The sequence below is a fragment of the Micromonospora globbae genome (genome assembly GCF_003610785.1).
Classification (GTDB): domain Bacteria; phylum Actinomycetota; class Actinomycetes; order Mycobacteriales; family Micromonosporaceae; genus Micromonospora; species Micromonospora globbae.
Window position 1 is genome coordinate 1 of the sequence record NZ_RAQQ01000014.1, and the last position, 111,203, is coordinate 111,203.

The following is a 111,203-nucleotide window of genomic DNA, read 5'->3' on the forward strand; positions in this document are numbered from 1 at the left end:
GCGAATCATCGGCGCAGCGCGGAGGTGCCTCATGCCGGCGCCGAGCGGAGCGAGGTGGCGGCATGAGCGAGCGTCAGCGAGCGAATCATCGGCGCAGCGCGGAGGTGCCTCATGCCGGCGCCGAGCGGAGCGAGGTGGCGGCATGAGCGAGCGTCAGCGAGCGAATCATCGGCGCAGCGCGGAGGTGCCTCATGCCGGCGCCGAGCGAAGCGAGGTGGCGGCATGAGTGACCTGGTCGCGCGGTTCCGGAAGCTGTGGGACGAGATCGCGCCGATCGGGCGGGACGCGGGCAGCGGCGGCTACCTGCGGTACGCGCTCACCGAGCCGGAGCTGCGGCTGCGTGCCTGGTTCCGCGACCAGGCGGCGGCCCGCGACCTGCCGGTGACCGAGGACGGCAACGGCAACCTGTTCGCCTGGTGGGGCGACCCGGAGGCCGGTGACGCGGTGCTGACCGGCAGCCACTTCGACTCCGTGCCGCACGGCGGGGCGTACGACGGCCCGCTCGGCATCGTGAGCGCGTTCCTCGCCGTCGACGCGCTGCGGGAGGCGGGCGTCGCGCCCGCCCGCCCGCTGGCCGTCGGGGCGTTCGTGGAGGAGGAGGGCGCCCGGTTCGGCGTACCGTGCCTCGGGTCGCGGCTGCTCACCGGGGCGCTGCCGGCGGAGCGGGCCGCGCTGCTGCGCGACGCCGACGGGGTGAGCTTCGCCGAGGCGTTGGGCCACCCGCCGGCCGGCGCCCGCCCGGAGCTGCTCGGCCGGTTCCGGTCCTTCGTCGAGCTGCACGTCGAGCAGGGCCGCGCGCTGGCCGACACCGCCGCGCCCGTCGCCGTGGCCAGCGCCATCTGGCCGCACGGCCGCTGGCGCTTCGACTTCACCGGCGAGGGCAACCACGCGGGCACCACCCGGATGGGCGACCGCCGCGACCCGATGCTGACGTACGCGTTCACGGTGCTGGCCGCGAACAAGGAGGCGCGGTTGCGCGGCGCCCACGCCACGGTCGGCCGGGTGTCGGTGGCGCCGAACGCCACGAACGCGATCCCGTCGCGGGTGACCGGCTGGCTGGACGCGCGGGCGGCCGAGCCGGAGACGCTCAGCGGGCTGGTCGAGGCCGTGCGCGACAAGGCGGTCGAGCGGGCCCGGCGCGACGGCACCGAGGTCACGCTGACCGAGGAGTCGGCGACCCCGCTCGTCGCCTTCGACGGCGGCCTGGCCGACCGGCTGGCCCGGCTGCTGGCCGCGCCGGTGCTGCCCACCGGCGCCGGCCACGACGCCGGCGTGCTCGCCGGGCACCTGCCGACGGCCATGCTCTTCGTCCGGAACCCCACCGGCATTTCCCACTCCCCCGCCGAGTCGGCCACCGACGCCGACTGCGCCGCCGGGGTGGCCGCCCTGGCCCGGGTGCTGGAGGAGCTGACATGCCGCTGACCCGCTGGCTGGCCGAGTACGCCTGGCTCCCCGACCACGCCGAACCGACCGCCGACGTGCTCATCGAGGCGGAGGACGGGCGCTTCACCGCCGTGACGCCGCTGACCGGCGGCGACGCGCCGACCACCGGGGTCGAGGTGCTCACCGACGCGGTACGGCTGCCCGGGCTCACGCTGCCCGGGCTGGCCAACGCGCACTCGCACGCCTTCCACCGGGCGCTGCGCGGGCGTACGCACGGCGGGCGGGGCGACTTCTGGACCTGGCGCGACCAGATGTACGACGTGGCCGGCCGGCTCGACCCGGACTCGTACCTCGCGCTGGCCCGGGCCACCTACGCCGAGATGGCGCTCGCGGGGATCACCTGCGTGGGCGAGTTCCACTACCTGCACCACGGCCCGGGCGGCACCCCGTACGACGACCCGAACGCCATGAGCGCCGCCCTCGTCGAGGCCGCCGCGCAGGCCGGCGTCCGGCTCACGCTGCTGGACGCCTGCTACCTGACCGCCTCCGTGGACGGCCGGCCGCTGGCCGGGCCGCAGCGGCGCTTCGGCGACGGGGACGCGGTGCGCTGGGGCGAGCGGGTGAGCGCCTTCACGCCGGCCGGCGGGCACGCCCGGGTCGGCGCCGCCGTGCACTCGGTCCGGGCCGTACCGGCCGAGCAACTGAGCACCGTGGCCCGTTGGGCGCGGGACCGGGACGCGCCGCTGCACGTGCACCTCTCCGAGCAGCCGGCCGAGAACGACGCCTGCCGCGCGGTGCACGGCTGCACCCCGACCCGGCTGCTCGCCGACCGGCAGGTCCTCGGCCCGGCCACCACCGCCGTGCACGCCACCCACCCCACGAGCGCCGACGTAGGGCTGCTCGGGGAGTCCCGCACGGGCGTCTGCCTCTGCCCCACGACCGAACGGGACCTGGCGGACGGTATCGGACCGGCCCGCCGGATGGCCGACACGGGAAGCCCGCTCAGCCTGGGCAGCGACAGCCACGCCGTCATCGACCTGTTCGAGGAGGCGCGGGCCGTGGAGCTGGACGAGCGGCTGCGTACCCGCCGGCGCGGGCACTTCTCCCCCGTCGAGCTGCTGACCGCGGCCACGGCCGGCGGCCACGCCGCGCTGGGCTGGACCGACGCCGGGCGGCTGGCGGTGGGCGACCGGGCCGACCTCGTCACCGTACGCCTGGACAGCGCCCGCACCGCCGGCGTGCCGCCGGTCGGCGCGCTGTTCGCGGCCACCGCGGCCGACGTCACCCACGTGGTCGTCGACGGCCGGACCGTCGTCGCCGAGGGGCGGCACCGGGTGGTCGATGTACCGGCCGAACTGGGCGCGGCGATCGCGGCGGTGACACCGTGAGCGCAAGGAGCGAGCCGGGCCGGCGAGCCCCGCGGTCGCGAACGAAGGGGGCACCGTGAACGGGAGCCTGCTGGTCGACAACATCGGCGAGCTGGTCACCAACTCACCCGGCGGCGGGGGCGGGCCGCTGGGCATCCGGCGCGACGCCGCGCTGCTGGTCGAGGACGGGCTGGTCGCCTGGGTCGGCCCGGCCCGGTACGCCCCGGCCGCCGACCGTCGGGTCGACGCCGCGGGAGCCGCCGTGCTGCCCGGGTTCGTGGACAGCCACGCCCACCTGGTCTTCGCCGGGGACCGCGCGGCCGAGTTCGCGGCCCGGATGGCCGGCGAACCGTACACCGGGGGCGGCATCCGCACCACGGTCGGCGCCACCCGCGCGGCCAGCGACGACGAGCTGCGCGCCACCGTGCGCCGCCTGCGCGCCGAGGCGCTGCGGCAGGGCACCACGACCATCGAGATCAAGAGCGGGTACGGGCTCACGGTGGCCGACGAGGCCCGCTCGCTGCGGATCGCCGCCGAGTTCACCGAGGACACCACGTTCCTCGGCGCGCACGTCGTCCCCGCCGAGTACGCCGACCGTCCCGACGACTACGTGGGGATGGTGTGCGGGCCCATGCTCGCGGCGGCAGCCCCGTACGCCCGCTGGATCGACGTGTTCTGCGAGCGGGGCGCCTTCGACGTGGACCACGCCCGCGCGATCCTCGCCTGCGGCCAGGCGGTCGGGCTCGGCGTGCGGGTGCACGCCAACCAGCTCGGCCCGGGACCGGGCGTGCGGCTCGGCGTGGAACTCGGCGCGGCCAGCGTGGACCACTGCACGCACCTCTCCGACGCCGACGTCGAGGCGCTCGCGTCCACCGGCACGGACGACGGCGGGACCTCGACCGTGGCCACCCTGCTGCCCGGGGCGGAGTTCTCTACCCGCTCGCCCTACCCGGACGCGCGCCGGCTGCTCGACGCGGGCGTCACGGTGGCCCTGGCCACCGACTGCAACCCCGGGTCGTCGTACACCTCGTCGATGCCCTTCTGCATCGCGCTCGCCGTCCGCGAGATGCGGATGACCCCGGCGGAGGCGGTCTGGGCCGCGACCGCCGGCGGCGCGCGGGCCCTGCGCCGCGACGACATCGGGGTGCTGCGCCCCGGCGCCCGCGCCGACCTGGTCGTCCTCGACGCCCCGTCCCACCTGCACCTGGCCTACCGGCCGGGTGTGCCCCTGATCCGCCGGGTCCTGCACAACGGAGTACCGCAGTGAGTGAGCAACGCGAACGAACCATCAGCCGGAACGAGGCCCTGGCATGAGCGTGACCGTCCATCCCACCGGGATCACCCCCGCCGACGTGCTCGCCGTGGCCCGCGGCACCGCCAAGGTCGTGCTCGACCCGGCCGCCACGGACGCGATGGCGACCAGCCGCGCGATCGTGGACGGCATCGAGGCGGCCGGCCGGCCCGTCTACGGCGTCTCCACCGGCTTCGGGGCGCTCGCCAACACGTTCGTCGCCCCGGAGCGCCGGGCCGAGCTGCAGCACGCGCTGATCCGCTCGCACGCCGCCGGCGTGGGCGCGCCCATGCCGCGCGAGGTGGTCCGGGCCATGATGCTGCTGCGGATCCGCTCGCTGGCGATGGGCCGCTCCGGCGTCCGGCCGCTGGTCGCCGAGGCCCTGGTCGACCTGCTGAACCACGACGTCACCCCGTGGGTGCCGGAGCACGGTTCGCTCGGCGCCTCCGGGGACCTCGCGCCGCTGGCGCACTGCGCCCTGGTCCTGCTCGGCGAGGGCTGGGTGCTCGGCCCCGCCGGGGAACGGGTCGACGCGGCCGACGCGCTGCGCCGCGCCGGTCTCGCGCCGATCGAGCTGGCCGCCAAGGAGGGGCTGGCGCTGATCAACGGCACCGACGGCATGCTCGGCATGCTCCTGCTCGCGCTGCACGACGCCGCCCACCTGTTCACCATGGCCGACGTGACCGCCGCGCTGGCCATCGAGGCGATGCTCGGGTCCGAGCGGCCGTTCCTGCCCGAGCTGCACGCCATCCGCCCGCACCCCGGCCAGGCGGCCTCGGCCGCGAACATCCACCGGCTGCTGCAGGACTCGGCGGTGATGGACTCGCACCGCGACGACCTGGCGCACGCCGTGCAGGACGCGTACTCGATGCGCTGCGCGCCGCAGGTGGCCGGGGCGGCCCGGGACACGCTGGAGTTCGCCCGGACGGTGGCCGACCGCGAGCTGCTGTCGGTGGTGGACAACCCCGTGGTGCTGCCCGACGGCCGGGTCGAGTCGACCGGGAACTTCCACGGCGCCCCGCTCGGCTTCGCCGCGGACTTCCTGGCCATTGCCGCCTCGGAGGTGGGGGCGATCGCCGAGCGGCGGGTCGACCGGCTGCTGGACGTCACCCGGTCCCGGGACCTGCCGGCGTTCCTCACCCCCGACGCCGGTGTCAACTCCGGCCTGATGATCGCCCAGTACACGGCCGCCGGCATCGTCGCGGAGAACCGTCGCCTCGCCTCGCCCGCCTCCGTGGACTCGCTGCCCACGAGCGGCATGCAGGAGGACCACGTCTCGATGGGCTGGGCGGCCACCAAGAAGCTGCGGACGGTGCTCGACAACCTGACCAGCGTGCTGGCGGTCGAGCTGCTGGCCGCGGTGCGCGGACTCCAGCTTCGGGCCCCGTTGACCCCGTCGCCGGCCGGCCGGGCCGCCGTCGCGGCGCTCGGCGGGATCGCCGGCGAGCCGGGCCCGGACGTGTTCCTCGCCCCGCTCATGGAGACCGCCCGGGAGGTGCTGCGCGGTCCCGCGCTGCGCGCGGCGATCGAACGCGAGGTCGGCCCGCTGGCCTGACCGACGGCGCGGGGGCGCGCCGCCACCGCGACCGGTGGCGGCGCGTCCGGTCAGCCCGCGTCGGCCGGGAGCACCTTCGCGACGAGCTTCGCCAGCTCGCGCAGCGCCTTGCCGCGGTGGCTGATCGCGTCCTTCTCCTCCGGCGTCAGCTCCGCGTTGGTCTTGGTCTGCCCGTCACCCACGAAGATCGGGTCGTAGCCGAAGCCACCGTCGCCGCGCGGCGCGCGCAGCAGCCGGCCGGACTGCCGGCCGTCGACCAGGTGCTCCTTGCCGCCCGGCAGCACGAGGGCGACGGTGCAGACGAACGAGGCGCCCCGGTGCTCGTCGGGCACGTCGGCGAGCTGGTCGAGCAGCAGTTGGAGGTTCGCCTGGTCGTCACCGTGCCGGCCGGACCACCGGGCGCTGAACACGCCGGGCATCCCGCCCATCGCGTCGACGGCCAGGCCGGAGTCGTCCGCGATGGTGGGCAGGCCGGTCCGGCGGAACCCCTCCCGCGCCTTGATGAGCGCGTTCTCGCCGAACGTCAGGCCGGTCTCCGGCAGCTCCGGGTACTCCTCGACGTCGTCGAGGCCGAGCAGGGCGATCCGGTGCGCGCCGAGCGCCCCGTCCAGGATCCGCTGGAGCTCCACCAGCTTCTTGCGGTTCCGGGTGGCGAGCAGGACCTTGTTCATAGCGTTCCGCCTTCGTTCACGACCGCGGGGCTCGCACGCTCACGAGAGAGCCTTCCGCTGGATGTCGGCCAGTTCCGCGCAGCCCGCGACGCCCAGGTCGAGCAGGGCGTCGAGCTGACTCCGGGGAAACACGCCGGCCTCCCCGGTGCCCTGCACCTCGACGAAGTCGCCGGTGCCGGTGCAGACCACGTTCATGTCGACCTCGGCGGCCACGTCCTCCTCGTAGCAGAGGTCGAGGCGGGCCTCCCCGGCGACGACGCCCACGCTGACCGCGGCCACCGACCGGTGCATCACCGTCTCGGGCCGGCCGACCAGCGCCTTGCGCTCGGCCAGCCAGGTCACCGCGTCGTAGAGGGCCACGTACGCGCCCGTGATCGCCGCCGTACGGGTGCCGCCGTCGGCCTGGAGCACGTCGCAGTCGAGCACGATCGAGTTCTCGCCGAGCGCCTTGAGGTCGACGCAGGCGCGCAGGCTGCGGCCGATCAGCCGGGAGATCTCGTGCGTACGCCCGCCGATCCTCCCCTTCACGCTCTCCCGGTCGGAGCGCGTGTTGGTGGCGCGGGGCAGCATGGCGTACTCGGCCGTGACCCAGCCGAGGCCGGAGCCCTTGCGCCAGCGGGGCACCCCCTCGGTCACGCTCGCCGTGCAGAGCACCCGGGTCGCGCCGAACCCGACGAGCACCGAGCCCTCCGGATGGGTGCTCCAGCCCCGGGTCAGCGTCACCGGTCGGAGTTGGTCGGGCCGTCGCCCGTCGGGTCGCGCCATGCCTGCACCCTATGCGGTGCGGTGATCGCGCCGTGCGGGTGTCCCGGCCCACACCCCGCCGGGCCGTCGACCACGGCCGCCGGACCGGGTCAGAGGACGGCGAGCGTGCCCGCCGGTTTGGCGTCGTGCACCCGCAGGAACCCGGTCACCGCGGCGGGCCAGCCGAACTCCTCGGCACGGGCGCGGGCCACGCGGCGGCGGGCCGCCTCGGGCCGGGCGAGCAGCCGGGTCACCGCGGCCGCGATGCCGGCCGGTGAGCCGTACGCCGCCATGCCGGCCGGGCCGACCACCTCGGGCAGGGCGCTCGCCGCGTTGACAACGACCGGCGTGCCGCTGGCCAGCGCCTCCAGCCCGGCCAGGCCGAACGTCTCCACGGGGCCGGGTGCGAGCACCACGTCGGCGGTCGCGAGCAGGGCGGCCACCGCGAGCCGGTCGGGCAGGAAGCCGGTGAAGTGGACGGGCAGCCCCGCGGCGCGGCGGCGCAGCGCGTCCCGTACGGGGCCGTCACCGGCCATCACGAGCACCGCGGGCACGCCCGCCCGGCGCAGCGTGGCGAGCGCGTCGACGGCCAGGTCGGGACGCTTCTCCGGGGACAACCGGGCACAGTGCACGAGCAGCACCTCGCCGGGGTCGGCGTACCGGTCGCGCAGGTCGGGGTCGGCCCGCTCGGGCCGGAACGTGTCGAGGTCCACCCCGAGCGGCACGAGGTCGAGGTTCGCCACGCCGATCCGGGTGAACTCCTCCGCGGCCCAGCGGGTCGTGCAGACCACCCGGTCGTACGCCCCGGCGGTGCGCCGGTTGAGCCCGTCGGCCAGCGGGCGGCCCCACCGGTCCGGCACGCCCCACTGTCCCAGCAGGCCGGTCAGCGACTCGTGCGACACCATCACCGCGGGCACCCCGTGGGCCCGCGCCCAGCGGCCGGTCCAGCGCAGCGTGAAGCGGTCGGAGACCTCCAGCCGGTCCGGCGCGAGACCGGCGAGCAGCCGGGTGAGCCGGTGGCGCCCGACGAGCAGCCGGTACCCGCCGCTTCCCGGCAGTTCCGGGCCGGGCAGGGTGATCAGTCGTCCCCACGGGTGCCGCTCGTCGGCGTGGCGCGGACCGGGCACGATGAGCACCGCCTCGTGCCCGGCCGCCCGGTAGCCCTCCCCGAGGTGGCGCAGCGCGGTCCGCAGCCCACCGGAGCGGGTGGTCACGAAGTTGGCCAGCCGGACGATCCGCAGGCCGCCACCGGGTGCGGGGGCGGTCACGAGGCGGCCGACAGGTCCGCGACGGCGGAGGCCCCGGCGACGACCGCCTCGTAGTGCCCGATCAGCTCGTCGCCCACCACCGCCCAGCTGCGCCGGCGCACCGCAGCCCGGGCGGCCCGCCCGTACGCCGCCCGCCGCGACTCGTCAGCGCCCAGCGCGGCCACCGCGGCGGCCAGCGCCTCCCCGTCCCCCGGCGGCACCAGCACGCCGGTCACCCCGGTCTCGACGAGGTCCACCGGGCCGCCGGCCGCCGGCGCCACCACCGGCACACCGCTGGCCAGCGCCTCCTGCACGGTCTGCCCGAACGTCTCGTGCGGGCCGGTGTGCACGAACACGTCGAGGCTCGCGTAGAGGCGGGCCAGGTCCTCGCCGTGCTGCACGCCGAGGAAGGTGACCTCCGGCAGGGCCCGGGCCAACTGCCGCCGGACCGGGCCGTCGCCGGCGACGACCACCCGGACACCGGGCAACCGCGCGACGGACGCCAGCAGGTCGACCCGCTTCTCCGGGGCGAGCCGGCCGACGTAGCCGACGAGCAGTTCGCCGTTCGGCGCGAGCCGGGCCCGCAGGTCGTCGCAGCGTCTGGCCGGCTGGAACCGTTCCGCGTCCACGCCGCGGCGCCACAGCCAGATCCGCTGCACCCCGTTGGCGATCAGGTCGGCGGCGGCCCGGGTGGACGGGGCGAGGGTGCGCCCCACCGAGTTGTGGATCTCGCGCAGCCGCCGCCACGCGGCCGCCTCTCCCCAACTCAGCCGGTACGCGCGCGCGTACGACGCCACGTCGGTCTGGTAGACGGCCACGGACGGCAGGCGGTGCCGCGCCGCGAGCGTGGCCGCGCGGGCGCCCAGGACGAAGGGGCTTGCCAGGTGGACGACGTCCGGCCGGTGCCCGAGCAGCACCCCGGCCAGGCGGGGACCGGTGGGCACGCCCAGCCGGAAGCCCTGGTAGCCGGGCATCGGCACGCTGGGGATCCGGACGACCGGATAGGGGTACGCGCCGGCGTCGTGCCGCTCGGCGCCCGGCGGGGCGGGCGCGACGACCAGCGGCTCGTGGCCGCGGGCGACCAGGTGTTCGGCGGCCCGGACGACGGAGTGCGCGACGCCGTTCACGTCCGGCGGGAACGACTCGGTCACGATGGCGATCCGCATGCCCACACCGTGCGGGTGTCACGGGTGCGCCAGGCGACCGGGCGCTGACGGGCCGGCGAACAGTGCGGCAAGAGCCGGTCGTCGGCGTCAGACCTCGTAGCTGGCGCCGGCCCGCACGACCTCGAGCGGCCCGGCGTACGCGGAGGCGGCGGACTCGACGGTGTGCGCCTCGCTGCCCCAGGCGGCCACCAGGTGGGTGAGCAGCAGCCGCCGTACGCCCGCCTTGGTGGCCGCCTCGCCGGCCTCCCGGCCGGTCAGGTGCAGGTCCGGCGGGTTCTCCACACCGTCGAGGTAGCTCGCCTCGCAGAGGAAGACGTCCGCGTCCTGGGCGAGCCGCAGCAGCGCGTCGCAGGGGGCCGTGTCGGCGGAGTAGCAGAGCACCCGCCCGTCGTGCTCCAGCCGCACCCCGTACGTCTCGACGGGGTGGTTGACCCGGTCGACGGTCACGGTCAGCGGCCCGATCGGGAACGTGCCGGGCTGCAGGCCGTAGAACTGGTAGACGTCGTCCATCGTGCCGTCGCCGTACGCGGCCATGAGCCGGTCCGGGGCGCCGGAGGGGGCGTAGACCGGCAGGACCGGGTACGGGCCGTCCGGTGAGTACCGGCGGACCACCACGTACGACACGGCGTCGAGGATGTGGTCGCAGTGCAGGTGGGTCAGGAGGATGGCGTCCAGGGAGTGCAGGCCCGCGTAGCGTTGGAGGCTGGACAGCGATCCCGAGCCGAAGTCGAGCAGCAGGCGGAATCCGTCGGCCTCGACCAGGTAGGCGGAGCAGGGGGACTCTGGTCCGGGGAAACTTCCCGCGCAGCCCAGGATGGTCAGTCGCATCGAGTCGTCTCGCCGTCACGCCGCGTAGTCGCCGCGCCGGTCGCCGCTCGGCTCATGATCTCGACCGACGTGTACGCCACGCTGGGGAGCCTACGCCGGCACGCATGGGCGCAAACATCATCCGCTGGAAGTTGTCACCAAGGTGACACCCGCGCCGGACGGCCCGCCGGACCACGGCCGGACGCCACCCCGATTCGTCGCGCAGCGTGAGCGCCGGAGCCCGCGTGGCGGGGCCGCCGGCGCTCCCGTGCGAGCGCCGGACGGCCCGGTGGCGGCGTGCCGCGCTCAGGCCCAGAGCTGTCCCTCCAGGGCCTCCTCGGCGTCGGCCAGCGTGCCGCCGTACGCCCCGGTGGACAGGTACTTCCACCCGCCGTCGGCCACCACGAACGCCACGTCGGCGCGGCGCCCCGCCCGCGCCGCCTCGTGCGCCACCGCGAGCGCGGCGTGCAGGATCGCGCCGGTCGAGAAACCGGCGAAGATCCCCTCCACCTCGACCAGTTGCCGCGTCCGCAGCACCGCGTCCCGGGTGCCCACCGAGAACCGCCGGGACAGCACCGTGGCGTCGTACAGCTCCGGGACGTACCCCTCGTCGATGTTGCGCAGCCCGTAGACCAGCTCGCCGTAGCGCGGCTCGGCGGCGACGATCTGGATCCCCTCGACCTTCTCCCGCAGGTACCGCCCCGTGCCCATGAGCGTGCCCGTGGTGCCCAGACCGGCCACGAAGTGGGTGATCGTCGGCAGGTCGTGCAGCAGCTCCGGACCCGTCGTCTCGTAGTGGGCCCGGGCGTTCGCCTCGTTGCCGTACTGGTAGAGCATCACCCAGTCGGGGTGGTCGGCCGCGATCTGCTTGGCCGTGGCGACCGCCTGGTTCGATCCCCCGGCCGCCGGCGAGAAGATGATCTCCGCGCCGTACATCCGGAGGAGCTGGACGCGCTCGGTCGACACGTTCTCCGGCATCACGCAGACCAGCCGGTAGCCGCGCAGCTTCGCCACCATGGCCAGGGAGATGCCGGTGTTGCCGCTCGTCGGCTCGAGGATCGTGTCACCCGGACGCAGCCGCCCGGCCTCCTCGGCCGCCCGGACCATGAACAGTGCCGCCCGGTCCTTGATGCTGCCGGTCGGGTTCCGGTCCTCCAGCTTGGCCCAGAGGCGCACCGGCGGCGCACCGGCGGGGACCGTCGGCGACAGCCGGGGCAGGCCGACCAGAGGGGTGCCGCCGCACGCGTCGAGCAGGCTGTCGTACCGCGCCATGGCGGCCGCCTCAGCGCGCGGCGGAGACGCGGCGGCCGGCCTCGCCGTCCGCCACGGTCGCGACGGCCGCCAGCTTGTGCTGCGCGATCGCGGCCGCGGCGGCGAAGCCGAACGCGCCCCCGGCGACGGCCGGCAGGATCGTCACGCTGTCACCGTCGTTGAGCTTGGCGTCCAGCGCCCCGAGGAAGCGGACGTCCTCGTCGTTGACGTAGACGTTGACGAAGCGGTGCAGGGCGCCGGCGTCGGTGACGAGGCGGGCCCGCAGGCCGCTGTGCCGGGAGTCCAGGTCGGTGAGCAGGTCGCCCAGCGTGTCGCCGGTGCCCTCGACGACCTTCGCGCCGCCGGTGTAGCTGCGCAGGATGGTGGGGATGCGAACCTCGATGGCCATGGTGTCGTGCTCCTTCTCGGGTGTGCCTCGGTGACGGGACGTGGACGGGTGTTGCGCCGCGGGGTTCAGCGGCCGGAACACTCGTAGTCGACCGTCGCCGGGCTCTGCCCGAACATGTAGGACTGCACGGCGTGCGGGTCCACCGCGGCGTCCACGATCCGGACCGGCTCCTCGGTCACCACGCCGTCGACGATGCGGAAGGAGCGGATCTCCTCCCGGTCGGGGTCGCGGGTGGAGACGAGCAGGTAGTGCGCGCCCGGTTCACCGGCGAAGGAGACGTCCGTACGCGACGGGTACGCCTCGGTCGCGGTGTGCGAGTGGTAGATGACGACGGGCTCCTCGTCCCGCTCGTCCATCTCACGCCACACCCGCAGCTGCTCCATCGAGTCGAACTCGTAGAACGTCATGGAGCGGGCGGCATTGTCCATCGGAATGTGCCGGGTCGGGGTGTCGCTGCCCACGGGACCGGCGACGACGCCGCACGCCTCATCCGGGTGGTCCCGGCGCGCGTGGGCCACGATCGCCTCGACGATCGACCGGTCGATGCTCAGCACGCGCTCCAGCCTAACGCCTGGCGGGGCGGCCCGGCGAAGTGGCGGCGGTCACGCCTCGTCGATCAGGGCGTTGAGCAGGGACTCCTGGAGATACCCGAGATACGCGTAGACCGACAGTTGGAACACCCGGCTGGAGGTCGGGTCCTCCGCGACGGCCTCGTCCAGTTCCTCCCCGAGGTCCGTGCCGTCCTTGATCTCCAGCCGGACCCCCATCGCGAGCCGGGCGTCGTTCAACGCGCGCAGCCACGCCTCGGCCGCCTCCGCGTCCAGCCGCACCTCACCGCCGGTCTCGCCGGGCAGCGCCGCGAGGATGGCGCCCGCCTGGTCGATCTTCGCGGTCTTGAGGTCGCCCTCGGTGTAACGGCGGAACTCGGCGGTGCTCCTCGGGTCGTCCGGATAGACCTCCGGGAAGAGCCGGCCCACCACCGGGTCGGAGTGGTCGAAGCCGTCGGTGAGCAGACCCACCACCTCGGAGGCGACCTTGCGGAGCACCCGCACCTCGTCGACGGCGAACGTGGCGACGTAGCGGTCGCCCTGGCGGCGGAACATGCTCACGGCGCCATCCCCGTTCCCGACCGCGGGGCTCGCGGGACCGACTCACTGATCGCGCTCACGACCGGTCCACCGTCGCCCACAGCCCGTACGCGTGCAGCTGCGACGCGTCGTGCTCCATGCGTTCGCGCGCGCCGCTGGAGACGACGGCGCGCCCCTTGTGGTGCACGTCCAGCATCAGCTTCTCGGCCTTCTCCCGGCTGTAGCCGAAGAGCTTCTGGAAGACCCAGGTCACGTACGTCATGAGGTTGACCGGGTCATCCCACACGATCGTCACCCACGGCCGGTCCGAGGCCGGCACCTCTTCGGTGTCCGGCGTCTCGACCGGTGCAACCTGCGGAGCCGCCATGCCCCCCATCGTGCCACCGGTTTCCGGGAACCGAGGAACCGGAACGCCGGAACGGCCCGGATCGCCGTGCCGGGGCGGCCCGGACCCGCCGGCACCGGGCCCGAGGGGTGGGCGGGCCGGGCCGGCGGGCCGGACGACGACAGCGCCGTCAGGCGAGCAGGATGCCGTGGTCGACCGCATCGGAGAGCACCGCACCCAGGGAGAGACGGACGACCTCGAATCGCCGGGAGATCTCCCGGGACAGCTCCAGCTCGACCTCCCGCAGCGCGCGCTGGGCCCACGCCCGCGCGTCGTTCGGGTTGTCGTTGCCGGGGCTGCGCCAGTGCTGCCAGCAGCCGCCGGAGAGGGCGACGGCGACCGGCGGAAGGAGTTCGACCCGGGCGGCGCGGGGATATCCGGCCAGCGCGTCGATCGCGCCGTCACCGGTCAGCCCGGCCACGCCCGCCGTGCTCGTGACCAGCAGCACGCGGTCGAGTTCCCGGGCGGTGCGGTCCTCCGTCATCCCCCAGCGCATGGCCTGCGTCACCCGGCGGTGCACGCCCTCGGGCAGCGGCGCGCCGAAGACGCGGGCGACGGCGTCGTCCACGATCCCCCGCACGGCCCGGTCGCACTGGGCGGTGGCGAGCAGCGACAGGGCCTCCATCTCGCGGTCGAGCAGCTGCGGCAGCCCCGCGCAGCCGACCCCGAAGACGATCTCCTGGACGACGCGCAGGTGGATGTTGGCGAGCTCGAGTGCGAGGTGCTGGCGGATCCGCTGGGCGCACGTGCGGCTCTGCCGGTCGAGGCGTTCCGACCAGTCACCCGGGTCTGCCGCCACGGGCACGCGGGCGTGCTCACCGGGCAGGACCGGCGGGTCGGAGCCGGCACGACGCAGCCCCTCGTCGGCCGCCCAGCCGACGAGGGCGCGCCGCACGTCGGCCGCGACGTCGCCGTCGTGCAGTGCGAACCACCGCGCTCCGGCGAGGCCGGGAACGGCGGAGAGGAGCGCGGCGCGGTGGGCCTCCACCGCCACCGCCACCGGGTCGACCGTGGGGCCGGGCGAGGGGGACCCGGCCCCGGACGGCGGGACGGACGCCCCCGCGTCCTCCGTCGGCGCCGTGCTGTCGGACCCGGCCCAACCGGCCGAGCCAGGGGTGACCGCGAAGAAGACCGCCACGTCGGTACGCGCGACCTCCGCGAGCAGGTTGAGTTCCGCGGCGGTGAACGCCTGGTCGGCGGCGATCACGAAGAGCATCGCCCCGGCACGCCCGGCCGCGTCGAGCAGCACCCGCACGCCCGCGGGGCCCAGGGCTCCGGTGTCGGCCGTGTCGACCAGGGTGAAGTGGCGCAGCAGCGGGTCGGGCAGGTGCAGCTCGACCCGGCGGGGCGGGCGGGCGAGCGCGGGCCCGGCCGCCGTCCGGTCCGCACCGTAGGCGTGCGGCTGCCGGTAGCCCGGCACGTACGCCGCCCGGGTGGACGTGGCGGCGTGCCGCATCACCAGCCAGCTGCCGTCGGGCACCGCGAGCAGGGCGGGGTCGACGTCGAGCAGGGTGGCGAGCACGGCGCGCCGGCCGGCGCCGTCCGGGCCGACGGCGACCACGCCGAGCGGCTCGTCCGGGCCGGGCGTGCCCACCCCGACCCGCGTTGGCAGGGGTGTGCACCGGGGCATGTCGCCCGGCCCGGGCAGGTCGCCGGGCACGCCGACCGAGGAGAGAGGACCCGGCTTCATCTGGGCGACCTCCCGTGGCAGGCGGACCGGCAGCGGCCGGCCGCGTGGAAACTCCGGAGAACCAACCCGGATGCCGGAAGACTACGAGCGACCCGAGGCCCGCACCGAACAGTTCGGATACTCACCAGTAATTGCGGCACTACTCAACTTCGGTGCGTGACGCTCTGCCTCCGGACAGATTTCGATGGATATGCTGCCGAGGTGAGTCCGTGGAGTTTCGTGGGGCGCAGGGACGAACTCGACCGTCTGCTGTCGGCGGTGACCGGCACGGAGGGGCGCGGCCTGTTCTTCAGCGGCAGCGCCGGCATCGGGAAGAGCCGTCTGCTCCGCGAGGGTGTCGCGGCGCTGCCCACCGACCGCTACGCGATCTGGTCGATCGCCGCGAGCGCCACCACGGCGTCGCTCCCCTTCGGCGGGCTCGTGCAGGTGCTCCCCGCCGAACAGCCGCAGGGGCTGTCGCCGGCCGGCATCCTGCGCTGGGCGCTCGACGTGCTCCAACAGCAGGCGGCCGGGCGTCGCATCGTGCTGGCCATCGACGACGCCCACCTGCTCGACCAGCCGTCGGCGGCGCTCGTGCACCTCGTGGCGCGCGCCGACAACGCCACGGTGATCGGAACCCTGCGCGACGGCGAGGAGATCCCCCTGCCGATCCGGGCACTGTGGACCGACGACCTGGTGGACAAGGCCGAACTCAGCCCCATGGCCCCGGCCGAGACCGCCGGGCTGCTCGCCGAGATCCTCGGCGGCCCGGTCGACGCCGGCACCGCCGACCGGCTGGGTCGGCTCTCCGCCGGCAACCCCCTGCTCCTGCGCGAACTCATCCACGCCGCCTCCGGCAGCGAGGAGCTGACCCGCACGTACGGGATCTGGAAGTGGACGGGCCGGCTGGAGCTGGCGCCCAACCTGACCGACCTGATCGACACCCGCATCGGCCAGCTCACCCCGGGCGTGCGCGCCGTGGTGGAGCTGGTCGCGTTCGGCGAGCCGCTCGGCCTGCACCTGCTCAACCAGGCCGCCGATCCCCGCGACGTCGAGGTCGCCGAGGAGCGCGGGCTCATCGCGGTGATCCAGCACGACCGGCGCACGAACGTCCGGCTCGCGCACCCGCTCTACGGCGAGGTCATGCGCCGGCGCTGCCCGGTCAGCCGCACCCGGCGCCTGCAGGCCCACCTGGCCGAACTCCTGGAGCGGGTGGGCAAGCGGCGCCGCGACGACCTGCTCCGGGTGGCGGTGTGGCGGCTCGACTCGGGCACCGCGCAGGACGCGGGGCTGCTGCTCGAGGCGGCCGGGCAGGCGTTCAGCCGGTACGACGTACCGCTGGCGACCCGGCTCGCCCGCGCGGCCCTCGGCGCCGGCGGCGGCTTCGACGCCGCGGAACTGCTCGCCACCATCCTGATGTTCGCCGACCGGCCGGAGGAGGCGATCGAGGTGCTCGAATCCGTGGCCCCCGACGCCTCCGACGGCCAGCGGTTCAGCCGGTGGCTCACGGTGCGGGGGATGGTCAGCTACTGGGGCCTGAGCCGCGAGTCCACGGTGGAGGAGATCGCCGAGCGGGCCGCCACCCTCACCGACTCCGCCGACCAGGCCCGGGTCCGGGCGTTCGAGGCCATCATGCGGCTTCACCGGCTCGACACCGCCACCGCGCTGCAGCTCAGCCGGACCGTGCTGGACCGCCCCGCCGCGAGCGTCGCCGCGCGCGAACTGGCCCGGTGCACCATCGGCTACCTCCAGGCCGCGCAGGGGCAGTTGCGCCGCAGCGGCACGGCCATCGCCCAGGTGCACTCCGAGGCGGCCCGCTGGCGGGCGGACATGCCGTACCTCCAGCTGGCTCTGGAACTGGCCCGGGGCACCCGCCTCACGCTCGCGGGCGACCTGGCCGGGATCGACGCCATCGCGGCCGACGAGTTCGCCGACCTCGCCGGCGCCGGGGACTTCCGGCTCGGCACCGGCTACCTGGCCATCCTCCAGGCGTACGCCGCGCGGCTGCGCGGCCAGAGCGACGTCGCCCTGCGCACCAGCCTCGGCGCCTGCGCCGTGCTGGCCACCAGCCGCGTGTACGCCGGCCTGGCGCAGGCCGAACGGGTCCAGGCGGCCGCCCTGCGCGGCGACGCGGCCCAGGCCGCCGAGGCGATGGCGGAGGCCGACCGCACCCAGGCGCCCGGGATGGCGGTGCTGTACCCGTGGCTGGAGCAGGCGCGGGGCGCGGCGCTCGCCGCGGCCGGCGACCTGCCCGGCGCCGTGAAGCAGCTCACCGACCTGGTCGACCGGCTGCGCGCCGACGGGTTCGCCGGCCACGAGGTGCACGTGCTGCACGACCTGGTACGCCTCGACCAGGCGGGCGCCCGCGTCGGCCCGACCTGCTCGGACGGGAGCCGTCGCACGGTCGCCCAGCGCCTCACCGAACTCTCCGAACGTGTCGACGGGGAGCTGCCGCCGCGGCTGGCCCGGCACGCCCGCGCCGCGGTCGCCGGCTCGGCGACCGAACTGCTCGCGGTGGCCGACGACTTCGCGGCGCTGGAGCTGAACGTGTTCGCCGCGGAGGCGACCGCCGCGGCGCTGCACCGGCTGCGCCGGGAGCGGCCCGCCGCGGCGGGCGAGGCCCGGGAACGCCTCGCCGCCCTGCTGAGCCGCTGCGACGTGATCTGCACCCCGGCGCTGCGCGCGGGCACGCCCGCGCTGACCGACCGGGAGTGGGAGGTGGCGCGACTCGCCGCGCAGGGTGCCACCAGCAAGGCGATCGCGGAGAAGCTGTTCCTCTCCGCCCGGACGGTGGAGAACCACCTCCAGCGCGTCTACGTGAAGCTCGGCGTGACGGGCCGGGCCGAGCTGCGGGCGGCGCTCCGGGCGATCCCGGGGCACGAGGGCGGCGACGCGCGCTGAACTCTAGGCTGGGGCCGTGAGCACCCTTCGCCCCGCACTGCTGACCGACCACTACGAGCTGACCATGGTGAGCGCGGCGCTGCGCGACGGCACCGCCGACCGCCGCTGTGTCTTCGAGGTGTTCAGCCGGCGGCTGCCGGCCGGGCGCCGCTACGGAGTGGTCGCCGGCACCGGCCGGTTGGTCGAGCTGATCCGCGAGTTCCGCTTCGACGAGGCCGAGGTGGACTTCCTGCGACGCACCGGCGTGGTCGACGAGCAGGCCGCCGCCTGGCTGCGGGACTACCGCTTCACCGGCGACATCGAGGGGTACGCCGAGGGCGAGCTCTTCTTCCCCAACTCCCCGATCCTGACCGTGTCGGGCGGGTTCGCCGAGTGCGTGGTGCTGGAGACGCTGGTGCTCTCGGTGCTCAACCACGACAGCGCGGTCGCGGCCGCCGCCGCCCGGATGGTGACCGCGGCCCGCGGCCGTACGCTCATCGAGATGGGTTCCCGGCGCGCGCACGAGGGCGCCGCGGTGGCCGCCGCCCGCGCCGCGTACCTCGCCGGGTTCGGCTTCACCTCGAACCTGGAGGCGGGCCGGCGCTACGGCATCCCCACGGCCGGCACGGCGGCGCACGCGTTCACCCTGCTGCACGACGACGAGCGGGCCGCGTTCGCCTCGCAGGTCGACACGCTGGGCAAGGACACCACGCTGCTCGTCGACACCTACGACATCAGCCAGGGCATCCGCAACGCGATCGCGGTGGCGGGCACCGACCTGCGGGCGATCCGGATCGACTCCGGCGACCTCGCGGTGATCGCCCAGCAGTCCCGGGAGCTGCTCGACTCGCTCGGCGCCACCGAGACGAAGATCATCGTCTCGGGCGACCTCGACGAGTACGCCATCGCCGCGCTCGCCGCCGAGCCGGTCGACATGTACGGTGCGGGCACCGCCGTGGTCACCGGCTCCGGGGCGCCCACCGCCGGCCTCGTCTACAAGCTCGTCGAGGTCGAGGGCCGGCCCGTGGTGAAGCGCTCGGAGCACAAGGCCACGATCGGCGGCCGGAAGGTGGCGGTGCGCCGGCACAAGCCGACGGGCACCGCCACGGAGGAGGTCGTCGTCCCGCTGGGCGTGCCCGACCGGCAGCCCAACGACCGGCTGCTCCAGCACACCTACATGAGCGGCGGCGAACCGGTGGAACTGCCCTCGCTCGTGGAGTCGCGGGAGCACCTGCGCGAGTGCCTGATCTCCATCCCGTGGGAGGGGTTGAAGCTCTCGGCGGGTGATCCGGCCATCCCGGTCACGGTGGTGCCGGCAGAGTGAGAGGCGGCCCGGGCGGCCGGGCCCGAGACGTCAGGAGGGAGCACCGGTGGGCAGCGCGTTGATCATCGTGGACGTGCAGAACGACTTCTGCGAGGGCGGTTCGCTCGCCGTGGGCGGCGGAGCGGACGTGGCGGCCGGCGTCACCCGGCTGCTGGCGGCCGAGCCGGACCGCTGGGACCACGTGGTGGCGACGAAGGACTACCACGTCGACCCGGGGGCGCACTTCGGCGACCCGCCGGACTTCGTGGACTCGTGGCCCCGGCACTGCGTCGTGGGCACCCCGGGCTCGGAGTTCCACCCGGCCCTGGCGACCGAGCGGATCGAGGAGATCTTCCACAAGGGCGAGCACGCGGCGGCGTACTCCGGCTTCGAGGGGCACGCCGCCGACGGCGAGTGCCTGGCCGACTGGCTGCGCCGCCACGACGTGGACCGGGTGGAACTCGTCGGTATCGCGACCGACCACTGCGTCCGCGCCACGGCGCTGGACGCCGCGCGGGAGGGCTTCGCCACCACCGTGCTGCTGGACCTCACGGCGGCCGTCGCGCCGGCGACCACCGACGTGGCGCTGCGGTCCATGGAGGGCGCGGGCGTGACGCTGCGCGGGGCGCCTGTGATCAGGACCGCATGATCCGATAATTGGTTGGCGGTCGCCCCACCGGCGGCGAGGATGGCGCCGGAGGTACGGACCGTCGTGAATCTGAAGCCTTACCGGGAGGCGCTCGCCCTGCCCGGACTCCGGTCGCTGCTGGTCGTGGCGGTGCTCGCCCGCATCCCGCTCACGGCGACCGGGGTGACGCTGACCTTCTACGTGGTCCAGGACCTCGGCCGCGGCTACGGCGCCGCGGGCCTCGTCGGCGCGGCCGTGACGGTCGGCGCGGCGATCGGCGGCCCGCTGCTCGGCCGGCTCATCGACCGGCGCGGCCTGCGGCCGGTGCTCGTCATGACCGGGATCGTCGAGGCGGTCTTCTGGTCGACCGCGCCCTCGCTCTCCTACGAGCTGCTGCTCCCGGCCGCCTTCGTCGCGGGCTCGCTCGCCCTGCCGATCTTCTCCGTGGTGCGGCAGTCCATCGCCGCGCTGGCGCCCACGGACCGACGCCGTCCCGCGTACGCGCTGGACTCGATGTCGGTCGAGCTGTCGTTCATGGTCGGCCCGTCGCTGGCGGTGGCCCTGGCCACGGCGATCTCGGCGCGGCACACCCTCTACCTGGTCGGCGCCGGCATCGTCGCCGCCGGGGTGGCGTTCTGGCTGCTCAACCCTCCGACGGCCGACAGCCGGGACGAGGCGGCGGCACCCGCGCGGCACGTGTCCCGGCGCGAGTGGGTGACCGGACGGCTGGTCGCCGTGCTGGCGGTCAGCCTCGCCGCCACCCTGGTCCTCGGCGGCACCGACGTGGCCGTGGTCGCCGTGCTCCGGGAGAGCGGCGAGGCCGGCTGGACGGGTGTGGTGCTCGCCATGTGGGCCGTGGCCTCGCTGGTGGGCGGCTTCGCGTACGGTGCCACGCACCGCCCCGTCCCGCCGCTGGCGCTGATGGCCGCGCTGGCCGTCTGCACGATCCCGGTCGGTCTCGGCGGGTCGCACTGGTGGCTGCTCTGCCTCGCGATGATCCCCGCCGGCGCGCTGTGCGCCCCCACCATCGCCGCGACGGCGGACGCGGTCAGCCGGCTCGCGCCCGCCCAGGTACGCGGTGAGGCGATGGGGCTGCACGGTTCGGCGGTCACCGTCGGCATCGCGGTCGGCGCCCCGCTCGCCGGCGCCGTCATCGACGCGTCGGCGCCCGCGTGGGGCTTCGCGGTCACCGGGGCGATCGGCGCGCTCGTGGCGCTCGCGGTGCTCCCGGTCGAGCTGCGCCGCCGCCGGGCGGCCGCCGACGCGCTCGCCGAGCCGGAACTCGCCACCGTCACCCACTGACCCGACCCGACCCGACCCGCTCCGCCCGCCCGGCCCGGCCCGGCCGGGCGGGGCGGGTTCGGCGTGATCCCCGGCGTCGCGGCACCCCCGCCGACGCCGAAGAGCGGACCACCATCGCACCCGCCGCTGCGGGCGGTGGAGATCACCGAGCCACGCCCGCGGCGCGCCACCGCCACGCCGAGCGTGTCCGTGCCCGCCGCGCCGATCGCCCCTCCCCGGTCCCCGGCCGTGCACGGCGAGCATCACGGGCACGGGCCGCCGACCTTCCTCCCGGCCCCGGCCGTGTACGGCGGGCGGTCACCGGCGGCCCGGCCCGCCGACATCGCTCCGGGCTTCCGACCGCGGCGCGCGTCACCCGTACGGCCTGGGCAACGGCGACGGGCGCCGCTCCCGGATGGTCCGGGGGCGACGCCCGTCGTGGGTGTCGTCGAGCCGAGCGGTCAGGCGCGGTCGATGTTGGTGGCGGTGTCCTCGGTGTAGCGGGCCCCGCCGTCGGACTCGCTGGTCAGCGGCTTGGCACCGCCCTCCGGCGGCCCGGCGAGGGTCTGGCCGGCGGCCAGCTCCGGGAACTTCATGTCGAACGCCGGCCGCTCGGAGCGGATCCGGGGCATCCGGTCGAAGTTGCGCAGCGGCGGCGGGCAGCTGGTGGCCCACTCGAGCGAGTTGCCGTGGCCCCACGGGTCGTTGACCTCGACCACCGGACCGGTCTTGTACGACTTCCAGCAGTTGTAGATGAACGGGAGCGTCGAGATACCGGTGATGAAGGCGCCGATCGTGGAGACCGTGTTCAGCGTGGTGAAGCCGTCGATCGCCTGGTAGTCGGCGTACCGCCGCGGCATGCCCTCGTTGCCCAGCCAGTGCTGCACCAGGAACGTGGTGTGGAAGCCGATCATGGTGAGCCAGAAGTGCACCTTGGCGAGCCGCTCGTCGAGCATCCGGCCGAACATCTTCGGGAACCAGAAGTAGATGCCGGCGAACACCGCGAACACGATGGTGCCGAAGAGCACGTAGTGGAAGTGCGCCACCACGAAGTACGAGTCCGAGACGTGGAAGTCCAGCGGCGGGCTGGCCAGCAGGACGCCGGTGAGGCCGCCGAAGAGGAACGTCACGAGGAAGCCGATGGACCACAGCATCGGCGACTCGAAGCTGACCTGGCCCCGCCACATCGTGCCGATCCAGTTGAAGAACTTCATACCGGTGGGCACGGCGATGAGGAAGCTCAGGAAGCTGAAGAACGGAAGCAGGACCTGGCCGGTGGCGAACATGTGGTGCGCCCACACGCTCATCGACAGCGCGGCGATGGCGAGGGTCGCGGCCACGAGACCCTTGTAGCCGAAGATCGGCTTGCGGGAGAAGACCGGGATGATCTCGCTGATGATGCCGAAGAACGGCAGCGCGACGATGTACACCTCGGGGTGGCCGAAGAACCAGAAAAGGTGCTGCCACAGCATCGGCCCGCCGGTCGCCGGGTCGTACACGTGGGCGCCGATCAGGCGGTCGGCGGCGAGCGCGAACAGCGCGGCGGCCAGCAGCGGAAAGACCAGGATCACCAGGAGGCTGGTGACCAGGATGTTCCAGGTGAAGATCGGCATCCGGAACATCGTCATGCCGGGGGCGCGCAGCGTCAGGATCGTGGTGATCATGTTGACCGCGCCGAGGATCGTGCCCAGACCGGAGATGGCGAGGCCCATGACCCACATGTTGGCGCCGACGCCCGGGGAGTGCTCGACGCTGCTCAGCGGCGTGTACGCGAACCAGCCGAAGTCGGCGGCGCCACCGGGGGTGATGAAGCCCGCGGTCGCCATCGTGCCGCCGAACAGGTACAGCCAGTAGGCGAAGCTGTTCAGCCGGGGGAACGACACGTCGGGCGCGCCGATCTGGATCGGCACGATGTAGTTGGCGAAGGCGAACACGATCGGCGTCGCGAAGAACAACAGCATGATCGTGCCGTGCATGGTGAAGAGCTGGTTGTACTGCTCCGGCGACAGGAACTGCAGCCCCGGCCGGGCCAGCTCGGCCCGCATGATCAGGGCCATCAGGCCACCGATCATGAAGAACGCGAACGCGGTGACCATGTACATGATCCCGATCTGCTTCGCGTCCGTGGTCCGCAGCAGCCGCGCGATGGCCGACCCCTTGACCGGTTCTCGGACCGGCCAGGGCCGGGTCACGACCGGCTTGGGTGCGACGGTGGTCACGAGTGGCCTCCGGTTCTCGGTTGTTTCGCTCGGCACGCGCTGAAACTGGCGAGCCGTCATCCGCAAGGAGGATAGTCCCCGGCAGGTGGGGGTGCCGCGTGGGGTGGCCAGCTACGATCATCGGCCGCGCCCGCCGGCGCTCACAGCGGACCGAGCAACAGCCGGTAGTGGTCCCCGAAGATCCGGTCGCCGCGTCCGCGCAGCAGCGGGTCGCGCAGCGCCGGCGGGACGTCCCGGGTCCGGTTGCGGTCGCGGGTCCGGTCCCGGACCCATCGCGTACGCGGACGGCGGCGGCTCTCGTACGCCACGAGGGCCGCCTCGACGCTGCCGGCGCCGGTGAGCGCCTCGGCGAGTACCACGGCGTCCTCCAGCGCCATGGCGGCGCCCTGGGAGAGCGTCGGGGCGGTGGCGTGCGCGGCGTCGCCGACGAGCAGCACCCGCCCCCGGTACCAGCGGCCCAGCTCCACCTCGTCGGTGATGCCGACGTTCACCCACTCGACGGCGTCCAGCAGCTCCGGCACCGGCCCTCCGTAGGAGCCGAAGACCTCGCGCAGGCGGGCCACCGGGTCGGCGGGCGCCTCCGTGCCGGCCTCGTCGGCGTAGCAGTGCAGCCGCCCGGCGCCGATCGGCACGACGAGGAACCCGGAGCGCTGGCCGAGCAGGGCGGTCCACTCGGTGACGGGCGGTCCGTCGCGGAGCACGGTGCGGTAGACGACCTGACCGGCCGGCCGGGGCGGGCCGCCGAGCGCGGCGAGCGTCCGCACCGACGAGCGGGGCCCGTCGGCGCCGATCACCAGGTCGTACTCGGCGGCGGTGCCGTCGACGAAGGTCACCCCGACGCTGGTGGGCAGGAGGTCGAGCGTGCGCACCTCGGCGCCGTGCCGGACGGCCCCGCCGGCACCGGTGAGCAGCACCCGGTGCAGCTCGGCGCGGGGCAGGGCCCGGCACTCCCCGACGCCGGCCCACAGCGCGTCGAGGTCGACCTCGCAGAGCGGCTCGCCGGCGGCGTCGAGGAAGCGCTGCCGGTGCACCACGTGCCCGAGGCGCCGGACCGGATCGTGCAGGTCCAGCCGGTGCAGCGCCCGGGCGGCGTTGCCGGGCAGGTAGAGGCCGGTCTCGTGGGACTCTCCCGGTGGCAGCTTCTCGGTGACGTCGGGGCGGAAGCCCGCCAGCCGCAGTGCCCGGGCCACGGCGAGGCCGGCGATGCCCGCGCCGACGATGAGGATGCGCAGGGGGGAGCCACGCATGGTGCGGTACGCCTCCGGGAGGGGTTTCGGCACGCGTCGGATACAGGACACTACTCGGTGCAATCAGCGCACACCAGGCCCGATCGGCCCACGGGAACGCTCCCGGGGGCTTTCCCGCCCCGGTCGGGCGGCGACGACGCCCCGTCGCCCGGGCCGCCCGGCGCCCTCGCTCGGGTGGATCCGGTCTGCCACCTGGGTCGCCCGGCGCTGACGCACGGGTACGGCCGAGCCGCCGGGCGGACGGGTGGGGAGCGCCGGCCGGTGACCGGCCCGGACGAGGCCACCAGGCGCAAAACCTGACTTTCCGCCCCTTTCCGTCGAGCGGTTGCGCCACTGTTTCACGGATGTAAATGTGTTCTCTGCGTGGGAGCGCTCCCGTACCTCGTCCGGCGCCCAGGGCAGGCGCCCACCCCCAAGGAGCAGCATGAGACGTCTACTTCGGGCCCTGGCGGCCACCGGCCTGCTGGTCAGCGGCTCCCTCGTCGCCGTGGCCCTGGGCGGGAACGCCTCCGCCGACACCCAGATCTGCGAGCAGTACGGCTCGACCGTCATCGGCAACCGCTACGTCGTGCAGAACAACCGCTGGGGCACGAGCGCCCAGCAGTGCATCAACGTCACCGACACCGGCTTCGAGATCACCACCCAGAACGGCAGCAACCCGACCAACGGCGCGCCGACCGCGTACCCCTCGGTCTACCTGGGCTGCCACTACACGAACTGCTCCCCCGGCACCAACCTGCCGATCCAGGTGAGCCAGATCAGCAGTGCCACGAGCAGCATCACCTACCGGTACGTGAGCGGCGCCATCTACAACGCGTCGTACGACATCTGGCTCGACCCGACGCCGAAGACCGACGGCGTGAACCAGATGGAGATCATGATCTGGCTCAACCGCCAGGGGCCGATCCAGCCGATCGGCTCCCCGGTCGGCACCGCCACCCTCGCGGGACGCACCTGGGAGGTCTGGCGGGGCAGCAACGGCTCCAACAACGTCATCTCGTACGTGGCGCCGTCCCCGATCACCAGCCTGAACTTCAGCGTGCTCGACTTCATCACCGACGTCCGCAACCGCGGGGCCATCACGAACTCGTGGTACCTGACCAGCATCCAGGCCGGTTTCGAGCCGTGGCAGGGCGGCGTCGGCCTCGCGGTGACCTCATTCTCGGCGGCCGTGAACGGGGGCGGCACCCCGCCGCCGACCACGCCGCCGCCGGGCACGGGCTGCGCCGTCACCTACACGCCGAACTCCTGGAACACCGGCTTCACCGCCGACGTGCGGATCACCAACACCGGGTCCGGCACGGTCAACGGCTGGACGCTGACCTACCAACTGCCCGCCGGGCAACAGGTCACGAACTCCTGGAACGCGACGGTGAGCCAGAGCGGCTCCACGGTGACCGCGCGGAACCTGAGTTGGAACGGCACGATCGCGCCGGGCGGCAGCGCCAGCTTCGGCTACCAGGGCACGCTGAGCGGGGCGTACGCCTCGCCGACGAGCTTCACGCTCAACGGGGTGCCCTGCGCCGCGGCCTGAGACCCGCGCGGGGGTGCGCCTTCCGGACGCACCCCCGCGCGGTCAGCGGACGCGACCCCCGTCCCGGTCGCGTCCGGACCCCGCGCGGAGGGTGCGGCACCAGGGCCGCACCCTCCGCGCCCGTCACCCCGTGCCGCCCGCACCGGGACGCGCCACGGCGGCTCGGGGCGCGCTCAGACCCGGGTCAGGCGGACCGCGTCGGCGATGACCAGGCCGCCGGCGGAACTCCACCGGCTCACCGCCACCCGGTTCGCGTCCCCGGCGGGCAGCGCGAACGTGCCGAGGGTGCGCCACTGCCCACCGGTGACCCGCTGGTCGACGTAGACCGTGCGGTTGCCGGTGGTCGTGGCGACGATGTAGGGGGTGGCGCTGTTGTAGCCGGCGTTGGCCGGCCACCAGGCGTCGACGCGGTAGTTGCCGGCGGCGGGCACGTCGAAGCGGTACCAGGCGGGGTCGCTGGCGGCGACCGGGTCGGCGTACCGGTAGTCGGCGCCGTAGCGCTGCCCGGAGTACGAGGAGACACCCCAGTTCCCGCTGGCGCTGAAGCGACCGGCGGTCGTGTTGTCCACGACGGACGACCAGGCGCCGCCCCCACCGGCCATCTTCGCCGCCACGTCGGCGCGCATGACGTCCAGGTCGATGAAGGAAGGGTCGATCTTGCCGGTGGTGCTGGTCTCCCGGTGCCCCCGCGCGTGGCTGGCGTCCCGGCCCAGCCGGGTGAGCACGGCCGCGGTGGCGGCGATCGAGGCGTCGTACTGCGCCGTCGTCATCTCCTGGGACACGCCGTTGTAGTCGATCTCCCAGCCGATCATCAGCGTGTTGCCGTCACCGGCCGGGATCGGTCCGCTGCCCCGGCTCACGCCGGCGTGGTTGCAGCGTCCGGCCGAGATGACGTGGAAGACACCGTGGTAGTCGACGAGGGCCTGGCAGAGCGGACCGGGCAGGTCCGAGCGGCCGTTGATGCAGATGTTCAGCGCCGGGTGCGGGTTCGTGGCGCTGGAGGTCGACGCCGTGTGGTGCCAGAGCACGCCGATCGGGTTGAAGTCGCCCGGACGCATCCGGTTGAGCCAGTCCCCCTCGACGACGACCTGGACGCCCGCGGACCGGAGCACGTCCACGAGCCAGGGAATGGTGGCCATCAGGCACCGCCGAGCAGGTCGGCCAGGCACTCGGCCTTCGGCGCGTCGTCCGCGGGGGCGGCGGCGGCCGGGGCGGGTCGGAGGGTGGCGCCGGTCACCGCGGCGGCCACCAGGGCCGGGACACCGAGCAGGCCCCGGCGGCGCAGACGGAGGGGTCGGGACGTGGCCATGGCGCTCCTTCAGCGAGGCGGAGGGGTCACGACGCATCGACGTACGTGATGGCGGCACGCTACATCCTCACGTACGTCTATGTCGATACCCTTCATCACCGCTCGCTCGGCTGAAGGAAATTGGCAGACGCCGGTCAGGTCGAGCCGAGCGCGTCGATGTCGCGCATCTCCTCGGCCGTGAGCGAGAAGCGGAACACGTCGGCGTTGGCCTGGATGCGCTCCGGGGTCACGCTCTTCGGGATCACCACGATCTCGTGGTCGATGTGCCAGCGGAGCACCACCTGGGCCGGGGACACGTCGTGCGCGGCGGCCACCCGGGCCAGCACGGGGTGGGACAGGTCGCTGGTCGAGAGCGGGCTGTAGCCCTCCAGCACCACGCCGCGGTCCCGGTGCTCGGCGTGCCGCTGCCGGTCGTACAGGAACGGACTCCACGGGATCTGGTTGACCGCCGGGTTCTCCTCGGTGGCCTGGATGAGCTCGTCGATCTGCGACGTGCTGTAGTTGCTCACCCCCACCGCCCGCGTCAGGTTCTCGTCCCGGGCCGCCAGGAACTCCCGCCACACCGGGATGCTGTCCTCCGCCGAGGTGGGCGGCCAGTGGATCAACCACAGGTCCACGTAGTCGGTGTCGAGCGCCCGCAGACTCGCCTCCAGCGTCGCGCGCTCCTGGCCCACCCGCTGCGGCGGCAGCTTCGTGGTGATGAAGACGTCCTCACGACGCAGTCCGCTCTCCTTGAGCGCCTGGCCGACCTCGTTCTCGTTGCCGTACATCGTGGCGGTGTCGATGTGCCGGTAGCCGGCGTCGAGCGCGGCCAGCACGGCGTCGTACCCCGCCTTGCCGGTCGCCCGCCACGTGCCGAAACCGAGCAGGGGCATCCGCACCTCGCCCGGGAGCAGGACGGTGGGCTGGTCCTCGTGGTCCATGACGACCGTTCTACCCGCCCGCACCCCCCGCATGCGGCGGAACCCGGCACTCCGCGCCGGCCAGCGCGACCGGCCCGGTTGCCGGAGAATGCGGGTGTGGCGGACCGGCTTGAGGAGTACCGACGCCGGCGGAACGCGGCCCGCACCCCCGAGCCCGTGCCGGAGAAGCCCGCGCGCCGGCGCGGCGGACGTGCCGCCGGACGGTTCGTCATCCAGCAGCACCACGCCCGCAGCCTGCACTGGGACCTGCGCCTGGAGCGCGACGGGGTGCTGGCCTCCTGGGCGGTGCCGCGCGGGCTGCCCCGGGACACGGGCCGCAACCATCTCGCCGTGCACACCGAGGACCACCCGATGGAGTACCTCGACTTCCACGGCGAGATCCCGGCCGGCGAGTACGGCGGCGGCACCATGACGATCCACGACCGGGGGACGTACCGCTGCGAGAAGTGGCGCGACGACGAGGTCATCGTGGTGCTCGACGGGGAGCGGACCTCCGGTCGCTACGTGCTGTTCGCCACCGGCGGCAAGGAGGGCCGGGACTGGATGGTCCGGCGGATGGACCCGCCGCCGGAGGGCTGGACGAGCATGCCGGACCTGGTCCGCCCCATGCGTCCGACGCCCGCCGCGCGTCTCCCCCGCGACCAGGCCGAGTGGGGTTACGAGCTGCGCTGGGACGGAACCCGCGCGGTGGCGTACGTCTCGGGCGGGCGGCTGCGGCTGCTCGCCGAGGACGACGAGGAGGTGACCGGGTCGTACGCCTGGCTGCGCGACCTGGCCGAGGCGATGGCGCCCACCGAGGCGGTGCTCGACGGCGTGCTGGTCCGCATCGACGGCGCCGGGCGGGTGCGCCCGGCCCCGGCCACCAGCGGAAGTCGCGTGCCGCAGGGCGCGCAGTACCTCATCTTCGACCTCCTCTGGCTGGAGGGCGTCACCTGTGTGGAGCTGCCGTACGCCCAGCGCCGGGAACTGCTCGACGGTCTGGCGCTGACCGGCCCGCGCTGGCAGACTCCGCCGTGGTTCCCCGGCACGGGCGCCGAGGCCCTGCGCACCGGCCGCGAGCAGGGGCTGCCGGGGGTGGTGGCGAAACGGCTCGACTCCCCCTACGAGCCGGGACGGCGCAGCCGGCGCTGGTTGAGCATCGACGCGACCTGACGGCGAGGAGCGACGTGTACCTGACCCACCTGGAATGCCCCCGCTGCGGCCAGGACCGTCCCGCGGACCGCCCCCAGAACCTCTGCGACTGCGGCTCGCCCCTGCTGGCCCGGTACGACCTCGCCGCCGTGGCCCGGGCGGTCACACCGGAGCGGTTCCCGCTGCGCCCGGCGGACCTCTGGCGCTACCGGGAGCTGCTGCCGGTGGCCGACCCCCGGCACGTCACCAGCCTCGGCGAGGGGTGGACGCCGCTGCTGCGGGCGCCCGCGTACGGCGCGGAGATCGGCATTCCCGACCTCATCGTGAAGGACGAGGGGCTCACCCCGACCGGCTCGTTCAAGGCCCGGGGCGCCGCGGTGGGGGTGAGCCGTGCCCGCGAGCTGGGCGTGGAGCGGATCGCCATGCCCACCAACGGCAACGCCGGCGCGGCCTGGGCGACGTACGCGGCGCGCGCCGGGCTCGGCGCCACCATCGTCATGCCGCTGGACGCCCCGGTCATCTGCCGCCGCGAGTGTGTGGCCGCGGGCGCCGACCTGCGCCTCGTCGACGGGCTCATCAGCGACGCCGGCCGGCGGGTGGCCGACCTGGTCGCCGCGTCCGGCGGCGCGGTCTTCGACGCCGGCACGCTGCGCGAGCCGTACCGGCTCGAGGGCAAGAAGACCATGGGGTACGAGATCGTCGAGCAGCTCGGGTGGCAGGTGCCCGACGTCATCATCTATCCGACCGGTGGCGGTGTCGGGCTCATCGGCATCCACAAGGCGCTGGAGGAGCTGCGCGAGCTGGGCTGGATCGAGGACCGGACGCCCCGGCTCGTGGCCGTGCAGTCCACCGGGTGCGCGCCGATCGTGCGGGCCTTCGCCGCCGGCGAGGAGCGCGCCCAGCCGTGGGAGGACGCGCGCACCGTGGCGTTCGGCATCACCGTGCCGGCCCCGCTCGGCGACGAACTGATCCTGGCCGCGCTGCGCTCCAGCGCCGGCACCGCCGTGGCCGTGTCCGACGAGGAGATCGTGGCCGACCTGCGGGACTTCGCGGCGCGGGAGGGGCTGCTGCTCTGCCCGGAGGGGGCGGCCTGCCTGACGGCCGCCCGGCACCTGCGGGCCGGCGGCTGGATCCGGGCCGGGGAGCGGGTGGTGGTGCTCAACACCGGCACGGGCCTGAAGTACCCGCAGACCGTGGACGTGTCCCGCGTGCCGGTGCTGCCCTGACGTCGACGGTCAGTACCAGTTGGGGTCGGTCAGCCGCCAGGCCGCGTTGATCAGCCCGATGTGCGACAGGGCCTGCGGGGTGTTGCCCAGTTGGGCGCCCGTGCCCAGGTCGACCTGCTCGCTGAACAAGCCGACGTCGTTGGCGTGGCCCGCGACCCGCTCGAACAGCTCCGCGGCCCGCCGCCGCTGGCCGGTCATCGCCAGGCACTCCACCAGCCAGAACGAGCAGAGCAGGAAGCCGGCCGGGTCGGTGTTCCAGCGCCGGACCAGGCCGTCCTCGGTGCCCAGTTCGCGCTCGACGACGGCGATGGTCGAACGCATCCGGGGGTCGGTGGCCGGCAGGAAGTGCGTGATCGGCAGGAACAGGGCCGAGGCGTCCAGCTCGGCGGAGCCGAACGCGCCGGTGAAGGCGCCGATCCGCTCGTTCCAGCCCTCGCGGAGCACGGTGTCGCGGATCTCGTCACGGATCACCGCCCAGCGCCGTGGGTCGGCCTGCGCACCCAGCCGGTCGGCCAGCAGCACGGCCCGGTCCATGGCCGTCCAGCAGAGCACCTTCGACGACAGGTAGTGCCGCTCGTCCTCCCGGGTCTCCCACATGCCCCGGTCGGGCAGGTGCCACGTGCAGGCCACCTGCTCGGTGAGGCCGAGCACCATCTCCCGCAGTTCCTCGTCGAAGGTGTCCCCGAGGTAGTCGCGCAGCCGCCAGACCGCGGCAAGGACCTCGCCCGGCACGTCGAGCTGTCGCTGCCGCCAGGCGTCGTTGCCGACGCGTACCGGCAGGCTCCCGCCGTAGCCGGGCATGTGCGGGCAGACGTGCTCGGTGAGGTCCCGCTCCCCCTCCAGGCCGAACACGACCGGCACCGGCTCGTCGCCGATGCGGCCGATGGAGCGGGTCACCCAGGCGAAGAGGCGGGACGCCTCGTGCGGGCACGCCGCCACCCAGAGCGCCCGCATGGTCATGGCGAAGTCGCGCAGCCAGGAGTACCGGTAGTCGTAGTTGCGGTCGCCCCCGAGCTTCTCGGGCAGCGAGGTGGTCAGCGCCGCCGCCACGGCGCCGCTGCGGGCGTACGTCAGGCCGGTGAGCACGGTCGCGCTGGGGCGGACCAGCTCCGGGTACCGCCCCGGGTACGTGTGCGTCTCCCGGTACGCCTCCCACGCCTGGATCGTCTCGGCCAGCGTGGTCAGCGGGTCCACCCGCACCGGCGGCTCGCCGTAGGTCCCCCCGTACGCCAGGTGGAAGCCGACGACCTGGCCGGCGGAGACCTCGAACTCCTGCCGCACGCTGTCCCGGCCGGCCCGCAGCGGCAGCCCCCGGGCGCCGAGCACCAGGGCCACCGGGCCGGCGGTGGCCAGCACGCTGCCGTCCGGCTGGTCGTACAGGTACGGGGTGAGCAGGCCGTGTTCGGGGCGGGGCACGAAGTCCAGCCCCATCCGGACCCGGCCGCTCAGCCCTTCGACGACCCGGATCAGCACGCCCGGGGAGTTCATGCCGAGCTCGTGCGCACGGGCGCCGACCTCCGCGGCCAGCGCGTCGGTGACCGCCACGCTCCCCTCGGGCGTGTGGTGCACGGTGCGCAGCACCAGGGTGTCCGGGTGGTACGCGCGTTCCACCCGGTGCCCGGCCCCGCCGGCGCCGACCGGGCCCAGCTGGAAGTGCCCGGCGTCGGGCCCGAGCAGCCGCGCGAACACGGCGGACCCGTCGAAGCGGTCCGGGCACCACCAGTCGACCGAGCCGTCCCGGCTCACCAACGCGCCCGAGCGGCAGTCGGAGAGGAATCCGTAGTCGGAGATCGCCGGCTGCTCCACCCACGCCGGGTACCCCGGTCGACCGGGATCCAACGGCCGGGGCGGTCCCCGTCAGGCAGGCGGCTCGTCCTCGCCGGCCTCCTCCGCGGCGTCCGCCTCCTCCTTCGTCCGGTGCACCGCCTGGTCGGCGTGCTCCGGCGGGCCGTAGACGGTGTAGAGCACCAGCGGGTTGGGGCCGGTGTTGACGAAGTTGTGCTTCGTGCCGGCGGGCACGACCACGAGGTCGCCCTGGACGACCTCCCGCTTCTCCCCCGCCACGCGGGCCTCGCCGGTGCCGCTCACGAAGGTCAGGATCTGGTCGATGTCCTCGTGCACCTCTTCGCCGATCTCACCGCCCGGCGGGATCGTCATGATCACCAACTGGGTGTGCCTGCCGGTCCACAGCACACGCCGGAAGTCCGGGCTCTTCTCGGCGACGGTCGCGATCGTGAAATGCTCCATGCCGCTGCCCATACCCGTTCGCGTGCCGCGCAACCCGGGACTCGCAGATGGTGGAATTCGCCACTTCATCGAGGTTTGGTTCCGGACGGAACGGGGATCGACCCTCCGACCGGCGCGGTTCGCCGGTCGAGCCAGGTCCCCGCTGTCGTACCGCCGAACGGCTGCGGTGGTGGGAGACGGCCAGAGCGCGGCGACGCTCCGACCACGGTCGGGCGGCGCCGTGCGCTCGTCTGCGCCGCGCCCGCTCAGGCCAGCACGGCGAGGTGGAACGGCCGGTCCGCGGCGGTGCCGTCGCTGGTGAAGGTCTCGACGAAGACCCCGTTCGGGATGCCGGTGCGGCCGGCCACCGAGATCACGCCGGCCGGCGCGACGCCGGTGCTGCCGGGGAGTCCGAGAGTGCCGACGTAACCGGCCGCCGACACGTCCTGGTCGAAGATCACCTGGTACATCCCGGTGGCGAGACGGTCGGCGGTGGCGACGCCGAGCCCCCGGACCAGCGTGCCGTTGGCGTTGACCACGGCGAAGAGCACCCGCGCGGTCGCCGGCAGGCCGACACCCGCGCAGGTGGTCACCTCGTCGTCGGCGCGGACGGCATCGCCCTCCTCCGGGGCAGGCTGGGCCGCCGACAGCCGCCGGGATCTCGAGCTGGGCATGGTGGGGTCCTCTCCCTGCTGACCGGCCCGGCCGGCCAGCGATGAGGCGGTCTGGGGCAACAGGGGATCAGCGGCGATCGCACCCTCTGTCATCGAACCTAGATCGGCGTTCGCGGGGTCAACCAGTCGGAGCCCTGTCCGATCATGGACATTCCTCGATACCGCGAGGTCAGTTCACCTATCCTGGCCCGCCGCAGCTCAGTCGTCCTCCACGGCGACCGGTTCCCCGCCGAGGCAGCGCAGTTTCAGCTCGTACCGTCCGGCGGCGCCCTCGAAGCGGACCTCGACGTCGTCGTCGGGGCCCCGGTCGGCGTCGCGCGCCCGGAAGCCCTGGGCCGGCGACCACGAGACCAGCCGGATCCCCTCGGGCGTGCACTCGGCGACCGCCGTTCCACCTGCCGTGGCGAAGCTGCGCCGCGCGCCGGCCGGCGGTGACGCGGCCGGCGGTGTCGCGGTGGCCGGTGCGGCCGTCGCCGCCGGCGCCCCGGTGGGCGAGGACGGTGGCGGGTCGGCGGCGAGGGCACGCGCGATCTCGTCCTCGCCGCGCACCCCGCCCGGCGTCCCGGTGATGCTCTCCCCCACCAGGCGGATCGCGCCGAGCCCGATGAGGGTGGCGACCGCGGCGGTCGCCAACCACCCGATCGACACGAGGAGCCAACGGCGGCGCATGTCGCGAGTGTGCCCGACCGGACGTTGGCGCGGGCACATCGGGACGCTAAGGGAGGGTTAACGGTCTGCCGCGACGGCCCGCGCAGCGGCTAGCCTGCGAAAGGTGGCCCGCCTGCTGCTCATCGAGGACGACCTCGCCATCCGGACCCCGCTGATCCGGGCGCTGCGGGAGCGCGGGCACGCGGTGGCCGCCGCCTCGACCGCCATGGCCGGCCTCCGCGACGCGCTCGACGACCGGCCCGACCTCGTCGTGCTCGACCTCGGGCTGCCCGATCTGGACGGTCGGGAGCTGCTGCGGATGCTGCGCGCCGTCAGCTCCGTGCCGGTCATCGTGGCCACCGCCCGGGACGACGAGGCGGAGATCGTGCGGGTGCTCGACGCGGGCGCCGACGACTACGTGGTCAAGCCGTTCACGGCGGCGCAGCTCGACGCCCGCGCCCGGGCGGTCCTGCGCCGCGCGCCGGGCGCCACCGGGGCGGCCGACCCGCCGCTCGTCGTGGGCGGCCTGCGCGTCGACCCCCGGTCCCGGCAGGTGACCCTGGACGGCACGCCGGTCGACCTCACGCCGCGCGAGTTCGACCTGCTGCACCACCTCGCGGCCCGTCCCGGCCAGGTGGTCACCAAGCGCGAGTTGCTCACCGAGGTCTGGCAGATCCCGTACGGCGGTGCCGACAAGACGGTCGACGTCCACCTGTCGTGGCTGCGGCGCAAGCTCGGCGAGAGCGCCCAGGAGCCGCGCTACCTGCACACCGTGCGCGGGGTCGGCGTCCGGCTGGAGCCGCCCCGGGCCGCCGGATGAGGGCTCGGCTGGCGCTGCTGGTCGCCGCCGTCAGCGTCCTCATCCTGCTCGCGTTCCTGGTGCCGCTGGCGCTGCTGGTGCGCACCGTCGCCGAGGACCGCGCGACGGTCCGGGCCACGGCCGACGCGCAGAGCCTCGTGCCGGTGGTCGGGACCGCCGACGAGGCGACCATCCGCCTCACCGTCGAACAGCTCGCCGCCGAGTCGGGCCGGCCGGTGAGCGTGTACCTGCCCGACGGGACGGTCCTCGGTACGCCCGTGCCCCGCACCCCGGCCGTCGCGCTCGCCGCCCGTGGCCAGAGCCTGACCGGCGAGTCGGCGTCCGGGCGGGAGGTGGTCATCGCCGTGCAGGGCCGACCGGACGGCACGGGCGTGATCCGCGTCGGCGTGCCGCGCGACCAGCTCACGGCGGGGGTCACCCGGGCGTGGCTCGTGCTGGCGCTGCTCGGGTTCCTGCTGGTGCTCATCGGCCTGGTGGTCGCCGACCGGCTGGCCCGCACCCTGGTCCGGCCGATCGGCGCGCTGTCGGCGGTCTCGCACCGGCTCGCCAACGCCGAGTTGGACGCCCGGGTCACCCCCTCCGGGCCGCCCGAGCTGCGGGAGGTGGCCCGCGCGCTGAACCACCTGGCCGGCCGCATCCAGGAGCTGCTGGTGCAGGAACGCGAACAGGTGGCCGACCTGTCGCACCGGCTGCGGACGCCGTTGACCGCGCTGCGCCTGGAGGCGGAGTCGCTGCGCGACCCGGAGGACGCGGCCCGGATCACCGGTGCCGTGGACGGCCTCGAACGGGCCGTCACCGGGCTGATCCGGCAGGCCCGGTGGCGGCAGACCCCCGCCGCCGGCCCGGCGGGCGCGGACGCGGCCGAGGTCGTCGGCGACCGGGTGGCCTTCTGGTCGGTGCTGGCCGAGGACACCGGGCGGTCCGTGACCCTCGACCTGGCGCCCGGCCCGATGCCGGTCGGCGTACCGGCCGACGAGCTGACGGCCGCCGTGGACGCGCTGCTCGGCAACGTCTTCGCGCACACGCCGGACGGCACCGCGTTCAGCGTGCGGCTCGCCCGCGAGGGCGGGCAGACGGTGCTGACCGTGGCCGACCGGGGCCCCGGCCTGCCGGCCGACGCGGTCCGCCGGGGCGCGAGCGCGGCCGGCTCGACGGGACTGGGCCTGGACATCGTCCGCCGCGCCGCGCAGGCCGCGGGCGGGCGGCTGGAGCTGCGTACGGCGCCGGGCGGCGGGGCGGAGGTGCGGGTCCTGCTCGGCCCGCCGCCGGCCCGGCCGGGCGCCACCGCGACGCTCCCGGCGCAGGCCCCGGACGCTTAACCCGGCCTTAGCCTTCGGGCAGCGCGGCCCTATCCGCCGTGGACCGATCCTCGATGGCAGGAACCGAGGAGAGGTGGACATCATGAGGCGTAGTTCGATGATCCTTGCGTCGGCCGGCGGCGTGGCCGTCCTGGCCGTGGCGGGGGTGGCGATGGGCGTCGCCGTGGCCGACGACGGACGGTCCCCCGGCGCCGCCCTCGTCGCGGCCACCACGGCGCCGACGCCGGGCGGCAGCACCACGGCGCCGACGCCCGACGACAGCACCACGGCCCCGGCGCCGGACGACAGCACCACCGCCGCGACGCCGGGCGGCTCCTCCTCCACCGGCGGTACGCCGTCGGGGAGCACCGGACCGGCCGGCGAGTCGCGGATCGACCCGCAGCGGGCCGGCGAGATCGCCCTCGCGAAGGCCGGTGGCGGACGCATCGTCGAGATCGAGGCCGAGCAGGAGCACGGCCGTCCGGTGTGGAGTGTCGAGATCGTGTCCGGGGACGTGGAACACGACATCGACGTCGACCGGGACAGCGGTGCCGTGCTCCGCGCGGAGCGGGAGGCCGCCGACGACGACGGTGACGACGACGGGCGCCACGACGGCTCGCACGACGATGACGATGACGATGACGACGACCGGCACGGCGACGACGACTGAGCGGCGTCCGCGGCCCACCGCCCGACCGGCGGTGGGCCTGCCGGCGTCCCTCGTCGGACCGCGTGGCCCTGTCACCGCGCGACCCGTCCGCCTACATTGAACTATGGAGCCCGCCCACGGGGGTCGGGCGGCGGAACCGGTCTACCGCCCCATCCTCGCCTGTCGGCGGGGCGAGCTGGAGGCGTTGGGTCATCTCGACGTCACCGTCGCCCCGCTGGTCGCGCCGATCCTCGACATCGACATCCTCGACGCGTCCGTACCGGACGCTCTCGCCCGGCTTCCCTCGGGACTCGTCCCCGCCGTCGACGTGAGCCGGCTGCCCGACGCCCGCGAGACCGAGCTGGTGCGCTGGGGCGTACCGCTGGTGCCGGTCGTGGGTCTCGGCGAGAGCGACCGACGGCTGGTCGCGCACGGGGCGGCGGCCCGGGCGTACGCGCGGCGGGCGGTGATCCGCCTGCGCACCCGGCGGGACCGCTCGGGCCCGGACGCGACGACCGCGGCCGTGGAGCGGATCTGGCGGTTCACCCGGACGGCGCCGGAGCAGTGCGACCTCCTCGTCGACGCGGGCGACGTGTGCTGCCCCGCCGACCTGCGGGAGGCCGAGTGGCGCATCCGGCGGCTGCTGGACTGGTCACGCCGGTACGCCTGGCGGTCGGTGACCGTGGCGTCGGGCGGCCTGCCGCCGACCCTGGCCCGGCTGCCCACCGACGAACCCGTCCGGCTGGAACGCTGGGACTGGCAGCTGTGGGAGCGCGTCGCCGACCGCGACGTGGGCTACGGGGACTACGGCGTCGGGTCGGCCCAGGGCGGTGCCGGGCAGCCGGGCGACCGGCTGCCCACGATGTGCTACACCACCGACGGCGCCTGGTGGGTGTACCGCTGGTCGCGGCGGGGTGGCCGGGGCGACGACCGGGTGGCGGACCTGTGCCGCACCCTCGTCTCCGCGCCGCACTGGCCCGTCGCCGGGGCGGCGTTCTCCTGGGGCGACCACGAGATCCTGCGCCGGGCACGCCGGGTCGCCGGCGCGGGCTCGGCCAGCGCCTGGACGGCGTGGAGCACGTCCCACCACCTGGCGCAGGTGCTGACGGACCTGCGGTACGCAGGCCCGGACGGCCGGCCGCAGTGGAACGGTGTGAACACGGCGGAACGCCGCCGGTCGTCCCGGCCGTCACGCGGCGGGGACGCCCGGCGGGCGGGTTAGGAGCCGGGGGGCGGCGCCCCGTGGGGCGCGCCCCGCCGGGTCACTGCTTCTCGGTGAAGCCGAACTGCACGATGCCCTGGTCGTCGACGGTCGCGTCGACCGAGGCGTCGCCGAGGATCTCCGCGGCGTCGGCGTCCAGGAAGATCCGCGCGCCCTGGTTGTCCACCACGTGGTCCCCCTGCGTCGGGCCCGCGACCAGCTCGACGGTGAGCGAGCCCGCGGAGGCGTCGGCGGCGATACGCACCCCGCCGTCCTCGCCGACGTCCTGCTGGTTGGCCAGGTCACGGATGACCAGGACGGCGTTGTCGGTCATGGTGAGCATGGTGGAACTCCTCGTGGCTTCTCTCGGATCGCGGTCGGAACGGCGCAGACCGGTGATCGGCCCGCGTCCGGGGTACACGTGGGAGGCGATCGGGCGACATCCGTTGTCGTCGCCGCGTCGGGGCAGGTGAAAGGGCCCCCTCACCGCCTACGGTGCCCCCCTCCGGGCGATCCGTCAAATAGAGCCCGATCAGTCGAGGACGGCGGCCCGCGTGAGCAGCGCGCGGATTTCCCGCACCGCCGCGCGTCCGGCCCGGTTGGCGCCGACGGTGCTCGCGGACGGCCCGTACCCGATCAGGTGAATCCGCTCGTCGGCGACCACCCGCGTACCGTCCATCACGATTCCGCCGCCCGGCCCGCGCAGCTTCAGCGGGGCGAGGTGGTCGAGCGCGGCCCGGAAGCCGGTGCACCAGAGGATCGTGTCGGCGGCGACGAAGCGGCCGTCGGCCCAGGCGACGCCGTCGGGCGTGATTCGGTCGAACATGGGTAACCGCTCGAGCACACCCTGCTCGCGGAGCCTTCGGACCTCCGGGGTGACCGGGAGTCCGGTCACCCCGACGACGCTGGCCGGCGGGCGACCGGCCCGCACCCGGGCCTCGACGAGGGCGACCGCGGCCCGGCCGTGCTCCGGGGTGAACTCGATCTCGCGGAAGTCGGGCGGGCGCCGGCTGACCCAGGTGGTGTCGGCGGCGACCGGGGAGATCTCGCCGAGCAGTTGGACGGCCGACGTGCCGGCCCCGACCACCACCACGCGCCGTCCGGCGAACTCGTCCGGCCCCCGGTAGTCGGCGGTGTGCAGTTGCCGGCCGCGGAACGAGGACCGGCCCGGGTAGTGGGGCCAGAACGGCCGGCTCCAGGTGCCGGTCGCGTTGATCAGGGCGCGCGCCGTCCACCGGCCGCGGTCGGTGCGGACGTCCAGCCGGCCGTCGGGCAGCGAACGGACCGCCTCGACACGGACCGGACGCTCCACGGCAAGCCCGAACTCCCGCTCGTACGCGGCGAAGTAGTCGCTGACCACCTCGGCCGCCGGCCGGTCCGGCGCGGCGGCGGGAAACGGCATGGCGGGCAGGTCGTGGAAGCCGTGGACCCGGTCCACGGTCAGCGTCGGCCACCGGTGCCGCCACGCGCCGCCGGGTCCGTCGTCGGCGTCCAGGATCACGAACCCGGTTCCGGGGGTGAAACCGGCCCTGCGCAGGTGGTAGCCGGCGGAGAGGCCGGCCTGACCGGCGCCGACCACCACCACGTCGACCGAGCGGGCGTCCATGCCAGGTGCAACAACCGGGCGGGCGCGCCTCTGCCCCCGGTGCGGCGTTCCGCCGCTCACAGTCCCCACGGACCGGCTCGCTCACGGTGCTCGGACTGCCCGGCGCCCGCGGACTCATGGCGGAAACCTTCGGCCAGAGACCTTTCCCGGCGATAATCTTCGTGACAGCATCGGCGCATGCATCGTCGTCTCTTCCCCCGGACGCTCGCGCTGGTCGCGATGGTCGCCGTCGCGGCCACCGCCGGCGCCCCCGGCGCGACCGCCGAGGCCCCACCACCCTCCGTCACCCGGCTGAACGCGACCCTCGACGCGATCCTCGCCGACGCCCGGCTGGACGGCGCGCAGGCGTCGGTGGTCGTCGCCGACGTGGCCACCGGCCAGACGCTCTACGACCGCAACGGCGACCGGCGGCTGGTGCCCGCCTCCAACACGAAGCTGCTCACCTCCACGGCCGCCATGGCGCTGCTCGGGCCGGACCACCGGTTCACGACCGACGTACGGACCAGCGGCAAGCGCCGGGCGGGCGTCGTCTCCGGCAACCTCTACCTGCGCGGCGGCGGCGACCCGACCATGCTGGCCGCCGACTACGACGCGCTCGCCGCACAGGTGGCCGCCTCCGGCGTACGGGTGGTGACCGGCAACCTGGTCGCGGACGACACCCGCTACGACAGCACCCGTCTCGGGCCGGACTGGACCTGGGACGACGAGCCCTGGTACTACGCCGCACAGGTCTCCGCCCTGACCGTCGCGCCGGACACCGACTACGACGCCGGCACGGTGATCGTCCACGCCGCGCCCGGCCGGGCCGGCGCCGCACCCGTGCTCACCACCACCCCGCCGACCAGCTACCTGCGCTTCGACAACCGGGCGACCACCGTCGCCGACGGGGAGACGTCGATCTCCTTCGAGCGCGAGCACGGCGGCAACACGGTCGTCGTGACCGGCCAGATCGCGGTGGGCGACGAGCCGGCCAGCGACTGGGTGACGGTCTGGGAGCCGACCGGCTACGCGGCCGACGTCTTCCGGGCCGCGCTGAAGCGGCACGGCGTACGGGTGCTCGGCGCGACGGTGCTCGGCCGACCCACCCCGTCCGGGGCGACCGCCGTGGCCCGCCACGACTCGATGCCGCTGGCCGAGCTGATGGTGCCGTTCCTCAAGCTCTCCAACAACGGCCACGCCGAGGTGCTCACCAAGGAGATCGGCGCGGTGGCCCGCGGGTCCGGCACCTGGTCGGCCGGGCTCTCGGCCATCGCCGGGTACGTCGCCGGCGCGGGCATGGACACCGGCACGCTGCGGCAGCGGGACGGCTCCGGCCTCTCCCGGCGCAACCTCATCCCCGCCGGCGAGTTCGTCGACCTGCTCACCGCCGTGCGTTCCGAGCCCTGGTTCGACGCGTGGTACGCGGCCCTGCCGATCGCCGGGCAGGCCGAGCGCTTCGTGGGCGGGACCCTGCGCAGCCGGATGCAGGGAACGCCGGCCGCGGGGAACGTGCACGCCAAGACCGGCAGCCTCACCGGGGTGTCGGGCCTCTCCGGCTACGTCACCGACGCCGACGGCCGGGTGCTGGCCTTCTCGATCCTGTTGAACAACTACCTGGCCTCCTCCGTGAAGGGGCTGGAGGACCAGATCGCCATCGCGCTCGCCACGCACAGCGAGGCGAGCGCGCGTACGGCGCGGGTGGCGCCGCCCGTGGCCCCCGCGGCACCAGCGGCGCCCGAGGGGCTGGAGTGCTCCTGGGTCAAGCCGATCGCCTGCTGACCGCCCCGGGGCTCCCGGCCGTCACGGCCGGGAGCCCGCCGGTCGGGCGCCGGGTCGCGGGGGCAGCGGTGCCGCCGGGTCGCCGCGCTCGATGAGAGCGGCGATGTCGGCGTCGGCCAACCCGCGCAGCGCCAGCACCCGGGCGCCCCAACGGTGCAGGCGGCAGGGGTGCGGGTTGGCGTCGTTGCGGCAGACGGTCCCGCCGGACCAGCTCCGGGGCGCGTGCACCACCACGGCCCGGACCGCGAACTGGGCGTCCTCGCCGGTGACGTACGGCGGCATCGGGATCTCCCGGAGCAGGTCGCCGGGCGCCTCGGCGGCACCGGTCGGCGCGTCGGGACGGACGCGGTGCACGGTACTGCTGCTCACTGCACAATCCTCCACACGGGACGGTCGGACCGGGACAGCAGAAAGCTACGTCGCCGCCGGTGCGGAGTGACGGACAAACTGTCCCGTCAGACACGTTCCAGCACGACCACCGGGATCTCCCGGTCGGTGCGGGCCTGGTAGTCGTCGTACGCCGGCCAGATCTTCGCCATCGTCTCCCACATCCGGGGCTTCTCCTCGGGCGTGGCGGTGCGGGCGCGGGCCGTGAACCGCTCCGCGCCGACCTGCACCTCGGCCCGGGGATCGGCCAGGAGGTTGAGGTACCAGGCCGGGTGCCGCGGCGCGCCGCCCTGCGAGGCGACGACCAGGTAGTCGTCGCCGTCGCGGCCGTAGATGAGGGCGGTACGGCGCAGGGCGCCGCTGCGGCGGCCCCGGGTGGTGAGCAGCAGCGTGAACACACCCGGCCGCCACTCGTGGCCCTCGGCCCCGTCCGTGGCGACGTACCGGTGGATGTGCTCGGCGACCCAGCTCGCGGGGCTGTCCAGCACCTGCTCCCCAGCGGTCATCGCGCGGCTCCCTTCCGATCCTCGACGGTCGATGTGCCCACGCTACCCCCGGCCACCGGTCCGGGGGCGCTGATCGCCGGGGGTGCCCGGCAGCGGCGTCACGGTCGCCGCCGCGGCCGGCGGGGTCACCGCAGGGCGACCGCCTGGAGGCCGACGTTGCCGCAGTCCGGAGTGAACACCTCCTCGGCCGTCCAGGTGACGAGCAGTCGCGCGCCCTTCGGAGCACGGAAGCGCAGCGTGAACTCGGCGCTCCGGCTCGTGTGCGGGTCCTCCATGCGGAGGGTCGTGGTCGGCCCGCCGACCGACAGGCGCGCCTCCAACCGGCCCCGGGCCATCCAGAGCCCGGCGTACAGCCGCACCGTCCGCAGCTCGCCGTCGGCCGAAACGGCCAGCGCGAAGCCGGTGCCGGCGCCGCAGGTGTAGACGCCGTTCGCGGTACGGTCGACCGCCCGCTCCGAGGTGCCGTCCCGCCAGCTGAACAGTTCCTGGTTGCCGTCCCAGCCCCGGCGGGCACCGCTGCCGCCCTGGTCGACGATCTCGCCGGAGCCACCGCGCTTGCGGTCCGTCGAGTCGCCCCCGTGCAGCCCCCAGTGCATCCAGTCCCGGGTGCCCACGGCGGTGAGGTCCACCTCGGCCGGGATGTCCGCCCGCGTGACGGTGAGCAGCGGGGGCTCCGCGGGCGTACGCGTGGTGACGGACGGGCTCGGCGACGGGGACGGCGGCCGTTGCCGGGGCCGGAGCCCCGGGCTCGCCGGGTCGGTGCCGGTCCGGTTCGCCTCGATCGCCGGGTAGCCGCTCGGCCGGCCCGCCCCGGCGGGCGCACCGCCGGGCGGCGGCGCGGCCTGGGGCTCCGGCCGGGTGGCGACGTACGACACCAGGGCGGTGAGGCAGGCGAGCAGGGCCACCCCCGCGACCACCCACCGGTGGCGGCGGACCGGGGCCAGCACGTCGGACGCGAGGGCGTGGCGACGGAACGCGCGTCGCGCCCCGGCCGGGTGCCCTTCGGCGGAGCGGTGCCGGCGTGGCCCGCCGGATCCCCGGCGCGCGGCCCGCCGGCCGGACGCACCCGTGCCCGCCCGGGGCAGGTCCTCCTCCGCCACCGACCCTCCGCTCCCCGCCGGCCTCTGGGCCGGCGCGACAGACCGCCCACGGCACGCCGGGCGGTGTGGCCGCGTCGCACACCGGGACGGTCCACCCACCCGGTCTGGTACGGCAAGGTAGCGGACATCGGTCGAAAGCGAAATCTGGCCTGGCCCAGCCCGCCCCCCGACCCCTCGCGTCGATCATGAAGTTACTGCCGACAAATCGGACGCAGACCGACGACAACTTCATGATCAACGCGGGAGCCCGCCGAGCCCGCGGAGCCCGCCGAGCCGGGGCGGGGCGGGGGCCGGGAGTGGGGGGCCGGGGGTGGGGGCCGGGCGGGTCAGCGCCGTTGGCGGCGGCGCAGGCCGCGACCCGGATGCCAGCTCTCGATCACGAGGTGGTCGGGCGGGTCGCCGACACGGGTCAGCACGACCTCGGTCAACTCGATGCGGAACCGGTGCGAGCCGTCCTCGCCCGGCGGCTCCTCGTGGGCGATCCCGCTGATCTTCGCGTCGCCGTCCCACGCGGACGGGTCGTCGGCCGGGGCGTCCTCGGTCGGGCAGTGCAGGGCCACCCGGGGGTCGCGACGCAGGTCCAGGGCCTTGACCGCGCCGGCCATGCTGCCCAGCCGCAGGTCCCCGTCGTCGAAGTCGAACTCGGTGCCGCTGATCCGCGGGGAGCCGTCCCGGCGAAGCGTCGCCATGGTCCCGTGCTTGCGCACCGCGAACCGGGCGCGCACCCGTTCGGCGAACTCTGGTTCCTCTGCCACAAGGTCTGACCACCATGCCATGCCGGCCACCCTGCCAGGAAAACCTGACAGCGGCGGTCGGGTTTTCAGCGGATCTCGAAGCCGAGCGCCTGGGCGATCACGACCGCCTGCTCCGCGTCGATCACCGCGCGGGCCCGCTCCACCACCGTGGGGTCGAGCGCCGTCAGGTCGCTGCCCCGCAGGTCCGCCTTCGAGAGCCGGGAGCTGTGCAGCTGCGCGGCGGACAGGTCGACACCGGTCACGGTGGCGCCGGTCAGGTCGGCGCCCGTGAGGTCGACCTCCCGCATCCGCACGTCGGTGATCCGCACGCCGCGCAGGTCGGCGCCGGGCAGGGCGACGAACGACCAGTCCCCACCGGCGACCGTCAACGGCCGCAGGTCGCACTGGGCGAAGGTGCTGCCGACCAGCTTGCAGCCGGTGAACTCGGCCTCGAAGAGGTTGCACCGCTGGAAGGTGCAGCGGGTGAAGGCCGAGTCGGTGTGCCGGGAGGCGTTGAACCGCACGTTGCCGAACGTGCACCCGTCGAAGATCGCACCCTGGCTCGTGGCCTCGGTGAGGTCGACGTGGAAGAACGAGCAGCGGACGAAGTGCCGGTCGCCCAGCTCCTCGCCGTACCAGTCCTCGTGGCGGAAGGTGGCGTCCTCGGTCGGCTCCGGCATCGGGCCAGGCTACAAGCGGGCACCGACAGGTGTGGGCGGCGCCTCTTCCCCGCCCCACGGGGCGGCTAGTACGTTCGGCGGCGTGAGTGTGGCGCGGAGCATCGACCCGGACCAGATCGGCTTCGACCCGGCGCGCCTGGCGCGGATCGACGAGCACTTCGGCAGGTACGTCGACGACGGCCGGCTCGCCGGCTGGCAGGCGGTCGTGACCCGGCGCGGGGAGGTGGTCCACTCCGCGACGTACGGGCTGCGGGACCGGGAGGCGGGGCTCCCCGTCGAGCCGGACACGCTGTGGCGGATCTACTCGATGACCAAGCCGGTCACCTCGGTGGCGGCCATGATGCTCTGGGAGGAGGGCCGCTTCGAGCTGACCGACGAGATCAGCCGGTGGCTGCCCGAGTTCGCCGACGTCCGCGTCTACGCCAAGGGCTCGACGCTCAAGCCGTACACGGTGCCGGCCGTCGAGCCGATCCGGGTGTGGCACCTGCTCACCCACACGGCCGGCCTCACGTACGGCTTCATGCAGACCTCGGTGGTCGACGGGCTCTACCGGGCCGCCGGGTACGACCTCTACCCGCCGGCGGACGTCGACCTGGCCGGCGCCTGCGCGGCCATCGCCCGGCTGCCGCTGCTCTTCCAGCCCGGCACGGCCTGGGGCTACTCCGTCGCCACCGACGTGCTGGGCCGACTCGTCGAGGTGGTCTCCGGCCAGAGCCTGGACGCCTTCCTCGCCGACCGGATCTTCCGGCCGCTCGGCATGACCGACACCCACTGGTACGTCGACAGCGAGGCGACGTCCCGCCTCGCGGCGCTGTACGCGCCCGACCCGCGAACGGGTCAGGCCATGCGGTACGACCAGCTCGGCGCCCTGGCGCACCAGAAGCCGACCTTCCTCTCCGGCGGTGGCGGCCTCATCTGCTCCGCCGCCGACTACCACCGGTTCACCCAGATGCTGCTGCGCGGCGGCGAGCTGGACGGCGTACGCCTGCTCGGCTCGCGCACGGTGCGCTTCATGACCCGCAACCACCTGCCCGGCGGCCAGGACCTGGGCGCCCTCTCCACCGGCGGGTTCGCCGAGAGCATCTTCGACGGGGTGGGCTTCGGGCTCGGCTTCGCGGTGGTCCAGGACCCGATCCCCAGCCGGGTGCCGAGCAGCGTCGGCGAGTACTACTGGGGCGGCGTGGCGAGCACGGCGTTCTGGATCGACCCGGTCGAGGAGATCACCGCCCTCTTCTTCACCCAGCTGATGCCCTCCAGCACCCATCCGATCCGGCCGCAGCTCCGCCAGCTCGTCTACTCGGCGCTGGTCGACTGAGGCCGTCGGCTTCTTCGGGTAACGCCCACCGGCCGGCCGGGCCGGTCAATAGCCTGATGCCATGAGCAGCATCGTGGTGTTCGGCGCGGGTGGCACCGCCGGCTCCCGGGTCACCGCGGAGGCGGTCGACCGGGGGCACCGGGTCATCGCGGCGGTCCGCCGGCCCGAGGCCACCTCCTACCTGCCCGACGGCGTGCGGGTGGTGACCGGCGACGCCACCAGCGACCGCAGCGTCCGGGAGCTGGCCCCGGAGGCGGACGTGCTGGTGGTGGCGATCGGCGGGGGCGAGCGGGGGCTCTGGCTCGACGCCGCGCGGACGCTGGTCACCACGCTGCGGGGGATGCCGGACGCGCCCCGGATCATCCACCTGGGCGGCGGGTCGACGCTGCTCACCCCGAAGGGGACGCGCTACCTGGACGAGCCGGACTTCCCCGAGGCGTACCGGGACTCGGCGCAGGGCCAGGCCGACGCCCTCGACTACTACCGCACCCAGGCGGACGGGGTGACCTGGACCTACGTCTCCCCGCCGCCGCTGGAGTTCCATCCGGGCGAGCGGACCGGGCACTACCGCACGGGCACGGACCAGCCGGTCACCGACGCGCAGGGCCGGTCGGTGCTCACGTACGAGGACCTGGCGGTGGCGATCGTCGACGAGATCGAGAACCCGCGGCACGAGAACACGCGCTTCACGGTGGCCTACTGAACGGGCCCGGAGGGCCGTGGCCTCAGTCGGCGAGGCGGGCGGGGAAGCCGCCGGTGGCGATGGGGCCCCAGCTGTCGATGGTCACGCGGATCAGCGACTTGCCCTGCCGCACCATGGCGGCGCGGTACTCGTCCCAGTCGGGGTGCTCACCGGAGATGCAGCGGAAGTACTCGACCAGCGGTTCGAGCGCGTCGGGCAGGTCCAGCACCTCGGCCGTGCCGTCGATCTGCACCCACGGCCCGTTCCACTCGTCGGAGAGCACGCAGGCGGAGACCCGCGGGTCGCGGCGCACGTTGGTTACCTTGGCCCGCTCGGGATAGGTCGAGATCACCAGCCGGCCGGCGGTGTCGACGCCGGCCGTGACGGGCGAGGACTGGGGCCGCCCGTCGGCCCGGGTGGTCATCAGCACGACGCGGTGCCGGGGCCGGAGGAACTCGATCAGGCCGTCACGGTCGACCCGGGTGTTCGTCGCGATGCTGCGTGCCACGGCTCGTTTCTACCAGGCACGGCGCGGGCCGGGCCGCCGGCCCTCGTCAGTGGGGCCGCGGGGCGGCCCGGTCGACCGCCTGCTGGGTCGGCACCCGGGGCCGTACGGCCGGCCGCCAGGCGCGGCCGTTGGCATAGATGACGCGGAAGCCCAGGTACGACGCGAGTGGCGCCCAGTGCGCGGATCCCATCCGCAGTTCCGCGGCGTTGTGCCGCTGCCCGTTGGCGAGCACGTCGAGCAGCACGGTTTCGAACGCCGCCGATTCCACCCAGTCCACGTCGCGGGTGAAACCGCAGATCAGAGCCGCTCCGGTGACGTCGAGGAATTCCCGCAGGACGGCGTCGGAGGCGCGCAGCACCGAGCAGCTGCCGAAGTAGAGGCGCCGCCCCTCGCACCGGCCGGCCATCAGTTCGGCGACGTCGGAGAGTTCGACGGAGTTCCAGTCGGTGAGGCAGAGCCGGCTCGGCTCACCGTGCATGGCGAAGAAGCCGACCCGGTGGTCGGCGTACTGCTTGAGCAGCCAGCGGTCGAGGAAGTAGAACAGCTCGTCCCGCGTGGCCGCGTCCTTGTGGATGAAGCGGATCTTGCCCAGCCGTTCGAGCAGTTCCAGCGTGGGCAGCACCGAACCGCGCTCGTTGAGGTCGCGGTGCCACTGACCCTCGACGCAGAAGACGCCTCCCCGCGCCACGTCCACCTCCCCCGCGTCCGACCCGCGCTGACGTTACCGGCTCCCCCGGCCCCGGGAACATCACCCTCGGTCGCACTGTTCGCGACGTTCGGTGCGTTTTCGCGCCACTCGTGGCACGGGATCCACGAGTGGCTGTTTCACGAATCAGCTCGATTCGCAGCTAATACTCAGCAATCGCAAATCACGAGGACGATTCTCGTTTATCGCCACCAAGCGGCCCGACAGGTGTCAGGGTGGAAATCGCGGGACGTCCTGGTCGATGTCCTGAAGGCCACCCCATTCACGCTCCTATCGGGAGGACTTCTGTGCGCGTAAACACCCTGAAGCGTGCTGCCGTCGCCGTTGCCCTGGCCCTGCCGGGCGCCGCGATCGCCGCGGTGGTCGCCGCGCCAGCGGCCCATGCCGACGGCTGCTACACGTGGACCCGCAACCTCTACCAGGGGCGGTCCGGTGCCGATGTCCGCGAGTTGCAGGTCCGTGTCGCCGGCTGGGCCGGCAACCGGGGCATCGTCGAGACCGACGGCATCTTCGGCCCGAAGACCGCCGCCGCCGTCCGCCGCTTCCAGCAGGCGTACGGGCTGAAGGTGGACGGCATCGCCGGCCCGGAGACGTACGCGAAGCTCTACGACCTCCAGGACAACGACTGCACGCCGCGGCACTTCAGCTACAGCGAACTGGACGACGGCTGCGGCCGGGGCGGGTGGAGCGGGGGCCCGCTCTCGGCCAGCCAGACCCGGCAGAACGCGCTGCACACCATGTGGAAGCTGGAGGCGCTGCGCCGCAAACTCGGCGACAAGCCGCTCTACGTCACCAGCGGCTTCCGCAGCCACACCTGCAACGACCAGGTGGGCGGGGCGTCGGACAGCCAGCACCTCTACGGCACCGCCGCCGACGTGGTGTCCCGCACGTCGTCACTCTGCGACGTGGCCCGCACCGCACGTGGCAACGGCTTCAGCGGGATCTTCGGCCCCGGCTACCCCGACCACGACGACCACGTGCACGTGGACTCACGCCGGGAGAACAACAGCGACGGCATCCCGAACGGGACGAGCTGGTCGGCGCCCGACTGCGGGGTGCGCTGACGCCGGCCCCTCACCGGTGCGACGCCGGCCCGGCGCGGGTGCCACCCGCGCCGGGCCGGCGTCCTGCCCCGGGCCGGCAGGGGGACCGCTCAGCTCGCCCGGGGCCAGCGCGGCGCGGTGGCGGGGGGAGCCACCGGCCGGCCGGAGCCGGCGGGCACCACCGGGCGTACGCCGGGCGGCACGACCCGGGGGGCCTGACTGCGGGCGGGCGGACCGCCGGCGCCGTCGACGGGACGGCGGGCCACGTAGGGCGCCGGCCGGTCGGCGCGCGCCGGGTAGGGCACCGGCCGGTCGGGACGCACCGGCCCGGTGGCGGTGAACGGGAACGGCACGTGCACGAACGGGTTGCCGTGCCGGATCAGCGCGTCGACCTGCCGGTCGTTGAGCCCGTGCGCCAGCAGGACCCGCCGGCCCCACCGGTGCAGTCGGCACGGGAACGCCGCCCCGTCGTTGCGGCACTTCGGGCCGGCCGGCCACTCCTCCGCGGCGTGCACCACCACCGCCCGTACCGCGAGCCGGACGTCCTCGGGGGTCAGCGACGCCGGCAGCGGCACCTCCCCCAGCACCTGGTCGATGGGATCCGTCGACTGCTCACCATCACGCACGGCAGGCCTCCCACGAGTTCGGCAGTGGTGCGGCGGGTCCGCCGCACCCGCATCCTCGGCCAGTGGTACGGCGGGCGCCGGCCGAAAGTTCAACGGCGGCGGGCGGCCGGGCGGGGGCGGCTCAGACCAGGCCGGCGTCGTGCACGAGCAGCGCCACCTGCACCCGGTTGTTGAGGTCGAGCCGGGTCAGCAGCCGCGAGACGTACGCCTTCACGGTGGCCACGCTCATGTGCAGCTCCGCGGCGATCTCGGCGTTGGTCCGGCCCTGGCCGAGCGCGACGGCGACCTCCCGCTCCCGCTCGCTGAGCCCGGCGAGCAGCCGCAGTGCCCGCTCGCGGCGCGGGTCCGGCCCGGCCGCGGCGGGCGCGGCACCGGTGACGTGCGCGATCAACGTACGCGTCACGGCGGGCGACAGCGTCGCCTCGCCGGCGGCGACCCGCCGCACCGCCCGGACGATCTCCGCGGGCGGCGTGTCCTTCAGCAGGAAGCCGGCGGCGCCCGCGCGCAGCGCGCGCAGCACCTGCTCGTCGGCGTGGAACGTGGTCAGCACGAGCACCTCCGGCGGATCGGGCAGCGCCCGCAGCGCCTCGGTCGCGGCCAGCCCGTCCGTCCGGGGCATCCGGATGTCCATGAGCACGACGTCCGGCCGGCCCGCCTCGACCGCGGCCGGCACCTCACCGCCGTCGGCGGCCTCCCCCACCACCCGCACGTCCGGCACACCGCCGAGGATCATCGACAACCCGGCCCGGACCAGCGGGTCGTCGTCGACGATCAGCACGCGCACCGGCTCGCCGCCGGGCACCCGGTCGTCGCCACCCGGCCCGCCGCGCACCGACCCGGCGCTCCCCCGGTCCGCGCCGGCCGGGTCCGGCGCCGTCACGCCGGCCACGGCAGCCACGCCGCCAGCCGGAAGTCGCCGCTGTCGTCCCGCCCGTACTCCAGCCGCCCGCCGGCCAGGGTCACCCGTTCGGTGATGCCGACCAGGCCGGTGCCGGTGCCGGGGATCTGCCCGTCGGCGGGCCCGCCGACGGGCCAGCGGTTGCGGATCTCGACGGTGAGTCCGGCGCCCGGCTCGCCGGCCACCCCGACGGTGACCGCCGCGCCCGGCGCGTGCTTGCGGGCGTTGGTCAGCCCCTCCTGCACGATCCGGTACGCGCTGCGCCCGATCGCCGCGGGCACCGCCTCCGGTGCGCCGACCAGGTCGGCGACGTTGACCCGGACACCCGCCGCCCGCGACTCCTCGATCAGCGAGGGCAGGTCGGCGAGGGTGGGCTGCGGGCGCTCCGGGTCCTCCTCGCCGCCGCCCTCCGCGCGCAGCACCCCGATCACCTCGCGCAGGTCCTGCAACGCCGAGTGGGCGCTGCCACGGATCACGGCCGCCGCCTTCGCCACCTCCTCCGGCGGCGCGTCGGGCCGGAACTCCAGCGCACCGGCGTGCAGGCTGAGCAGCGAGATCCGGTGCGCCAGCACGTCGTGCATCTCCCGCGCGATCCGGGTCCGCTCCAGCTGGCGGGCCTGCGCCACCCGCAACTGCTGCTCCGCCTCGGCCCGCTCGGCGCGCTCCCGCAGCGACACCACGAGCTGCCGGCGGGCACGGACGAACATCCCCCAGGCCAGCACCGTCACGCTGAGCACGACACCCCAGACGGTGGACACCCAGTACGGCATGTCCGGCTCGGGGCGCAGGTAGGAGAAGAGGAAGTTCGTGCACAACCCCGCCGCGGTGATCGCCAGCGCCACCGCCGTACGCCGGTGCACCACCACGGTGAAGTAGAGGATCAGCAGCGGAATCGCCCCGGCCATCGAGAACGCGGTCAACGGCAGGGTCGCCACTGCGAGCCCCAGCGGCCAGCGGCGCCGGAACCAGAGCAGCACGCAGCAGGCCAGGCCGATCAGCGCGTCCGCCGCGATCATCCAGTCGTGCGGCAGCCGGGGGGCGAGCTCCGGATCGGGCGTGGTCGCGTCCGCCGTCACGAACAGGACCCAGAGCAGGGAGATCAGGAAGGCGACGCCGTCGACGATCCAGTCGCGGGTGGTGCGCCGCGGGCCCACGTGGACCTGGTCGGTGGGCACGGCCAACGCCCCGGGCAGCAGCCAGGGATGGTCGGGCACGACGGCGCTGGTCACGCGCCCATGCTAGGCAGCGCCGGCGGCGGGCAACCAGCTACCAAAGTCGAGAGCCTCGCGTAGACCAAGGTCGGCGCGATCGCCGACCGCCGGCCGCTGCGGGTGTCCGGGCGGCGCGCGCAGGCTGAACGGCATGATCAGCGTGGAGCACCTCAGCAAGCGCTACGGCCGGCACGCCGCCGTCGACGACGTGTCGTTCCGCTGCGAACCGGGCACGGTGACCGGGTTCCTCGGGCCGAACGGCGCCGGCAAGTCCACCACCATGCGGATGATCTGCGGGCTGACCCCGCCGACCGCGGGCCGGGCCACGGTGGCCGGGCGGCGCTACCGCGACCTGCCCAACCCGGGACGCGAGGTCGGTGTGCTGCTGGACGCCTCCGCCCAGCACGCCGGGCGTACCGGCCGCGAGGCGCTGGCCGTCGCGGCGTCGACCATGGGGCTGGACCGGCGGGAGGTCGCCGCGAAGCTCGACCTCGTCGGGCTCGACGCGGCGGCGGCGAAGCGGCGGGTCCGGGCGTACTCGCTCGGCATGCGGCAACGGCTCGGCATCGCGCTGGCCCTGCTGGGCGACCCGCGCGTGCTGATCCTCGACGAGCCGGCGAACGGGCTCGACCCGGAGGGGATCTTCTGGATGCGCGGGTTGCTGCGCGACTTCGCCGACCGGGGCGGCACCGTGCTGCTCTCCTCCCACCTGCTGCGCGAGGTGGAGGCGGTCGCGGACCGGCTGGTGGTGATCGGGGGCGGCCGGATCGTGGCCCAGGGGGACAAGAGCGAGTTGCTCGCCGGCGGCGGCACCCTGGTGCGCGCCCGGGACACCGGGGCGCTGCGGCGCGCGCTCGACGCCGCCGGCCTGGCGGCCCGCGACAGCGCGGACGGGCTGCTCGTCCCCGCCGAGACCGAGGCCGTCGGGCAGGCCGCCGCGGACGCGGGCGTCGCGCTGGCCGAGCTGCGCCCGGCCGACGGCCGCCTGGAGCAGCTCTTCCTCACCCTCACCGCCGAGTCGACCAAGGAGACCGGGAAGTGACCACCACGACCGCACCCGCCGCGACCACCGTCGAGCCCGGTCGCCGCCCGGGCGTACGGCGGCCGTCCCTGCTCCGGCTCACCGGCGTGGAGCTGCGCAAGCTCACCGACACCCGCGCCGGACTCTGGCTGCTGGTCACGATCGGCCTGACGACCGCCGTCATCGTGACCCTCCAGCTCGTCTACGCCGACGCCGAGGACCAGACGTACGCCTCGTTCTTCGTGCCGTCACTGCTGCCGGTGGGGCTGCTCCTGCCGGTGCTGGGCATCCTGTCCATCACCGCCGAGTGGTCGCAGCGGACGGCGCTCGTCACGTACGCCCTGGTGCCGCGCCGGGAGCGGGTGATCGTCGCGAAGCTCGCCGCCGTCGTGCTGGCCGCGCTGGCGTCGGTGCTGACCAGCCTCGCGGTGGCCGCGATCGGCACGCTCGTCTCCGGCGCGACCGGCGGTGCGGGCCGGTGGGAGTTCGACGAGGCGCTGCTGCTGAACGCGATCGTCTTCCAGGTCGCCAACGTGCTGATGGGCGCCGGGTTCGGCCTGCTGCTGCTCAACACGCCGCTCGCCATCGTGGCCTACCTGCTGCTGCCCACCGTGTGGTCGATCGTCGGCGAGCTGGTCCCGGCGCTGCACCGCCCGGCCGGCTGGCTGGACACCGGACGCACGATGGAGCCGCTCTTCAGCACCTCGTTGGACGCCGACCAGTGGGCCCGGTTGGGGGTGTCACTGCTCGTGTGGCTCCTCGTGCCGATCGTCGTCGGTGTGATCCGTACGCTGCGGCGCGAGGTGGCCTGATATGACGGCCGACTCCCGCACCACCGTCCACGGCGGGGCGGCGGAACTCGTCCTCATGTGGGGCGGCTTCCCGCTGGTCGGCGCCGGAGCCGGCTGGCTGCTCGCCGCCGGGGCAGGCTGGGTCGCCGACCTGCCCTGGGCGCCGCTGCAGGGCCTGTTCGAGGCGCTGTCCCGGCTGCCGGAGCCGCACGTCACCGTCGGCGCGACGGCGGTGGGCGCGGTGGCCGGGCTGGTGCTGGCCGGGGTCGGCACGGCCGAACGGCTCACCGTCACCGTCGACCGCGAGCGGGCCGCCCTGCGGTGCGACGGGCGGCGGCAGGAGGTGCCCCGGCGGGACGTCCGGGTCGTCCTGCTCGACGGCCGGGACCTCGTGCTGCTCGACGCGGACGGCGGCGAACTGGCCCGGGAACGCTCCGACCTGGACGCCGACCGGCTGCGGTCGGCGTTCCGGGCGCACGGGTGGCCGTGGTCGGACGAGGACCCGTACCGCGGCGCGTTCCGGCTCTGGGTGCCCGACCTGCCCGGCCTGCCGGCGGGCGCCGACCCGCTGCTGCGGGCCCGGGCTCGGGCGGTCGAGCGGAACCGCCACGGGGACGCCCGGGAGCTGCGCCGCGAACTGGGCCGGCTCGGCGTGGTGGTCCGCGACGAGGGGCGCCGGCAGTACTGGCGGCTCACGGCGCGGGCCGTCCGCCCCGACGCGGACCAACCGCCGATGGTCGAGACCGATCCCCGCTGACGCCGCCGCCGGCCAGGGTCAGGGACAGCTCGGCTCGCCGCCGGTCGGGGGCCTGGCGGGCCGGCGGACGGCGGTTGACGAAACCCCGCGCATCCGGCGGAGGGCGGCCCTCAGCTTCCCGGCGCGACGGGCGGCGGCACCGGGCCGGGGCGGGCGGGAGGCTCGTCCCGCAGGGCCGGCGGGCGGGCCAGCAGCAGCGACATCCCGAGGCCGGCGAGCAGTCCGGCGAGGGAGTACAGGAGGTCGGAGTCGGCGGCGTTGATGGCGGGGTTGCCGGCCAGCGCCGTGAACGGCGCGCCGACGCGGAGGACCAGCGTGACGAGGCCGGCCACGAGCACCATCCCCATCGGACCGACGAGCCCCGCGATGGCGGCGAGCAGGTGGCGGCCCCAGTCCGGGCGGCCGTCCGGCCAGTCCCACGCCAGCAGACTCAGCCCGACGATGAGGACCGCACCGACGGCGACCTGCGGCAGCGTCCGTTGCACGGGTTCGACGGCACGCACCCATCCGACGCCCAGCACGCCGACGGCCGACAACCCGAGCGCCAGCCAGGATCGGACCCGCACCTGCGCGGGCGCCGCCGCCAACGCGGCCACGACGGCCGCCACGACCAGCAGAGCACCGGTGGCGAAGGCGGCCGGGTTCAGCTCCGGCTCCCGGTCGGTGGGCGACTCGATGGTCGCGACCACCGCCGCCAGCACGCCGGCCACGCAGGCGGCCGTCGCGAGCACCCGCCGCCGCGGCGCGGCGACGGGTGTGCCGCGGTGCCGGCGTACGAGCACGGTGGCGAGCGCGGCGAGCGCGACGCAGCCGGCCACGGCGAGGAGCACGGTGGCGGCGACATCCGTCGGGTCGGCCCGGTCGACCGCCAGGTCGGCGGCCACCCAGGCCGCACCGAGCAGCACGGCCGGACGGCTCCAGCGCCGGTCGCCCCGTCCCGCGACGACCAACCCGACCACGACCGCGACGATCGTGGCGAAGCGCAGGTCCCGCGCCCAGTAGGTGTTGTTCCCCGGCGAGATCTGCGACCACGGGGCGCCCGGCTCGGTGAGGGGTTGCAGGACGGTCATGTTGACCGCCCAGAGCACGGCGGCGACCGCCGCGATGAGCAGTCCGCCCGGGCGCGCGAGTCGCATCGGGACAGGGTATGCCGCTCGCCGGACGCGCGCTGCCCCCGTGCGTGCCGCCACACGGCGGGGCCCGGCGGGCCGTGGAGGGCGGCGCGAGCGCGGTCGGCGGCGTCAGGCGCCGTCGCCCGGCCGCACGGTCGCCCGGCCCGGCCCGCGCGGCTCGGGGCGGCCCACCGACGCCAGCAGCGCGTCGAGCGCGTCGGCACCGGCCCAGCCGTTGACCGCGACGCCGCCCGCGGCGTCGACGGTGACCTCGATCCGGTCGGGGGTGCGGGACACCGCGTCGAGCAGGTGTGGGAAACGGTCGTCGAGCAGGACGAACTCCTGGTTGGTCGAGCCCACCCAGGGACGCGCGGTGTCGATCAGGTCCCGCCGGAACGGGCCGGCGACGAGCAGGTCCGTCTGGTCGAGCAGGGCCGCCACGTCGTCCCGTCCGGCGTCGGCCGCACGCCGCAGTTGGGCGTGGGTGTAGCCGGAGAAGGTCATCACCGAGCGGCCCGCGGCGCGTACGGCGGCGGCGACGGCGGCCAGCGGGGCGGCCTGGTCGAACGGCTCCCCGCCCAGCAGGGTCAGTCCCTCGGTGCCGGCGTCGAGCACGCGGCGGGCCAGCTCCGCGGGGGCCACGCGCTCACCGCCCCGGAAACTCCACAGGTGCGGGTTGAAGCACCCGGGGCAGCGGATGTCGCAGCCCTGCACCCAGATCGCCGTCCGCTCGCCGGGGCCCTCCGCGCGGGTCGCCGCGAGGAACCGCGCCACCGCGACCGTGTCCGCCCGGCTGGGACGGGGCACGGGCTGGTCGTCCGGACCACCGGCGCGCGCGGTCCCTACCGCCCGGGCTTCGGCGCGCGCAGGCCCGCCGGTCCCGCCCGCGGCGCGCGCGGAGCCGTCAGACATCCAGGACGCGCCCGTGCGGGAGCTGTCCGGGGGCCGGTGGCGCGGGCGGTGCGCAGACCAGGACGTCGCGCAGGCGCGCGTACTCGTGCGGGGCGAGGTTGGCGGCGGCGGCGAACTCCGCGAGGCTGCCGAACCCGCCGCGCCGCTCCCGTTCGCCGACCACCTGCGCGGCGCGCGCCGCGTCGAAGCCGGGCAGCGACGCCAGCTCGTGCGGTCCCGCGGCGTTGACGTCCAGCGGGTTGGTGGGACGCTGCTGCGACGGCACGGGTGGCGGAGCGGCCGGCGGCACCGGCGCCGCGACGGGTCCGGCCGCGAAGTAGCCGCCGGGGTGCGCCGCGAGGGTCGGGTCCGCCGGCGGCGCGCCGTACGCGTACGTCGCGTCGGCCGGCGGCGGGTTCGTGGCCCCGGCCGGCGGATAGGCCGGCGACCCGACCGGCGGGTAGCCCGGCGACACGGGCGCGTACCCGCCGGAGGTCGGCGCGACCGCTGCCGGGCCGGCGGGGAACGCGGCCCCCGGCGGCGGCGCGAGCGTCCCGGGCGGGTACGGACCGCCCGGCCACGGCACGGCGGTCGGCTGCTGGTACCAGGGGCGGTGACCGGCCCGCCACCGCAGCCAGGACGAGTTGATCAGCGCGGCGTGCAGGATGCCGCCCGCCCAGACCGCCAGGAGCAGACCCACGGCCCAGTCGCTGACGGCGCTCTCCTGGTCGGACTCGCCGACCAGGATGAAGGAGCCCCATCCGAGCACCGTGTAGACGATGCCGGGAACCCACCAGGCCGCCCGCCGCGTGCGGATGCCGACGTAGAGGAAGCCGAAGCCGCCGAGGCAGCCGAAGCCGAGCAACGGCAGCAGCAGCCACCAACTGTGCAGGACCCGCCATCCCAGCGTCACGGACGGGCCCGGCACGGGCTGGTGCCAGCCGTGGTCAGGCGCGCTCGACATCGTGTTCCTCCCGGTGGACGGTCGCCGCGCCCCGGGCGTGGTCGGCGGTGTACGCGCTGCTCACCGTCTGGGCGGCCAGCAGATCCTCAAGCACGGTGACGTAGTCGAGGCACCGGTCGCCCAGCAGCCCCCGGGTCTCCGCGCTCACCACGCCCTCGCTGCTCACGGTGACGACGATGCGCGGCTGTCCGTCCATCACGACCGGCCCTCGACGGCGAACACCAGCCGTACGCTCGCGTCCTCGGTGACCTCCTCGGACTCCAGCCGCAGGCCGGCGGCGGGCGCCTGCGCGCGCAGCCGTTCGAGCACGGCGCGCTGGACCTGCCGCCCGTACGCGGCGTCGACCGCCCCCACGATCTCGACGGCACGCCGCTCGTCGACGTCACCGGTGAAGTGCGCCGACCAGATGCCGTCGTCGCCGCGCTGGAAGACCGCGCGTACGCCCGCCCAGTCCGCGGTGATCGCGTCCCGGTCGGCGGCGACCACCGCGGCGGTGTCGGCCAGCGCGGCGGTGAGCAGGGACTCGTCGCGCATCCGGGTCTGCACCTGGCACACCACGCGACCGTCCTCGTCCCGCCCGGCGGTGGCGCCGTGTGCGGCGGCCACGGCGGCCACCGCCAGCGGCAGGAGTATCAGCGAGACGCTCATCGGCCCCCTCCCCTTCCCGTGGATCCACACACTAGAACTCGACCGCCCGTCCGCCGTGTCCCCGCTGCGGCGGGGCACCCGGCCGGCCGTCACCGGCGCCGGGGCGTCCACCCAGGTCCCAGTCCTCGGCGGCGGTCGCGGCGACGGCGCGGGTGTCTGCCCAGGACCGGATGCCGTCGATCCGCTCGGCCTGCGTGACGCTGAGCGGCACCATGGCGGCCAGCGCGCGGACCAGGTCGTCGCGGCGCAGGGGACGCCGTTCGGCGTACGCGTCGAAGAGCGCGGCGACGACCGCCTGCTCGATCTCCGCCCCCGAGTAGCCCTCGCTGAACGCGGCGAGCTCGGTGAGGAGCGCGTCGTCGACGGCCAGGTCACCGGCGACGGCCGGGTTGCGCAGCCGACGGGTGAGGTGGACCCGCCAGATGGAGGCGCGCTCGACGCGGGTCGGCAGGTCGACGAAGAAGATCTCGTCGAAGCGCCCCTTGCGCAGCAGTTCGGGGGGAAGCCTCTCGAAGTCGTTGGCGGTCGCGATGACGAACACCGGGCGGGTCTTCTCCTGCATCCAGGTCAGGAACGAGCCGAAGACCCGGGCGGAGGTGCCGGAGTCGCCGCTGCGGTCGGCGAACCCCTTCTCGATCTCGTCGACCCAGAGCACGCAGGGCGCGGTCGCCTCGGCGGTCCGGATCGCGGTACGCATGTTCTGCTCGCTGGACCCGACCAGCCCGGCGAAGACGCGGCCGACGTCCAGCCGCAGCAGGGGCAGGCCCCAGGCCGCGGAGACGGCCTTCGCGGTCAGCGACTTGCCGCAGCCGGGCACGCCGGTGATGAGCACTCCGCGGGGTGCGGGCAGCCCGTACGCGGCGGCCTCGGCGAGCCACGAGCCGTCACGCTTGGCCAGCCACCGTTTGAGGTTCTCCAGCCCGCCGACGTCGGCGAGGTCGACGGCGGCGTCGACGAACTCCAGCAGCCCGGACTTGCGGACCGTCTGGCGTTTCTCCTCGTGCACCACCGAGAGGTCGTGCGCGTCGAGCACGCCGTCGTTGACCATCGCGCGGGCGAAGGCGTTCTCCGCCTCGTGCATGGTCAGCCCGAGCGCGGCCTTGGCGAACCGCTCGCGGCCGAGGTCGTCCAGGGCCATGCGGATCCGGCCGCTGCCGGAGTTGGCGGCGATGATGGCGTCCAGCACCTGCCGGATCTCCGCCTCGGTGGGCAGCGGGAAGTCGACGATCGTGACGTCCTTCTCCAGCTCGGGCGGGATCTGCAGTACCGGGGAGACCAGCAGCAGGGTCCGCGGCACCGGGCCGGCCTTGAACGCCGCCGCCAGGTCACGCAGGCGACGGACCACGCCGGCGTTGCCGGGCCGGTCAGCGCCGCCGTGCGCCGGGTGCAGGTCCTTGAAGACGAGCAGGCTCGGCTCGTCGATCCGCAGGGCGGCGTCGAGCGCGTCCGCCGGCTCGGTGGTGCCCTTGCGGGCGGTCCCGTCGGGCTGCACCAGCCCGGTCGTCACCGACCAGGTCCAGACGGCCCGGGGCGTACGGACCAGCGTCGCGTCGCGGGCCACGGCGGACACCTCGGCGATGACCCGCTGCTCCTCGAACGACTCGATGTAGAGCACCGGGAAGCGCGCCTTGAGCAGTTGGGCCAGCGCGTCCCGGAACGCCACCGCCACGTCGATCCCCTCCCCCCACAGGCGCTCGAGCTGGGCAGACTCTAACAGTCGCCATGATCGAACAAGGGGCCCGCGAACGGCCGGCGGGCCCGCACCGTTCGTCGGTGCGGGCCCGCCGGATCGGGTCGTGCTACCGGCCGTTGCCGGTGTTCCGGACGCCGAACGTGTAGTCCGCGTCGAGGAACGTGAGGTCGCCGGTCGGCAGGTTGGAGATCAGGACGGCGAAGTCGTCCTGGTTGCCGTTGGCGCACTTCGTGTTCAGACCGCTGGCCGTGAACTGGTCACCGGTGAACCGGTAGACCCAGTTGCCGGCGCCGTCGGTCGTCTCCCCCGCCGAGGTGGTGCCCGGCGTGAGGTCGCAGTGCGCGACGACCTGGACGGTCCAGTTGTTGTCCTGGGCGCCGGTGGTGGTGAACCAGTCGCCGGCCGGCGAGGACAGCGTGGCGTCCGCGCCGTTGACCCGCACGTCGTCGACGAACCACCCCGTGTCGAGGTACGCGGCGTCGGTCGAGTAGCGGAACCGGACGTCGGTGGCGCCGGCCGGCAGGTCGGCGGTGAGGTGCACGTAGACCGGGTCGTCCACGAAGTACTCGCCGCCGGAGGTGCCGGTCAGGCCGTTGCCCTCCTCGTTGTTGCCGTGCGGGTTGTCGTCGGTGGTGACGACCTGCCCGGCGTCGTCGCGCAGCGGGACGGTCACCCACTGGCCGCCCACCAGGGCCTCGACGAAGCCGTAGTCCCAGCCCTCCTCGATGAAGTTCCAGCTCCAGAAGTCCAGCGAGGTGACCCGGCCGGAGGTGTCGACGTCGAGGACGTTGTCCGACTGGCTCTCGTAGCCGGCGTACCAGTGGGTCGTGCCGGTGTGCGGGGCGATCACCGTCTCGTCGTCGCCGTCGAAGGCGAGGGCGACGGTCGGGCCGGGGTTGCGGAACCGCTCGACCGACATGCCGAACGGCACGGCGGTGGTGTCGGGCCGGTTCTTCAGCCGGGCCCACTTGGCCTCCGGCGTGGCGCCCTGGTAGCTGCCGCGACCGCCCCAGTACACGTCGTCGGCGATGTCGATGGTCCAGGACGTGTCGGCCGGGTCGCCGAAGTTGAACGCCTTGATGTCGTAGACCGGCGAGTCCTCGTCGTCCAGGTAGACGGCCACCGACCAGTCCCGGAACAGCTGCTCGGCGCTGCGCAGGTTCGCGCCGGTCGTCGAGTTGAACCGGTTGATGGCGTTCTGCACGCCGACCATGCCGTCGGCCTGCTCCTCGAAGATCATCTTGATGAGCAGGTCGCCGCCGGCGGCGTCGTACTGCTTGTCCGGCGTGAAGGTCCCGTCACCGTTGCCGCCGGCCTGCTCCCACAGGTACTGGAAGTAGGTGAACGCCGCACCGTAGTTGGCCAGCGTGCCGCCCCAGCGGGTCAGCGACGTCTCCTCGTAGAAGACCTGCTGGTTCGACAGGTGCGAGCCGCCCGCGTCGAGGCCGTTGAGGAAGATCGCGAAGTCCGCGAGACCCTCGTCGACCCAGGAGAGCTCGCCCGGGTCGCTGTAGTTGTGCAGCAGGTGCTCCAACTCGTGGGCGACGGTGCCCTCGTACAGCTCGGGGCGGTCGTTGGCCGGGTCGTCGTCGCGCCACGGGGCGTCGTTCGGACCCACCCGGTTCGCCCAGTCGAGGGCGTCGACGACGATGACGTTCATGCCGTTGCTCTCGATGAAGTCGGGCGCGAAGTACCCGGCCGTGTACGAGGTGACGGCGCAGTCGTAGTACGCCTCGTCCTGGATGTTGTAGAGGACCATCACGAGGGAGTCGCTGGCCGGCTCGTCCGGGTCGGCCGCGTCCATCAGGCCGAAGTGTTCCTCGTCCACGGCCACGATCTGGTTGGCGAGCTTGTCGCCGACGTAGTCGATCTGCGCCTGGGTGAGGGTGAACTGCGCCGCCGTGGCGGTGGCGCAGGGGGTGAACTCGTCGCCCGGGTTGTGGTCGAACTGCGGGTCGAGGCTGGCGACACCGGCGGGCACCGAGCCGTCCAGTGGCGTGCCGACCGGCACGTAGATGTAGACCGGGGTGCCGTCGGGGGTGGTGTTGGCGTACACCCGGGTGAAGTCCTGGTTGTACGTCCCACCCGCCGCGCTGTCGTTGATGGGCAGCGTGATGGTCGGCTCGCCGGGAAGGTTCTCGTGGTCGTTCGCCTGTGCCGGGGTCGAGACCGTGAAGGCGAGCGCCGTCACGCCCGCCGCCACGGCCGCGAACCGGCTCGGTCGTCTCATTCGCACGCGGCTGTGCCTCCTGCCGAGTGAGGCTGGGTTGCAACACCCAACCATTGATCCAACAACTTGGATGTAACGTTTCCGGCCCCGGTGACGCTGCACCGAAACCGCCCCTGAGCTGGGGTTTCGCTCCACAGCAGACCACTTCGGACGATGAGTTGCGAAGGACCGTCAGGTCACAGGTGCATCACGAAGAGATGGTGGTCGAGGCGCCGGACGGAGGAGGGCCGGGTCGGCGTACCGGTCACCTCCGGCCACGCCCGGCCGAACTTCCCGGCCCCGCCGGGAGGCTGCTCCCGTGCCTCCCGGGAAGCCCGGGCGACAGCCTTGCCGCAGATCGCTCGGAGGGAGACACGATGCGTACGGTGGTTCATCGCCTGGCACGGGTGCCGTTGGGAACGGTCGGCCTGGTGATCGTCGTGTGCGCGGCCATGGCGGCCGTGCACGTGCTGCTGGTCCGGCACGTCCACGAGACCGGCGGGGAGGAGTGGCCCCAGTGGGTGGCCCGGTTGACCATCGAGTCGTACTGGGGGCTGCTGCCGTTGGCGTTCCTGGCGCTGTGGGCGCGCGTGCGGGAACGGGCCGGGCTGCCCGGCCGGGTCGGTGCGGCGCTGATGGCGCTCGGCCCCGTCGCCGCGCTGCTCATCACGGTCGCCGCCATCGTCTGGGGCGGCATCCTGGGCCGCGGCGACCTTCCCGAGTCGGTGATGTCGTTGGAGCTGCTCTTCTACGGCATGATGCTCGGCGTGCTGGTGACCGGTGCGGCGTTCCTGCGTCTCGCCGGACACCGCCTGTGGGGCGTGATGCTGATCGCCGGCCTGCTCGCGGACTTCGTGATGCCGCTGGCGCTGTCCGCGGTGTACGTGGTCTTCGGTCTCGTGCTGGTGGCCGACGCCGTCCGCACGGCCCGCCGCGGAGGCACCACGCCGGCCGCCGAGCCCGCGCACTGAACGGAGGGCGCCGATGAGTGGGGCCACGGTGACGAGCGGCGTCGGGGGCGAGAGGGGGCACCCGCCGGCCGCCGCCGTCACCGTGGCCGCCGCCGCGGGCGCCGTCGTCCTCGGTGCGCTGCTGTGGGCGTCGGCCGGCCGGGGGATGAACTGGACCCTGGCCGGCAACATCTGCCACAGCCTGCTGCTGGCCACGTCGGGCTGGTGGTTGGGGCGCAGCCGCGCCGGGCGGGCGGTGGGCTGGTTGCTGCTCGGATCCGGCACCGCCGGCGCGGTCGACGTGCTGGCCGCCGGCTGGACGGCCGCGGGCGTCGCCGCCGGCTGGCCCGGGTCGCAGGTGACGGCCTGGGTCCAGCTCTGGCTGTGGGCGTTGTTCGTCGTCCCGCTGTTCACCGTGCTGCCCGCGGTCTTCCCGGACGGGCGGCCACCGGCGGCCAGGCTGCGGTGGGTGCCCTGGCTGGGTGCCGCGGCCACCGCCGTGACGGCACTCGACGGCGCGCTGGGCCCCGGTCCGCTGCCGGTCGCCGGGGATCCGCCGCCGGCCAACCCGCTCGCGGTCGGGTTCGCGCCCGTCCTCTCCGCCGCGTCGGCGCTCACCGTCGGCGCCGCCGTCCTGGCGGCCGTCGCGAGCCTGGCGCTGCGGTGGCGGCGCGCCGACCCGACCCAGCGGCAGCAGATGAAGTTCCTCTGGTACGCCGTCGCCGTCGTCCTGGGCATCGAACTGGCCGGCGGGCTGATGCCCTACCAGGTGGCCCAGACGGGCTACTTCCTCATCCCGGTGCTGCTGGTCGGTGCCATCGTCCTGTCCGTACGCCGCTACCGGCTCTACGACATCGACCCGTTCATCCGGCGGACGGCGGTCCTCGCCGCGCTCACCACGCTCATCTTCGCGGTCTACCTCGGCATCGTCTCGCTGCTGGGAACCGCGGTCGGACCCGCCCCCGGGCTCGCGCTCATCGCGTCGGCGGTCGTCGCGGCGGTCGCCGAGCCGGTGCGCAGGCGGCTGCAAAGGGCGGCCACCCGATGGCTGTTCGGCCACCGCGACGAGCCCCTGGAGGCCCTGGCGGCGCTGCGCGGCCAGCTCACCGCCGTGGCCGACCCGTCGGAGCTGCCCGCCACGACCGCCACGGCCGTGGCGCGTGCCCTGCGCGCCCCGTACGTCTCGGTCCGGCTGCTCTCCGACGGCGCGCACACCGAGGTGGCGCGGGTCGGCGTGCCGGTCGGGGAACCCTCGGTCGAGGTGCCGCTGGAGTGGCGCAACGAGCTGGTGGGAACCCTTGTCGTCGGTCCCCGCGCGCCGGGCGAGCAGTACTCCCGCGCCGACCTCGCGCTGCTCGCCGAACTGGCGCACAGCATCGGCTCCGCCCTGCACGCCGTACGCCTCGCCGCCGAGCTGCGGACGGCCCAGGAACGGGCGGTGCACGCCCGGGCGGACGAGCGCCAGCGCCTCCGGCACGACCTGCACGACGGTCTCGGGCCGCTGCTGTCCGGCATCGGGCTGGCGCTCGACGGCGTCCGCCGCGGCGCCGGTGACGACGGGCCGCTCGCCGCCGACCTGGACCTCATCTCCCGCCAGGTGCGCTCGGCCGCCACGGCCGTGCGGCGGATCATCGACGCGCTGCAGCCGGCGGCGGTGGCCGACCTCGGGCTCGTCGGTGCCGTGAGCGACCACCTCGACCGGTGCGCCGCGCTGCCCGGCGCGCCGCGGATCGCGCATCGACACGACGGTGTGGCGGACGCGGCGCTGCCGCCCGCGGTCGCCGAGGCGGCCTACCTCGTGGTGCTCGAAGCGGTGGCGAACGTGCTCCGGCACGCGGGCGCGCGCACCTGTACGGTGAGCCTCACCGGCGGGCCGCGACTCACCGTCCAGGTCGACGACGACGGTGGCGGGATCGGCGAGCGGTACGTGGCCGGAGTGGGGACGGGATCCATGCGGCGGCGGGTCCGGGAACTGGGTGGCCAGTTCGAGCTGGGGCCGCGGCCGGGCGGAGGAACGAGGGTGCGCGCGGTGTTCCCGACCGGGGTGCCGGATGAGTGACCTGCGTGTCGTCATCGCCGACGACCACCACGTGTTCCGGATGGGCCTGCGCCGCCTGCTCGACAGCGTGCCGGGGGTCACGGTGGTCGCCGAGGCCGCCGACGCGCCCGGCGTCGTGGCCGCGGTGCTCGACCACGATCCGGACGTCGCCGTCATCGACCTGCACATGCCGGGTGGGGGCGGCCTGGAGGCCACCGACGAGTTGCGCCGGCGGGGCGCCCGGGCGCGGGTGCTCGTGCTCACGATGCACTCCGACCACGCCATGGTCCGGCAGGCGATCCGCAGTGGCGCCCGCGGCTACCTCCTCAAGGACGCCGAACCGGACGAGATCATCCGGGCCGTCCGCGCGGTCCACGCCGACCAGGCGATCTTCGACTCGGCCGTGGCCGACCGGATGCTCGCCGCGATCTCCGAGGCGGGCGCCTCGAACCCGTTCCCGCAGCTCACCGAGCGGGAGTACGACGTCCTGGCACGGATGGCCGCCGGCCAGTCCAACCAGGCCATCGCCGCCCGGCTGGGCATCAGCGTGAAGACGGTGCAGAACCACGTGTCGAACGTGCTGCTCAAGCTCGGCGTCGCCGACCGGGCGCAGGCGGTGGCGCGGGCGCGTGACGCGGGCGTGCGCCGGCCGGGCTGAGGGACCCCCTCAGGCGAGGACGGCGACCAGCAGCGGCACGGCGACGAGCGCCGACCCGGCGAGGGAGGCCAGCCGCTTCCGCGGTGGCGCGCCGTCCACCGTCGGCAGGGCCCGCCACCGGTACGCGGCCACGACCAGCCCGGCGGCCGACAACCCGACACCGAGCGGCCAGAGCCAGCCGGGCACCAGCGACCAGTTGCCCAGGCGGTGGCCGAGGCCGAGGTAGAGCAGCGCCCAGGCGGCGGCGGGCGCGAGGCTGAGCCGGTCGGGCACCCGCCGTACCGTCCGCAGCAGGCTCACGCCGCCGAGGAACGAGAAGCCGAGGGCCAGGGCCACGCCGACCCAGCCGGCGAGCGGGACTCCCTCGTCCTCGACGGCGTCGCCGTCGACGCCGAGCAGGCGCAGTCCGACGGGGTCGACGTCGCGCTCGGTGTTGCCGAGCACCACCACCCCCCGGCCGGCGGCGGGCTCCCACCCCACGTACGCCCGGAAGCCACCGGTGCCGCCGTTGTGCCAGACGATCTCGCGGTCGCCGTGGCGGGTGGTGAACCACCCGTAGCCCACCCGGTCGCGGTCGTCCTCCGTGAAGCGCGCCGTGGCGGCGTCGGCACCGGGGGCGGTGCCGGCCAGCAGCCCGGCGACCAGCCGGGCCAGGTCCTCGGCGGTCGACCAGACGCCGATGCCGGCCGGGGCGTACCCGCCGCCCACCCAGGGATCGGCGGGCCGGCCGCCGAGCTTCGTCCCGACGGCACGGCCCGGCGGCAGCAGCGCCGGCTCGGTGGCGACCACCGTCCGCGTCATGCCCAGGGGACGCAGCAGCTCGCGGTCGAGCAGTTCCGGGTACGTGGTGCCGGCCTGCGCGGCCAGGGCCTGACCGAGCAGCGCCACCCCGACGTTCGAGTAGTGGACGCTCCCGCGGCCGTCGCCGGGGCGTTCGTCGCTCGCGGCGTCGACGACCCACTCGGCGTCCCACCCGCCGTAGGGGTTGCCGGCCGTGAGGTTCGTCCAGGCGGTGCGGACCAGGTCGATCGGGCCGAGGGCCAGCCGGGGCAGGCCGGAACGGTGACTGGCCAGCTCGGCGAGGGTGACCTCGCGCGTGGGCCCGTCGACCTTCGGCAGCGCGTCGGACAGCGGGGCATCGGGCCGGACGGCGCCGCCCGCCGCGCGGTGGGCCAGCAGCATCCCGGTCATCCCCTTGGTGACCGAGCCGATCTCGAACGGCGTGCCGGGCTCGACGGGCCTGCCCGGGGCGCGCTCGCCGATCCCGGCCGTACGGACGCGGCCCTCATCGACCAGGGCGACCGCGAGGCCGCGGTACCCCCGGTCGCCGCCCACCGCGGCGCGGACGGTGGCGGCCAGTTCGGCGTCGCCGGTGTGCCGGGGGTCGAGCCGGGGGCCGCCCGGCGCCACGGCGAAGGCGACCACGGTGGCGACGAGTCCGACGACGATCGTGAGTGCGGTCGGCGTGCGCATGATGGTCCTTCCGTCTCGGGCGGCCGCGGTGGCGGTGCGGGTCAGCGGCGGGCCGCGGTGAGGATGGCCAGCAGCGGGACGACGCGCTCGCCCGGGACGACGTACCGCCCCCGGCCGGCGCTGCGCAGCCATCCGGCGGCGGTGAGCTGGCGCAGGTGGTGGTGGAGCTGGCCGCTGGTGCCCAGCCCTTCGATCTCCGCCAGTTCGGCCGTGCCGTGGCGGCCGCCGAGGATCTCGCGCAGCAACCGGAGCCGGACGGGATGGGCCAGCGCCGTCAGGCTGGCGGCCAGCTCCGTCCAGTCGGTGTCGAGGACGGCGTCGACGGTGAGCCCGTACTGCCAGTCGTAGTGCTGGTCGGCGAGGCGGACCGCCCCGGTGTAGAGCACGGCGCCCGGCCCGTCCTCCGGCAGGCGCTGCTTGAGCCCGTCGAGCGCCCAGAACACGCCGCCGGGCGGCTCGGCGGCTCCCTGTTCGTCGGCGGCGGGCGGGCCGGCCGCCAGCCGCTCCGCGAGGGCCGCCACCTGTGCCTCCAGCGCCGCCAGCCGCTGCTCCACGTCCGCCATGCGTCGATACTACGAAGTTACGTAATAGCGTGCAAGCAACGGCGGAGGGCGCTCGCCTACGCTGTGCGTGCCGCCGCCGGGCGGCGCCGACGACCGAGGAGGCCGCCATGGACCGCTACGTCGCCCTGCTGCGCGGGGTCAACGTCGGCAGCACCCGCATCGCCATGGCCGACCTGCGCCGGCTGGTCGCCGCGCTCGGCCACGAGGACGTCCGGACGTACGTGCAGAGCGGCAACGTCGTCTTCGCCAGCGACGCGGGCGACGCCGATCACCTGGCGGCCGGCATCGAGCGGGCCATCGCCGACGAGTTGGGGCTGACCGTGCCGGTGCTGGTGCGCAGCGCCCGGGAGCTGGCCGCGGTCACGGCCGGCAACCCGTACGCCGACCGGGAGAGCGACCCCACCCGGCTGCTCGTCGTGTTCCTGGGCAGCACGCCGGACCGGTCCGCGGTGGCGTCGCTCGGCGTGCCCCGCGGCGAGAACATGTCGTTCACCGTGTCCGGACGGGAGGTCTACCTGCACTTCCCCGACGGCGGCTACGGCCGGTCGAAGTTCACCAACACCTACGTGGAGAAGGCGCTCGGCGTGGTGGCCACCACGCGGAACTGGAAGTCGGTGCGGACCCTGGCCGAGATGGCGGCCGCCTGACCCCCACCGGAAGCCCGGCGGGGATCAGGCGGGCGTCCGGGATCAGAAGTGGTACGCCGTGTGGTACTCGGGCACGACCACCCGGCTGCGGGGTGACGACGCGCGCACGGCGGCGATCAACTGGTCGAGGCGCTTGCGGTCGTCGTCCGCGACGGTGGGCGGGTTGCGCAACTCGGTCTCGAAGTTGTCGAAGTGCACGGGCACCACGACCTTCGGGTAGTCCAGCGCCGCCATGAGCCGGGGCACGTAGTCGGCCGTGACCGTGGTGCTGTTCAGCGCCACCATGGCCACGTCCGGCGCGATCCCGGTCAGGTTGCGCGCCACGAAGTCGCTGGCGCCCATGAAGAACACGGACGGGCCGCCGGCGACCCGGAGCACGTAGTTGAGCGTGTCGCCCTCGGGCAGGTCGGCGATCGTGGCCGGCTTCGGCGGCGGGCTCACCCGCACACCGGGGAACGCCACGGAGTACGACGGGTTGCGGCTGTGCAGCGAGGCGACCACCTCGACGGTGTAGTCGCCGAAGTCGAGCACCTCCCCGCCCTTGACCGCGCTGAGCTGCCCGGACGGCACCCGGTACGCGAGCCCGAGGTGGTATGCGGTCAGCGTGCCGAACACCCGCGCCCCCGTACGGCCGGCGATGTACGGCACGTCCATGAAGTGGTCCCAGTGGGTGTGCGTCACCAGCACCGTCTCGGCCCGGTCGACGTACCGGTCGACGACCCCGGTGTCGACCTCCAGCGACTTGGCCGTGTCGAACGCGCCACGGAACAGGCCGGTGTCGATGCGGCTGAGGAACGGGTCGACGAGGACCGTCCGGTTCCCGATGTCGACACGCCAACCGGCGGTCCCCCACCAGCGGAAGCTGGCCCGGCCGGCGCGACGGGTGGTCGCACGCGCCGGCCCGGCCGCCGGGACGGCCTGCGCCGGGGTGCCGAGCGCGGTGGAGGCGAGGCCGCCGGCGGCGACCACCCCTGCCGTGGTGGTGGCGGCGTCGCGGAGGAACCGGCGGCGGTCGAGAGTGGACATGCGCATCTGCTCCCTGTCGTACTGGACGATCGGTCGCCGCGAAGCCAACCAGCGCCAGCGGCGCCACGTCCAAGATCGAACAGCGGAACCCTCGATATGCTCCCGGATATCGGTGCTGCTCAGGCGGGCCGCCACGGGCACGCCGGGCCGCGGAAATTCATCCGCCGCGCAGCGCCTCGACGGCCGTCCGGGCCGCCTCGCCCATGGCCAGGTCGACGTCGATGCGCCGGGTGGCGAGCTGCTCGGTGCGGGCGAAGACGGCGATGGCGTACCGGCCGCCGTCGGGGTACTCGGCCACCCCCGCCTCCAGGTGCAGACCGGGCAGGGTGCCCGTCTTGCCGGCCACCCGGACGCCGGGCGGGAAGCCGGCGGCCAGGCGGGTCCAGAAGAGCTGCCGGGACATCCACTCGCGGACCATGGCGCACGCCTGCGCCGGGCCGGCCTCGTCGCGCCAGATCAGGGCGAGCAGCCGGGTGATGTCCCGGGCCGTGCCGGAGGTGGTCCGCTGCGGGTCGAACACCCGCATGGCGCGGACCTGGTCGGCGGTCAGGGTCGGGAAGATCCGGGCGAAGTCCGCCTCCGTCCGCGCCCCGACGTCGGCGAGCATCATCTCGACGAGCTGCCGGGGCCCGCCCACGATCCGCGTACGGGCGAGGCCCAGCTCGGCGGCGAGCATCGGCAGCACGTCCGCGCCGACCCGGCGCAGCAGCAGGTCGGCGGCCGTGTTGTCACTCACCGACATGGCGAAGTACGCGAGGTCGCGCAGCGACACCTCGGCGTCGTCGGCGCAGCCCGCCAGCCCCCAGCCGCCAAGGCGGTCGTCGGCCGTCACCAGGACCCGCTCGGCGGGGTCGAGCTGCCCCTCGACGACCTGCCGCGCGAACTCCAGCACCAGCAGGATCTTGAATATGGAGGCGATCACCACCTGCTCGTCGGCCCGCACGGCGACCGCCCGGCCTTCGTCCGCCCCGTCCGCGTCGATGTCCACCACGTGCAGGTTGGCGGTCACGCCCACCCGGCCGAAGATGCCGTCGATCGCCCTCGTCACTGCCACCCGGGCACGGTATCCGCCCGCTCCCGGCGCTGGCGTAGGGTCCGGCCCGTGGACCTGCTCCGGCACCTGCGGCACTTCGTGGTGGTCGCCCGCGAGCTGCACTTCGGGCGGGCGGCCGAGCTGCTCGGCATGGCGCAGCCCCCGCTGAGCCAGTCCATCCAGCGGCTGGAACGGGAGTTGGCGGTCGAGCTCTTCGACCGGTCCCGCCGGCAGGTGCGCCTCACGACCGCCGGTGAACTCCTGCTCGGCGAGGCCGAGGAGCTGCTGGCCGGTGAGGGGCGGCTGCGCAACCTCATGCACCAGGTGCGGGCGGGTGCGCTGGGCGTCCTGCGGGCGGGGGTGCCGCCGGAGACACCGGCCGTGACGCTGCGGGCGCTGCTCGACCGACTCGGCGACCGGGCGCCCGGGCTCGACGTCGAGCTGCACGAGCTGACCAGCGCCGAGCAGGTCCGGATGCTCACCGAGCGCCGGCTCGACGTGGGACTCGTGCACCACCCCGTCGAGGCGGACGGCCTGCGCTTCGGCACCCCGGTCGACGTACCCCTGGGTGTCCTGCTGCCGCGGACCTCGCCGCTGGCCCGCGCCCGCGAGGTGGAGCTGGCGGCGCTCGACGGTCTGGACCTGGTGACCGCCCCGCGGGCCACCGCACCCGGCTGGCACGACCACCTGCTGGACGTGTGCCGGCGGCACGGCTTCCGCCCGGGGCGGGTGCGGCCGGCGCGCAACCCGGAGTTCCTCTTCGGGCTGGTGCTGGCCGGCGGCGGGGTGGCCGTCGAGCCGGCCGCGACGGCCCGGCGCGAGCCCCGGATCGCCTGGCGGCCCGTCGCCGGCGCCGCCCTCGGGAAGCGCACCTCGGCGGCCTGGCCCGCGCACTCGGCGCATCCGGCCGCCGCCATGTTCGCCCAGCTCGCCGCGGACGTGCTGGCGGACGCGGAGCCGGCCCGGCCCGGGCCGGCTCCGGACCCGGCCCGCCGGCCGTGGCCGGTGCTGTTCGACGCCGCCGGCTGAGCGCCGGACCGGCCGGTGGTCGAGATCACGTTCGGGCCACCGGGTGAAGCGGCGGCCTGGCCGGGTATGGCAATGAATTGGCAGGTCCGGGTCCTCCGGCGCGTCGAGGCGCCACCTCCCGGACGCCCGACGACGCGCGAAGGAGCCGCAGTGGCGAACACGATTCCCACCATCAGCCTGAACGACGGCAACACGATCCCCCAGCTCGGCTTCGGGGTCTTCCAGATCGCGCCGAAGGACACCGCGCGGGCGGTCGGGAAGGCGCTGGAGGTCGGTTACCGGCACATCGACACCGCGGAGATGTACGGCAACGAGGCCGAGGTCGGCGAGGCGATCCGCGCCTCGGGGATCGACCGCGGCGAGGTCTTCGTGACCAGCAAGCTGAGCAACGCGGCCCACCGGCCGGACGACGCCCGCCGGGCGTTCGACGCGACCCTCTCCGCCCTCGGCATGGACTACATCGACCTGTTCCTGATCCACTGGCCGCTGCCGACGCTCTACGACGGCGACTTCGTGTCGACCTGGAAGGTGCTGGAGGAGTTCCAGCGCGACGGGCGTGCCCGCTCTATCGGTGTGTCGAACTTCCAGGTGCCGCACCTGGAGCGGCTCGCCGCCGAGGCGGAGATCGTGCCGGCGGTGAACCAGATCGAGGTGCACCCGTACTTCGGCAACGAGGAGGTGCGGGAGTACGGCCGTAAGCACAACATCCTCACCGAGGCGTGGTCGCCGATCGCCCAGGGCAACGTGCTGGGTGACCCGACGGTCACCGACATCGCGGAGCAGACCGGCCGGACGCCCGCCCAGGTCGTGCTCCGCTGGCACGTGCAGCGCGGCGACATCATCTTCCCGAAGTCGACGACCCCGTCCCGGATCGAGGAGAACTTCCAGATCTTCGACTTCGAGCTGGACGACGCCGCCATGGAGCGGATCACGTCGCTGGACCGGGGCGAGGCCGGTCGGCAGGGCGCCCACCCGGACACCTTCGACTACGTGCCGGCGTAACGCTTTCGCCAGCGGAGACGCAGTTGGACGGGGACCCGCGCGGCGGGTCCCCGTCGTCGCGTACGAAAGGACCAGTCCCCGCTGATGTCGCCCCGCCGTGCCACGCTGGCCGTACTGTCGTTGCTGCTCCTCACGCCCGCGGCCTGTGGCTCGGGCGCGGCCGCCGAGGCGCCCGTCTGGTCCGCTCCGGCCTCGGTGTCCCCGACACCGCCGCCGCCACGGCCGGCGCCGACGTCCACCGCGGAGGCGCGTACGCGCGTCGCCGAGGCGATGCTGGAGCTGGACGCGGACTTCCACCCGGAGACGGCGGCGTACACGGAGGAGAACACCGAGGCGTGGAAGTTGATCTCGCTCTGCCGGGACAGCCTGCCCTCGGACCGTGAGCGCACCGCCTACCGGGAGCGGGTCTGGGACGGCGAGACGGTGTGGATCCGGCAGTACGTGGTCGGCTACCTCACGGTGCCGGGGCGCAAGCTCGCCGACGAGCTGCGGTCCGTGCTGAAGACGTGCAAGCAGTACGAGGTGCCGAGCGACGGACGCACCTCGACCATCGTGAAGCCCTCGCCCGCACCGGTGCCCAACGGGCCGGACGTGATCACCTTCTGTGAGCGGCTGAAGGGCGAGTCGGTCCGGCACCAGTGCACGCTCTTCCTGACCCGCGGCAACTTCGTGCTGGAGGTGGACGTCTCGGCGGGCAACGGCGACCTGGCGGCCGGCACCGCGCTGCTCACGAAGATCGCCCCGCTGGCGGAGGCCGCCCTGCGCGAGGCCGCCTGAACCGGGGCGGGCGGGCCGCCGTCAGGACGACACGCGCTCGGCGAGGCCGCGGAACGCCGCGTGCGTGGGCGAACCGGGTTCGGGGACGTAGACGATGAGGCGCTGGTCGCCCTCCGGGACGTGCAGCACCCGGCACTCGAACTCCAGCGGCCCCAGCCCCGGGTGCGCGACCCGCTTGACGATCGGGTGGCGTTCGCCCACGTCGTGCTCGGCCCAGAGCTGCGCGAACCGGGGCGAGGTGCCGAGGAGTTCGGTGACCAGCTGCCGGAGGCCCGGGTCGTTCGGGTAGCGACCGTAGGAGGCGCGCAGGTCCGCGACCGAGCTGCGGAGGAACCGCAGCAGCTCCTCGTCGGTCCACTGGGCGTCCTCGGCGGGCCGGCGGAACGACCAGCGGATCATGTTGCGGTCCTCCGGCGGCACCGTCGACAGGTCGCCGATGAAGTAGGTGGCCATCCGGTTCCACGCGAGCACCTGGTAGCAGGCGTCCACCAGGTACGCCGGGGTCTCCGTCATGGCGTCGACGAGGTGTTGCAGGCCGGGGCCGACCTCGCGGCTCGGCCCCGCCGACGGCGGCGGGCTCTCCCCCGCCACGCGGAACAGGTACTCCCGCTCGTCGCGGGTGAGCAGCAGCGCCCGGGCCAGCGCGGCGAGCACCTGCCGGGACGGGTGCGGGCCGCGGCCCTGTTCGAGGCGTACGTAGTAGTCGACCGACATGCCCGCGAGCTGCGCCACCTCCTGCCGGCGCAGGCCCGGCGTCCGTCGGCGTACGCCCTCGGGGAGGCCGACCTCGGCGGGACGCAGCCGTGCGCGGCGGGTGCGGAGGAAGGCCGCCAGTTCGTCGCGGCGCAGCCCGGTGCTCGTCATGCCACCAGCCTGCCCCAACCGTGGCGGGCGAGGGTGGTACCGCCGGTACCAGCCTCGCCCGGTCTCTCCCGTCTCCCCGCGTGCCCGGGCAGCGTCGAGGGCATGACGACGAACATGATCGCCCTGGTGACCGGGGCCAACAAGGGAATCGGCTTCGCCACCGCCGCGCAGCTGGGGGCGCGCGGCATGACCGTCCTGGTCGGCGCGCGGGACGCCGCCCGGGGCCGGGCGGCCGAGGCCGCGCTGCGCGACGGCGGCGCGGACGCCCGCTTCGTGCCGCTGGACGTGACCGACGCCGGGTCGGTGGCGACCGCCGCGAAGCTCGTCGAGGAGGAGTACGGCCACCTCGACGTGCTGGTCAACAACGCCGGCATCGTGCTCGGCGACGGCGAGCGGGCGCTGCCCAGCGAGACGACCGTGGCCACGCTGCGCCGGGTGTTCGAGACGAACGTCTTCGGGGTCGTCGCCGTCACGAACGCGCTCCTGCCGCTGCTGCGCCGGGCGCCCGCGGCCCGGATCGTGAACGTGTCCAGCGAGGTCGGCTCGATCGCCACGATCAGCGACCCGGACAGCTTCATCTGGAGCCTGACCTCGGTCCCGTACCCCTCGTCGAAGGCCGCGCTGAACATGGTCACCGCCATGTACGCCAAGGAGCTGCGGGACACCCCGATCAAGGTGAACGCGGCGAACCCGGGTTACTGCGCCACGGACCTGAACGGCCGCAGCGGCTTCCGCAGCCCCGCCCAGGGCGCCGAGGTCAGCGTGCACCTGGCGACGCTGCCCCCGGACGGCCCGACCGGGACGCTGTGGGGCCACCTCGCGGACGGCGGAGGCGGGTACGGCGTCCTGCCCTGGTGAGGGCGAGTCGGCGCCACGCCGTGAACCCGCGCACGATCAGGGATGTAGTGGCCTCCGGCCGGCCCGGAGGCCACTACATCACGGAAGTTGGCCGCTGGACCGGTCGCGGCGCGGCGGGGCGGGGCGGCGCGCCGACAGGTCGAGGCGCCAGTCGTTGGAGCGCATCAGGTGCCCCGGCGGGTACTCGAACTCGGTCTCGCCGAGCAGGGTGAAGCCGGCCTTGCGGCACACCGCGTTCGACGCCGGGTTGTCCACCGACGGGTACGCGTGCGCCCAGCGGTGCGTACGCCGGTCGCGTGCCACGGCCAACACGGCCCGCACCGCCTCGGTGGCCAGCCCGCGGCCCTGGTGCTCGGGCAGCACCGCCCAGCCCAACTCGTAGACCTGCTCGTCACGCCACTTGCGCTCCCAGTAGCCGACGCTGCCGGCCTTCACCCCGCCGGGCAGCACCACCGTGAACATGCAGCCCTGGCCGGTGTCGCCGAACCGCACGTAGCGCTCGTGCCGGGCCAGCACCTGCGCGTCGGTCTCCGGCCCGCCGGTGTGGGCGCGGACCTCCGGCGCGTTGAGCCGCCGCAGCAGGTCGAGATCGTCCTCGCTCCACGGCGCGATGCGCACCTGTCACCCCCTCGTCACCGGCCATTAGAGCGGACTCCACCGACATCCCCGCGGCGAACGGCGGCGACACGCTGCCCCGCGCGCCCGCCGCTCCGCTAGTTCCCGTCTAGCGGAGCGCCGGCCGCCTTCTCGCGCCGTAGGGGTGAAGGGACCCGAACGAGGCCGGGAGGGGGACGCATGACACCACTACGGCTCGCCGTCATCATCGGCAGCACCCGGGAGGGCCGGGCGGGCGAGAAGGTCGCCCGCTGGTTCGTCGAGCAGGCCACCCGCCGGGACGACCTGGCGGTCACCGTGCTCGACCTCGCCGACTACGACTTCCCCGCCAGCTACCCCGCGGAGCCGACCGAGACGATCCGGTCGTTCGCGCGCGAGGTGGGGCGGGCGGAGGCGTACGCGGTGGTCACCCCCGAGTACAACCACAGCTTCCCGGCCTCGTTGAAACAGGCGATCGACTACGCGTACGACGAGTGGCAGGCCAAGCCGGTCGGCTTCGTGGCGTACGGCTGCCGCTCGACCGGCCTGCACGCGGTCGACCAGCTGCGCACGGTGTTCACCGCGCTGCACGCCACGACCGTGCGCGACGTCGTCGGCGTCGACCTGCTCGACGGCGAGCCGTCGCCGCGGCACGCCGACCAGCTGTGCCAGGACGCCCGGGTCCTCCTCGACCAGCTCGCCTGGTGGGGACTGGCGTTGCGCGACGCCCGCGCCGCGCGCCCCTACGTCTCGTGAACGAGAAGGAAGGTACGGATCATGAGTAAGCGCACGACCGGCCTGGCCATCGAGGCCGAGGGCCTGACCCGGTCGTTCGGGGAAACCCGGGCGCTGGCCGGGATGGATCTCCAGGTGCCGGCCGGCACCGTCTACGGCCTGCTCGGGCCGAACGGGGCCGGCAAGACCACCGCCGTACGGGTGCTGGCGACGCTGCTGCGCCCCGACGGCGGCCGGGCACGGGTCTTCGGGCACGACGTGGTGGCCGAGGCCGACAAGGTCCGTTCCCGCGTCAGCCTCACCGGCCAGTACGCCTCGATCGACGAGGACCTGACCGGCATCGAGAACCTGGTGCTGCTGGGCCGGCTCCTCGGGCTGCGCAAGGCGGCCGCCCGGGAGCGGGCGGACCAGCTGCTCACCGCGTTCGGCCTGACCGAGGCGGGCACCCGCCAGGTGAAGAAGTACTCCGGCGGCATGCGCCGGCGCATCGACATCGCGGCGAGCATCCTCAACACGCCCGACCTGCTCTTCCTCGACGAGCCCACGACCGGCCTCGACCCGCGCAGCCGCAACCAGGTGTGGGAGATCGTCCGGGCGGTGGTGGCGCACGGCACGACCGTGCTGCTGACCACGCAGTACCTGGACGAGGCGGACCAGCTCGCCGGACGGATCGCGGTGGTCGACCACGGGCGCGTGATCGCCGAGGGCACCCCGGGCGAGCTGAAGTCGTCGGTCGGCTCCGGCACCGTCCACCTGCGACTGCGCGACGCGGCACAGCGGCCGGACGCGGAGAAGGTGCTCCAGGCGGCCCTCGGCGTGCCCGTGCAGCTCGAAGCCGACCCGTTGGCGCTCACCGCCCGCGTCGGCGGGGAGGGCAGCGACCTGGCGGCCAGCGAGCAGGCCGCCCGCGCGCTGGCCGACCTGTCCCGCGCCGGCATCGTCGTCGACGACTTCTCCCTCGGCCAGCCCAGCCTGGACGAGGTCTTCCTGGCCCTGACCGACCACCCCGCCGTCCCGGCCGACGAGCGGGACGAGCAGCTGGAGGCAGCCCGATGAGCGACACCGCGACCACGACCGGCCGCGCGCCGTCCGTCTACGTACCGTCCGCCGAGGCGCTGGCGACCGTCCTCGCCCCCGGCGAGCGGCCGCCGAGGCCCAGCGCCCTGGGGGCGTCGCTGACCTTCGGCTGGCGCGCGCTGCTGAAGATCAAGCACGTGCCGGAGCAGCTCTTCGACGTGACGGCGTTCCCGATCATCATGGTGCTGATGTTCACGTACCTGTTCGGCGGCGCGCTCGCCGACAGCCCCCGTGACTACCTGCAGTTCTTCCTTCCCGGCATCATGGTCACCAGCGTCGTGATGATCACCATGTACACCGGGGTCGGCCTCAACACCGACATCGAGAAGGGCATCTTCGACCGCTTCCGGACGCTGCCGGTCTGGCGGCCCGCCGCCCTCGTCGGCATGATCTTCGGCGACGTGCTGCGGTACGTGCTGGCGGCCGTGGTGATCCTCAGCGTCGGCCTGGTGCTCGGCTTCCGGCCCGACGGCGGCCTGCTCGGCGTGGCCGCCGGCATCGGCCTGCTGGTGGTCTTCTCGTTCGCGTTCTCCTGGGTCTGGACGTTCTTCGGCCTGGTGCTGCGCAGCGAGAAGTCGGTGATGGGGGTGAGCATGATGGTGCTCTTCCCGCTGACCTTCCTCAGCAACGTGTTCGTCGACCCGTCGACCATGCCGGGCTGGCTCCAGGCGTTCGTGAAGCTCAACCCGATCACGCACCTGGTGGCGGCGGTCCGCGCGGCGATGGGCGGCAGTTCGGACCCGACGAACACGATGTGGCTGCTGCTGTGGAGCGCCGGGTTCGTGGTCGTCTTCGGCACGCTCACCATGTACCGCTACAACCGCCGCTGACCGCGGCCGGGCCCTCGGGCGTCGCCACCCACCGGTGGCGGCGCCCGTCGCCGTTTCGAGGCGCGTCACGCGGCCGGACGGTGCGGGAGCGTCAGAGGTGCCAGGGCACGGGCTCGGGCGGCAGGTAGCGGCAGGTGCCGCCGGTGGAGACGGTGTCCCGCAGGTGCGTGGCGAGCGCCGGGTGGCGGTCGTCGAGCTTGCGCAGGGTGTCGCGGATGCGGGCGGTCACCGTCTTGCGGGCCCGCTCGGCCTCGTCACCCAGGCGGCGGCTGCGCCCGGCGAGCCCGGCGGCGGCGCGCAGCTCGTCGAGGAGCGCCGCCCGTTCGGCCTCCAGCGCCGCCACCTTCCCCGTGTCGTCGCGGGCGGCCGCCCGGTCGATCTCCTCGTCGAGGCGGGACAGGTGCCGCCGGTAGCGGGCCTTCGCCTCGTCGTCCAGCACCGGGTCACCGCCGAGCCGGCGCGCGGCGACCAGCTCCGGCCCGGCCGCCGGATCGAGCAGCTCGACGGCCGGCACGTCGGTGCCGGGCCGGCTGATCAGCAGCGCGAGGTCGTGCAGGCCCTTGGCGTCGGGCAGGTGGACGACGGTGCCCGCGTAGGCGAGCCGCCAGACCGGGCCGTCGCGACGGAACTCGTACGTCGTGGCGGTCACCTCGGCGGGCGCGGTGTCCGGCGGCGCGGCGGCCGGCGCGGCGACCGCGGCCGGCACGGCGACCGCGGCCGGCGCGGCAACCGCGGCCGGCACGGCGACCGTGGCCCGCGCGGGAACGGCGGCCAGCCGGTCGAGAACCTGGCGCATGCCGAGGGCTGTCGCGTCCCGCTCGGTGGTCACGCGCAGCTCCTCCGCGACGGCCGCGTCGCCCGGGCCGGCGCGGCGGGCCAGCACGTCGACGAGCGCGGCGCGGGCCACCACCGACCAGGGACGCGAGTCCATCCGGTCGGCGGCGTCGCGGGCCGCCTGGAAGCCGGCGACGGCGTCGTCCCAGCGTCCCTGCGCGGCGTCGAGCACCGCGAGCCAGTGGTCGACCGGGCCGCTGACGTCGCAGCCGAAGAGCGCGACCGTCCACTGTCCCCGGTAGGGGGCAAGCGCCTCGCGCGCCTCGTCGCACCGGCGGGGATCGCGGGTGGCGGCGGCCGCCTGCGCCCGTAGCCGCAGCCAGAGCGGCGACACCGCGCGGATGTAGGTCGTGCCGGCCGTCTCGATGGCCTCCATGCGACGTACGGCCTCCGGTCCGTCGCCGCGTTCGGCGGCGGTGATGCCCCGGGCCAGGTGCAGGTACGGGTAGTCGCCGGCGTCGAGCCCGTCGAGCAACGCGTCGATCTCGTCGAACCGCCCCTGGAGCAGCAGCCGGGCCCAGCGCATGTGGTGGACCATGAACCCGAAGTCGGACGGCTGCTCGCCGAGGTCGTCCAGCACGGCGAAGTGCCGGTCGGCCTGCGCGAAGTCCCCGCGGAACGCGGCGATGATGCCGCCGTCGACGGCCGCGGCCATCCGGTGCCGGGCCACGTCGCTGGCGGCACCACTGTTCACGAAGGCGGTCAGCTCCGCGAGGTAGCCCGGGTCACCGACCTCGAGCAGCGCTACCCAGCGCAGCGAGGTGGCCCACAGCTCGGTCTCCCGGTCGCCCGTGCGGCGGGCCACCTCCCGGATCTCGGCGGTGATCGCCGCGCGGTCGGCCGCCGTGCCCAGGCCCCACGTGGTGTCGTGCCGTGCCCAGAGGCTGAAGGTGAGCGCCTCGTCGTCGTGACCCCGTCGGGCGAGCGTCTCGGTCGCCGTGATCAGGTCGGTGACGAGGGTGACGGTCGGCAGGTCGCCGGGTTCGCCGATGAGCCGCCGGTACGCCTCGCGCAGGATCTCCTCCGACCGACCGGCGGGTTGGGTGGCGGCGTGGAAGTGTCGTTGGACGCTGAGCGCCGTCCGCGCCAGCAGCGCCGGGTCGTCCAGGGAGAGCGCCAGCGTGGCGGCCTCGTCAAGGCGCTGCGCCCCTTCCTGGCTGCTGCCGCAGTGGTGGAGCAGCTGGCCGAACTCGGTGAGGATCCGGACGCGGTGCGCCTCGTCCCGGACGACCTCCAAGGCCCGGCGGAAGTGCACCACCGACTCGTCGGAGGCGATCCGGCCGGCGGCGTCGCGGGCCGCGGCGAGCAGCAGCTCGGTGGCCCGGGCCGGGTCGAGGTCGGCGCCGGCGAGGTACGCGTGCCGGGCCAGGTCCGCGGGAACGAGGCGGTCGGCCAGGTCGGCCACACCGTCGACCGCCCGGACCACGGCGGCGTGCCGGGCGCGCCGGTCGTCGTCGGCGAGCGCGTCGTAGAGGGTCTCCCGGACCAGGTCGTGGGCGAACGAGAACCGACCGCCGCCCCAGGCCAGGACGAGGCGGGCCGCCGACGCGAGGTCGAGCAGCCGGTCGACCTGCGCCACCGGGGCCGCCACGCAGGCGGCGAGCACCTGCCGGTGGAACTCGCGGCCGAGCACCGCGGCGACGGTGAGCACCTCGACCACCGGCGCGGGCAGCTGCGCGAGGCGGCGGCTCACCACCTCCCGTACGCCCGGGGCGATGGCCTCGACGGCGCCACCGGCCCGCCACAGCCGCGCGGTCTGCTCGACGAAGAACGGGTTGCCGCCGGTGCGCCGGTGCACCTCGTCCACGAGGGCGGGCTCCGGCTCGCGGCCGGCCGTCCGCGTGATGAGCGCGCCCACCTCGTCGCGGGACAGCCCGGTGAGGGTGAGCGTGGTCGCCTTGGCCAGCAGCGGCACGAGCAGCGGTCGCAGTGGGTGGTCGCCGGCCTCGACCTCGGCGTCGCGGTAGGTGCCGACCAGCAGCAGCCGCTCGAACCAGGTGTGCTGGGCCGCGAACTCGAGCAGCCGCAGCGAGGCGGGGTCCGCCCAGTGCAGGTCGTCGAGGACCACGACGACCGGGCGGCGCTGCGAGACGGTGACCAGCGCGGTGGTCACCGCGTCGTAGAGGGCGAACGTGTCCCGCTCGGCGTCGTCCCGGGCGGGCGCGGTCTCCGGGAAGGCGCCGACGCCGGGGAGGCTGCCGAGGGTCGTCTCACCGAGCAGGACGCCGAGGGCGCGCTCGCCGGCCTGCCGCGCCACCGCCCAGTCCTCGGCGGAGCGCCGCAGGCCGCGCAGCACCTGCACCCACGGCCAGTAGCCGGGCGCGCTGTCCGAATCCCAGCAGGCCCCGCCGAGCACCAGCGCGCCCCGCTGCCGGGCCTCCCGTGCCGCCGCCGTGACCAGCGTCGTCTTGCCGATGCCCGGCTCGCCCGTGACCAGCACGAGGCCGCCGTGGCTGCCGGTCGCCCGATCGAGCTCGGCGCGCAGAAGGCCCGCGGGGTGCTCCCGCCCGATGATGGTCTGGCCGTGACGCGGATCCATGACGCCCCGACCGTAGCGGACACCACCGACAGCGGTCAGGTCCACGCGACGGACCGCCGGTCCGGAACCCGCGATCATGAGGTTGGCGGCGACACGTCGGACGCGAGGCCCCGCCAACCTCATGATCACCGCGGACGGGGAGCGGGTCAGAGGTTGGCGGTCTTCAGGTAGTCGGCCAGGCGGGCGGCGGCGACCAGCATGGCGCGGCCCCGGGCGTCCAGTCGCTGCCGCCAGCCGTCGAGGGACGCGGCGAGCGGGCCGGGTCCGTCGGCCGCGCGTACCTGCCGCATCACCGTCGCGATGTGGTCCAGCAGGTAGCCGCCGCGCCGCAGCAGGTGGGCCAGCTCGGCGTCGCGCACGTCGTCCGGGCCGTACAGGCGCTGCCGGGTGACGCGGTCGCGGGTCGGGGTCAGGATGCCGGCCCGTTCCCACTTGCGCAGTGTCGCGGGGGTCACCTCCAGCCGGTGCGCGAGCGCGCCGACGGTCAGGGGGCGGTCGGGCCGGTCCGGACGCTCGCCCGACGGTGCCGCGGTGAGCACCCCGACGGCCGCCTCGACGGCGTCGAGCGTCTCCCGGTCCCGCAGCAGCTGCGCGTGGCCGCGGTCCACCGCCCGCAGGGCGGCCTCCACGTCGCCGCGGGTCGCCGCCCGCATGATCTCGGCGCCGGGCCCATAGCCGTACGCGGGCACGAGCGCCAGGTACGCGCGGAGCGCCGCGGCGTGCACCTCGGTGTACGTCCGGTAGCCGCTCGGGGTGCGCCGGGCCGCCGGGATGACGCCGTCGCGCTCGTAGTTGCGCACGGCCTGCGTCGAGATGCCGTGCTCGCGGGCGAGGTCCACGGGCCGGTAGCGCTGTTCCGCGGTTTGAGGCTTCAGGAGGGGCTCCTCGGCTAGCCGTCGGGAAAAGTCTCAAAAGGTCGTTCAACGATACGGTAAAGGTCATGGCTGTTGAACCCGCACCCCTCGCGTCGTACGACCTCGCCGACCCCCACCTCGACGACGCCGTCGCCTCCCTGCTCGCGACGTTGCCCGCACCGCCGCAGATCCTGGCCCTCGGCGAGCCCACGCACGGCGAGCCGGCGTTCCCCCGGCTGCGCAACCGCGTCCTCGAGACGCTGGTGGCGCACGGCTTCCGCTCGGTCGCGATCGAGTCCGACCGGGTCGCCGCGACCGACGTCGACGCGTACGTCCAGGGCGGCGACGCCAGCCTGGACGCGGTGCTGGCCAGCGGCTTCAGCCACGGCCTCGAGCGCCTCGACGCCACCCGGGAACTGGTGACCTGGCTGCGCGCGTACAACGAGGGACGCCCGCCGGCGCAGCGCGTGGCCGTCCACGGCTTCGACGCGCCACTGGAGATGACCTTTGCGCCCAGCCCCGGACCGTACCTGCGCCACGCGCACGCCTACCTGGCCCGCCACCTCCCGTCGACGCGGCACGCCGACACCGACCTCGACGTCCTGCTCGGCGACGACGGGCGGTGGAGCGACCCGGCGGCGCTGCGGGACGCGACCCGGTCGGTCGGCGCGTCGCCCGAGGCGGTGGCCCTGCGGGCGGTGGCCGACGACCTGCTGACCACCCTGTACGCCGAGGCGCCGGCCCTGGTCGCCGCGTCCTCCCCGGACGAGTGGCAGCGCGCGCAGGTGCACGCCGCGACCGCGCTGGGCCTGCTGCGCTACCACGCGCAGGCGGCCGAGGACGCGCCCCCGGCCGTACGCACCTCCCGGCTGCTCGGGATCCGCGACGCGCTCATGGCACAGAACCTGCTCGACATCCGCACCCGGGAGGCGCACCGCGGACCGACCCTGGTCTTCGCGCACAACCGGCACCTCCAGCGGCACCCGAGCACCTGGCGCCTGGCCGGCATGGACCTGCGCTGGTGGAGCGCCGGGGCGATCGTGTCGTCCCTGCTCGGCGAGCGGTACGCGGTCGTCGTCGGCAGTCTCGGGGCGAGCGGAGCCCTGAAACTCGGCGCGCCGCCCGCCGGAACGTTCGAGGCGGCCCTGGACGCCGCCCTCGACGCGGGCGATCACGCCCCGGGCGGGCGGGTCGCCGTGGTCGACCCCGTACGCCTGCGGCAGGCCGGACCGCTGCGGGTCCGGACGGACGTGACGCCCGAGCAGGGGCACTTCCCGCTCGACGAGGAGACGGTCGCCCACTGCGACGCGATCCTGCACGTGACCGCGCCCGGCGCGGCGGGCGCGGAGCCGGCCGCGGCTTCCGACCCGCGGCCCGTCGCCGTCGTGGCGGACCGGCCGGCGCCGCTCGACCCGGCGGACGCCGCCGCGGCCACCCCGTCGGCGGAGGCGGCCGACCGCCTGCCGGCCGGGCCGACCGCCGACGACCTCGCCGAGCGGATCCTCACGCTGCCCGAGGTCGCCCTGGTCGTGGCCGACGAGGCGTCGGGAGCCCCGGAGGTGGCGTGGGGCTGGCGGTTCTTCTACGTCGGTCCGGACCGCCGGATGCCGTTCGCCACGATCGGCGAGAGCGACATGGCCGGCTTCGACGAGGAGTCGCGGTTGCACCGGCCGGGGGTCTTCCGGCTGAACCTGGACCTCGGGCGGCGCGAGTTCGCGCGCGTCCTCGGCTACCCGCCGGCGCGGTTCGCCGACCACCGGACATCGGTCGACTTCACGGCGCTCGACGAGGTGATCCCCAACCCCCTCTACGGCGCCGCCGGGTGGGTGTCGGTGCTCAACCCGGGTCCGCGCAGCCTCGCCGAGGTGGAGCGCCTCATCGCGTACGCGCACGGCAGGGCACTGGACCGGCACCGCCGCAGGTCCGACCGTGGACACCCGAACGCCTGACCGTCGCGGGCCTGGCCGGCGGACGACCGGCCGGGCCCGTGACCGCTCTTGCGCAAGTGCTCACGCGTCCGCGGAGGCGCATGGTACGAAACAGTGGGAACCAGACGGAACGGGAGATACGTGACGCCGAAGAGGTCGGGCTGGCTGCTGCGGGCACGTGAGGACCGCCCCCGCATCTCCTATCTCGAACTCCTCTTCGACCTGGGGCTCATCGTCGCGCTGTCCCGGCTCTCCCTGCGCCTGGTCAACGACATCAGCTGGCTGAACGCGCTGCAGACGATGATCCTGCTCGCCGCGGTCTGGTGGGTGTGGACCGTCACCGCGTACACGACGGACTGGTACGACCCGGAGCAGCCGATCACCCAGCTCATCGTCGTCGGCGTCCTGCTCGGCGGGTACCTCATGGCGATGGCGAGCGTGCGCGCGTACGAGGGCATGCACGGGTTCGTCTTCGCCGCGTCGTACGTCGGCCTGCACCTCTTCCGCGGCCTCATCCTCGTGACGGCGTTACGCGGCCACGAGCTGCGCGTCCGGCCGCTGCGGGTGCTCATCTGGTTCTCGATGACCGGCGTGCTGTGGCTGGGCGGCGCCTTCCTGCCCGCCCCGGCCCGGCTGGCGGTCTGGGCGTTGGCGGTCACGCTGGACTACCTCGCCGGCCTGTTCGGCTACTGGGTGCCGAAGCTCGGCCGCATCGGCGCGCAGGAACTACGGGTCGTCGGTGAGCACATCTCGGAGCGCTACCGGCAGATGTTCATCGTCGGGCTCGGCGAGGTCCTCCTGGTCGCCGCCATCAAGTTCCGCAACGTCACGTTCGTGTCCGCCACGACGGCCGGGCTGATCCTCCTGTTCGCCAACGCCGTGGCGATGTGGCGCATCTACGTCGTGTACGGCGCCGAGCACCTCGCGGCCGGGCTCGAACGGTCGACCAACGCGGGACGGCAGGCCCTCGTCGTGGCGTACACGCACCTGATCATGATTGCGGGCGTCGTGCTCACCACCGCCGGCGGCGAGGTGATCGTCGTGTCCCCGACGGAGCAGACGTCGTCCGCGGGCCTGGCCCTCATGATCGCGGGCCCCGTGGTCTTCCTGGCCGGGCGCACCCTGTACGCGTTCGAGCTGTTCCGGATGATGCTGTGGCGCCTGCCGGTCGGCGCGCTGGCGTTGATCGCCACGACACCGTTCCTGCACCGGCTGCCGCCGATCGGTGTCGGGGCGGTCGCGAGCGGCGTGCTGCTGGCCCTCGCCGCCGTGCCGCGCGTGGGCCGGCGACGGTACTGAGCCGCTGCGGCGTGTGCCGGCCCCACCGCCGGGTACAGGAACCGCCATGCTGAGGCGAGCGGTGTGGCAGGGCTGGTGGCGGGTCTGACCGGGGTGGCCGTGATGACCGTGGGCGAGAAGATCGAGCAACGGTTCACCGGTCGGCCGGACTCGTACGTGCCGGCGCGGGTGATGGCCCGCCTCACCGGAATGCGGGAATCACCGAGGGAGCAGCCCCGGTGGCGCAACCTCGCCATGCACTTCGGCCAGGGCGCCCTCCTCGGCGTGCTGCGCTCGCTCATGGCGCAGGCCGGTCTCCGCGGCCCCGTGGCCTCCGGGATGTTCACTGTCGTCCGGCTGACCACCGACCAGACCCTGGAGAACGCGACGGGCGTCGGCGCCCCACCACAGACCTGGCCACGCGAGGAACTCGCCGTCGACCTCCTCCACAAGACCGTCTACGGCTTCGCCACCGGCGCCGTCGCCGACGCCCTCGCCGCCCGCGACGGCCTCGGTCCGGGGCAGCGCCACGCCGCCCTGCGTCCCGGCCGGCGGTCCGACGTGGGTCCGCTGCCCCGCGGCTCGGCGCTGCTCGGGCGGTCCTGAGCGGCGGGAGTCCGGCCGACCCGCCTCAGGGGCGAAGGCCGTGCTCCTTGAGGTACGCGATCATCGACTGGTTCGCCTCCCAGCCGTCGGGGAACTTCACCGGCACGTCGAGGTGCACCGGCTCGGTCGACGGGTGGGCGTCGAGCAGTTCGGCGATGCCGTCGCGGGCCACCACGATGCAGGCGTGCCGGTGGCGGGAGGCCAGCACGCAGAGCCGCCCCGACTCCAGATGGAACGCGGTGGCGTCCCGCCGGCCGGACAGCGGGTGCAGCACGATCGTCACGTCGTACTCCCGGCCCTGGAGCCGGTTGGCGGTGTCGACGGTGACGCCGGCGGCGGCGCCGAGCCGCGCGCGGATGGCCGCGGCCTGGTCGCGGTGCGCCGCGCCGATGGCGATCCGGTCCGCGGTCACCGGCGCGCCCTGCGGGGCCTGCTCGGAGACGGCGACCGCACCGCGCTCCAGCAACCGCACCGCCAGCGCCGCGCACGCCTCGGCCGCCTCCCCGTCGGTCCGCAGGGTGTGCCGCTCCGGCAGCTCGTACAGCCCCCAGCCGGACGCCGCGGCCGACTCGACGGCGGCGTCGAGCGCGTCGCCCGGGCCGGCGGCGGTCAGCGTCAGCGCCCGGTCGTCGGGGCCGGTGCCGGCCCGGAACCCGGTGAACGGGTAGAAGGCGCGCGCCACGACGGGCGCCGCGGAGGCCGGCAGCCGCCACGACACCGGCAGCCGGTGTACGGGGAGGTCGGGGTTGTGCCGCAGCAGCACCGCCACGGCGGACTGCATCGGGTCCCAGGTCAGACCGGTCCAGCGTGCCGTGTCGACGGTGGAGAACGGGTCGAGCTGACCGGGGTCGCCCACGAACAGCGCCCGTTCGAAACGGCCGGCCACGCGCAGCAGGGCGTCGGAGCGCATCTGGTACGCCTCGTCCACGATCGCCCACGGCCAGCAGCCCTCGGTGACCGTGGCCCACTTGGCCGCCGTACCGATGATGACCGCCGGACCGCCGAGGTCCGCGACCTTCGCGGCGACCCTCGCGTGACCCTCGACCCGCGCCGACGGCCGGTAGTCGGTGGCGGAGAGGCGGCCGATCCGCAGCTCGGGGGCCTTGCGCGCCACCCGGTCGATGAGGTCGTCCACCTGCTCGTTGGTCTGCGCCACGATGATGAGCGGCTCGCCGGCCTCGGCCAGTTCGACGGCGGCGCGTACCACGAGGGTCGACTTGCCGGCCCCCGGCGGCGAGTCGACCACGACGCCGCGGTGGTCGCCGGACCGCAGGTCGGCCAGCACGGCGGTGATCACCCGCTCCGCCTCCAGGGCGGGCGGCAGCTCCAGCCCGGTCAGCACGTGCCTCACCTCTCCTCGCCGCTCCCGGAGACCTTAACGACTGGTGGTCGCGCGCTGGGGAGCTGAGTCGTCTGCGTCGTCACGCGCGCGCCGGACCCGGTGCCGGCGGTGGCCGGTTGCCGCTGGCTGCCCGCGATCCTGGACGGGTCGCCGCTGGTTGCCCGCGCGTTGCCGCCTGGCTGCCCGCGTCCCCGGCCGGGCTGTCGCTGGCTCCCTGCCTCCCTGGGTCGGGCTGTCGCCTGGCTGCCCGGCTCCCTGATTCGGGCTGTCGCTTCCTACCCCAAGACGGGCTGTCGCTTCGGCCGGATGACTAGGCGCCGGTGGACCGGGAATGCGCCGGCCATGGGTAGCCAGAAGCCGAACAAGCATGACCCTGGCGGCGAGTCGGCGCGCGGGCGGCGGCATCCGGGCAGCGGTGCACGGGGCCGGCAGGGCTCCGAGGTGGAGCGCTCGCCGGAGCGCCGGCACCTGCGGGCCGCGACCGGCACCTCCGGTTCCGAGCGCGACCAGGGCCGGGCGAAGGTCGAGGGCAGCCAGCGGGTCCAGCGCCAGGGGACGCGGTAAGCCCTCGCCGATGCCTCGTGAATCCGGCATCCCCGGGGTGCCGCAACGTGTGGAAGGTGGCGTCGAATGGCGAAGTTCCTGCTCAGGTCGACCTTCACCCCTGACGGGATCAAGGGCCTGGTGAAGGACGGCGGCAGCAAGCGGGCGGAGGTCGCCACCAGGGCGATCGAGGCGGCCGGCGGGCGGGTGGAGTCGCTGTCGTTCGGCCTCGGTGAGTACGACACGTACGTGGTGTGCGAACTGCCGGACCACCAGACGGCCGTTGCGCTGGCGATCGCCATCCGGGCTGCCGGCGGCGTCGACACGCGGGTCGTGCCGCTGCTGACCCCACAGGAGGTGGACGAGGCGGTGCAGAAGCAGATGACGTACCAGGCGCCGGGGAAGTGACCGGCGGGCTTGATCGCCGGGGCTTGACCAATAGGTTGGTCATCGTCATATGCTGACGGCATGACTGACTCCGTGAGGCCCATGCGGGAGCCCACCTACTTCATCCTCGCCGCCCTTCAGGACGAGCCGCTGCACGGTTACGCCATCGTCAAGCGGGCGCAGGAGCTGTCCGGCGGGCGCGTACGCCTGACCACGGGCACCCTCTACGCCGCGCTCGACCGGCTCACCGGCGAGGAGATGGTGCAGGTGGCGGGCGAGTCCGTGATCAACGGCCGGCACCGCCGCACGTACGAGCTGACCGACCAGGGCCGGGCGGCACTGCACGCCGAGGCGGAGCGGATGGCCGCGGCGGCCCGGGTCGTGCGTGACCGGGAGCCCCGGTCGGCGGCGATGGTCCGGACGGTGCCGGCGTGAACGACCTTGAGCGCCGCTACCGCTGGCTCCTGAACATCTACCCCCGCCCCTACCGTGAGTACCGCCTCGACGAGATGCTGGAGACCCTGCTCGCGACGGCCGACGAGCACCAGCGACGGCCGAGCCTGCGGGAGGCCGCGTCGCTCGTGGTGGGCGGCCTGCGCGCCCGCACCGGCGCCGACCGGCTCCGCTCCCCCGTGGCGCTGCGCCACTCCGCGCTGCGGCTGTCCGCCCTGGCCCTGCTCGTGTACGGCCTGACGCTGGCCGCCGTCGGGCCGGTCGCCGACCTGGCCCAGATCGGGTACGGCGCGCCCGCCGGGATCGTCGACGTGTGGGGCGTCGCCATCGCGGCGGCACTCGCCGTGGCGCTCCTCGCGACCGCGTGGGGCGCCTACCGCGTGGCGTTCGTGGCGGCCGTGGTGACCGTGGCCGCGCAGCACGCGCACGCCGGCGTCTCCGCCGGGACGTGGCCGGCCGACATCCTCCGCAACGCGGGCGACTCCCGACTGTGGCCCGTCCTGCTGGCCGCGCTCGCCCTGCTGCCTCTGCTGAGGGCACCCCGCACCCGGGTGGCGCGGCCGTGGGTCTGGCTCGTTCCCACCGTGCTGGCGATCGTCGCCTTCACCCCCAGCCCGCTCAACGACTGGTCAGACGCCCGCACCATGTCCCTCTACGCGTTCGCCGCGGTGGCGCTCCTGGCCGCGCCGATCGACACGCGAGCACCGATCGCCGCGTTCGCCCTGCTCCTCGTCCCCGCCTTCGCCCGCATCAGCTACCACCTTCTCCACACCGCATCGGCAGCGCACGACCTGCGTGTCTCCGCCGTTCCCATCGCCACCCTCGCGGCGCTCCTGGCCGCGACGCTCGCCGCCGCGACCGTCACGAGCCGCCGCCACGCCCGGATGTGACGCCAGGCCATCCCCGCCGCTCCCTCTCCCCGGGAGCGGCGGGGACCGGTGCGGGCGCACCGGCAGCGGCAGCACTTAGCCGTCCCTGGCGTTCGCGTGGTGGCCATCAGTCGTGGGTGAACCGGCCCTGGGACACTGCCATCTCCACCTCGTCCGGCTCGACACCCCGCCGCCGGGCTTGGTCCGCCGCCCAATGCAGGTAGGCGAGCCACTCCGCCGGGAGCCACTCGGCACCGCGCCGTACGCCCGCCTCCGCCGGCAGTTGGCGCGCCACGGCGGGGTCGAGGATGAGGGGTTGCAGCTGGCCGTCGCCGAGTGCGGTCGTGCCCGGGCCGGGGGCACCGCCGGCGGCCGCCCGGCGGTAGCCGGCGAAGTAGAGCAGCTTCGTGAACAGCGCCGGCCCGAGCCGGGGCAGCCGCGACTCCTTCGGGTCGCGCAGCCGCTGGTAGGCGGTCCGCAGCGCCTCCTCGTCCCGCACGGGTGCGCGCAGTCCCTCCAGCGCGTACGCCAGGCGCTTGCCGTCCGGGTCGCCCTCCAGCGCGCGGACGGTGCGCCACGCGCCGTACCCGATCGGCCCGTACCCCCACATCAGCACCGCGACCAGCAGTTGCCGCGTGCTGGACCGCCCGGCGTGCCACGCCTGTGCGACCGCGAAGACGTCCCGCCGCCACAGGAGTCCGCTGTCGGCAAGGCCGTCCGGCCAGGCGTCCGGCCAGGCGTCCGGCGGCAGCGCCGTACGCCATCGGTCGATGTGGACGGTGATCGGTGAGACCTCGCCGGGCAGCGCGCGGTCGTGCGGCTGGGTCATGGCGCCTCCTCGCTCCGTGCGGCCCGGGCCCCGTCCCCGGCCGCTGTCCCGAAGCCTCGCCCGCGCCCAGCCGTAGCGCCGTCCCAGGAACGGGATATCGCGGTATCAACCGGGAGGCCGGCCCGACGGAGAGCGCGGAGCCGGCCAGTAGGTCGTGTCGATCATCCCCGGGATGGCTAGCGGGGCAGGTCCTCGGCCGTGGTGCCGCACGGGCCGCCGTGATCGGCGCGGCGCCGGCAGCGGTAGCCGCCGTCGAGCCTGACGTCACACCAGATCCGGGTACGCAGGAACTGGCGGTCCTCCTCACTGAGGGTGGCCTCGCCGAAATCGATGGCGGTGACGTGGCCGAGGGAGTCGCGAAGGGCGACGGTGAGCGCGACGGCCTCGCCGAGGCTCGTCAGCGTGGTGGGCAGGTGGATGACCCAACGGGGCGCGCTCACCGAGGCCACCGGCCGTTGGACTCGCCGGGGTCGCCGTGGCGGCAGTTGCGGTGCCGGGACTGCCACTGCCGCAGCGCCTGGCGGATGCGCTCCGCCTCGGTGTGCGCGGTGGTCAGCTCCCGGCGCAGCCGGTCGAGTTCGTCGGCCACGCGGCCGAGGTAGTCGTACACCTGGGCAGGGTCGAGCCCGCGCCACCGCATGACGAAGGCAGCAGCCCGGACGTGGTGCGCCTGGAGACGGTCACCGGTCACGTAGATCATCGCTTCCCTACCTCTGCTGCACCGCTGATGCCGCACCCTTGAACGCGGGGTGCTCGGAGCGGCACCGGGGCGAGCGGGGAGGCGCGAATCCGCTGTCGGGGGAAGCAGTAACGCCGGAGCCCGGCACCCGCCCCGGGCCATGCGACCACTCTGGATGCACAAGAGGGGTACCGGTATACCGGGATAATCGTGACGAGCATGCACCATTCGCATAACGGTGGTGACGCCACGCCGTCCGCCACGCGGGCCCACTCACGGGTGGCGACGCTGGTCAGATCGGGGCAGGTTGCCGACTCAGGCGATACGCATGCCACTCACAGGCAGCGTCGAGAAGCGGCCCGCGATGCGCTGCCGGGGCACTGACCTGCATCCGCGTCCACAACCGGACCAGGGCATCGGCAAACTCGGTGACCGCCCTGCCGTCAGCGTCGGCGAAGGCAGGAACACGGACTGCCCAACGCTCGGCATCGGCGGGGCTGTGCCCGGCGCGGATGAGCCGGACCAGCATGAAGGCCGTGTCGATCCAGGCGGCGCCGCGGCAGGGCGCGGACCAGTCGACCAGTCGCAGCCGGTCACCGAGCAGGAAGTTTCGAGGAGTCATGTCCGTGTGCAGGAGGGTTTCCCCGCGGACCATCTCGGGGGCGATGAGCCCACTCCACCGCTCGGTGAAGGGCTGCACGTCGACCGGTGGGCAGGGCGTCAGCTCGCGGGCGAGCGTGGCCAGCCCGTCGGCAATGGTGTCAAGGTCCGACGAGCCGGGCTCCAGGCGCGGGTGGCGGCCCGGCGCGTATTCAAAGCCGAGCAACAGCCAGCCATCGCGCTCGACAGTCCAGTGAAGGCGGGGTACGACGTCCGGCAGGAAGGGGTTGATCCGGGCTTCCTTGCGGTAGAGCCAACCCTTCGGGCCCTCCGTACGGCCGCCCTTGCAGAAGATCCGGCCCGCCTTTGTATGAAGCGCGAGAGCGATCTCGCAACTCGCGCCGTCCGGCAACGACTCGGTCCGCATGACCTCGCCCGCTTGACGCTCGACTGCGCGCCGCACCCCGGCAGGTAGTTCGTTCCATTGGCGGCGAGCCGACATCGGCGAGCCCTTTCCAGGCGGTGGTCCCGGACAGGGTATGCCCGGGACCACCGCTGAGGGCGTCAACCCGTCGGGCTGTTGTGGCAACCGGCGTGGCACTGACTGCACTTGGAGCTGCAGTCGGCCGTCACCCCGCCCCAGAGCTCCTGGTCGAGGGCGAAGCCGGCAGCCCGAATCGCTGCCACCGTTCGGGAGATCGGCGCGCCGAGCGGCTCCGGAGCCGTGGGGCCGGCGTCGTCGGACGGCGGGTCGGGCTGATGGTGGACGAACCGGCCGGCGATCCGCTCGCAGAAATCGGCGTACTCGCGGGTGTGGAGGATGAACGTGTGCCAGCCGATGTCCACGAGGTCACTCGGGCCGAGTGGTTCGGTGGCGTTGGCGCAGGCGGCGAGGAAGGCGAGCGCCTGGTCCATGATCCTGGCCGGCAGATCTGCCGCCAGCCCGGGACAATCGCGGGCGATGCGGCCGGTCAGCTGGGTGAACAGCTCATCGGAAACGAGGGTGCGGCCAGTGCTGATCCGTTCGACGGTAAGCATCCTGCTCCTTCTGTCGGCGGGACTCCCTTGCATCGAGGCTGCGCACGATCGGCTGCCGACCGTATGACACTGAGAGAATTGTCGACATGTGTGGCACGTATACCGCCTGCTCGGTGAGTGGTTTGAATGGATAGGCTCAACTGAGCACCATCGACACAGCCACCCGCGAACAGCGAGGTTGCCGGTGAGACGTGCGAACTGCCCGCGGTGCGGCGGACGCCTGGCGCGCGACAACGACAGCGGACGCTGCACACCATGCCAAACCGCCGAGCGCGACCGGCTGATTAGCCCGCCGGTGGTGCCGGCGGCGTTCTGGGAGCACGAACCGATACGCCAGGCGCTCGCGGAGCGGCACCTGGGGCGGGTCATCCGGGCGTACCGGCATCACCCGTACCACGGCCGAAGCCCGCTGCCGCAGACTGTGGTGGCAGGTTGGCTGGGTATCACCCAGGCGCAGCTCAGCCGCGTCGAGAACGGGCCGCCCCTCGTGCACCTTGACCGACTGGCCCATTGGGCAAACGCCCTTCGCATTCCCACCGCGTATCTCTGGTTCGCACCTACCGGCCCACCTAGGCACCCGGCAGCCAACAGCGCCACCCACGACGCAAATCACCCTGGTCCCAACAGGGGCCGGCGGGCGCTCTTGGCCGGTATCGCCGCTGTTGCCGCGGGAGCCGGGCTCCTCGACGGAACGGATCAGGTGAGGCCGCGGCGTATCGGCCCCGCGGACGTCGTTCGCCTGAACGCCGTGTTGGAGCTATATCGCTCCGTGGACTATGAGTCGGGCGGTGGCCTGCTGTACCGCGAAGTCTCCCGGTTCGCCGAGTCTGTGTATCGAATGCTTGACTGGTCGCATCCGACTGGGCTGGCTCCACGCCTCCTAGCCGCGGTCGCGGCGGCCCGGCAGTTGGCTGGTTGGACGGCCCTCGATGCAGGCAGGCACGAGGACGCACAGCGACACTTCGCCGCTGGAGAACGAGCGGCTCTCGCTGCTGACGACATGCCGCTGGCCGCAATGATCCGATACGGCCAGGCCAAGCAATTGCAGCATCTGCGCCACAACCGCGACGCCGTTGCCGCACTGCAACTCGCCCATGCCCAGCTCGGCACGCAAGCCACGCCGGCGATGAAGGCCCTGCTCTGGGGCGCCGAGGCCGCGTCCATCGCGGCGCTCGGAGATCACCGGTCCGCGGTGAACATCCTCGGCAAGGCAAGCGATCAGTTCGACCGTATCGTCAGCGAACGCGAACCAGACTGGTTGGGCTTCTACGATCGGGGAGAACTGCTCGCCCAGTACGGCCGCGTTTACCGGGACAGGGCACGACAGGACAGAAGACACGCGCCTGATGCGGTCCGCTACGTCCAGGAGGCGATAGCCGCTTTCGGCCCTGCCAACGTCCGCAGCACCGTGTTGAACGAGGTTGGCTTGTGCAGCGCGTTGTTCCTCGCCGACGAACCCGAGGAGGCGCTCGTCGTCGGAGCCCGCGTGATCCAGCAGTCGCAGACGTTGACGTCCAGGCGGGTCGTCGACCGGGTCCTCAACCTGCGTCGTGACCTCGGCCGGCACCGCGGCCTCCCGGAAGTGGTCGACTTCGAGCGCCGGCTCACCGCTCACGCCCATGGAGCAGCGTGAGCGGACGGTTCTCGAAAGAGGCAATGACGGCGGCTATGCGAGAAGCCGCCGACGCAGTCGGCGTGCACCCCGGCGATGCTCGATTACTAGGGCTGACCAACAACGCGGTTTTCGCCCTGCCATCGGCTGGCATGGTCATCCGCATCGCCAGGTCACATCGGCTTACGAATCGTGTCTACAAGGTGGTCGAGCTCGGGCGATGGTTCGAACAGGTCGACGCGCCGACCATCCGGCTCGCGCCGAATGTCACCCAGCCGGTGCGGGCCGGAACTCTCCTTGCCTCGATCTGGAGCTACATCCCCCCGGTTGCGCCAACCCCGACGGTGGAAGACCTCGGGCCTGTCCTGCGAGAGTTCCACAGCCTCGGTCCTCTGCCAGAGCGCTTGCCAGCTTGGGATCCGGTCGGGGACGCACGATCGCGCCTCGCCGACGCGGAGGAGCTGAGCGACAGCGACCGGCAGTTTCTGCTCGACTGGTGCGACCGGCTAGAGGCGCCGGTAGCTGCCCTACAGCAGCGGGCCGGCTCGGGAATCATCCATGGCGACGCTCACGTGAGCAACCTGTTGCGGAATGCGGCCGGTCGGGTAGTGCTGTGCGACTTCGACGCCACATGCCTTGGCCCATGGCAAGTAGACCTGGTCGCGGTGGCGGTCGGCGAGGTGCGTTTCGGCCAGCGCGGAGCGCACGCCACGCTGGCCGCAGCATACGGGTACGACGTCACCACAGATCCGGACTGGCCTCTGCTTCGCGATGCGCGGGAACTGAAGATGATTGCCGCAGCCGTCCCGCGGCTCCGAAGTTCCGCTGGCGTCAGGGCGGAGTTCGCTGCCCGCCTTCATTCGGTGCGAGAGAATCACCAACACGCTCGTTGGAAACCGTTTGCTGAAATCGGCGGCTAGCACCGACGTCAAGAGTTCCTTCGAGACCCTGGCCACCCGAGACGTCGCTGTTCCGCCGCAACAGCAGCACCACCGCGTACGTCGGCTCCTGGAACCGCCGGAACCGTCAGCGCCTGGCGGACAAAGCCGCCCGGAGCAGCGAGTCGTAGGTCTCGGTGCTCCGCCGTGCCGCTATGCGCTCCGTTCGCCCCGCTCTACCGAGCCGAGGAGACCCGCGGGCGGGACGCCCCGACCTCCGGCGTTGTCCGGCGCCGCCACCACGAGCGCACCCCCCGCCCGATCAGCAGCGCGGAGATGATGCCCGGCCCGCAGTGGACCGCCAGGACGCCGATCAGGCTCGGGCCGCCCCAGTCGTGCCGGTAGCTGGCGGGATCGGTCATGTCGATGACGAACGGCTCGGCGGCGGCGCGGCCGATCAGGTACAGCCCGAGCAGCACCCCGAAACCCATGAGGATCTTCTTCATGGCGGTGAGGCTAGGCGGGGATCGCCGGCACCGGCGTCACTCGCCGGTAGCATCCTCGCCCTCGTACCACGGTAGGGGGCGGGCGGACGAGCCCCGCGACGCCGGCGCAGGCGCACGGGCCCGGCGGCGCCGGGCCCGTCCACGCCGATCGGCAATCACTCGTTGCGGGCTGTCTCCGGGCCGGTGATGCGCCGCAGCAGCGGCAGTGTCGCACCGATGATCGCCAGCGACACCGCCAGCCCGCCGACCACCATCAGGTAGAACGACGGCTTCGGCGCCATGAGCGTGTACTCCAGTTGCGCCCGCAGGAACAGGTGCGCGGCCAGGAATCCCATCCCGATGGCCACCGCGGCGACGACCAGCAGCGGCACGACGGTCTCCAGCGCGACCACCCCGCGCAGCGTGCGCAGCCGTACGCCGGTGAGCCGCAGCATGCTGAACGGCCGTTTCCGGTCGCTCAACCCGCCGGCGACGCTCACCGCGAGGCTGCATCCGGCGATGGGCAGGCTGGCCAGCATGACCACGTTGGCCAGTTGCTGGAACTGCACCAGCTGGCGCGCCGAGCTGGCCTGCCATTCGGCGTCGCTGGCCGGGAAGCGTCCCTGCGGAAATGCCGTGACGAGCATCGTCCGGGCCTGTTCCAGCGCGGCGTGGCTGGTGGTGTTGACGACGACCGACAGGATCGGCTGCCGGTCGATGTCGGCGGCGGCGATGCCGGCGGCCTCCCAGACGTGGTCGCCGTCGGCGAGGTCGGCGGCGCTCATGCCGATCAGGTTGGCGGGCACCTCGGCGACCTGCGCGCCGGCGGGGCAGCCGCCGAACACCTCCAGGCGTGCCAGTTCGGCGCAGGTGACGAGGCCCTGCCATCCGTCCCTGTCGGGGTTGGTGCGCACCACCGTCACGCTGCGCACCCCGGGGATGGCGGCGAGCCCGGCCGGGATCTGGTCCGCGGTCGGCGGGGGCCCGTCCTCCGGCCAGAACGTCTTCGACAGGGACGTGGCGGCCACCGAGGCGGGGTTCGGCGCGGTGCGGTTGGCGACGAACGTGGTGATCGTGCCGGTCGCCACGCTGGTCACGAACAACGCCACGATGAGGCCGCTGACGGACCGGAAGCCGGCCTGCGGGTTGTCGGCGAGGCGCCGTCCGGCGATGAGCGCCGCGGGCCGGCTCGCCCGCCCGGCCAGCAGCCGGGCCCCCATCATGGTCAGCCACGGGCCCGCCAGCACGAGCCCGACGAGCATCAGCAGGAACCCCGAGAGGTACGCGGTGAGCTGCCCGTTGGTCGTGTCGGGGCGCCGCCCGATGACGTACGCGAGTTCGGCGAGGCCGACCACCAGTGGGATGAGCCGCCAGGTGCGGGGCGGCCTGGGCGTGACGCGCCGGCTCACGCCCAGCGGGGAGATCTGCACGCGGCGCAGCGCCAGCCAGGCGGCCACGACGGCGCCGAGCGGGATGCCGAACGCGACGACGAGGGCGTCCACGGCGGTGAGCGCGAGGTCGCTGGCGTAGAACCGCTCGCCGGTGAACGGGATCGTGGCGAGCCCGGGCCGGAGGGCGAAGAACAGTCCGAACCCGACGGCCGTGCCCACGGCGGCGGCGAGGGCCGACTCGACGGCCGAGATGAGGGCGATCTGTCGCGGCGTGGCGCCGACCAGCCGCATGGCGGCGAACCGCTGTTCGCGGCGGGTGGCGGCCAGCCGGGTGGCCGTACCGATGAAGATGAGCACGGGGAAGAGCAGCGCGGCGGCGACGACGGACAGCGTGAGGGTCATGGCGTCCTCGTTGAAGCCGAGGTAGCAGCCGTTGGGGCAGTCGCTCGGCGAGGTGGTCATGATCCGCGTGACCCGTTGGGCGCCCAGCGGTTCCAGCTCGGCCGGGGCGCGGCCGACGAGAATCAGCAGGGAGTCGGGGGACGGCAGGGCCTCTCGGCCGATCGTGCCGATCTCGCGGCCGGGGAAGCGGTCGCCGAGTTCCGCCGCCGGCGTGCGGTGCAGCCGTTCGCCGAGGGCGGGTGAGACGTAGTACTCGCCCGGGCCGGGCAGGCGTGGGACGCCCGGGGGCAGGGGTGCGTCCGGGCCGGTCGCGGCGACGTCGATCCGGCCGATCAGGTCGCCGTGGTGGTAGTCCTCGCGGATGAGCCACCACAGTGCGTCGGCGGAGGCGTCCGGGGAGGCCGGCGCCGCGGAGCTGTTCAGCCAGGCGTACCGCTGGTTCTGGGCGCCGACGGCGTTCATGCCGGCGAGGGTGGTGAGGAGCATGCCGACGCCGAGCGCCACGGCGGTGGCGATGATGACGAGCCGGGTGGCGGCCTCCCGGCCGCCCGCCAGGGAGAGCCGCAGCGCGAAGCGGATCATGAGTGCACCAGCGCGTTCACCTTGCCGTCGCGCACGATGACCTGCCGGTCGGCGTACGCGGCGACGCGGGCGTCGTGGGTGACGAGCACGACGGTGGTGCCCTGCTCGCGGGCCGAGGTGACCAGCAGTTCCATGACCTGCTCGCCGGTCAGCGAGTCCAGCGCCCCGGTCGGCTCGTCGGCGAACAGCACGCCGGGCCGGGCCACCAGGCCGCGGGCCAGCGCGACCCGCTGCGCCTGCCCGCCGGACAGCTCACCGGACCGGCGCCGTCCCAGCCCGGTCAGCCCGAGCCGGTCGAACCAGGGTCGGGCCTGCGCGAGGGCGGCGCCCCGCTTGACGCCGGAGAGCAGCAGCGGCAGGGCCACGTTCTCCTCCGCGGTCAGCTCGGGTACGAGCTGGCCGAACTGGAACACGAACCCGAACCGGTCGCGACGCAGGGCGCTGCGCTCGGTCTCGCTGAGGGTGTCGATCCGGCGGCCCTCGAAGTGGATCTCGCCGGAGTCCGGCACGAGGATCCCGGCCAGGCAGTGCAGCAGGGTGGACTTGCCGGAGCCGCTCGGGCCCATCACGGCGACGATCTCGCCGGAGGCCACCGAGACGGTCGCGCCGCGCAGTGCCGGGGTCTCGCCGAAGGACAGGGCGACGTCGCGCGCCTCGATGGCCGTCATCGCTGCGCCACCATGGTGCGGAGGGCGTCCAGCCGGGCGACCGTGGTGTCGATCCAGTGCAGGTCGGCCTCCAGGTGGAACAGGCCGTGGTCGGCGAGCATCGTGTCGACGAGGTTGCCGCTGCGCTTGATCTCGGTGAGCTCCTGCATGCGGCGCAGGTGCGTGGCGCGCTGGACGTCGAGGTACTCCTCGGCGGGCCGGCCCAGCATGAGCGCCAGCACCACCTTGGTGAACAGGACCGTCTGGAGGTTGGGTTCGGCCTCGACGGGCTCGGTGAGCCACGACTCGACCTCGGTGGCGCCGCGTTCGGTGATGACGTAGCGCTTGCGCTCGGGCCCGACGCCGGGCTCCACCTCGCCGACCACGATCTTCCCGTCGCGGGCGAGGCGGCCGAGCGTCGCGTAGACCTGACCGAACGGCAGCGGCTTGCCCCTGCTGAAGAACGTGTCGTAGTCGCGCTTGAGGTCGTAGCCGTGGCTGGGCTCGCGTTCGAGCAGGCCGAGGAGGGTCATGGGAACGCTCATGCGGCCACCATACTCCCGAGGTATACCTCGCGTATATACCTCCGGCGTACATTGACCCGACCGGTCGCTCGGTGGCCGTGGGCGTGACGCGGAGAACCCTCCCGACGCCGTACCAGTGGATGATCTTCAACGGTGATGGAGGACGCTTGGCGGCGCACGCACGTACCCAGCGACGGAGGGTCGGCGCCGCCCTCGTGGCAGCACTCGTCGCCATGACCCAGCTGGCGACGACACCCGCCCAGGCCGCCCCGGCGGTCGAACCACCGCCGGCCACCAGCGCCACGGCCGTCTCGTCCACGCAGATCCGGGTCACCTGGCAGGCGGCGCCGCAGGCGAGCGCGTACCGGATCTCACGCTCCACCGGGTCGAGCGGCCCCTACACCCAGGTCGGCCGCAGCACCGGTCTCGAGTTCCTCGACTCCGGGCTCGCCCCGGCCACCACCTACTACTACGTGATCCAGGCGGAGAACCGGAACAAGCTCTCCGGCTACTCTCCACAGGCCAGCGCCACCACCGACCCGGTTCTGCCGGCGCCCGGCGGCCTGCGACTCACCGGCACACCGTCCGTCATGGACCTGGCCTGGGAACCGGTGGACGGCGCCGCCCGCTACGAGGTCTACCGCCACCACGTGATGGACGGCGACACCCTCATCACCACGACCACCGGCACCTCGTTCCGCGAGACCGAGCGGTCGGACACGTACTACTACCAGTACAAGGTGCGCGCGGTGACGGCGAGCGGCGCGGCCGGGCCGTTCGCCTCCGCGGCCGGCTACACCGGCACGGCGACCACCACCACGATCGCCGCCGACCCGGTCCGCTCCGAACAGGGCCAGAAGGTGGCGCTGTCCGCACGGGTCACCACCGCCGACGGCGCCGAACTACGCGGCAAGGTGCTCTTCCTGTCCGGCAACGAGGTCGTCGGCCAGACCAACGCCTGGCAGGGGTACGCCGCCCCGGTCGTCACCCCGACGACCAGCACGGCGACCTACTACGCCCGCTTCGAGGGCACCGGCGGCGATCCCGAGTACGGCGCCAGCGCGTCGGACGACCTGACCGTGCACGTCGACCCGGCGTACGGCGAGGTGTCCTTCGGCCCGGCCGAGGCGGCCCGTGTGGGCTCGGACGAGACGGCCGTCGCGGCCGGCGACCTCACCGGCGACGGGCTCACCGACGTCGTCCTCACCACCCGGGACGAGGCGGACGCCGGTGACCTCAACCACTCGGTGTACCTGTTCGTCCAACTGCCCGAGCACCGGCTCGCCGCGCCCGTCCGGTACGCCACGAGCGTGCCGACGGGCGGGAGCATGGTGCCGGTCGTCGCCGACCTCGACGGCGACGGGCGCGACGAACTGCTGGTGGCCTCCGGCGACGGCCTGGACCTGTACCGGCAGGCCGGCGGCGGGCTGTCCGCGCCGGTGGCGTTGCCGTTCGGCGCGGCCCTCGGGGACCTCCGGGTGGTCGACCTCGACCGCGACGGCCGGCTCGACCTGGTGGCGACCACCAACGAGTCGGTGCTGGTGCGCTACGGCACCGGGCCGGGCGAGTTCGCGCCGCCGACGTCGGTGCCCACGCCGACCTCCGCCCCGCTCCTGGGCATCGCCGACGTGACCGGCGGTCCCGGACTGGACCTCGTACGCCTCGACGGTCGCCGGGTCGTCGTCGTCGAGCAGACCGCGGCACGCACCTTCGCCGCGCCCGCCGGGATCCCCGTGCCCGAGGGGCAGGAGATCTCCGCGCAGTCGTTCGCAGCCGGCGACGTGACCGGCGACGGCCGGGCCGACGTGGTCGTCACCGTCACGGGCAACATGCCCGACCCGCGGGTCTCCGTGCTGACCCACCAGGCGGACGGCACCCTCGGTGCCTGGCAGGTCTACGTGGCGTACGACATGCCGGAGCCGGTCGTCCTCGAGGACATGGACGGCGACGGGCGGCTGGACGTGGTGGTGGCCCACGGCGGCTGGTACGCGGTGGGCGTCCTGCTCCAGCGCCCGGACGGGCGGCTGGGCCGGGAACAGTTGGGCCACAACCCCTACTACGCCTCGCACTACGGCCACCAGGGCCTCGCCGTCGGGGACATCGACGACGACGGACACAAGGACGTGCTGCTCGCCGACTACAACAACGGCCTCGTCGTGGTCCCGGGGGCGTAGCGGCTCCCTCGACGACGGGTGGTGCCGGCGCAACGGGATCCGCCGGCACCACCCGTCCCCCGTCTCGTCCGGCGTCCCGGTGGACGTCGCCTCACCTAACCGGTGACCGTCACCGGGACCGGCAGCCCCCGCTGCACCTCCAGCACGGCCCGCTCCCCGAGCGGTCGTTCCAGCTCGGCCGTGGCCGTGCGCGTCGCCCCGATGGCCGGGCACGCCTGCGGACCGTCGCCGTGCCCGCGCCCGGTGACGATGACGACGACGGCGGTGGCCGACTCGACGGCCTCGGCCGTGTAGTCCACCCCGCACGGTTCGCTCGCCGGACCCGGCGAGCCGACGAACGTGACGGTCAACTCCCGCGCGTCCACGGTCGTGGTCGCGGACTGGATCGTGTGCCCGCCCGGCGCGGCGTCCGGATCCCACGGCGGCGGCGTGACCGTGACGACGGCCTCGTCGGCGACCGCCACCCGGGTCAGCCGCACCCGCGTACCGGCGAGCGCGAACTCCCAGGCCGGCACGACCGCCGGGCCGCGCGTCGTGGCGATCCGCGCGGTGCTCAGGCGCGCCGCGGTGACCTCCAGGGGTACGCATCCCGGGCATTGCCCGTCGCCCGCCTCGCGCAGCCGTCGCAGGGCCGCCTCCGCCGAGAACAGCGGCACCTGCCGCTTCTGCCCGCTCTCCCACGTGACGGTGCCCGTCTCCCGCGGCGGGTCGGGCAGTGGCCCCCGCGCGTCGATCATCCCGGCGGACAGCGCCAGCTTGTTGTCGCCGTTGGCGGGCTCCCAGTCGCCGAGTTGGCCGGTGAGGCCGCTGGTCGGCACGAACCGCGGTTCGCCTCCGGCGGCCCGGACCGCCTCGTCGTACCGGGCCAACGCCTCCCGCGCCCGCTGCCGCAGCCGGTCGGGGTCGGCTCCCGCCCCGCCGTCGGAGGGGCCGGCCGCCGCACCGCAGCCGGCCAGCATCGTCAGGGCCGCGGCACCGAGCAGGCCGCGGCGTAGGAGTCTCCCGCGCATGCCTCTTGGACGGACGCGACCGGGTCCCGGTTTCCGCCCGTCCTGTCGGACCCGGGGCCTAGCGTGGGGCCGACGACAGCCGGAGGAGCGCATGATCGACCACCTGTCCATCCAGGTTCGCGACATGGCGGCCAGCGCCGCCTTCTACGACGCCGTCCTCGCCCCGCTCGGCGGCCGGCGGATGCTGGAGTTCCCGAACGTGATCGGCTACGGGCGGGAGCGCCCGGAGTTCTGGATCGGCCCGACGGAGACCCCCGGCGCCGCCCGCGAGGCGCACCTGGCGTTCACGGCCGACAGCCGCGCCGCCGTGCGGGCGTTCCGCGACGCGGCGGTGACCGCCGGAGCGGAGGTGCTGCACGAGCCGCGGGTCTGGCCGGAATACCACGCCACCTACTTCGGCGCGTTCGTCCGCGACCCGGACGGCAACAACGTCGAGGCCGTCTGCCACGCCCCCGAGTGAGCGAAGGATGACGATGGAGCAACGGATCAGTCTGGTCACGCTGGGCGTCGCCGACCTGGCGCGCGCCCGGGCGTTCTACGAACGCCTCGGCTGGCGCGGCCAGGAGGTCGAGGAGACGGTCTTCGTCCAGGCCGGGCCGATGGCGCTGGTGCTGTGGGGCCGCGACAAGCTGGCGGCCGACGCCGGCGTCGACGATCCCGGCGGCGACGGGTTCGGCGGGATCACCCTCGCGCAGAACGTCCGGTCCCGCGCCGAGGTCGACGACGTGCTGGCCACCGCTGCCGCGGCCGGCGCCGAGGTCACCCGGCCCGCGCGGGAGACCTTCTACGGCGGGTACGCCGGCTGCTTCGCCGACCCGGACGGTCACGTCTGGGAGATCGCCTGGAACCCGGGCTTTCCGCTGGCCGCCGACGGCGCCCTCACCGTTCCGGACTTCGGCGCCGCCGGCTGACCGGCGGTGCGCCCTGCCTGCCGGTCACCCCGGCGGGCGGGCGCTGCGGGGACCTCCCCGGACGCCGACCCGCGGTCGCCGATCGCCGGCCGCGTGCGCGGCGACTCGCCGGGCCGGCGGCGATCGTCCGGCTCGCGGTCGGCACGCCGGCTGTCAGTCGTCGCGGGGGCAGAGCAGCGGGTCGAGCAGCGGGAGCCGGAGCGGGTCGAGGCAGACGGTGATCAGCTGGTTGTCCGGCGCGGACGGTGTCGTCTCGTCGGGGGCCGGCGCCGCCGGCGGGGACGGCGGCGGGCTGCTGCTCGGCGGGTCGGTCGGCTCCGGCCTGCTCGGCGCGGTCGTGGGAGGCGGCGCGGTGGGCGGTGCCGGCGCGGGCGGCGGTGCCGGGGCAGCCGGAGGTGCCGACGCGGCCGGAGGCGCCGGAGCAGTCGGCACGCGGGGGGCCGTCGCCGGACGGATGCTGCCGCCGCTTCCCCCGGTGGCCGGCGCACCGGAGGACCCGGAAGCGGCGGCCCCGGTCGAGGCCGGTGCCGGCACGCCGCCGGAGGTGCCGCCGGGCATCGGGCCGGCCGTCGGCGGCGCGGTGAAGGCGTCCGGTGGCACGGGGGCGAGGGTGGGGACGACGGCCCGGACACCGAGCGGCGGTTCGACGGTCGAGACGTCCCCGGCCTCGACCCGGCGGTCGCCGTCGTCCGGCCCGTGGGCGCCGGCGGTCAACGTGGCGAACGCGACGGCGGCGACAGCCGCCACGGCGGTGGTGGCCCGCCGTTCGGGCCGGCGTGCGAGCAGCGGCGCCTGCCACGGCTCGGCCGGCGCGGGCGGCGTCGGGCGGCAGCGCTCGTGGGCCTCGCTGAGCGCGTCGAGTTCCGCGACGACGGCGGCGCGTTCGTCCCGGGCCGCGGCCACGGCGAGGGTCAGGTAGAAGCGGGTGTTCGCGGTGACGTTCGCCGGCACCCGCAGTCCCGCGAGACGCCCGGGCGTCCTCGGGTGCAGCAGGGTGAGCGGCACGTCGGGGTGGTGGGCCGGTGCGGCGAGGTCCGCGTACCACCACTCGCGCCGCTGGGAACGGCCGGCGAACGCGACGCGGCGGCTGGTGACGACGGCGACGCCCGCGTCGGTGACCCGCAGGCCCGGCGGGAGCGTACGCCCGGCCGGGGCGGGTGGCCCGACGGTGAGCGCGGGCGGCGGCAGGCCCGGTACGTGCCGGGCGGTGGCCTCGACCAGTTCCGCGGCGGGGAGGATCCGGAAGATCAGCTCGTCGTCGTCCAGGTCGACGGGCAGGCCGGCGCGGGGCTCCGTGCAGCCGAGGAAGGTGGCCGCCTCGATGCGCTGGCGCGTCAGCTCGTCGGCGCGCCGGCGCCACGTTTCGAGTGCGAGGAGGTGGGCACGCCGCCGCCGTTCGTTCTCGCGGGCCGCCCAGGCGATCCGCCAGTCGGGCAGTGCGGTGGCCGGTACGAATGTGCCGGGTGATGTGGTGGTCACACGCGGTACAACCGCCCGCGTCGATGGCAGGACACGCCCCAGGGATCGATGCTTCCCTTTGTTCCGTTAAGAGAGATTTGACCCCCGAGTGGTCGACGCGGTCCCCGAATCAGTCTCAGGAGACGACCCTGTGGGGGTACGCCTCGACCTCCCGGGCCCACTGTTCGGCCGCCACACCGAGCGCGTCGGCCGACACGGTGAGCGGCAACGGGTACACGGCGGTGAGCGGCCGGCGCATCCACGGCGGCAACGACTCGTAGGAGAACTCGACGGTCAACTCCACCCGTCGCCGCCGGATGACGCGGGTGCGCATCGCCAGGTTCGGCTCGGTGAAGCGCAGTACCGCCGGCAGCATCCCCGGCTCGGCCGCCAGTCCGGCCTGGAGCCCCAGCCACTCGGCGAGGAGCCCCGCCTCGGCCACGGTGAGCGACGGCTGGCAGTGGGACCACGCCTGGCCGTCCGCCGTACGGGCGTCCGCCTCGATGAGCAGCCAGTCGTCCCAGTCGCGGGCCTGCTCGGGATCGACCGGCGGCTCGACGCCCGGCTGGTAGCCGACCGGCCGGATCCTCAGCCGCGCACCATCGTCGGAGCGTATCTCCATTTACCCATCATCTCGGACAGAACACCTACGAGGGACGAAAACGGGCGCATGATCGCAATGCCAGGCCGTCCCATGGCGCTGATCCACCATGACCGCCCACCCTGACGAGGATCGGGGGCGGTGACCTCCGGGTCCGCTGGTGGGAGTCCCCCATGGCCCCCGCCCCGCCCCGTGTCCAGTCTGGAGACATGACTGCCACCCAGGCCCGCGTCACCGTACGGCACGTGTCCCCGATCCGGATGGTCACCCTCACCGCACCACTCCTCCTGCTGCTCTACGGCGTCGCCCGGCTGATCGACGGCCTGGACGGCGACCACGGGCCGGGCTGGGCCTGGAACATCGGCCACAGTCTGTTCTTCGCCTCGATCGCCCTCTTCGGCGTCCTGGCCGTGCACCTGCGACGGATGCTGCTGGGCGCGGCACCACGCCTGCGGGCACTCACCGACACCGCCACGGTGGCGGCCCTGGCCGGTGCCGCGAGCTTCCTCTGGGTGATCCTCGGCGACCTCTTCCCCGGCCTGGCCGACGCGGCACCCCTGCCGGACCCGCTGTTCCTCCTCGGCCCGCTGCTGTTCCAGCTCGGCCTGCTCACCCTGCTCGTGCAGGCCGCCACCCTGCGCCCCCGCCGGCTGCCGCTCTGGGCTCCGCCGCTGGTCCTGGTGGGCTTCGCGGCGATCGCCGTGAACCTCGACCTGCTGCCGGTCGCCGGCGCGCTGATCTTCGCAGGCCTCCGCCCCCTGCACGCCGACGCCGAAAGGTGAGGGGCAGCGGGTGTCGGTGGGCCGGGCTACGGTGCCGGCATGGCGGAATTCGTACTCGTGGCCGGGGCCTGGCTCGGCGCGTGGGCCTGGGACGCGGTGGCGCCGGAGCTGCGCGCCGCCGGCCACGGCGTCCACCCGGTGACCCTCTCCGGTCTCGCCGAACGGCGGGGTGTGCCGGCCGGACAGCAGACGCACGTGCGGGACATCGTCGACGAGATCGAACGCCGCGATCTGCGCGACGTCGTCCTGGTCGGGCACAGCTACTCGGGCATCCCGGCCGGGCAGGCCGCCGAGCGGATCGGCGACCGGCTGCGCCGGGTGGTCTTCCTCGACTCGAACGTGCCGCACGACGGCGAGTCGTTCGTGTCGGTGTGGCCGCCCTTCGGTGAGCGGGTGCGGGCGGCGATCACCGCCAACGACGGGTTCTGGCCTCCGCTGGCCGCGGAGGACTACGCCGGCCAGGGGCTCACCGACGAGCAGATCCAGCGGATCGTCGCGGATTCGACGCCGCACCCCGGCGCCACGCTGACCGAGCCCGCGACGCTCGCCCGCCCGCTCGGCGAACTGCCGGCGACGTACGTGAAGTGCCTGCTCGACGGCGACGAGCCGACGCCCGACGTGGCGGCGCTGCTCAAGAGCGACCGGTGGCGACTGGTCGAGATGGACACCGGCCACTGGCCGATGTTCTCGCAGCCGTCGGAGCTGGCGCGGATCCTGCTCGACGCCGCCGACGCCTGACCCGCGGTCGCCGCGCCCGACTCAGGTCCAGACGGTGCGGCGTACGCCGCGGTGCTCGGCGCACGCCTCGCGGCGGCCGCCGGTCAGGCTGACCGCGCCGTCGCGGCACTGCACCAGGTAGCCCCGGCCCGCCCAGAACTCCTGCACGCAGTCGAAGTAGTCGCAGATCTCCGCGGCCGGCCGGCGGATCCGGTCGCCGCCGCAGAAGTCGTACCCCATGGGGTTGTCCGGGGCGCCGCACAGCCGCTCCCGCTGGGGCGTCGGCGAGGGCGTCGTCCGCTTCGGCTTCGGCTTCGCCGAGGCCGTCGGCGAGGGTGACGTGCCGCCCGGGACGGCGGCCGGACGCACGAGCATCGGCGCGACGCTGGGACTGGGCGCCGGGGTGGCGGCCGCGGCCACCTCGCCCGCCGGGTCGGACGGGTTGGACTCGATGAGCACCGCGGGCACGAGCACGGCGACGGCGGCGGCCACGGCGACCGTACGCCGGCCGCCCGGCACCAGCCCCGACAGCCGCGCCTGCCCCGGGGTCGCGACGGCCGGCCGGAGCGGCTTGAGCTGCTCGTGCTCGGCGATCAGCTCGTCGAGCTGCGCGACCACGGTGGCGCGCTGCTCGATCGCGTCGGCGAAGGCCAGGGTGAGCGTGAACCGGAAGTCGGCGGCCGCCTCCACGGGCAGCATCAGCCCGGAGGTGCGGCGACGGTCGAGCACCTGGATCAGGGTGACGGGCGAGTTCGGGTCGTGGGCCAGGCCGGTCATCCGGCCGTACGCCCAGTCGCGCCGGCCGCGGCCGCCGAGCAGCACGAGTCGACGGCTGGTGATCACGGCCATGCCGGCGTCGGCGACCCGGACGCCGTCCGGGCGGCGGGGGCGCACCGGCGTCGCGTCGGGGTCGACGGTCAGGTCCGGTGCGGGCAGCACCCCGGTGTGCCGGACCTCGACCAGTTTGGCGGCCGGCCACACCCAGAGCACCACCTCGTCGGGGGCGAGTTCCAGGGGGAGGCCGAGGCCCGCCGCCGCGGAACCGTGGAAGTCGGCGGCGAGCTTGCGGAGGCGGCGTAGTTCCTCGGCCCGCCGCTGCCAGGCGGCCTCGGCGCCGCGGTAGGTGCGGTGCCGGCGCTCGTTCTGCCGGTGCGCCCACCGGTACCGCCACGTGGAACCCGTCGAATCAGTTCTTGCCATGCCGACTCCTTCGCCGCGCAGGCCACCAACCGGGGTGTCACAGGTGTTAACTCCGGCGGCGGCCGGCGCGAACCCGGGCCGTTGGACGAAATGTCCGATCGGCGGAGCAACATGGACGATAGGCCGGTTTTGCGGCAAAGCTTGATGCGCTCCGGGCGTGTCGCGCGACAACCGCCCGTACCGTCGACGCAGCCGGGTGGCCCCGCCGCCGGCACGCGGAGGGGGTGGACGTCGATGGGCCGGTCGGGCGGCGCGCCGCCGGTGGTGATCGGCGTCGACATCGGTACGACCAGCACCAAGGCCGTCGCGTACGACACCCGTGGCCGGCAGCTCGCCGGCAACTCGGCCGCCTACCCACTGGACGAGCCGCAACCGGGGTACGCCGAGCAGGACCCCCGGCGCATCCTCGACGCGGTACGCGAGTCGATCCGGGCGACGGTCGCCGAGTTGGACCGGCCGGTGGCCGGGCTGTCGTTCAGCACCGCCATGCACAGCCTCATCGGCCTGGACGCCGGCGGCGATCCGCTCACCCCGTCCATCACCTGGGCCGACGCGCGCGCCAGCCGCCAGGCCGAACGGCTCCGCGCCGTCCCGTCGGGGCTCGCCCTGCACCGCCGCACCGGCACCCCGGTCCACCCCATGGCCCCGCTGCCCAAGCTGCTCTGGTTCGCCGAGCAGGAGCCGGCGCTCTTCGAGCGGGCCGCCCACTGGGTCGGCATCAAGGAGTGGGTGCTGCTGCGCCTGAGCGGGCTGCTCGTCACCGACCACTCGGTCGCGTCGGGCACCGGCCTCATGGACATCCACCGCCTCGACTGGGACACCGAGGCGCTGGCCGTCGCGGGCATCAGCGGCGAGCAACTGCCGCGGCTGGTCTCCACGACGGCCGTGCTGCCCCGGCTCACCCCGGAGGGCGCGGACGGCACCGGCCTGCCCGAGCGCACGCCGGTGGTGGTCGGCGCCGGCGACGGCCCCCTGGCCAACCTTGGGCTCGGCGCCGTGCAGCCCGGCATGGTGGCCTGCTCGATCGGCACCAGCGGCGCCATGCGGGTGGTGGTGCGGCGGCCCGGGGTCGACCCGCTCGGCGGCGTGTTCTGCTACGCGCTCACCGAGCACCGCTGGGTGGTCGGCGGCGCAATCAACAACGGCGGCCTCGTCCTCCGGTGGGCCGGCGACGCGCTCGCCCCGGAGCTGGGCGGGCACGCCGAGGAGGAACTGGTCGCCCTCGCCGCCCGCGCCCCCGTCGGCTCCGGCGGGCTCATCATGCTCCCGTACCTGCTCAGCGAGCGGGCGCCGCACTGGAGCGCCCTGCCGCGCGGCGCGTACGTGGGGCTCACCCACGGGCACCGCCGCGAACACCTGGTGCGCGCGGCCATGGAGGGCGTCTGCCAGCAGCTCGCGCTGGTGCTGGCCTCCGTGCGGTCCGCCGGCAACGAGGTGAACGAGGTCCGCGCCAGCGGGGGCTTCGCCCGCAGCGGCCTGTGGCGGCAGATGCTCGCCGACGCGCTCGGCGTGCCGGTGAGCTTCCCGACGGGGCACGAGGGATCCAGCTTCGGCGCCGCCCTGCTCGGCATGCAGGCGCTCGGCCTCATCCCCTCCATCGACGTGGCCGCCGACCTGGTGCGGATCGAGGAGATCGTGCGCCCCGACCCGGCCGCCGCCGCCACGTACGCGACGCTGCTGCCGCTCTTCGCCGAGCTGTACGACGCGCTCGTGCCCACGTACACCTCGCTGCGCCGCCTGGCGCCGAGCCTGCCACCGGAACCACCGCCGGAACCCCCGCCGATGTGATCCCGGCCCGACCCGTCCGGGTCGCGCGCACCGGGGCGCGACCCGGACGGCGTGTCACCCACGGTTGATCGCGTTGGCGTGGATCGCCTCGCTCAGGTACGCGGCGAGGCCCGGCGCCATGTTCTCGTAGGTCGCCCGGAACCGCTCGTCGGCCACGTACATGTCCGCCAGACCGGTGTGGATCTCGTACGAGCACTCGTAGAACCAGCGGCCGATGATCTGCCGGTGCTCCTCGGCCAGCTCCATCGCCTCCGGGCTGTCCGCCGGCGCACCGGAGGACATGAGGGCCACGACGCGCCGCCCCCAGTCCTCGTTCTCGCGCTTGAACCGCAGCCAGTCGTCCTTGCCGTACCGGGCCGCCCGCCGGTTCGACTCCCGGTACGCCTCGCTGCCGCCCCACCGCTGCTCCGCCTCATCGGCGTGCGCCTCCGGGTCGAAGTCCCCGAAGACCTCGAACCGCTCCTCGGGGGTCAGCTGGATGTCCACCTTCTTCGCCTCCAACGCGAACTCGATCGCCGAGACCATCTCCTGCAACCGCTTGATCCGTACGGTCAGCAGCTCGTGCTGGCGACGCAGGTGCGCCGCCGGGTCGGCCGCCGGGTCGTCGAGGATCGCGGCGATCTCCTCCAACGGGAACCCCAGCTCGCGGTAGTAGCGGACGAGCTGCAACCGCTCCAGGTCCGCGTCGTCGTAGCGGCGGTAGCCGGTCCTGCTGCGCCCGCTCGGCGAGAGCAGGCCGATCTCGTCGTAGTGGTGCAGCGTCCGTACCGTCACGCCGGCGAGCTTGGCCACCTGGCCCACCGTGTACGCCATGGTCCCCTCCCTTCGGAAACCAGGCTCTCCCCTGCCGTTACGTGAGGGTCAAGCCCGATTCTGACCCACCGTGGGGGTGTCGGGTGGTCCGGACGGCGGGGGTGTGGCCTGCCGGTAGAGGCTCACGAGCACCCCGTAGCGCGGTTCGTCGTCTCCGGCGTCCTCGGCGCCGTCGACCAGCTCGCTGAGCGCGGCGCCGAGCCGCTCGGCCTGGGCCCG

111 protein-coding genes (1 of these 111 running past the window's edge) are annotated in these 111,203 nt (G+C 74.2%); 48 read left to right on the forward strand and 63 right to left on the reverse strand.

Annotated features, from left to right (window positions below):
• The first annotated feature begins 222 nt into the window (after positions 1-222).
• Genes D7I43_RS19305 through hutH form a run of 4 tightly spaced genes read left to right on the forward strand, consistent with a single transcriptional unit; the run spans position 223 to position 5,596 of the window.
• Positions 223-1,422, forward strand: coding sequence for an allantoate amidohydrolase (locus D7I43_RS19305; protein ID WP_120329943.1), 1,200 nt, complete (start codon positions 223-225; stop codon positions 1,420-1,422).
• Positions 1,419-2,771, forward strand: a complete 1,353-nt coding sequence (locus tag D7I43_RS19310; RefSeq protein WP_120330107.1) for a formimidoylglutamate deiminase — start codon at positions 1,419-1,421, stop codon at positions 2,769-2,771. The genes D7I43_RS19305 and D7I43_RS19310 overlap by 4 nt, the downstream gene beginning before the upstream one ends.
• 55 nt (positions 2,772-2,826) lie before the next feature.
• Positions 2,827-4,017 (forward strand): imidazolonepropionase, encoded by a 1,191-nt coding sequence (hutI, locus tag D7I43_RS19315; RefSeq protein ID WP_120329944.1) that lies wholly within the window; start codon positions 2,827-2,829, stop codon positions 4,015-4,017.
• A 43-nt stretch (positions 4,018-4,060) separates the two neighbouring features.
• A complete protein-coding gene (gene hutH / locus D7I43_RS19320) occupies positions 4,061-5,596 on the forward strand; it encodes a histidine ammonia-lyase (RefSeq protein ID WP_120329945.1) in 1,536 nt (511 codons plus the stop codon).
• A 50-nt stretch (positions 5,597-5,646) separates the two neighbouring features.
• On the opposite strand, the gene rdgB is transcribed toward hutH, so the two are convergent.
• The 11 genes from rdgB to D7I43_RS19375 all read right to left on the reverse strand — a co-directional run bounded on the left by rdgB (position 5,647) and on the right by D7I43_RS19375 (position 15,054).
• Positions 5,647-6,267: an RdgB/HAM1 family non-canonical purine NTP pyrophosphatase gene (gene rdgB, locus D7I43_RS19325; RefSeq protein ID WP_120329946.1), complete on the reverse strand. Its 621-nt coding sequence runs from the start codon at positions 6,265-6,267 to the stop codon at positions 5,647-5,649.
• A 39-nt stretch (positions 6,268-6,306) separates the two neighbouring features.
• A complete protein-coding gene (rph, locus tag D7I43_RS19330; protein WP_120329947.1) occupies positions 6,307-7,032 on the reverse strand; it encodes a ribonuclease PH in 726 nt (241 codons plus the stop codon).
• Between the two features lie 89 nt (positions 7,033-7,121).
• Positions 7,122-8,279, reverse strand: coding sequence for a glycosyltransferase (locus D7I43_RS19335; RefSeq protein WP_120329948.1), 1,158 nt, complete (start codon positions 8,277-8,279; stop codon positions 7,122-7,124).
• A complete protein-coding gene (locus D7I43_RS19340; protein ID WP_120329949.1) occupies positions 8,276-9,424 on the reverse strand; it encodes a glycosyltransferase family 4 protein in 1,149 nt (382 codons plus the stop codon). The genes D7I43_RS19335 and D7I43_RS19340 overlap by 4 nt, the downstream gene beginning before the upstream one ends.
• 87 nt (positions 9,425-9,511) lie before the next feature.
• The gene (locus tag D7I43_RS19345; RefSeq protein ID WP_120329950.1) at positions 9,512-10,252 is read right to left on the reverse strand and encodes an MBL fold metallo-hydrolase; all 741 of its coding nucleotides are present in this window, start codon (positions 10,250-10,252) and stop codon (positions 9,512-9,514) included.
• A gap of 285 nt (positions 10,253-10,537) precedes the next feature.
• Entirely contained in the window at positions 10,538-11,503 is a 966-nt protein-coding gene (locus D7I43_RS19350) for a PLP-dependent cysteine synthase family protein (protein WP_120329951.1), read from the reverse strand.
• Between the two features lie 10 nt (positions 11,504-11,513).
• A complete protein-coding gene (locus D7I43_RS19355; protein ID WP_120330108.1) occupies positions 11,514-11,891 on the reverse strand; it encodes a MoaD family protein in 378 nt (125 codons plus the stop codon).
• 65 nt (positions 11,892-11,956) lie between these two features.
• Entirely contained in the window at positions 11,957-12,445 is a 489-nt protein-coding gene (locus D7I43_RS19360) for a M67 family metallopeptidase (protein ID WP_120329952.1), read from the reverse strand.
• 48 nt (positions 12,446-12,493) lie between these two features.
• Complete coding sequence (locus tag D7I43_RS19365) at positions 12,494-12,994, reverse strand: DUF2017 domain-containing protein (protein ID WP_192902208.1); 501 nt, start codon at positions 12,992-12,994, stop codon at positions 12,494-12,496.
• A 61-nt stretch (positions 12,995-13,055) separates the two neighbouring features.
• Positions 13,056-13,346 (reverse strand): ATP-dependent Clp protease adapter ClpS, encoded by a 291-nt coding sequence (clpS, locus tag D7I43_RS19370; RefSeq protein ID WP_120329954.1) that lies wholly within the window; start codon positions 13,344-13,346, stop codon positions 13,056-13,058.
• Positions 13,347-13,494: 148 nt separating this feature from the next.
• Positions 13,495-15,054: a P-loop NTPase family protein gene (locus D7I43_RS19375; protein WP_120329955.1), complete on the reverse strand. Its 1,560-nt coding sequence runs from the start codon at positions 15,052-15,054 to the stop codon at positions 13,495-13,497.
• Between the two features lie 201 nt (positions 15,055-15,255).
• On the opposite strand from D7I43_RS19375, the gene D7I43_RS34110 reads away from it, so the two are divergent.
• Genes D7I43_RS34110 through D7I43_RS19395 form a run of 4 tightly spaced genes read left to right on the forward strand, consistent with a single transcriptional unit; the run spans position 15,256 to position 21,146 of the window.
• Positions 15,256-17,934, forward strand: coding sequence for a LuxR C-terminal-related transcriptional regulator (locus D7I43_RS34110; RefSeq protein ID WP_120329956.1), 2,679 nt, complete (start codon positions 15,256-15,258; stop codon positions 17,932-17,934).
• Positions 17,935-17,950: 16 nt separating this feature from the next.
• Positions 17,951-19,237, forward strand: a complete 1,287-nt coding sequence (locus D7I43_RS19385; protein WP_120329957.1) for a nicotinate phosphoribosyltransferase — start codon at positions 17,951-17,953, stop codon at positions 19,235-19,237.
• Positions 19,238-19,283: 46 nt separating this feature from the next.
• Positions 19,284-19,865, forward strand: coding sequence for an isochorismatase family protein (locus tag D7I43_RS19390; protein ID WP_120329958.1), 582 nt, complete (start codon positions 19,284-19,286; stop codon positions 19,863-19,865).
• 39 nt (positions 19,866-19,904) lie between these two features.
• Positions 19,905-21,146 carry an MFS transporter gene (locus D7I43_RS19395; RefSeq protein ID WP_120329959.1) on the forward strand — a complete coding sequence of 414 codons (1,242 nt, stop codon included), beginning with the start codon at positions 19,905-19,907 and terminating at the stop codon, positions 21,144-21,146.
• A gap of 440 nt (positions 21,147-21,586) precedes the next feature.
• Here D7I43_RS19395 and ctaD read toward each other — a convergent pair whose 3' ends face one another.
• Both ctaD and D7I43_RS19410 read right to left on the reverse strand, forming a co-directional pair.
• Entirely contained in the window at positions 21,587-23,344 is a 1,758-nt protein-coding gene (ctaD, locus tag D7I43_RS19405; protein ID WP_120329961.1) for an aa3-type cytochrome oxidase subunit I, read from the reverse strand.
• A gap of 140 nt (positions 23,345-23,484) precedes the next feature.
• Positions 23,485-24,591 (reverse strand): FAD-dependent monooxygenase, encoded by a 1,107-nt coding sequence (locus D7I43_RS19410; RefSeq protein ID WP_120330109.1) that lies wholly within the window; start codon positions 24,589-24,591, stop codon positions 23,485-23,487.
• Between the two features lie 424 nt (positions 24,592-25,015).
• Between D7I43_RS19410 and D7I43_RS19415 the strand changes: the two genes are divergently transcribed.
• Entirely contained in the window at positions 25,016-26,125 is a 1,110-nt protein-coding gene (locus D7I43_RS19415) for a glycoside hydrolase family 12 protein (protein WP_120329962.1), read from the forward strand.
• Positions 26,126-26,298: 173 nt separating this feature from the next.
• Here D7I43_RS19415 and D7I43_RS19420 read toward each other — a convergent pair whose 3' ends face one another.
• The 3 genes from D7I43_RS19420 to D7I43_RS19425 all read right to left on the reverse strand — a co-directional run bounded on the left by D7I43_RS19420 (position 26,299) and on the right by D7I43_RS19425 (position 28,357).
• Positions 26,299-27,264, reverse strand: a complete 966-nt coding sequence (locus D7I43_RS19420) for a golvesin C-terminal-like domain-containing protein (RefSeq protein WP_120329963.1) — start codon at positions 27,262-27,264, stop codon at positions 26,299-26,301.
• Entirely contained in the window at positions 27,264-27,434 is a 171-nt protein-coding gene (locus D7I43_RS33090) for a hypothetical protein (protein ID WP_192902201.1), read from the reverse strand. The genes D7I43_RS19420 and D7I43_RS33090 overlap by 1 nt, the downstream gene beginning before the upstream one ends.
• A gap of 134 nt (positions 27,435-27,568) precedes the next feature.
• Complete coding sequence (locus tag D7I43_RS19425; RefSeq protein WP_120329964.1) at positions 27,569-28,357, reverse strand: aldo/keto reductase; 789 nt, start codon at positions 28,355-28,357, stop codon at positions 27,569-27,571.
• Between the two features lie 96 nt (positions 28,358-28,453).
• Between D7I43_RS19425 and D7I43_RS19430 the strand changes: the two genes are divergently transcribed.
• Both D7I43_RS19430 and D7I43_RS19435 read left to right on the forward strand, forming a co-directional pair.
• A complete protein-coding gene (locus D7I43_RS19430; protein WP_120329965.1) occupies positions 28,454-29,509 on the forward strand; it encodes a DNA polymerase ligase N-terminal domain-containing protein in 1,056 nt (351 codons plus the stop codon).
• A gap of 14 nt (positions 29,510-29,523) precedes the next feature.
• Entirely contained in the window at positions 29,524-30,714 is a 1,191-nt protein-coding gene (locus D7I43_RS19435) for a threonine synthase (protein ID WP_120329966.1), read from the forward strand.
• 9 nt (positions 30,715-30,723) lie between these two features.
• On the opposite strand, the gene D7I43_RS19440 is transcribed toward D7I43_RS19435, so the two are convergent.
• The 4 genes from D7I43_RS19440 to D7I43_RS19455 all read right to left on the reverse strand — a co-directional run bounded on the left by D7I43_RS19440 (position 30,724) and on the right by D7I43_RS19455 (position 34,283).
• Positions 30,724-32,520, reverse strand: coding sequence for a glycoside hydrolase family 15 protein (locus tag D7I43_RS19440; RefSeq protein ID WP_120329967.1), 1,797 nt, complete (start codon positions 32,518-32,520; stop codon positions 30,724-30,726).
• Between the two features lie 51 nt (positions 32,521-32,571).
• A complete protein-coding gene (locus tag D7I43_RS19445) occupies positions 32,572-32,961 on the reverse strand; it encodes a cupin domain-containing protein (RefSeq protein ID WP_120330110.1) in 390 nt (129 codons plus the stop codon).
• Positions 32,962-33,206: 245 nt separating this feature from the next.
• Entirely contained in the window at positions 33,207-33,614 is a 408-nt protein-coding gene (locus D7I43_RS19450) for a hypothetical protein (protein ID WP_120329968.1), read from the reverse strand.
• Between the two features lie 198 nt (positions 33,615-33,812).
• Positions 33,813-34,283 carry a septum formation initiator gene (locus D7I43_RS19455; RefSeq protein ID WP_120329969.1) on the reverse strand — a complete coding sequence of 157 codons (471 nt, stop codon included), beginning with the start codon at positions 34,281-34,283 and terminating at the stop codon, positions 33,813-33,815.
• A gap of 103 nt (positions 34,284-34,386) precedes the next feature.
• On the opposite strand from D7I43_RS19455, the gene D7I43_RS19460 reads away from it, so the two are divergent.
• The 4 genes from D7I43_RS19460 (at position 34,387) to D7I43_RS19475 (ending at position 38,251) form a co-directional block, all read left to right on the forward strand.
• Positions 34,387-35,082, forward strand: coding sequence for a response regulator transcription factor (locus D7I43_RS19460; protein ID WP_120329970.1), 696 nt, complete (start codon positions 34,387-34,389; stop codon positions 35,080-35,082).
• Positions 35,079-36,401 (forward strand): sensor histidine kinase, encoded by a 1,323-nt coding sequence (locus tag D7I43_RS19465; RefSeq protein WP_120329971.1) that lies wholly within the window; start codon positions 35,079-35,081, stop codon positions 36,399-36,401. Before D7I43_RS19460 ends, D7I43_RS19465 begins: the two co-directional genes overlap by 4 nt.
• Before the next feature lie 82 nt (positions 36,402-36,483).
• Positions 36,484-37,050: a PepSY domain-containing protein gene (locus D7I43_RS19470; RefSeq protein WP_120330111.1), complete on the forward strand. Its 567-nt coding sequence runs from the start codon at positions 36,484-36,486 to the stop codon at positions 37,048-37,050.
• 103 nt (positions 37,051-37,153) lie between these two features.
• Positions 37,154-38,251, forward strand: coding sequence for a beta family protein (locus tag D7I43_RS19475; protein WP_192902203.1), 1,098 nt, complete (start codon positions 37,154-37,156; stop codon positions 38,249-38,251).
• A 40-nt stretch (positions 38,252-38,291) separates the two neighbouring features.
• Here the strand turns inward: D7I43_RS19475 and D7I43_RS19480 are convergent, their stop codons facing one another.
• The gene (locus D7I43_RS19480; protein ID WP_120329972.1) at positions 38,292-38,573 is read right to left on the reverse strand and encodes an adhesin; all 282 of its coding nucleotides are present in this window, start codon (positions 38,571-38,573) and stop codon (positions 38,292-38,294) included.
• Between the two features lie 189 nt (positions 38,574-38,762).
• Positions 38,763-39,836 carry an NAD(P)-binding domain-containing protein gene (locus D7I43_RS19485; RefSeq protein ID WP_120329973.1) on the reverse strand — a complete coding sequence of 358 codons (1,074 nt, stop codon included), beginning with the start codon at positions 39,834-39,836 and terminating at the stop codon, positions 38,763-38,765.
• A gap of 177 nt (positions 39,837-40,013) precedes the next feature.
• On the opposite strand from D7I43_RS19485, the gene dacB reads away from it, so the two are divergent.
• Complete coding sequence (gene dacB / locus D7I43_RS19490) at positions 40,014-41,594, forward strand: D-alanyl-D-alanine carboxypeptidase/D-alanyl-D-alanine endopeptidase (RefSeq protein ID WP_120329974.1); 1,581 nt, start codon at positions 40,014-40,016, stop codon at positions 41,592-41,594.
• Positions 41,595-41,615: 21 nt separating this feature from the next.
• On the opposite strand, the gene D7I43_RS19495 is transcribed toward dacB, so the two are convergent.
• The 5 genes from D7I43_RS19495 to D7I43_RS19515 form a co-directional block, all read right to left on the reverse strand.
• Positions 41,616-41,963, reverse strand: a complete 348-nt coding sequence (locus tag D7I43_RS19495) for a hypothetical protein (protein WP_240033045.1) — start codon at positions 41,961-41,963, stop codon at positions 41,616-41,618.
• 86 nt (positions 41,964-42,049) lie between these two features.
• Positions 42,050-42,487, reverse strand: coding sequence for a nitroreductase family deazaflavin-dependent oxidoreductase (locus D7I43_RS19500; protein ID WP_120329975.1), 438 nt, complete (start codon positions 42,485-42,487; stop codon positions 42,050-42,052).
• Positions 42,488-42,612: 125 nt separating this feature from the next.
• Positions 42,613-43,587 carry a hypothetical protein gene (locus tag D7I43_RS19505; protein ID WP_240033046.1) on the reverse strand — a complete coding sequence of 325 codons (975 nt, stop codon included), beginning with the start codon at positions 43,585-43,587 and terminating at the stop codon, positions 42,613-42,615.
• Between the two features lie 326 nt (positions 43,588-43,913).
• Positions 43,914-44,342: a pyridoxamine 5'-phosphate oxidase family protein gene (locus tag D7I43_RS19510; protein WP_240033047.1), complete on the reverse strand. Its 429-nt coding sequence runs from the start codon at positions 44,340-44,342 to the stop codon at positions 43,914-43,916.
• Positions 44,343-44,407: 65 nt separating this feature from the next.
• Entirely contained in the window at positions 44,408-45,001 is a 594-nt protein-coding gene (locus D7I43_RS19515) for a pentapeptide repeat-containing protein (RefSeq protein WP_120329976.1), read from the reverse strand.
• 82 nt (positions 45,002-45,083) lie between these two features.
• Between D7I43_RS19515 and D7I43_RS19520 the strand changes: the two genes are divergently transcribed.
• Together D7I43_RS19520 and D7I43_RS19525 are read left to right on the forward strand one after the other, a co-directional pair.
• Entirely contained in the window at positions 45,084-46,316 is a 1,233-nt protein-coding gene (locus D7I43_RS19520; protein ID WP_120329977.1) for a serine hydrolase domain-containing protein, read from the forward strand.
• Between the two features lie 61 nt (positions 46,317-46,377).
• The gene (locus D7I43_RS19525; protein ID WP_120329978.1) at positions 46,378-47,019 is read left to right on the forward strand and encodes an NAD(P)-dependent oxidoreductase; all 642 of its coding nucleotides are present in this window, start codon (positions 46,378-46,380) and stop codon (positions 47,017-47,019) included.
• Between the two features lie 22 nt (positions 47,020-47,041).
• On the opposite strand, the gene D7I43_RS19530 is transcribed toward D7I43_RS19525, so the two are convergent.
• Together D7I43_RS19530 and D7I43_RS19535 are read right to left on the reverse strand one after the other, a co-directional pair.
• Entirely contained in the window at positions 47,042-47,506 is a 465-nt protein-coding gene (locus D7I43_RS19530) for a PPOX class F420-dependent oxidoreductase (RefSeq protein WP_120329979.1), read from the reverse strand.
• A 46-nt stretch (positions 47,507-47,552) separates the two neighbouring features.
• Positions 47,553-48,194 carry a DUF6642 family protein gene (locus tag D7I43_RS19535; protein ID WP_120330116.1) on the reverse strand — a complete coding sequence of 214 codons (642 nt, stop codon included), beginning with the start codon at positions 48,192-48,194 and terminating at the stop codon, positions 47,553-47,555.
• Between the two features lie 305 nt (positions 48,195-48,499).
• Here D7I43_RS19535 and D7I43_RS19540 point away from each other — a divergent pair, with 305 nt between their 5' ends.
• Positions 48,500-49,276, forward strand: a complete 777-nt coding sequence (locus tag D7I43_RS19540; RefSeq protein ID WP_120329980.1) for a D-Ala-D-Ala carboxypeptidase family metallohydrolase — start codon at positions 48,500-48,502, stop codon at positions 49,274-49,276.
• Between the two features lie 89 nt (positions 49,277-49,365).
• Here the strand turns inward: D7I43_RS19540 and D7I43_RS19545 are convergent, their stop codons facing one another.
• The 3 genes from D7I43_RS19545 to D7I43_RS19555 form a co-directional block, all read right to left on the reverse strand.
• A complete protein-coding gene (locus tag D7I43_RS19545; RefSeq protein ID WP_120329981.1) occupies positions 49,366-49,881 on the reverse strand; it encodes a hypothetical protein in 516 nt (171 codons plus the stop codon).
• A 121-nt stretch (positions 49,882-50,002) separates the two neighbouring features.
• Positions 50,003-50,779 (reverse strand): response regulator, encoded by a 777-nt coding sequence (locus D7I43_RS19550; RefSeq protein ID WP_120329982.1) that lies wholly within the window; start codon positions 50,777-50,779, stop codon positions 50,003-50,005.
• Positions 50,758-52,008 carry a sensor histidine kinase gene (locus tag D7I43_RS19555; protein WP_120329983.1) on the reverse strand — a complete coding sequence of 417 codons (1,251 nt, stop codon included), beginning with the start codon at positions 52,006-52,008 and terminating at the stop codon, positions 50,758-50,760. The genes D7I43_RS19550 and D7I43_RS19555 overlap by 22 nt, the downstream gene beginning before the upstream one ends.
• 133 nt (positions 52,009-52,141) lie before the next feature.
• Between D7I43_RS19555 and D7I43_RS19560 the strand changes: the two genes are divergently transcribed.
• From D7I43_RS19560 to D7I43_RS19570, 3 genes are read left to right on the forward strand one after another with little or no spacing between them, the layout of a single operon-like run.
• Positions 52,142-53,032 carry an ABC transporter ATP-binding protein gene (locus D7I43_RS19560; protein ID WP_120329984.1) on the forward strand — a complete coding sequence of 297 codons (891 nt, stop codon included), beginning with the start codon at positions 52,142-52,144 and terminating at the stop codon, positions 53,030-53,032.
• Positions 53,029-53,823, forward strand: a complete 795-nt coding sequence (locus D7I43_RS19565) for an ABC transporter permease (RefSeq protein WP_120329985.1) — start codon at positions 53,029-53,031, stop codon at positions 53,821-53,823. The genes D7I43_RS19560 and D7I43_RS19565 overlap by 4 nt, the downstream gene beginning before the upstream one ends.
• A 1-nt stretch (position 53,824) precedes the next feature.
• Positions 53,825-54,559: a YqeB family protein gene (locus D7I43_RS19570; protein ID WP_120329986.1), complete on the forward strand. Its 735-nt coding sequence runs from the start codon at positions 53,825-53,827 to the stop codon at positions 54,557-54,559.
• Between the two features lie 110 nt (positions 54,560-54,669).
• Here the strand turns inward: D7I43_RS19570 and D7I43_RS19575 are convergent, their stop codons facing one another.
• From D7I43_RS19575 to D7I43_RS19605, 7 genes are all read right to left on the reverse strand, one after another.
• Positions 54,670-55,695, reverse strand: a complete 1,026-nt coding sequence (locus D7I43_RS19575; protein WP_120329987.1) for a hypothetical protein — start codon at positions 55,693-55,695, stop codon at positions 54,670-54,672.
• A gap of 105 nt (positions 55,696-55,800) precedes the next feature.
• A complete protein-coding gene (locus D7I43_RS19580) occupies positions 55,801-56,478 on the reverse strand; it encodes a 4Fe-4S single cluster domain-containing protein (protein WP_240033048.1) in 678 nt (225 codons plus the stop codon).
• A gap of 97 nt (positions 56,479-56,575) precedes the next feature.
• The gene (locus tag D7I43_RS34115) at positions 56,576-57,526 is read right to left on the reverse strand and encodes a helix-hairpin-helix domain-containing protein (protein ID WP_120329989.1); all 951 of its coding nucleotides are present in this window, start codon (positions 57,524-57,526) and stop codon (positions 56,576-56,578) included.
• Positions 57,510-57,722, reverse strand: coding sequence for a DUF2997 domain-containing protein (locus D7I43_RS19590; protein WP_120329990.1), 213 nt, complete (start codon positions 57,720-57,722; stop codon positions 57,510-57,512). The genes D7I43_RS34115 and D7I43_RS19590 overlap by 17 nt, the downstream gene beginning before the upstream one ends.
• The gene (locus tag D7I43_RS19595; RefSeq protein ID WP_120329991.1) at positions 57,722-58,174 is read right to left on the reverse strand and encodes a hypothetical protein; all 453 of its coding nucleotides are present in this window, start codon (positions 58,172-58,174) and stop codon (positions 57,722-57,724) included. The genes D7I43_RS19590 and D7I43_RS19595 overlap by 1 nt, the downstream gene beginning before the upstream one ends.
• Positions 58,175-58,205: 31 nt before the next feature.
• Positions 58,206-59,843, reverse strand: a complete 1,638-nt coding sequence (locus D7I43_RS19600; protein ID WP_120329992.1) for an AAA family ATPase — start codon at positions 59,841-59,843, stop codon at positions 58,206-58,208.
• A gap of 130 nt (positions 59,844-59,973) precedes the next feature.
• Positions 59,974-62,097: a M6 family metallopeptidase gene (locus D7I43_RS19605; RefSeq protein WP_120329993.1), complete on the reverse strand. Its 2,124-nt coding sequence runs from the start codon at positions 62,095-62,097 to the stop codon at positions 59,974-59,976.
• A gap of 356 nt (positions 62,098-62,453) precedes the next feature.
• Between D7I43_RS19605 and D7I43_RS19610 the strand changes: the two genes are divergently transcribed.
• The 3 genes from D7I43_RS19610 to D7I43_RS19620 are packed head-to-tail and all read left to right on the forward strand — an operon-like array spanning position 62,454 to position 65,722.
• A complete protein-coding gene (locus D7I43_RS19610; protein ID WP_147427264.1) occupies positions 62,454-63,047 on the forward strand; it encodes a hypothetical protein in 594 nt (197 codons plus the stop codon).
• Between the two features lie 13 nt (positions 63,048-63,060).
• Entirely contained in the window at positions 63,061-65,085 is a 2,025-nt protein-coding gene (locus tag D7I43_RS19615; protein WP_120329995.1) for a sensor histidine kinase, read from the forward strand.
• The gene (locus D7I43_RS19620) at positions 65,078-65,722 is read left to right on the forward strand and encodes a response regulator transcription factor (RefSeq protein ID WP_120329996.1); all 645 of its coding nucleotides are present in this window, start codon (positions 65,078-65,080) and stop codon (positions 65,720-65,722) included. Before D7I43_RS19615 ends, D7I43_RS19620 begins: the two co-directional genes overlap by 8 nt.
• 9 nt (positions 65,723-65,731) lie before the next feature.
• On the opposite strand, the gene D7I43_RS19625 is transcribed toward D7I43_RS19620, so the two are convergent.
• Together D7I43_RS19625 and D7I43_RS19630 are read right to left on the reverse strand one after the other, a co-directional pair.
• The gene (locus D7I43_RS19625; protein ID WP_158610117.1) at positions 65,732-67,195 is read right to left on the reverse strand and encodes a serine hydrolase domain-containing protein; all 1,464 of its coding nucleotides are present in this window, start codon (positions 67,193-67,195) and stop codon (positions 65,732-65,734) included.
• 41 nt (positions 67,196-67,236) lie between these two features.
• Positions 67,237-67,758, reverse strand: a complete 522-nt coding sequence (locus D7I43_RS19630) for an ArsR/SmtB family transcription factor (RefSeq protein WP_120329998.1) — start codon at positions 67,756-67,758, stop codon at positions 67,237-67,239.
• Positions 67,759-67,865: 107 nt separating this feature from the next.
• On the opposite strand from D7I43_RS19630, the gene D7I43_RS19635 reads away from it, so the two are divergent.
• Positions 67,866-68,405, forward strand: a complete 540-nt coding sequence (locus tag D7I43_RS19635; protein WP_120329999.1) for a DUF1697 domain-containing protein — start codon at positions 67,866-67,868, stop codon at positions 68,403-68,405.
• A 42-nt stretch (positions 68,406-68,447) separates the two neighbouring features.
• Here D7I43_RS19635 and D7I43_RS19640 read toward each other — a convergent pair whose 3' ends face one another.
• Both D7I43_RS19640 and D7I43_RS19645 read right to left on the reverse strand, forming a co-directional pair.
• Positions 68,448-69,431, reverse strand: coding sequence for an MBL fold metallo-hydrolase (locus tag D7I43_RS19640; RefSeq protein ID WP_120330000.1), 984 nt, complete (start codon positions 69,429-69,431; stop codon positions 68,448-68,450).
• A gap of 157 nt (positions 69,432-69,588) precedes the next feature.
• Complete coding sequence (locus D7I43_RS19645; protein ID WP_120330001.1) at positions 69,589-70,485, reverse strand: serine hydrolase; 897 nt, start codon at positions 70,483-70,485, stop codon at positions 69,589-69,591.
• A 48-nt stretch (positions 70,486-70,533) separates the two neighbouring features.
• Here D7I43_RS19645 and D7I43_RS19650 point away from each other — a divergent pair, with 48 nt between their 5' ends.
• From D7I43_RS19650 to D7I43_RS19660, 3 genes are all read left to right on the forward strand, one after another.
• Positions 70,534-71,493 carry a LysR family transcriptional regulator gene (locus tag D7I43_RS19650; RefSeq protein ID WP_120330002.1) on the forward strand — a complete coding sequence of 320 codons (960 nt, stop codon included), beginning with the start codon at positions 70,534-70,536 and terminating at the stop codon, positions 71,491-71,493.
• A 150-nt stretch (positions 71,494-71,643) separates the two neighbouring features.
• On the forward strand, positions 71,644-72,495 hold the full coding sequence (locus D7I43_RS19655; protein ID WP_240033049.1) for an aldo/keto reductase: 852 nt from the start codon (positions 71,644-71,646) through the stop codon (positions 72,493-72,495).
• Between the two features lie 84 nt (positions 72,496-72,579).
• On the forward strand, positions 72,580-73,272 hold the full coding sequence (locus D7I43_RS19660; protein WP_120330003.1) for a hypothetical protein: 693 nt from the start codon (positions 72,580-72,582) through the stop codon (positions 73,270-73,272).
• 21 nt (positions 73,273-73,293) lie between these two features.
• Here D7I43_RS19660 and D7I43_RS19665 read toward each other — a convergent pair whose 3' ends face one another.
• The gene (locus D7I43_RS19665) at positions 73,294-74,136 is read right to left on the reverse strand and encodes a helix-turn-helix transcriptional regulator (RefSeq protein WP_120330004.1); all 843 of its coding nucleotides are present in this window, start codon (positions 74,134-74,136) and stop codon (positions 73,294-73,296) included.
• Positions 74,137-74,238: 102 nt separating this feature from the next.
• Here D7I43_RS19665 and D7I43_RS19670 point away from each other — a divergent pair, with 102 nt between their 5' ends.
• Complete coding sequence (locus D7I43_RS19670; protein WP_120330005.1) at positions 74,239-74,994, forward strand: SDR family oxidoreductase; 756 nt, start codon at positions 74,239-74,241, stop codon at positions 74,992-74,994.
• Between the two features lie 78 nt (positions 74,995-75,072).
• Here D7I43_RS19670 and D7I43_RS19675 read toward each other — a convergent pair whose 3' ends face one another.
• Positions 75,073-75,612 carry a GNAT family N-acetyltransferase gene (locus D7I43_RS19675; RefSeq protein WP_120330006.1) on the reverse strand — a complete coding sequence of 180 codons (540 nt, stop codon included), beginning with the start codon at positions 75,610-75,612 and terminating at the stop codon, positions 75,073-75,075.
• Between the two features lie 177 nt (positions 75,613-75,789).
• Here D7I43_RS19675 and D7I43_RS19680 point away from each other — a divergent pair, with 177 nt between their 5' ends.
• Genes D7I43_RS19680 through D7I43_RS19690 form a run of 3 tightly spaced genes read left to right on the forward strand, consistent with a single transcriptional unit; the run spans position 75,790 to position 78,230 of the window.
• Positions 75,790-76,344, forward strand: a complete 555-nt coding sequence (locus tag D7I43_RS19680) for an NADPH-dependent FMN reductase (RefSeq protein ID WP_120330007.1) — start codon at positions 75,790-75,792, stop codon at positions 76,342-76,344.
• Between the two features lie 21 nt (positions 76,345-76,365).
• On the forward strand, positions 76,366-77,379 hold the full coding sequence (locus D7I43_RS19685) for an ATP-binding cassette domain-containing protein (RefSeq protein ID WP_120330008.1): 1,014 nt from the start codon (positions 76,366-76,368) through the stop codon (positions 77,377-77,379).
• Positions 77,376-78,230 (forward strand): ABC transporter permease, encoded by an 855-nt coding sequence (locus D7I43_RS19690; protein WP_120330009.1) that lies wholly within the window; start codon positions 77,376-77,378, stop codon positions 78,228-78,230. The genes D7I43_RS19685 and D7I43_RS19690 overlap by 4 nt, the downstream gene beginning before the upstream one ends.
• A 91-nt stretch (positions 78,231-78,321) precedes the next feature.
• Here D7I43_RS19690 and D7I43_RS19695 read toward each other — a convergent pair whose 3' ends face one another.
• Complete coding sequence (locus tag D7I43_RS19695) at positions 78,322-81,603, reverse strand: ATP-binding protein (protein ID WP_120330118.1); 3,282 nt, start codon at positions 81,601-81,603, stop codon at positions 78,322-78,324.
• Positions 81,604-81,749: 146 nt separating this feature from the next.
• The gene (locus D7I43_RS19700; protein WP_204985236.1) at positions 81,750-82,442 is read right to left on the reverse strand and encodes a TioE family transcriptional regulator; all 693 of its coding nucleotides are present in this window, start codon (positions 82,440-82,442) and stop codon (positions 81,750-81,752) included.
• A gap of 101 nt (positions 82,443-82,543) precedes the next feature.
• Between D7I43_RS19700 and D7I43_RS19705 the strand changes: the two genes are divergently transcribed.
• From D7I43_RS19705 to D7I43_RS19715, 3 genes are all read left to right on the forward strand, one after another.
• Positions 82,544-84,406, forward strand: a complete 1,863-nt coding sequence (locus tag D7I43_RS19705; protein ID WP_120330011.1) for a DUF6194 family protein — start codon at positions 82,544-82,546, stop codon at positions 84,404-84,406.
• A gap of 120 nt (positions 84,407-84,526) precedes the next feature.
• Positions 84,527-85,684, forward strand: a complete 1,158-nt coding sequence (locus tag D7I43_RS19710) for a low temperature requirement protein A (RefSeq protein ID WP_158610118.1) — start codon at positions 84,527-84,529, stop codon at positions 85,682-85,684.
• 63 nt (positions 85,685-85,747) lie between these two features.
• On the forward strand, positions 85,748-86,269 hold the full coding sequence (locus D7I43_RS19715) for a hypothetical protein (RefSeq protein WP_240033050.1): 522 nt from the start codon (positions 85,748-85,750) through the stop codon (positions 86,267-86,269).
• Between the two features lie 25 nt (positions 86,270-86,294).
• Here D7I43_RS19715 and D7I43_RS19720 read toward each other — a convergent pair whose 3' ends face one another.
• The gene (locus D7I43_RS19720) at positions 86,295-87,620 is read right to left on the reverse strand and encodes an AAA family ATPase (RefSeq protein WP_420870222.1); all 1,326 of its coding nucleotides are present in this window, start codon (positions 87,618-87,620) and stop codon (positions 86,295-86,297) included.
• A gap of 333 nt (positions 87,621-87,953) precedes the next feature.
• Here D7I43_RS19720 and D7I43_RS19725 point away from each other — a divergent pair, with 333 nt between their 5' ends.
• The 4 genes from D7I43_RS19725 (at position 87,954) to D7I43_RS19740 (ending at position 89,884) form a co-directional block, all read left to right on the forward strand.
• Complete coding sequence (locus D7I43_RS19725) at positions 87,954-88,175, forward strand: hypothetical protein (RefSeq protein ID WP_120330013.1); 222 nt, start codon at positions 87,954-87,956, stop codon at positions 88,173-88,175.
• A 66-nt stretch (positions 88,176-88,241) separates the two neighbouring features.
• The gene (locus tag D7I43_RS19730) at positions 88,242-88,562 is read left to right on the forward strand and encodes a GYD domain-containing protein (RefSeq protein WP_120330014.1); all 321 of its coding nucleotides are present in this window, start codon (positions 88,242-88,244) and stop codon (positions 88,560-88,562) included.
• Positions 88,563-88,622: 60 nt separating this feature from the next.
• A complete protein-coding gene (locus tag D7I43_RS19735) occupies positions 88,623-88,976 on the forward strand; it encodes a PadR family transcriptional regulator (RefSeq protein ID WP_120330015.1) in 354 nt (117 codons plus the stop codon).
• The gene (locus tag D7I43_RS19740) at positions 88,973-89,884 is read left to right on the forward strand and encodes a hypothetical protein (RefSeq protein ID WP_120330016.1); all 912 of its coding nucleotides are present in this window, start codon (positions 88,973-88,975) and stop codon (positions 89,882-89,884) included. Before D7I43_RS19735 ends, D7I43_RS19740 begins: the two co-directional genes overlap by 4 nt.
• Before the next feature lie 106 nt (positions 89,885-89,990).
• Here the strand turns inward: D7I43_RS19740 and D7I43_RS19745 are convergent, their stop codons facing one another.
• From D7I43_RS19745 to D7I43_RS19765, 5 genes are all read right to left on the reverse strand, one after another.
• Entirely contained in the window at positions 89,991-90,692 is a 702-nt protein-coding gene (locus D7I43_RS19745) for an 8-oxoguanine DNA glycosylase OGG fold protein (protein ID WP_120330017.1), read from the reverse strand.
• A 176-nt stretch (positions 90,693-90,868) separates the two neighbouring features.
• Complete coding sequence (locus tag D7I43_RS19750; protein ID WP_338042003.1) at positions 90,869-91,141, reverse strand: hypothetical protein; 273 nt, start codon at positions 91,139-91,141, stop codon at positions 90,869-90,871.
• Positions 91,129-91,392 (reverse strand): DivIVA domain-containing protein, encoded by a 264-nt coding sequence (locus tag D7I43_RS19755; protein WP_120330018.1) that lies wholly within the window; start codon positions 91,390-91,392, stop codon positions 91,129-91,131. Before D7I43_RS19755 ends, D7I43_RS19750 begins: the two co-directional genes overlap by 13 nt.
• A gap of 271 nt (positions 91,393-91,663) precedes the next feature.
• The gene (locus tag D7I43_RS19760) at positions 91,664-92,473 is read right to left on the reverse strand and encodes a protein kinase family protein (protein ID WP_120330019.1); all 810 of its coding nucleotides are present in this window, start codon (positions 92,471-92,473) and stop codon (positions 91,664-91,666) included.
• 62 nt (positions 92,474-92,535) lie between these two features.
• Entirely contained in the window at positions 92,536-93,009 is a 474-nt protein-coding gene (locus D7I43_RS19765) for a glycine-rich domain-containing protein (protein ID WP_192902204.1), read from the reverse strand.
• A 184-nt stretch (positions 93,010-93,193) separates the two neighbouring features.
• Between D7I43_RS19765 and D7I43_RS19770 the strand changes: the two genes are divergently transcribed.
• Together D7I43_RS19770 and D7I43_RS19775 are read left to right on the forward strand one after the other, a co-directional pair.
• Positions 93,194-94,642 (forward strand): helix-turn-helix domain-containing protein, encoded by a 1,449-nt coding sequence (locus D7I43_RS19770; RefSeq protein WP_120330020.1) that lies wholly within the window; start codon positions 93,194-93,196, stop codon positions 94,640-94,642.
• A 23-nt stretch (positions 94,643-94,665) separates the two neighbouring features.
• Positions 94,666-95,541, forward strand: a complete 876-nt coding sequence (locus D7I43_RS19775; protein WP_120330021.1) for a phosphotransferase family protein — start codon at positions 94,666-94,668, stop codon at positions 95,539-95,541.
• Between the two features lie 194 nt (positions 95,542-95,735).
• Here D7I43_RS19775 and D7I43_RS19780 read toward each other — a convergent pair whose 3' ends face one another.
• From D7I43_RS19780 to D7I43_RS19795, 4 genes are all read right to left on the reverse strand, one after another.
• Positions 95,736-96,005, reverse strand: a complete 270-nt coding sequence (locus tag D7I43_RS19780) for a hypothetical protein (protein ID WP_120330022.1) — start codon at positions 96,003-96,005, stop codon at positions 95,736-95,738.
• Positions 96,006-96,160: 155 nt separating this feature from the next.
• Positions 96,161-98,359: an FtsX-like permease family protein gene (locus D7I43_RS19785; RefSeq protein ID WP_120330023.1), complete on the reverse strand. Its 2,199-nt coding sequence runs from the start codon at positions 98,357-98,359 to the stop codon at positions 96,161-96,163.
• Positions 98,356-99,027: an ABC transporter ATP-binding protein gene (locus D7I43_RS19790; RefSeq protein ID WP_120330024.1), complete on the reverse strand. Its 672-nt coding sequence runs from the start codon at positions 99,025-99,027 to the stop codon at positions 98,356-98,358. The genes D7I43_RS19785 and D7I43_RS19790 overlap by 4 nt, the downstream gene beginning before the upstream one ends.
• Positions 99,024-99,551, reverse strand: a complete 528-nt coding sequence (locus D7I43_RS19795) for a PadR family transcriptional regulator (RefSeq protein ID WP_120330025.1) — start codon at positions 99,549-99,551, stop codon at positions 99,024-99,026. The genes D7I43_RS19790 and D7I43_RS19795 overlap by 4 nt, the downstream gene beginning before the upstream one ends.
• A 146-nt stretch (positions 99,552-99,697) precedes the next feature.
• On the opposite strand from D7I43_RS19795, the gene D7I43_RS19800 reads away from it, so the two are divergent.
• The gene (locus tag D7I43_RS19800) at positions 99,698-101,704 is read left to right on the forward strand and encodes an FG-GAP-like repeat-containing protein (protein WP_147427265.1); all 2,007 of its coding nucleotides are present in this window, start codon (positions 99,698-99,700) and stop codon (positions 101,702-101,704) included.
• A 95-nt stretch (positions 101,705-101,799) separates the two neighbouring features.
• On the opposite strand, the gene D7I43_RS19805 is transcribed toward D7I43_RS19800, so the two are convergent.
• Entirely contained in the window at positions 101,800-102,714 is a 915-nt protein-coding gene (locus D7I43_RS19805) for a hypothetical protein (RefSeq protein WP_120330027.1), read from the reverse strand.
• A gap of 91 nt (positions 102,715-102,805) precedes the next feature.
• Between D7I43_RS19805 and D7I43_RS19810 the strand changes: the two genes are divergently transcribed.
• Together D7I43_RS19810 and D7I43_RS19815 are read left to right on the forward strand one after the other, a co-directional pair.
• Positions 102,806-103,174 carry a VOC family protein gene (locus D7I43_RS19810; protein WP_120330028.1) on the forward strand — a complete coding sequence of 123 codons (369 nt, stop codon included), beginning with the start codon at positions 102,806-102,808 and terminating at the stop codon, positions 103,172-103,174.
• Positions 103,175-103,187: 13 nt separating this feature from the next.
• The gene (locus tag D7I43_RS19815) at positions 103,188-103,625 is read left to right on the forward strand and encodes a VOC family protein (RefSeq protein ID WP_120330029.1); all 438 of its coding nucleotides are present in this window, start codon (positions 103,188-103,190) and stop codon (positions 103,623-103,625) included.
• 153 nt (positions 103,626-103,778) lie between these two features.
• Here D7I43_RS19815 and D7I43_RS19820 read toward each other — a convergent pair whose 3' ends face one another.
• Together D7I43_RS19820 and D7I43_RS19825 are read right to left on the reverse strand one after the other, a co-directional pair.
• Positions 103,779-105,104, reverse strand: coding sequence for a hypothetical protein (locus tag D7I43_RS19820; protein ID WP_120330030.1), 1,326 nt, complete (start codon positions 105,102-105,104; stop codon positions 103,779-103,781).
• A 115-nt stretch (positions 105,105-105,219) separates the two neighbouring features.
• On the reverse strand, positions 105,220-105,705 hold the full coding sequence (locus D7I43_RS19825; RefSeq protein WP_120330031.1) for a WapI family immunity protein: 486 nt from the start codon (positions 105,703-105,705) through the stop codon (positions 105,220-105,222).
• A 188-nt stretch (positions 105,706-105,893) separates the two neighbouring features.
• Between D7I43_RS19825 and D7I43_RS19830 the strand changes: the two genes are divergently transcribed.
• Both D7I43_RS19830 and D7I43_RS19835 read left to right on the forward strand, forming a co-directional pair.
• Complete coding sequence (locus D7I43_RS19830) at positions 105,894-106,466, forward strand: hypothetical protein (protein ID WP_120330032.1); 573 nt, start codon at positions 105,894-105,896, stop codon at positions 106,464-106,466.
• Between the two features lie 39 nt (positions 106,467-106,505).
• The gene (locus tag D7I43_RS19835; protein ID WP_120330033.1) at positions 106,506-107,204 is read left to right on the forward strand and encodes an alpha/beta fold hydrolase; all 699 of its coding nucleotides are present in this window, start codon (positions 106,506-106,508) and stop codon (positions 107,202-107,204) included.
• A 21-nt stretch (positions 107,205-107,225) separates the two neighbouring features.
• Here D7I43_RS19835 and D7I43_RS19840 read toward each other — a convergent pair whose 3' ends face one another.
• On the reverse strand, positions 107,226-108,383 hold the full coding sequence (locus tag D7I43_RS19840) for a hypothetical protein (RefSeq protein ID WP_120330034.1): 1,158 nt from the start codon (positions 108,381-108,383) through the stop codon (positions 107,226-107,228).
• Between the two features lie 234 nt (positions 108,384-108,617).
• On the opposite strand from D7I43_RS19840, the gene D7I43_RS19845 reads away from it, so the two are divergent.
• A complete protein-coding gene (locus D7I43_RS19845) occupies positions 108,618-110,171 on the forward strand; it encodes a gluconokinase (RefSeq protein WP_120330035.1) in 1,554 nt (517 codons plus the stop codon).
• 54 nt (positions 110,172-110,225) lie between these two features.
• On the opposite strand, the gene D7I43_RS19850 is transcribed toward D7I43_RS19845, so the two are convergent.
• Positions 110,226-110,984 (reverse strand): MerR family transcriptional regulator, encoded by a 759-nt coding sequence (locus D7I43_RS19850; RefSeq protein ID WP_120330036.1) that lies wholly within the window; start codon positions 110,982-110,984, stop codon positions 110,226-110,228.
• Positions 110,985-111,032: 48 nt separating this feature from the next.
• Positions 111,033-111,203, reverse strand: partial view of an ArsR/SmtB family transcription factor gene (locus D7I43_RS19855; RefSeq protein ID WP_120330037.1) — the 3' portion only. Its footprint extends 396 nt past the window's final position; the window shows 171 of its 567 coding nt (coding positions 397-567); its start codon lies beyond the right edge, outside the window; the stop codon is at positions 111,033-111,035.

Coding starts and splice junctions, on each gene's coding strand:
- D7I43_RS19305 (WP_120329943.1), top strand. CDS start 223: ATGAGTGACCTGGTCGCGCGGTTCCGGAAGCTGTGGGACGAGATCGCG.
- hutH (WP_120329945.1), top strand. CDS start 4,061: ATGAGCGTGACCGTCCATCCCACCGGGATCACCCCCGCCGACGTGCTC.
- rdgB (WP_120329946.1), bottom strand. CDS start 6,267: ATGAACAAGGTCCTGCTCGCCACCCGGAACCGCAAGAAGCTGGTGGAG.
- rph (WP_120329947.1), bottom strand. CDS start 7,032: ATGGCGCGACCCGACGGGCGACGGCCCGACCAACTCCGACCGGTGACG.
- D7I43_RS19340 (WP_120329949.1), bottom strand. CDS start 9,424: ATGCGGATCGCCATCGTGACCGAGTCGTTCCCGCCGGACGTGAACGGC.
- D7I43_RS19345 (WP_120329950.1), bottom strand. CDS start 10,252: ATGCGACTGACCATCCTGGGCTGCGCGGGAAGTTTCCCCGGACCAGAG.
- D7I43_RS19350 (WP_120329951.1), bottom strand. CDS start 11,503: ATGGCGCGGTACGACAGCCTGCTCGACGCGTGCGGCGGCACCCCTCTG.
- D7I43_RS19355 (WP_120330108.1), bottom strand. CDS start 11,891: ATGGCCATCGAGGTTCGCATCCCCACCATCCTGCGCAGCTACACCGGC.
- D7I43_RS19365 (WP_192902208.1), bottom strand. CDS start 12,994: ATGTTCCGCCGCCAGGGCGACCGCTACGTCGCCACGTTCGCCGTCGAC.
- clpS (WP_120329954.1), bottom strand. CDS start 13,346: ATGGCGGCTCCGCAGGTTGCACCGGTCGAGACGCCGGACACCGAAGAG.
- D7I43_RS19375 (WP_120329955.1), bottom strand. CDS start 15,054: ATGAAGCCGGGTCCTCTCTCCTCGGTCGGCGTGCCCGGCGACCTGCCC.
- D7I43_RS19395 (WP_120329959.1), top strand. CDS start 19,905: ATGGCGCCGGAGGTACGGACCGTCGTGAATCTGAAGCCTTACCGGGAG.
- D7I43_RS19410 (WP_120330109.1), bottom strand. CDS start 24,591: ATGCGTGGCTCCCCCCTGCGCATCCTCATCGTCGGCGCGGGCATCGCC.
- D7I43_RS19415 (WP_120329962.1), top strand. CDS start 25,016: ATGAGACGTCTACTTCGGGCCCTGGCGGCCACCGGCCTGCTGGTCAGC.
- D7I43_RS19420 (WP_120329963.1), bottom strand. CDS start 27,264: ATGGCCACCATTCCCTGGCTCGTGGACGTGCTCCGGTCCGCGGGCGTC.
- D7I43_RS33090 (WP_192902201.1), bottom strand. CDS start 27,434: ATGGCCACGTCCCGACCCCTCCGTCTGCGCCGCCGGGGCCTGCTCGGT.
- D7I43_RS19425 (WP_120329964.1), bottom strand. CDS start 28,357: ATGGACCACGAGGACCAGCCCACCGTCCTGCTCCCGGGCGAGGTGCGG.
- D7I43_RS19445 (WP_120330110.1), bottom strand. CDS start 32,961: ATGGAGCATTTCACGATCGCGACCGTCGCCGAGAAGAGCCCGGACTTC.
- D7I43_RS19450 (WP_120329968.1), bottom strand. CDS start 33,614: ATGCCCAGCTCGAGATCCCGGCGGCTGTCGGCGGCCCAGCCTGCCCCG.
- D7I43_RS19455 (WP_120329969.1), bottom strand. CDS start 34,283: ATGCGCCGCCGTTGGCTCCTCGTGTCGATCGGGTGGTTGGCGACCGCC.
- D7I43_RS19465 (WP_120329971.1), top strand. CDS start 35,079: ATGAGGGCTCGGCTGGCGCTGCTGGTCGCCGCCGTCAGCGTCCTCATC.
- D7I43_RS19470 (WP_120330111.1), top strand. CDS start 36,484: ATGAGGCGTAGTTCGATGATCCTTGCGTCGGCCGGCGGCGTGGCCGTC.
- D7I43_RS19475 (WP_192902203.1), top strand. CDS start 37,154: ATGGAGCCCGCCCACGGGGGTCGGGCGGCGGAACCGGTCTACCGCCCC.
- D7I43_RS19480 (WP_120329972.1), bottom strand. CDS start 38,573: ATGCTCACCATGACCGACAACGCCGTCCTGGTCATCCGTGACCTGGCC.
- D7I43_RS19485 (WP_120329973.1), bottom strand. CDS start 39,836: ATGGACGCCCGCTCGGTCGACGTGGTGGTGGTCGGCGCCGGTCAGGCC.
- dacB (WP_120329974.1), top strand. CDS start 40,014: ATGCATCGTCGTCTCTTCCCCCGGACGCTCGCGCTGGTCGCGATGGTC.
- D7I43_RS19500 (WP_120329975.1), bottom strand. CDS start 42,487: ATGACCGCTGGGGAGCAGGTGCTGGACAGCCCCGCGAGCTGGGTCGCC.
- D7I43_RS19515 (WP_120329976.1), bottom strand. CDS start 45,001: ATGCCGGAGCCGACCGAGGACGCCACCTTCCGCCACGAGGACTGGTAC.
- D7I43_RS19525 (WP_120329978.1), top strand. CDS start 46,378: ATGAGCAGCATCGTGGTGTTCGGCGCGGGTGGCACCGCCGGCTCCCGG.
- D7I43_RS19560 (WP_120329984.1), top strand. CDS start 52,142: ATGATCAGCGTGGAGCACCTCAGCAAGCGCTACGGCCGGCACGCCGCC.
- D7I43_RS19570 (WP_120329986.1), top strand. CDS start 53,825: ATGACGGCCGACTCCCGCACCACCGTCCACGGCGGGGCGGCGGAACTC.
- D7I43_RS19575 (WP_120329987.1), bottom strand. CDS start 55,695: ATGCGACTCGCGCGCCCGGGCGGACTGCTCATCGCGGCGGTCGCCGCC.
- D7I43_RS34115 (WP_120329989.1), bottom strand. CDS start 57,526: ATGTCGAGCGCGCCTGACCACGGCTGGCACCAGCCCGTGCCGGGCCCG.
- D7I43_RS19590 (WP_120329990.1), bottom strand. CDS start 57,722: ATGGACGGACAGCCGCGCATCGTCGTCACCGTGAGCAGCGAGGGCGTG.
- D7I43_RS19595 (WP_120329991.1), bottom strand. CDS start 58,174: ATGAGCGTCTCGCTGATACTCCTGCCGCTGGCGGTGGCCGCCGTGGCC.
- D7I43_RS19605 (WP_120329993.1), bottom strand. CDS start 62,097: ATGAGACGACCGAGCCGGTTCGCGGCCGTGGCGGCGGGCGTGACGGCG.
- D7I43_RS19610 (WP_147427264.1), top strand. CDS start 62,454: ATGCGTACGGTGGTTCATCGCCTGGCACGGGTGCCGTTGGGAACGGTC.
- D7I43_RS19615 (WP_120329995.1), top strand. CDS start 63,061: ATGAGTGGGGCCACGGTGACGAGCGGCGTCGGGGGCGAGAGGGGGCAC.
- D7I43_RS19620 (WP_120329996.1), top strand. CDS start 65,078: ATGAGTGACCTGCGTGTCGTCATCGCCGACGACCACCACGTGTTCCGG.
- D7I43_RS19625 (WP_158610117.1), bottom strand. CDS start 67,195: ATGCGCACGCCGACCGCACTCACGATCGTCGTCGGACTCGTCGCCACC.
- D7I43_RS19630 (WP_120329998.1), bottom strand. CDS start 67,758: ATGGCGGACGTGGAGCAGCGGCTGGCGGCGCTGGAGGCACAGGTGGCG.
- D7I43_RS19635 (WP_120329999.1), top strand. CDS start 67,866: ATGGACCGCTACGTCGCCCTGCTGCGCGGGGTCAACGTCGGCAGCACC.
- D7I43_RS19640 (WP_120330000.1), bottom strand. CDS start 69,431: ATGTCCACTCTCGACCGCCGCCGGTTCCTCCGCGACGCCGCCACCACC.
- D7I43_RS19660 (WP_120330003.1), top strand. CDS start 72,580: ATGTCGCCCCGCCGTGCCACGCTGGCCGTACTGTCGTTGCTGCTCCTC.
- D7I43_RS19665 (WP_120330004.1), bottom strand. CDS start 74,136: ATGACGAGCACCGGGCTGCGCCGCGACGAACTGGCGGCCTTCCTCCGC.
- D7I43_RS19670 (WP_120330005.1), top strand. CDS start 74,239: ATGACGACGAACATGATCGCCCTGGTGACCGGGGCCAACAAGGGAATC.
- D7I43_RS19680 (WP_120330007.1), top strand. CDS start 75,790: ATGACACCACTACGGCTCGCCGTCATCATCGGCAGCACCCGGGAGGGC.
- D7I43_RS19685 (WP_120330008.1), top strand. CDS start 76,366: ATGAGTAAGCGCACGACCGGCCTGGCCATCGAGGCCGAGGGCCTGACC.
- D7I43_RS19690 (WP_120330009.1), top strand. CDS start 77,376: ATGAGCGACACCGCGACCACGACCGGCCGCGCGCCGTCCGTCTACGTA.
- D7I43_RS19695 (WP_120330118.1), bottom strand. CDS start 81,603: ATGGATCCGCGTCACGGCCAGACCATCATCGGGCGGGAGCACCCCGCG.
- D7I43_RS19705 (WP_120330011.1), top strand. CDS start 82,544: ATGGCTGTTGAACCCGCACCCCTCGCGTCGTACGACCTCGCCGACCCC.
- D7I43_RS19725 (WP_120330013.1), top strand. CDS start 87,954: ATGGGTAGCCAGAAGCCGAACAAGCATGACCCTGGCGGCGAGTCGGCG.
- D7I43_RS19730 (WP_120330014.1), top strand. CDS start 88,242: ATGGCGAAGTTCCTGCTCAGGTCGACCTTCACCCCTGACGGGATCAAG.
- D7I43_RS19735 (WP_120330015.1), top strand. CDS start 88,623: ATGACTGACTCCGTGAGGCCCATGCGGGAGCCCACCTACTTCATCCTC.
- D7I43_RS19745 (WP_120330017.1), bottom strand. CDS start 90,692: ATGACCCAGCCGCACGACCGCGCGCTGCCCGGCGAGGTCTCACCGATC.
- D7I43_RS19755 (WP_120330018.1), bottom strand. CDS start 91,392: ATGATCTACGTGACCGGTGACCGTCTCCAGGCGCACCACGTCCGGGCT.
- D7I43_RS19760 (WP_120330019.1), bottom strand. CDS start 92,473: ATGTCGGCTCGCCGCCAATGGAACGAACTACCTGCCGGGGTGCGGCGC.
- D7I43_RS19765 (WP_192902204.1), bottom strand. CDS start 93,009: ATGCTTACCGTCGAACGGATCAGCACTGGCCGCACCCTCGTTTCCGAT.
- D7I43_RS19775 (WP_120330021.1), top strand. CDS start 94,666: ATGACGGCGGCTATGCGAGAAGCCGCCGACGCAGTCGGCGTGCACCCC.
- D7I43_RS19780 (WP_120330022.1), bottom strand. CDS start 96,005: ATGAAGAAGATCCTCATGGGTTTCGGGGTGCTGCTCGGGCTGTACCTG.
- D7I43_RS19785 (WP_120330023.1), bottom strand. CDS start 98,359: ATGATCCGCTTCGCGCTGCGGCTCTCCCTGGCGGGCGGCCGGGAGGCC.
- D7I43_RS19790 (WP_120330024.1), bottom strand. CDS start 99,027: ATGACGGCCATCGAGGCGCGCGACGTCGCCCTGTCCTTCGGCGAGACC.
- D7I43_RS19795 (WP_120330025.1), bottom strand. CDS start 99,551: ATGAGCGTTCCCATGACCCTCCTCGGCCTGCTCGAACGCGAGCCCAGC.
- D7I43_RS19805 (WP_120330027.1), bottom strand. CDS start 102,714: ATGCGCGGGAGACTCCTACGCCGCGGCCTGCTCGGTGCCGCGGCCCTG.
- D7I43_RS19810 (WP_120330028.1), top strand. CDS start 102,806: ATGATCGACCACCTGTCCATCCAGGTTCGCGACATGGCGGCCAGCGCC.
- D7I43_RS19815 (WP_120330029.1), top strand. CDS start 103,188: ATGGAGCAACGGATCAGTCTGGTCACGCTGGGCGTCGCCGACCTGGCG.
- D7I43_RS19825 (WP_120330031.1), bottom strand. CDS start 105,705: ATGGAGATACGCTCCGACGATGGTGCGCGGCTGAGGATCCGGCCGGTC.
- D7I43_RS19830 (WP_120330032.1), top strand. CDS start 105,894: ATGACTGCCACCCAGGCCCGCGTCACCGTACGGCACGTGTCCCCGATC.
- D7I43_RS19835 (WP_120330033.1), top strand. CDS start 106,506: ATGGCGGAATTCGTACTCGTGGCCGGGGCCTGGCTCGGCGCGTGGGCC.
- D7I43_RS19840 (WP_120330034.1), bottom strand. CDS start 108,383: ATGGCAAGAACTGATTCGACGGGTTCCACGTGGCGGTACCGGTGGGCG.
- D7I43_RS19845 (WP_120330035.1), top strand. CDS start 108,618: ATGGGCCGGTCGGGCGGCGCGCCGCCGGTGGTGATCGGCGTCGACATC.
- D7I43_RS19850 (WP_120330036.1), bottom strand. CDS start 110,984: ATGGCGTACACGGTGGGCCAGGTGGCCAAGCTCGCCGGCGTGACGGTA.